108 protein-coding genes and 1 tRNA gene (1 of these 109 cut by a window edge) are annotated in these 112,309 nt (G+C 65.2%); 54 read left to right on the top strand and 55 right to left on the bottom strand.

The window, feature by feature from the left end; genetic code table 11:
• From Q8M13_RS20505 to nhaA, 4 genes are all read left to right on the top strand, one after another.
• Positions 1-515, top strand: partial view of a PepSY domain-containing protein gene (locus tag Q8M13_RS20505; RefSeq protein WP_305302124.1) — the 3' end only. Its footprint begins 838 nt before the window's first position; the window shows 515 of its 1,353 coding nt (coding positions 839-1,353); its start codon lies off the left edge, out of view; it ends in the stop codon at positions 513-515.
• A 552-nt stretch (positions 516-1,067) separates the two neighbouring features.
• Positions 1,068-3,113, top strand: a complete 2,046-nt coding sequence (locus Q8M13_RS20500; RefSeq protein WP_305302123.1) for a TonB-dependent receptor — start codon at positions 1,068-1,070, stop codon at positions 3,111-3,113.
• Between the two features lie 54 nt (positions 3,114-3,167).
• Entirely contained in the window at positions 3,168-3,632 is a 465-nt protein-coding gene (locus tag Q8M13_RS20495; protein ID WP_305302122.1) for a copper chaperone PCu(A)C, read from the top strand.
• A gap of 325 nt (positions 3,633-3,957) precedes the next feature.
• The gene (gene nhaA / locus Q8M13_RS20490) at positions 3,958-5,148 is read left to right on the top strand and encodes a Na+/H+ antiporter NhaA (RefSeq protein ID WP_305302121.1); all 1,191 of its coding nucleotides are present in this window, start codon (positions 3,958-3,960) and stop codon (positions 5,146-5,148) included.
• Between the two features lie 604 nt (positions 5,149-5,752).
• On the opposite strand, the gene Q8M13_RS20485 is transcribed toward nhaA, so the two are convergent.
• Positions 5,753-5,998 carry a biotin attachment protein gene (locus tag Q8M13_RS20485; RefSeq protein ID WP_305302120.1) on the bottom strand — a complete coding sequence of 82 codons (246 nt, stop codon included), beginning with the start codon at positions 5,996-5,998 and terminating at the stop codon, positions 5,753-5,755.
• 155 nt (positions 5,999-6,153) lie between these two features.
• A complete protein-coding gene (locus tag Q8M13_RS20480; protein ID WP_305302119.1) occupies positions 6,154-6,855 on the bottom strand; it encodes a VIT family protein in 702 nt (233 codons plus the stop codon).
• Positions 6,856-7,057: 202 nt separating this feature from the next.
• On the opposite strand from Q8M13_RS20480, the gene Q8M13_RS20475 reads away from it, so the two are divergent.
• Positions 7,058-7,549, top strand: a complete 492-nt coding sequence (locus tag Q8M13_RS20475; protein ID WP_305302118.1) for a c-type cytochrome — start codon at positions 7,058-7,060, stop codon at positions 7,547-7,549.
• Here Q8M13_RS20475 and Q8M13_RS20470 read toward each other — a convergent pair.
• Together Q8M13_RS20470 and Q8M13_RS20465 are read right to left on the bottom strand one after the other, a co-directional pair.
• On the bottom strand, positions 7,546-8,259 hold the full coding sequence (locus Q8M13_RS20470; protein WP_305302117.1) for a sensor histidine kinase: 714 nt from the start codon (positions 8,257-8,259) through the stop codon (positions 7,546-7,548). The genes Q8M13_RS20475 and Q8M13_RS20470 overlap by 4 nt on opposite strands.
• Positions 8,260-8,473: 214 nt before the next feature.
• Complete coding sequence (locus tag Q8M13_RS20465) at positions 8,474-9,190, bottom strand: 2'-5' RNA ligase family protein (protein ID WP_305302116.1); 717 nt, start codon at positions 9,188-9,190, stop codon at positions 8,474-8,476.
• 233 nt (positions 9,191-9,423) lie between these two features.
• Here Q8M13_RS20465 and Q8M13_RS20460 point away from each other — a divergent pair, with 233 nt between their 5' ends.
• Together Q8M13_RS20460 and Q8M13_RS20455 are read left to right on the top strand one after the other, a co-directional pair.
• Positions 9,424-9,972, top strand: a complete 549-nt coding sequence (locus Q8M13_RS20460) for a hypothetical protein (RefSeq protein ID WP_305302115.1) — start codon at positions 9,424-9,426, stop codon at positions 9,970-9,972.
• 119 nt (positions 9,973-10,091) lie between these two features.
• Positions 10,092-10,628: a pyridoxamine 5'-phosphate oxidase family protein gene (locus Q8M13_RS20455; protein WP_305302114.1), complete on the top strand. Its 537-nt coding sequence runs from the start codon at positions 10,092-10,094 to the stop codon at positions 10,626-10,628.
• Between the two features lie 373 nt (positions 10,629-11,001).
• On the opposite strand, the gene Q8M13_RS20450 is transcribed toward Q8M13_RS20455, so the two are convergent.
• The 3 genes from Q8M13_RS20450 to Q8M13_RS20440 form a co-directional block, all read right to left on the bottom strand.
• A complete protein-coding gene (locus Q8M13_RS20450) occupies positions 11,002-11,271 on the bottom strand; it encodes a hypothetical protein (protein ID WP_305302113.1) in 270 nt (89 codons plus the stop codon).
• A 198-nt stretch (positions 11,272-11,469) separates the two neighbouring features.
• Positions 11,470-13,140: an MBL fold metallo-hydrolase RNA specificity domain-containing protein gene (locus tag Q8M13_RS20445; RefSeq protein ID WP_370870124.1), complete on the bottom strand. Its 1,671-nt coding sequence runs from the start codon at positions 13,138-13,140 to the stop codon at positions 11,470-11,472.
• A complete protein-coding gene (locus Q8M13_RS20440; RefSeq protein ID WP_305302112.1) occupies positions 13,137-13,574 on the bottom strand; it encodes a host attachment protein in 438 nt (145 codons plus the stop codon). Before Q8M13_RS20440 ends, Q8M13_RS20445 begins: the two co-directional genes overlap by 4 nt.
• 231 nt (positions 13,575-13,805) lie before the next feature.
• Here Q8M13_RS20440 and Q8M13_RS20435 point away from each other — a divergent pair, with 231 nt between their 5' ends.
• From Q8M13_RS20435 to Q8M13_RS20420, 4 genes are all read left to right on the top strand, one after another.
• On the top strand, positions 13,806-14,141 hold the full coding sequence (locus tag Q8M13_RS20435) for a hypothetical protein (protein WP_305302111.1): 336 nt from the start codon (positions 13,806-13,808) through the stop codon (positions 14,139-14,141).
• A gap of 151 nt (positions 14,142-14,292) precedes the next feature.
• The gene (locus tag Q8M13_RS20430) at positions 14,293-14,910 is read left to right on the top strand and encodes an NAD(P)H-dependent oxidoreductase (RefSeq protein ID WP_305302110.1); all 618 of its coding nucleotides are present in this window, start codon (positions 14,293-14,295) and stop codon (positions 14,908-14,910) included.
• Between the two features lie 82 nt (positions 14,911-14,992).
• On the top strand, positions 14,993-15,643 hold the full coding sequence (locus Q8M13_RS20425; RefSeq protein ID WP_305302109.1) for a helix-turn-helix domain-containing protein: 651 nt from the start codon (positions 14,993-14,995) through the stop codon (positions 15,641-15,643).
• Positions 15,644-15,674: 31 nt separating this feature from the next.
• Positions 15,675-16,502 (top strand): universal stress protein, encoded by an 828-nt coding sequence (locus Q8M13_RS20420; protein ID WP_305302108.1) that lies wholly within the window; start codon positions 15,675-15,677, stop codon positions 16,500-16,502.
• 66 nt (positions 16,503-16,568) lie between these two features.
• On the opposite strand, the gene Q8M13_RS20415 is transcribed toward Q8M13_RS20420, so the two are convergent.
• On the bottom strand, positions 16,569-17,570 hold the full coding sequence (locus Q8M13_RS20415) for a zinc-binding alcohol dehydrogenase family protein (protein ID WP_305302107.1): 1,002 nt from the start codon (positions 17,568-17,570) through the stop codon (positions 16,569-16,571).
• A gap of 276 nt (positions 17,571-17,846) precedes the next feature.
• Here Q8M13_RS20415 and Q8M13_RS20410 point away from each other — a divergent pair, with 276 nt between their 5' ends.
• From Q8M13_RS20410 to corA, 4 genes are all read left to right on the top strand, one after another.
• Positions 17,847-19,331 (top strand): PAS domain S-box protein, encoded by a 1,485-nt coding sequence (locus Q8M13_RS20410; RefSeq protein ID WP_305302106.1) that lies wholly within the window; start codon positions 17,847-17,849, stop codon positions 19,329-19,331.
• A complete protein-coding gene (fixJ, locus tag Q8M13_RS20405; protein WP_305302105.1) occupies positions 19,321-19,920 on the top strand; it encodes a response regulator FixJ in 600 nt (199 codons plus the stop codon). Before Q8M13_RS20410 ends, fixJ begins: the two co-directional genes overlap by 11 nt.
• Positions 19,921-19,994: 74 nt before the next feature.
• Positions 19,995-20,372, top strand: coding sequence for a response regulator (locus Q8M13_RS20400; protein WP_305302104.1), 378 nt, complete (start codon positions 19,995-19,997; stop codon positions 20,370-20,372).
• A 158-nt stretch (positions 20,373-20,530) separates the two neighbouring features.
• On the top strand, positions 20,531-21,499 hold the full coding sequence (corA, locus tag Q8M13_RS20395) for a magnesium/cobalt transporter CorA (protein ID WP_305302102.1): 969 nt from the start codon (positions 20,531-20,533) through the stop codon (positions 21,497-21,499).
• A 20-nt stretch (positions 21,500-21,519) separates the two neighbouring features.
• Here the strand turns inward: corA and Q8M13_RS20390 are convergent, their stop codons facing one another.
• From Q8M13_RS20390 to Q8M13_RS20380, 3 genes are all read right to left on the bottom strand, one after another.
• The gene (locus tag Q8M13_RS20390; protein WP_305302100.1) at positions 21,520-22,296 is read right to left on the bottom strand and encodes a universal stress protein; all 777 of its coding nucleotides are present in this window, start codon (positions 22,294-22,296) and stop codon (positions 21,520-21,522) included.
• 52 nt (positions 22,297-22,348) lie between these two features.
• The gene (locus tag Q8M13_RS20385) at positions 22,349-23,185 is read right to left on the bottom strand and encodes a universal stress protein (RefSeq protein ID WP_305302099.1); all 837 of its coding nucleotides are present in this window, start codon (positions 23,183-23,185) and stop codon (positions 22,349-22,351) included.
• Positions 23,186-23,305: 120 nt separating this feature from the next.
• On the bottom strand, positions 23,306-24,157 hold the full coding sequence (locus Q8M13_RS20380; protein WP_305302097.1) for a universal stress protein: 852 nt from the start codon (positions 24,155-24,157) through the stop codon (positions 23,306-23,308).
• A 253-nt stretch (positions 24,158-24,410) separates the two neighbouring features.
• Here Q8M13_RS20380 and Q8M13_RS20375 point away from each other — a divergent pair, with 253 nt between their 5' ends.
• The gene (locus Q8M13_RS20375) at positions 24,411-25,058 is read left to right on the top strand and encodes a BON domain-containing protein (protein WP_305302096.1); all 648 of its coding nucleotides are present in this window, start codon (positions 24,411-24,413) and stop codon (positions 25,056-25,058) included.
• 65 nt (positions 25,059-25,123) lie between these two features.
• The gene (locus tag Q8M13_RS20370; RefSeq protein WP_305302095.1) at positions 25,124-25,891 is read left to right on the top strand and encodes an SDR family NAD(P)-dependent oxidoreductase; all 768 of its coding nucleotides are present in this window, start codon (positions 25,124-25,126) and stop codon (positions 25,889-25,891) included.
• A 33-nt stretch (positions 25,892-25,924) separates the two neighbouring features.
• On the opposite strand, the gene Q8M13_RS20365 is transcribed toward Q8M13_RS20370, so the two are convergent.
• Entirely contained in the window at positions 25,925-26,761 is an 837-nt protein-coding gene (locus Q8M13_RS20365; RefSeq protein WP_305302094.1) for a universal stress protein, read from the bottom strand.
• A 130-nt stretch (positions 26,762-26,891) separates the two neighbouring features.
• Here Q8M13_RS20365 and Q8M13_RS20360 point away from each other — a divergent pair, with 130 nt between their 5' ends.
• A complete protein-coding gene (locus tag Q8M13_RS20360; RefSeq protein ID WP_305302092.1) occupies positions 26,892-27,356 on the top strand; it encodes an NUDIX domain-containing protein in 465 nt (154 codons plus the stop codon).
• A gap of 21 nt (positions 27,357-27,377) precedes the next feature.
• On the opposite strand, the gene Q8M13_RS20355 is transcribed toward Q8M13_RS20360, so the two are convergent.
• A complete protein-coding gene (locus Q8M13_RS20355; protein ID WP_305302090.1) occupies positions 27,378-28,610 on the bottom strand; it encodes a DUF4010 domain-containing protein in 1,233 nt (410 codons plus the stop codon).
• A 279-nt stretch (positions 28,611-28,889) separates the two neighbouring features.
• On the opposite strand from Q8M13_RS20355, the gene Q8M13_RS20350 reads away from it, so the two are divergent.
• The 3 genes from Q8M13_RS20350 (at position 28,890) to Q8M13_RS20340 (ending at position 30,626) form a co-directional block, all read left to right on the top strand.
• Entirely contained in the window at positions 28,890-29,276 is a 387-nt protein-coding gene (locus tag Q8M13_RS20350) for a DUF302 domain-containing protein (RefSeq protein ID WP_305302089.1), read from the top strand.
• A 190-nt stretch (positions 29,277-29,466) separates the two neighbouring features.
• Positions 29,467-30,108, top strand: coding sequence for a cytochrome b/b6 domain-containing protein (locus Q8M13_RS20345; RefSeq protein ID WP_305302088.1), 642 nt, complete (start codon positions 29,467-29,469; stop codon positions 30,106-30,108).
• The gene (locus tag Q8M13_RS20340; protein WP_305302087.1) at positions 30,105-30,626 is read left to right on the top strand and encodes a LuxR C-terminal-related transcriptional regulator; all 522 of its coding nucleotides are present in this window, start codon (positions 30,105-30,107) and stop codon (positions 30,624-30,626) included. The genes Q8M13_RS20345 and Q8M13_RS20340 overlap by 4 nt, the downstream gene beginning before the upstream one ends.
• 111 nt (positions 30,627-30,737) lie before the next feature.
• Here the strand turns inward: Q8M13_RS20340 and Q8M13_RS20335 are convergent, their stop codons facing one another.
• A complete protein-coding gene (locus Q8M13_RS20335; RefSeq protein ID WP_305302086.1) occupies positions 30,738-31,178 on the bottom strand; it encodes a DUF2267 domain-containing protein in 441 nt (146 codons plus the stop codon).
• 149 nt (positions 31,179-31,327) lie between these two features.
• Entirely contained in the window at positions 31,328-32,266 is a 939-nt protein-coding gene (locus Q8M13_RS20330) for a CHAD domain-containing protein (RefSeq protein WP_305302085.1), read from the bottom strand.
• A gap of 140 nt (positions 32,267-32,406) precedes the next feature.
• Here Q8M13_RS20330 and Q8M13_RS20325 point away from each other — a divergent pair, with 140 nt between their 5' ends.
• Positions 32,407-34,146 (top strand): AAA family ATPase, encoded by a 1,740-nt coding sequence (locus Q8M13_RS20325; RefSeq protein ID WP_305302084.1) that lies wholly within the window; start codon positions 32,407-32,409, stop codon positions 34,144-34,146.
• A 266-nt stretch (positions 34,147-34,412) separates the two neighbouring features.
• Here the strand turns inward: Q8M13_RS20325 and Q8M13_RS20320 are convergent, their stop codons facing one another.
• From Q8M13_RS20320 to Q8M13_RS20305, 4 genes are all read right to left on the bottom strand, one after another.
• Positions 34,413-34,628 (bottom strand): hypothetical protein, encoded by a 216-nt coding sequence (locus Q8M13_RS20320; RefSeq protein ID WP_305302083.1) that lies wholly within the window; start codon positions 34,626-34,628, stop codon positions 34,413-34,415.
• 179 nt (positions 34,629-34,807) lie between these two features.
• A complete protein-coding gene (gene arsB, locus Q8M13_RS20315; RefSeq protein ID WP_305302204.1) occupies positions 34,808-35,842 on the bottom strand; it encodes an ACR3 family arsenite efflux transporter in 1,035 nt (344 codons plus the stop codon).
• A gap of 41 nt (positions 35,843-35,883) precedes the next feature.
• A complete protein-coding gene (locus Q8M13_RS20310) occupies positions 35,884-36,399 on the bottom strand; it encodes an arsenate reductase ArsC (protein WP_305302081.1) in 516 nt (171 codons plus the stop codon).
• Between the two features lie 10 nt (positions 36,400-36,409).
• Positions 36,410-36,742, bottom strand: a complete 333-nt coding sequence (locus Q8M13_RS20305) for a helix-turn-helix transcriptional regulator (protein ID WP_305302079.1) — start codon at positions 36,740-36,742, stop codon at positions 36,410-36,412.
• A 57-nt stretch (positions 36,743-36,799) separates the two neighbouring features.
• On the opposite strand from Q8M13_RS20305, the gene arsH reads away from it, so the two are divergent.
• Positions 36,800-37,519 carry an arsenical resistance protein ArsH gene (gene arsH / locus Q8M13_RS20300; protein ID WP_305302078.1) on the top strand — a complete coding sequence of 240 codons (720 nt, stop codon included), beginning with the start codon at positions 36,800-36,802 and terminating at the stop codon, positions 37,517-37,519.
• 194 nt (positions 37,520-37,713) lie between these two features.
• The gene (locus Q8M13_RS20295; RefSeq protein ID WP_305302077.1) at positions 37,714-38,925 is read left to right on the top strand and encodes an acyl-CoA dehydrogenase family protein; all 1,212 of its coding nucleotides are present in this window, start codon (positions 37,714-37,716) and stop codon (positions 38,923-38,925) included.
• A 213-nt stretch (positions 38,926-39,138) separates the two neighbouring features.
• On the opposite strand, the gene Q8M13_RS20290 is transcribed toward Q8M13_RS20295, so the two are convergent.
• The 5 genes from Q8M13_RS20290 to Q8M13_RS20270 form a co-directional block, all read right to left on the bottom strand.
• Positions 39,139-41,403 (bottom strand): oligosaccharide flippase family protein, encoded by a 2,265-nt coding sequence (locus Q8M13_RS20290; RefSeq protein ID WP_305302075.1) that lies wholly within the window; start codon positions 41,401-41,403, stop codon positions 39,139-39,141.
• Between the two features lie 170 nt (positions 41,404-41,573).
• Positions 41,574-42,749, bottom strand: a complete 1,176-nt coding sequence (locus Q8M13_RS20285) for a hypothetical protein (RefSeq protein WP_305302073.1) — start codon at positions 42,747-42,749, stop codon at positions 41,574-41,576.
• Between the two features lie 30 nt (positions 42,750-42,779).
• Positions 42,780-43,460, bottom strand: a complete 681-nt coding sequence (locus Q8M13_RS20280; protein ID WP_305302071.1) for a sugar transferase — start codon at positions 43,458-43,460, stop codon at positions 42,780-42,782.
• 363 nt (positions 43,461-43,823) lie between these two features.
• Positions 43,824-45,065 carry a glycosyltransferase family 4 protein gene (locus Q8M13_RS20275; protein WP_305302069.1) on the bottom strand — a complete coding sequence of 414 codons (1,242 nt, stop codon included), beginning with the start codon at positions 45,063-45,065 and terminating at the stop codon, positions 43,824-43,826.
• Positions 45,062-46,273 (bottom strand): polysaccharide pyruvyl transferase family protein, encoded by a 1,212-nt coding sequence (locus tag Q8M13_RS20270; RefSeq protein ID WP_305302068.1) that lies wholly within the window; start codon positions 46,271-46,273, stop codon positions 45,062-45,064. Before Q8M13_RS20270 ends, Q8M13_RS20275 begins: the two co-directional genes overlap by 4 nt.
• Positions 46,274-46,608: 335 nt before the next feature.
• Between Q8M13_RS20270 and Q8M13_RS20265 the strand changes: the two genes are divergently transcribed.
• A complete protein-coding gene (locus Q8M13_RS20265; protein ID WP_305302067.1) occupies positions 46,609-47,715 on the top strand; it encodes a polysaccharide pyruvyl transferase family protein in 1,107 nt (368 codons plus the stop codon).
• Here Q8M13_RS20265 and Q8M13_RS20260 read toward each other — a convergent pair.
• Positions 47,693-49,144 carry a lipopolysaccharide biosynthesis protein gene (locus Q8M13_RS20260; protein ID WP_305302066.1) on the bottom strand — a complete coding sequence of 484 codons (1,452 nt, stop codon included), beginning with the start codon at positions 49,142-49,144 and terminating at the stop codon, positions 47,693-47,695. The genes Q8M13_RS20265 and Q8M13_RS20260 overlap by 23 nt on opposite strands.
• 294 nt (positions 49,145-49,438) lie before the next feature.
• On the opposite strand from Q8M13_RS20260, the gene Q8M13_RS20255 reads away from it, so the two are divergent.
• Complete coding sequence (locus tag Q8M13_RS20255) at positions 49,439-50,476, top strand: polysaccharide pyruvyl transferase family protein (protein WP_305302065.1); 1,038 nt, start codon at positions 49,439-49,441, stop codon at positions 50,474-50,476.
• Position 50,477: 1 nt separating this feature from the next.
• A complete protein-coding gene (locus Q8M13_RS20250; protein WP_305302063.1) occupies positions 50,478-51,473 on the top strand; it encodes a glycosyltransferase in 996 nt (331 codons plus the stop codon).
• On the opposite strand, the gene Q8M13_RS20245 is transcribed toward Q8M13_RS20250, so the two are convergent.
• The 5 genes from Q8M13_RS20245 to Q8M13_RS20225 all read right to left on the bottom strand — a co-directional run bounded on the left by Q8M13_RS20245 (position 51,463) and on the right by Q8M13_RS20225 (position 57,497).
• Complete coding sequence (locus tag Q8M13_RS20245; protein WP_305302061.1) at positions 51,463-52,560, bottom strand: glycosyltransferase family 1 protein; 1,098 nt, start codon at positions 52,558-52,560, stop codon at positions 51,463-51,465. The two genes, Q8M13_RS20250 and Q8M13_RS20245, sit on opposite strands and share 11 nt — an antisense overlap.
• The gene (locus Q8M13_RS20240; RefSeq protein WP_305302059.1) at positions 52,557-53,423 is read right to left on the bottom strand and encodes a glycosyltransferase family 2 protein; all 867 of its coding nucleotides are present in this window, start codon (positions 53,421-53,423) and stop codon (positions 52,557-52,559) included. The genes Q8M13_RS20245 and Q8M13_RS20240 overlap by 4 nt, the downstream gene beginning before the upstream one ends.
• The gene (locus tag Q8M13_RS20235) at positions 53,420-54,874 is read right to left on the bottom strand and encodes a hypothetical protein (protein ID WP_305302057.1); all 1,455 of its coding nucleotides are present in this window, start codon (positions 54,872-54,874) and stop codon (positions 53,420-53,422) included. The genes Q8M13_RS20240 and Q8M13_RS20235 overlap by 4 nt, the downstream gene beginning before the upstream one ends.
• Positions 54,875-55,023: 149 nt before the next feature.
• A complete protein-coding gene (locus Q8M13_RS20230; RefSeq protein ID WP_305302055.1) occupies positions 55,024-56,370 on the bottom strand; it encodes an FAD-dependent oxidoreductase in 1,347 nt (448 codons plus the stop codon).
• Positions 56,371-56,408: 38 nt separating this feature from the next.
• Entirely contained in the window at positions 56,409-57,497 is a 1,089-nt protein-coding gene (locus tag Q8M13_RS20225; RefSeq protein ID WP_305302053.1) for a glycosyltransferase, read from the bottom strand.
• Between the two features lie 103 nt (positions 57,498-57,600).
• On the opposite strand from Q8M13_RS20225, the gene Q8M13_RS20220 reads away from it, so the two are divergent.
• The gene (locus tag Q8M13_RS20220) at positions 57,601-57,804 is read left to right on the top strand and encodes a hypothetical protein (protein ID WP_305302052.1); all 204 of its coding nucleotides are present in this window, start codon (positions 57,601-57,603) and stop codon (positions 57,802-57,804) included.
• A gap of 15 nt (positions 57,805-57,819) precedes the next feature.
• Here the strand turns inward: Q8M13_RS20220 and Q8M13_RS20215 are convergent, their stop codons facing one another.
• Both Q8M13_RS20215 and Q8M13_RS20210 read right to left on the bottom strand, forming a co-directional pair.
• Entirely contained in the window at positions 57,820-60,057 is a 2,238-nt protein-coding gene (locus tag Q8M13_RS20215) for a polysaccharide biosynthesis tyrosine autokinase (RefSeq protein WP_305302050.1), read from the bottom strand.
• A gap of 60 nt (positions 60,058-60,117) precedes the next feature.
• Entirely contained in the window at positions 60,118-61,377 is a 1,260-nt protein-coding gene (locus Q8M13_RS20210; RefSeq protein WP_305302049.1) for an outer membrane beta-barrel protein, read from the bottom strand.
• Between the two features lie 304 nt (positions 61,378-61,681).
• On the opposite strand from Q8M13_RS20210, the gene Q8M13_RS20205 reads away from it, so the two are divergent.
• On the top strand, positions 61,682-62,257 hold the full coding sequence (locus Q8M13_RS20205) for a polysaccharide biosynthesis/export family protein (RefSeq protein WP_305302048.1): 576 nt from the start codon (positions 61,682-61,684) through the stop codon (positions 62,255-62,257).
• 13 nt (positions 62,258-62,270) lie between these two features.
• Here the strand turns inward: Q8M13_RS20205 and galE are convergent, their stop codons facing one another.
• On the bottom strand, positions 62,271-63,335 hold the full coding sequence (galE, locus tag Q8M13_RS20200; RefSeq protein ID WP_305302047.1) for a UDP-glucose 4-epimerase GalE: 1,065 nt from the start codon (positions 63,333-63,335) through the stop codon (positions 62,271-62,273).
• On the bottom strand, positions 63,335-65,629 hold the full coding sequence (locus Q8M13_RS20195; protein WP_305302203.1) for an AGE family epimerase/isomerase: 2,295 nt from the start codon (positions 65,627-65,629) through the stop codon (positions 63,335-63,337). The genes galE and Q8M13_RS20195 overlap by 1 nt, the downstream gene beginning before the upstream one ends.
• Before the next feature lie 409 nt (positions 65,630-66,038).
• Between Q8M13_RS20195 and Q8M13_RS20190 the strand changes: the two genes are divergently transcribed.
• The gene (locus Q8M13_RS20190; RefSeq protein WP_305302046.1) at positions 66,039-66,992 is read left to right on the top strand and encodes a cell wall hydrolase; all 954 of its coding nucleotides are present in this window, start codon (positions 66,039-66,041) and stop codon (positions 66,990-66,992) included.
• Positions 66,993-67,001: 9 nt separating this feature from the next.
• On the opposite strand, the gene Q8M13_RS20185 is transcribed toward Q8M13_RS20190, so the two are convergent.
• Positions 67,002-67,259, bottom strand: coding sequence for a hypothetical protein (locus Q8M13_RS20185; protein WP_305302044.1), 258 nt, complete (start codon positions 67,257-67,259; stop codon positions 67,002-67,004).
• Positions 67,260-67,542: 283 nt separating this feature from the next.
• Here Q8M13_RS20185 and Q8M13_RS20180 point away from each other — a divergent pair, with 283 nt between their 5' ends.
• Positions 67,543-67,698 (top strand): hypothetical protein, encoded by a 156-nt coding sequence (locus Q8M13_RS20180; protein ID WP_305302043.1) that lies wholly within the window; start codon positions 67,543-67,545, stop codon positions 67,696-67,698.
• Positions 67,699-67,881: 183 nt separating this feature from the next.
• Complete coding sequence (locus tag Q8M13_RS20175; RefSeq protein ID WP_305302042.1) at positions 67,882-69,183, top strand: sorbosone dehydrogenase family protein; 1,302 nt, start codon at positions 67,882-67,884, stop codon at positions 69,181-69,183.
• A 7-nt stretch (positions 69,184-69,190) separates the two neighbouring features.
• Here Q8M13_RS20175 and Q8M13_RS20170 read toward each other — a convergent pair whose 3' ends face one another.
• The 4 genes from Q8M13_RS20170 to Q8M13_RS20155 form a co-directional block, all read right to left on the bottom strand.
• Positions 69,191-71,215 (bottom strand): TonB-dependent siderophore receptor, encoded by a 2,025-nt coding sequence (locus Q8M13_RS20170; RefSeq protein ID WP_305302040.1) that lies wholly within the window; start codon positions 71,213-71,215, stop codon positions 69,191-69,193.
• A gap of 118 nt (positions 71,216-71,333) precedes the next feature.
• Positions 71,334-72,026, bottom strand: coding sequence for an SDR family NAD(P)-dependent oxidoreductase (locus tag Q8M13_RS20165; protein WP_305302039.1), 693 nt, complete (start codon positions 72,024-72,026; stop codon positions 71,334-71,336).
• Positions 72,027-72,039: 13 nt separating this feature from the next.
• Complete coding sequence (locus Q8M13_RS20160) at positions 72,040-73,212, bottom strand: acetyl-CoA C-acetyltransferase (RefSeq protein WP_305302038.1); 1,173 nt, start codon at positions 73,210-73,212, stop codon at positions 72,040-72,042.
• A gap of 78 nt (positions 73,213-73,290) precedes the next feature.
• Positions 73,291-73,785 (bottom strand): GAF domain-containing protein, encoded by a 495-nt coding sequence (locus tag Q8M13_RS20155; RefSeq protein WP_305302036.1) that lies wholly within the window; start codon positions 73,783-73,785, stop codon positions 73,291-73,293.
• Positions 73,786-73,850: 65 nt separating this feature from the next.
• Between Q8M13_RS20155 and Q8M13_RS20150 the strand changes: the two genes are divergently transcribed.
• The 3 genes from Q8M13_RS20150 to Q8M13_RS20140 all read left to right on the top strand — a co-directional run bounded on the left by Q8M13_RS20150 (position 73,851) and on the right by Q8M13_RS20140 (position 78,398).
• Positions 73,851-75,047 carry a Xaa-Pro peptidase family protein gene (locus Q8M13_RS20150; RefSeq protein ID WP_305302035.1) on the top strand — a complete coding sequence of 399 codons (1,197 nt, stop codon included), beginning with the start codon at positions 73,851-73,853 and terminating at the stop codon, positions 75,045-75,047.
• A 176-nt stretch (positions 75,048-75,223) separates the two neighbouring features.
• Positions 75,224-77,944: a TonB-dependent receptor gene (locus Q8M13_RS20145; protein WP_305302034.1), complete on the top strand. Its 2,721-nt coding sequence runs from the start codon at positions 75,224-75,226 to the stop codon at positions 77,942-77,944.
• A gap of 61 nt (positions 77,945-78,005) precedes the next feature.
• The gene (locus Q8M13_RS20140; RefSeq protein ID WP_305302032.1) at positions 78,006-78,398 is read left to right on the top strand and encodes a DUF3597 family protein; all 393 of its coding nucleotides are present in this window, start codon (positions 78,006-78,008) and stop codon (positions 78,396-78,398) included.
• Between the two features lie 51 nt (positions 78,399-78,449).
• Here Q8M13_RS20140 and Q8M13_RS20135 read toward each other — a convergent pair whose 3' ends face one another.
• Positions 78,450-79,271 carry a class I SAM-dependent methyltransferase gene (locus Q8M13_RS20135; protein WP_305302030.1) on the bottom strand — a complete coding sequence of 274 codons (822 nt, stop codon included), beginning with the start codon at positions 79,269-79,271 and terminating at the stop codon, positions 78,450-78,452.
• Positions 79,272-79,372: 101 nt separating this feature from the next.
• Entirely contained in the window at positions 79,373-80,776 is a 1,404-nt protein-coding gene (locus tag Q8M13_RS20130) for an amidohydrolase family protein (protein WP_305302028.1), read from the bottom strand.
• Positions 80,777-81,311: 535 nt separating this feature from the next.
• Here Q8M13_RS20130 and lptC point away from each other — a divergent pair.
• The 7 genes from lptC (at position 81,312) to Q8M13_RS20095 (ending at position 88,716) form a co-directional block, all read left to right on the top strand.
• Complete coding sequence (lptC, locus tag Q8M13_RS20125; RefSeq protein WP_305302027.1) at positions 81,312-81,923, top strand: LPS export ABC transporter periplasmic protein LptC; 612 nt, start codon at positions 81,312-81,314, stop codon at positions 81,921-81,923.
• Between the two features lie 76 nt (positions 81,924-81,999).
• On the top strand, positions 82,000-83,142 hold the full coding sequence (locus Q8M13_RS20120; RefSeq protein WP_305302025.1) for a glycerophosphotransferase: 1,143 nt from the start codon (positions 82,000-82,002) through the stop codon (positions 83,140-83,142).
• On the top strand, positions 83,139-84,458 hold the full coding sequence (locus Q8M13_RS20115; RefSeq protein WP_305302024.1) for a lipopolysaccharide biosynthesis protein: 1,320 nt from the start codon (positions 83,139-83,141) through the stop codon (positions 84,456-84,458). The genes Q8M13_RS20120 and Q8M13_RS20115 overlap by 4 nt, the downstream gene beginning before the upstream one ends.
• Before the next feature lie 46 nt (positions 84,459-84,504).
• Positions 84,505-86,214, top strand: coding sequence for a fatty acyl-AMP ligase (locus Q8M13_RS20110; RefSeq protein WP_305302023.1), 1,710 nt, complete (start codon positions 84,505-84,507; stop codon positions 86,212-86,214).
• A gap of 2 nt (positions 86,215-86,216) precedes the next feature.
• On the top strand, positions 86,217-87,242 hold the full coding sequence (locus tag Q8M13_RS20105; protein ID WP_305302022.1) for an NAD(P)-dependent oxidoreductase: 1,026 nt from the start codon (positions 86,217-86,219) through the stop codon (positions 87,240-87,242).
• Between the two features lie 2 nt (positions 87,243-87,244).
• Entirely contained in the window at positions 87,245-87,496 is a 252-nt protein-coding gene (locus Q8M13_RS20100) for an acyl carrier protein (protein ID WP_304812317.1), read from the top strand.
• 2 nt (positions 87,497-87,498) lie between these two features.
• On the top strand, positions 87,499-88,716 hold the full coding sequence (locus Q8M13_RS20095; RefSeq protein WP_305302202.1) for a pyridoxal phosphate-dependent aminotransferase family protein: 1,218 nt from the start codon (positions 87,499-87,501) through the stop codon (positions 88,714-88,716).
• Here Q8M13_RS20095 and Q8M13_RS20090 read toward each other — a convergent pair.
• From Q8M13_RS20090 to Q8M13_RS20080, 3 genes are read right to left on the bottom strand one after another with little or no spacing between them, the layout of a single operon-like run.
• Positions 88,713-89,627, bottom strand: a complete 915-nt coding sequence (locus tag Q8M13_RS20090; protein ID WP_305302020.1) for a hypothetical protein — start codon at positions 89,625-89,627, stop codon at positions 88,713-88,715. The genes Q8M13_RS20095 and Q8M13_RS20090 overlap by 4 nt on opposite strands.
• The gene (locus tag Q8M13_RS20085; protein ID WP_305302019.1) at positions 89,624-90,553 is read right to left on the bottom strand and encodes a diacylglycerol kinase family protein; all 930 of its coding nucleotides are present in this window, start codon (positions 90,551-90,553) and stop codon (positions 89,624-89,626) included. The genes Q8M13_RS20090 and Q8M13_RS20085 overlap by 4 nt, the downstream gene beginning before the upstream one ends.
• On the bottom strand, positions 90,538-91,599 hold the full coding sequence (locus Q8M13_RS20080) for a CDP-alcohol phosphatidyltransferase family protein (RefSeq protein ID WP_370870126.1): 1,062 nt from the start codon (positions 91,597-91,599) through the stop codon (positions 90,538-90,540). The genes Q8M13_RS20085 and Q8M13_RS20080 overlap by 16 nt, the downstream gene beginning before the upstream one ends.
• A gap of 155 nt (positions 91,600-91,754) precedes the next feature.
• On the opposite strand from Q8M13_RS20080, the gene Q8M13_RS20075 reads away from it, so the two are divergent.
• Positions 91,755-92,648 carry a metallophosphoesterase gene (locus Q8M13_RS20075; RefSeq protein WP_305302017.1) on the top strand — a complete coding sequence of 298 codons (894 nt, stop codon included), beginning with the start codon at positions 91,755-91,757 and terminating at the stop codon, positions 92,646-92,648.
• Here Q8M13_RS20075 and Q8M13_RS20070 read toward each other — a convergent pair.
• The gene (locus Q8M13_RS20070; RefSeq protein ID WP_305302015.1) at positions 92,639-93,109 is read right to left on the bottom strand and encodes a DUF2141 domain-containing protein; all 471 of its coding nucleotides are present in this window, start codon (positions 93,107-93,109) and stop codon (positions 92,639-92,641) included. The two genes, Q8M13_RS20075 and Q8M13_RS20070, sit on opposite strands and share 10 nt — an antisense overlap.
• 62 nt (positions 93,110-93,171) lie before the next feature.
• Between Q8M13_RS20070 and Q8M13_RS20065 the strand changes: the two genes are divergently transcribed.
• The 5 genes from Q8M13_RS20065 to Q8M13_RS20045 are packed head-to-tail and all read left to right on the top strand — an operon-like array spanning position 93,172 to position 97,804.
• Positions 93,172-93,609, top strand: a complete 438-nt coding sequence (locus Q8M13_RS20065; RefSeq protein ID WP_305302014.1) for an HIT family protein — start codon at positions 93,172-93,174, stop codon at positions 93,607-93,609.
• Positions 93,610-93,629: 20 nt separating this feature from the next.
• On the top strand, positions 93,630-94,835 hold the full coding sequence (locus Q8M13_RS20060; protein WP_305302013.1) for an LptF/LptG family permease: 1,206 nt from the start codon (positions 93,630-93,632) through the stop codon (positions 94,833-94,835).
• Positions 94,832-95,890 carry an LptF/LptG family permease gene (locus Q8M13_RS20055; RefSeq protein ID WP_305302011.1) on the top strand — a complete coding sequence of 353 codons (1,059 nt, stop codon included), beginning with the start codon at positions 94,832-94,834 and terminating at the stop codon, positions 95,888-95,890. Before Q8M13_RS20060 ends, Q8M13_RS20055 begins: the two co-directional genes overlap by 4 nt.
• Before the next feature lie 4 nt (positions 95,891-95,894).
• The gene (locus Q8M13_RS20050) at positions 95,895-97,046 is read left to right on the top strand and encodes a dATP pyrophosphohydrolase (protein ID WP_370870120.1); all 1,152 of its coding nucleotides are present in this window, start codon (positions 95,895-95,897) and stop codon (positions 97,044-97,046) included.
• The gene (locus Q8M13_RS20045; RefSeq protein WP_305302010.1) at positions 97,043-97,804 is read left to right on the top strand and encodes a nucleotidyltransferase family protein; all 762 of its coding nucleotides are present in this window, start codon (positions 97,043-97,045) and stop codon (positions 97,802-97,804) included. Before Q8M13_RS20050 ends, Q8M13_RS20045 begins: the two co-directional genes overlap by 4 nt.
• Here Q8M13_RS20045 and Q8M13_RS20040 read toward each other — a convergent pair.
• Positions 97,801-98,562, bottom strand: coding sequence for an NTP transferase domain-containing protein (locus Q8M13_RS20040; protein ID WP_305302009.1), 762 nt, complete (start codon positions 98,560-98,562; stop codon positions 97,801-97,803). The two genes, Q8M13_RS20045 and Q8M13_RS20040, sit on opposite strands and share 4 nt — an antisense overlap.
• A gap of 138 nt (positions 98,563-98,700) precedes the next feature.
• Positions 98,701-98,776, bottom strand: a tRNA-Ile gene (locus tag Q8M13_RS20035).
• A 137-nt stretch (positions 98,777-98,913) separates the two neighbouring features.
• Here Q8M13_RS20035 and Q8M13_RS20030 point away from each other — a divergent pair.
• Positions 98,914-99,654 (top strand): SIMPL domain-containing protein, encoded by a 741-nt coding sequence (locus Q8M13_RS20030; protein ID WP_305302008.1) that lies wholly within the window; start codon positions 98,914-98,916, stop codon positions 99,652-99,654.
• Positions 99,655-99,693: 39 nt separating this feature from the next.
• Here the strand turns inward: Q8M13_RS20030 and Q8M13_RS20025 are convergent, their stop codons facing one another.
• The 3 genes from Q8M13_RS20025 to Q8M13_RS20015 form a co-directional block, all read right to left on the bottom strand.
• Complete coding sequence (locus Q8M13_RS20025) at positions 99,694-100,149, bottom strand: hypothetical protein (RefSeq protein WP_305302007.1); 456 nt, start codon at positions 100,147-100,149, stop codon at positions 99,694-99,696.
• The gene (panD, locus tag Q8M13_RS20020) at positions 100,149-100,505 is read right to left on the bottom strand and encodes an aspartate 1-decarboxylase (protein WP_305302006.1); all 357 of its coding nucleotides are present in this window, start codon (positions 100,503-100,505) and stop codon (positions 100,149-100,151) included. Before panD ends, Q8M13_RS20025 begins: the two co-directional genes overlap by 1 nt.
• A 295-nt stretch (positions 100,506-100,800) precedes the next feature.
• Positions 100,801-103,731: a TonB-dependent siderophore receptor gene (locus Q8M13_RS20015; protein WP_305302005.1), complete on the bottom strand. Its 2,931-nt coding sequence runs from the start codon at positions 103,729-103,731 to the stop codon at positions 100,801-100,803.
• Between the two features lie 389 nt (positions 103,732-104,120).
• Between Q8M13_RS20015 and Q8M13_RS20010 the strand changes: the two genes are divergently transcribed.
• Positions 104,121-104,825, top strand: coding sequence for a hypothetical protein (locus Q8M13_RS20010; protein ID WP_305302004.1), 705 nt, complete (start codon positions 104,121-104,123; stop codon positions 104,823-104,825).
• A 36-nt stretch (positions 104,826-104,861) separates the two neighbouring features.
• Here Q8M13_RS20010 and Q8M13_RS20005 read toward each other — a convergent pair whose 3' ends face one another.
• Complete coding sequence (locus Q8M13_RS20005; protein ID WP_305302002.1) at positions 104,862-105,740, bottom strand: alpha/beta hydrolase; 879 nt, start codon at positions 105,738-105,740, stop codon at positions 104,862-104,864.
• Positions 105,741-105,822: 82 nt separating this feature from the next.
• Here Q8M13_RS20005 and Q8M13_RS20000 point away from each other — a divergent pair, with 82 nt between their 5' ends.
• Positions 105,823-106,368 carry a YbhB/YbcL family Raf kinase inhibitor-like protein gene (locus Q8M13_RS20000; protein ID WP_305302000.1) on the top strand — a complete coding sequence of 182 codons (546 nt, stop codon included), beginning with the start codon at positions 105,823-105,825 and terminating at the stop codon, positions 106,366-106,368.
• Positions 106,369-106,480: 112 nt separating this feature from the next.
• A complete protein-coding gene (locus Q8M13_RS19995; protein ID WP_305301999.1) occupies positions 106,481-107,737 on the top strand; it encodes a serine hydrolase in 1,257 nt (418 codons plus the stop codon).
• Here Q8M13_RS19995 and Q8M13_RS19990 read toward each other — a convergent pair.
• Positions 107,734-108,090 (bottom strand): hypothetical protein, encoded by a 357-nt coding sequence (locus tag Q8M13_RS19990; protein WP_305301998.1) that lies wholly within the window; start codon positions 108,088-108,090, stop codon positions 107,734-107,736. The genes Q8M13_RS19995 and Q8M13_RS19990 overlap by 4 nt on opposite strands.
• A 140-nt stretch (positions 108,091-108,230) precedes the next feature.
• Between Q8M13_RS19990 and Q8M13_RS19985 the strand changes: the two genes are divergently transcribed.
• Together Q8M13_RS19985 and Q8M13_RS19980 are read left to right on the top strand one after the other, a co-directional pair.
• On the top strand, positions 108,231-108,452 hold the full coding sequence (locus Q8M13_RS19985) for a flagellar basal body rod C-terminal domain-containing protein (protein WP_305301997.1): 222 nt from the start codon (positions 108,231-108,233) through the stop codon (positions 108,450-108,452).
• 49 nt (positions 108,453-108,501) lie between these two features.
• Positions 108,502-109,122 carry a TIGR02466 family protein gene (locus tag Q8M13_RS19980; RefSeq protein WP_305301995.1) on the top strand — a complete coding sequence of 207 codons (621 nt, stop codon included), beginning with the start codon at positions 108,502-108,504 and terminating at the stop codon, positions 109,120-109,122.
• Between the two features lie 54 nt (positions 109,123-109,176).
• On the opposite strand, the gene Q8M13_RS19975 is transcribed toward Q8M13_RS19980, so the two are convergent.
• The 3 genes from Q8M13_RS19975 to Q8M13_RS19965 all read right to left on the bottom strand — a co-directional run.
• Positions 109,177-110,064: a hypothetical protein gene (locus Q8M13_RS19975; protein WP_305301993.1), complete on the bottom strand. Its 888-nt coding sequence runs from the start codon at positions 110,062-110,064 to the stop codon at positions 109,177-109,179.
• A gap of 74 nt (positions 110,065-110,138) precedes the next feature.
• Positions 110,139-111,755, bottom strand: coding sequence for a M28 family metallopeptidase (locus tag Q8M13_RS19970; protein ID WP_305301991.1), 1,617 nt, complete (start codon positions 111,753-111,755; stop codon positions 110,139-110,141).
• Positions 111,756-111,852: 97 nt separating this feature from the next.
• Positions 111,853-112,309, bottom strand: a 457-nt coding sequence (locus tag Q8M13_RS19965; protein WP_305301989.1) for a sigma-70 family RNA polymerase sigma factor, incomplete at its 5' end; no start/stop codon positions are given.

Below are 112,309 nucleotides of genomic sequence, written 5' to 3'. Positions count from 1 at the left end.
ACCTGAACGAGGCGGTGGCGAGCGCCGACGCCGCGGACCTTAAGCGCCCCTATGCGCTGTCGGTCCCTGCAGCCCCAGGCAAGCCCTGGGCCGCGTCCTACATGCCCGACAGGGTGCAGGACACCCGGACGATCTACCTGGACCAGACCAACGGACGCGTGCTTGCCGATATCGGCTATGACGACTTCGGCCCGGCCGCGAAGACCATCGAATGGGGCATCGCCGTTCACCAGGGCCAGCAGTACGGACTGGCCAACAAGCTCGTCATGCTGGCCGGCTGCATCGCCGTCTGGCTGCTCGGGATTTCGGCGCTGGTCATGTGGTGGAAACGTCGACCGAAAGGGCGGCTGGCTGCTCCACCGAGGCCGCTGACACGCGGCGCGTACATTGGTTTGGCCGCCGTGATCGTGCCGCTCGCTATCATCTATCCGCTGGTCGGGGCTTCGCTGATCGCCCTTTTGGGCATGGATGGTTTGATCCGCCTTGCGTTCAGAAGCGCTGCCAGGACGGCTTGATGCGCGCCTCGGCCATCAGGAACCGATCAGCTAGGAGCACCTCTGCGCCTTGGTCTGATCTATGCGTCTCGCATGGCTTGCGCGGCGTCTGCCTGACACTGGCCGCACTCGCGATAGCCCTGAAGGTACTGATCCCCGCCGGCTTCATGACGGCGGCGCCAATCAACGATCTACCGTTCGCCCTTGTGCTCTGTACGGGCCAGGGGGCGATGGTGATTGCGCCTGGCGATGCGCTGCCCGGGGAGAAAGACCCAGGAATGGCCGACAGGGAGACGCACAATACTCCCTGCGTCTTCGCCGGCCAGGCTCTCGGCGCGCCCGCGCCAAATCTCCTCGACGTAACTCGGGTCGAGTTCGTCACCTACACACGCACTAGCCCTCCAGTTTCCCCTGTCGCTCTGGCGCCCGGTCGTGGCCTCGCCGCGCCCCCGCTTCCAGCGCGAGGTCCGCCCAGCCTGCTGATCTGACGACCCGGCCTCCATGGCCGCCATTCGCCTTTACTCAGCACGCTCTCGGCCGCGCATCGCCGCGGCCGCAAGGATCAAGAAGCTTATGAAGTCTCTCCTGCTGGCCTCCACGGCCGCGCTCTCGCTCGCCTTCCCGCTCACAGCAGCCGCCGACGACGATCAGGCCACGACCGTCGACTCGGTCATCGTCACCGCCCAACCCAACCCGGAAGATCCGGCGGTGGTCGCCAACGCCCGCAAGCGCCTCTCCGAGACGCCCGGCGCTGTTTCGGTGATCTCTGCGGAATCCTACGAGCAGCGCTTTGCGATCGCCCTCGACGACATGCTGCGCGACGCTCCCGGCGTCTTCGCCCAGAAGAAGTGGGGCGGCGACATCCGCATCTCGATCCGCGGCTCTGGCATCGGCAACGCCAATCACAACCGCGGCCTGCTGATTGCTCAGGATGGCTTGCCGCTCAACGAAGCCGACGGTTACGGCGACAGCCAGATCGTCGATCCGCTGCTGGCCCGCTACACGGAAGTCTACCGCGGCGGCAACGCGCTGCGCTTCGGCGGCGCTCTACTGGGCGGCGCGATCAACATGGTCACGCCCACCGGCGCCAACGCCGGGCTCGAGAACCGGGTGCGGATCGACGGCGGATCGTTCGGGCTGCTTCGTCAGCACGTCGCGCTCGCGCGGCAGACCGGCGACTGGGATGTCTTCGTCGCCGCCACCAACCAGACCGGCCAGGGCTGGCGCCCGCAAAGCCAGCAGAACATCCAGTTCGGGTCGCTGAACATCGGCCGCAGTTTCGGCGAGGAACGTGAAGTCCGGCTGATCCTCAACGGCTCGAACATCAACCAGGAGATCCCCGGCGCCCTGACCCGCGCCCAGTTCGACGCAAACCCGCGCCAGCCCGCTGCAGGCAACGTCCTCAATGACCAGAGCCGCAACCAACGAGGTCTGCGCGGCTCGCTGCGGACCAATTGGCGACTGAATGACAATCTCGCCTTCGAGGGCGGCGCCTACGCAATCTGGAAGGATCTCGACCACCCGGTCTTCCAGGTGATCGATCAGCAGAGCCGCAACTACGGCGTCTTCGGACGGCTGGACTGGGACGGAACCATCGGGGGCATGCGGGCCGACGGCTATGCGGGCGTGTGGCTGCGCAAGGGCGACCTGGACTCGAATTTCTACGTGAACGTGAAGGGCGCTCGCGGCGCGCCAACGTCGATCTCATTGCAGAATGCGACAGCCAGCGACGTGTTCGGCGAAGGCCGGCTGTTCGTCCGCGACCATCTTGCCCTGGTGGCCGGCGCCAGTTGGGGGATCGCCACCCGCGACTATCAGAGCTTCGCCATCCCCGGCGTGACGAACGCTTTCAATCTAAAGGCGTCGAAGGACTACGACTGGATCGCCCCACGGATCGGCCTGCTCTGGGAAGACGAACAGGGCTCGCAGGTGTTCGCCAACCTCACCAAGTCGGCCGAGCCGCCAAACCACGGCTCGATGTCCCCGACCGGCAACGGATTTGCGCCAGTCGAGGCTCAGGAAGCCTGGACCGCGGAGATCGGAACCCGCGGCCGTCGTGGGCCGCTGACCTGGGATGTCACTCTCTATCGGGCGCAGCTCGACAACGAGATGCTGCAGTACACGCCCGGCCCCAACATCCCCGCCACTACGTTCAACGCCGACAAGACGATTCACCAGGGGCTGGAAGCGGCGCTGGACTGGAAAGTCACCCCGCAAGTGCGGCTACGCCAGACCTACACCTGGTCGGACTTCCGTTTCGACGGCGACGTCCAGTATCGCGACAATCGCCTGCCCATCGTGCCAGAGCACTTCTACCGCGCCGAGATTCGGTACGATCACCAGGCCGGCTGGTTCGTGGCGCCCTCGGTCGAATGGGCGGTTGCCGGCGCCTGGGTGGACTTCGAGAACACGACCAAGAGCCCGTCCTACGCGATCCTAAACCTCAACGGCGGCTGGAACCTCAACGACAAGGTCTCGCTGTTCGTGGACATCCGGAACCTGACCGACGAGGCCTACATCTCGAACGTCCAGGCCCAGATCAAGGCGACCCCCGCGTCGGCCGCCTACTGGCCCGGTGATGGACGCTCAGTCTTCGGCGGCGTCACAGTCTCGTTTTGATCTTGAACGCGGCGGGCCCAAGGGCTCGCCGCACCTCAACTCCGGAGTTCTCCCATGAAGCCCATCCTCGCCCTGCTCTCGCTCGCCCTGCTGGTGGCGTGCAGCCCCAAGTCTGAAACGCAGACGATTGTGACGGTCACCGACGCCTGGTGCCGCCCGACGCCGGCAGGCGCCTTGGCTGCAGCCTGCTATCTGACATTGACGGCCAGCGCCGATGATCGCCTTGTCGGCGTCGAGACGCCGCTCGCGGAACGCGGCGAAGTCCACACCATGGACATGACCGGCGGCGTCATGCGGATGCGCAAGCTGGATGACGGCCTGGCGCTGCCGAAATCGACGCCGGTCGTACTGAAGCCCGGCGCCGAGCATCTGATGCTCATCGCCCCGAAGCAGCAGCTGGCCGAAGACGGGAGCGTCCCGCTCACCCTGAAGTTCGCCAAGGCGCCGGCGCAAACGATCAATGCGCCCGTCCGCTTACCGGCCATCCCTCACGGCCAGGGCATGGCGCATGACAATTGACTCGGTCAAGCCATTCAAAGACGTCGCCGTGCTCGAAGTCTGTTCGAGACTGGAGCCTGGCCCCCGACGAGCGCCCCTGCCCAGGCGCCTACCCGCGGCGGCATTCGGGAGACCCAAGCTGCGTCCAGCCCCCCGTCCAAATAGCGCGCAGTAGCGCTGACCGCCGTTACGAGAACGGCTGGCGGGGTCTGGCCTCACCCGTGGTTCGACGCGGCCACATGGGCGACCAGCCAGATCACGAGGTGTTTGACGGCAGGGTTTCGGAACCCAATGACGCGACCAAGTGCGACTGCTAGACCGACCGCACCCAAGCTTCAGGATATAGATGGCAAGCCATTCACGACCGCGCTCAGCGCTGCGCAGCTTTTTCGTCAGCGAGGCCGCCGGCGGCTTGATCCTCATGGCCGTCGCCATAGTGGCGATCATCGTCGCCAACTCTCCGTTGGCGAGCGTCTATTTCAGAACACTCCATACCCCGGTCGCTGGCCTGGATGTCTTGCACTGGATCAACGATGGCCTGATGGCCACATTCTTCCTGTTGGTTGGCCTGGAGATCAAGCGCGAGGTCCTGGACGGACAGCTATCAACCTGGTCGCGGCGAATCCTTCCCGGCATCGCCGCCGCGGGCGGCATGATCGCTCCGGCCATCGTCTATCTCGCTGTTCAACGCGGCGACCCGACGACGACACATGGTTGGGCCATCCCCGCGGCCACCGATATCGCCTTCGCTCTTGGCATTCTGTCCTTGCTCGGGTCCCGCGTCCCGGTGTCCCTCAAGGTGTTTCTGACGGCGCTCGCCATCATTGACGACCTCGGCGCCGTGCTGATCATCGCCTTCTTCTATACCGACGACATTGCGCTCTGGGCGCTCGGCGGCGCCGGCGCGGCGCTGGCGCTGCTGATCGCTATGAACCGCATGAAAGTCAGGGCGCTCCCCGCCTATCTTTTGGTTGGCGTGGTCATGTGGTGGCTGGTTCTGCAATCAGGCGTCCACGCCACGCTGGCGGGCGTGGCTCTGGCCCTCACAATCCCCTTGAGGCCGACGCCTGGAGCGCCTGAGGACGCGACCTCCCCGCTACACCTCCTTGAGCATGCCATTCAGCCCTGGGTGGCGTTCCTGGTCGTGCCGATTTTTGGTTTTGCGAACGCTGGCATTTCATTCACCGGGGTCAGCTTGGGTGATCTCGTTGCGCGCGTCCCACTCGGCGTCGCCGCGGGTCTCTTTATCGGCAAGCAGATCGGGGTGTTTGGTTCAGCCTGGCTGGTCATCCGACTTGGATGGGCCGACTGCCCCGCAAACGCCACCATGCGGCAACTCTATGGGGTGGCGGTTCTGTGCGGTGTGGGCTTCACCATGAGCCTGTTTATCGGCTTGCTGGCCTTTGATGCGCCCCACCTCCAGGACGCCACCAAGCTCGGCGTCCTGCTCGGCTCGACGCTGTCGGCGCTTGGTGGCTGGCTACTTCTACGCAGCGCCCCAAACGAACAACAGATCGCGGCCGCTCGACGCGCCTAGAAAATGTCAGCCCAGCGCCAACTCCACTGAGGCTTCGCCCCCACCGGAAGTGTTACCGCCGGGCTGGTCCGTGGCGTCCGGCCCCGATATCGTTTGATCTCACGCTGGCGCATTGAAGCTGCCGGCGATCCTCAGCAGTCCCTCTACAGGTCAGGGGCTGCGGCCGCCGTGGCCTCGACCAGGGCGAAGGCTTCAGAATCGCCAAGTTCTCCTCCGAGGTCGTCGCAGCTCCGGAGCGCTGAAATGGGGGCGCCGCGCCATCGATCGCCCGCGAGCGGCGCTGACTTGCTCACCCGTTCGAAGACCGCGGCGTGAGCGAGCAAGGCCCGGCGCCGGCCACTGGCGTAAGGGCGAACCAGAGGCGCACGGTCTCTCCGCCGAGACCCTGAACCGCGCCGCCGATGCGCTCGCCGTCGCCGGCGAGCGACAGGGGTTGGTCGTCATTCGCAACGGCGTCCTGGTGATGCGCCGCCAGCGAGCCAGTCCAGGCAAGACGAATGGCGCAGGGCCCAAGGCCTCGTGAGCCGTGTCGGCGCCCATAGGGTTGCGAACAGGGGCAGGCAGCTGTGCCTGCGCCGCAGAGGGCCGTCATGCGGTGTTGGCGCTAGGCTTCACTAGGGCTCGTAGCCCCCAACACCGCGCCTGGCTCGATGATCGAGTTGGCCGGGAGAGCAATGGAGAGGCGGCCTGCGGCTGGCGCGAGAATTTCGTGCAGAGCGTCCTCGATCCGAACCTTGGCCAAGGCCTCGCCACGCGCCACAACCACACCATCCTCCACCAACCAGCATTCTAGCGTGCCCACGGGCAACATGCTCAAAGCCCACAGGGTGTCTGGGACGTGGATGTCCATCGCGAAATCCCTTCCAAAGGTCGACAATGCCCCCCTCGCGACGCGAGAGCGTTGATCCCGCACAAATTGCGACACCTCAAAGTCGGCGCCCGGCCTACCGATCTGATGACTATAAAGACCCAGAATCAAGCGCCCCGCCCCGCCTCGTTTCGAGTCTAGACCGCCACGCCGACGAGACGGCCGATCCCCGCCGTCACGGCCATAGCCAACGCCCCCCAGAACGTCACCCGCGCCGCGGCGCGCCAGACGCCGGCCCCTCCGGCCTTGGCGCCTATGAGGCCAAGCGCTGCGAGAAAGATCAGCGACGCGGCCGCGACGGCCGGGACCGTCCATTGAGATGGCGCGACCGCCGCCACCGCTAAGGGCATGGCTGCTCCCGTGGTGAAGGTTAGCGCCGAGGTGAGCGCGGCCTGGATCGGCCGGGCCGTCGTGATCGTCGAGATGCCAAGTTCATCGCGGGCGTGAGCGCCGAGCGCATCCTTGGCCATGAGTTGGGCCGCCACCTTGGTGGCTGTGTCGCGATCGACGCCTCGTTGAACATAGATATCAGCAAGTTCTTGATGTTCGGCGCGCTCATCGGCCTTCAGCTCGGCGGTCTCGCGCGCGAGATCGGCCTGTTCGGTATCGGCCTGCGAGCTGACCGAGACATACTCGCCGGCCGCCATGGACATGGCGCCGGCCACCATCCCAGCAACGCCCGCCACCAAAATCTCGTTCGGCTTCGCCGCGGCGGCGGCGACACCGACGATCAGGCTGGCGGTGGAGACCAAGCCGTCATTGGCTCCCAGCACAGCGGCCCTTAGCCAGCCGATACGAGACACGAGATGGCGCTCAGTGTGGCGGCCCAGACGGCTCATACATCGCTCCTGCATAGATTTCTCAACCGAGCCGCTTCAGAGGCCACCCTGCGGGCGCCTAGAACGATCGCAGACGAATCCGAGGGTGGGAGAAGCCCCTCCCTGGAGGCGGCAGTGACTATTCGATCTTGGGTGAAGGCCCCGCCAACGTAACGCCGGGACGTTAAGCTGTACCAGCATTCGAACCGGGGTGATCGCCTTGATGTCGATCAACGCAGGTGATGAAATTCATGCCAATCTGCCAGCTGGCCTGGAGGCGCCGACCCTGAGACGTATTTTCATTGGCGTGACGATCGGGCTCCTGGCGGGCGCCTTCGCCTACGGCGCCGCGGCTGCACTCATTGGGTGGCGCAGTTCATGGTCTTGGCCAACACGAATGCCAAGCTTTGGGGATGAGCAGGTTCTCAGCCCGATGCAGATTGAAGACCTCACCCAGTATGTCCTGGCGCTCTCAAGGCGTGAAACCGACGAGGCTGCGGTCCTAAGAGCCATTCCTCTCTTTTCACAGCAATGCGCCAGTTGTCATGGGATAGCCGGCGAAGGAGCGCCGCTGCTTGGCGCTCCCGACCTGTCAGACCAGATCTGGATCTACGGCCCCACCCCAGGAGCCATTCGCGCCCAGATTTGGCACGGCGCTGATGACCGTGGACCGCCGAGAAAGGCCCGAATCTCGGGACAGGCGACCACTCCCTAAGGCTTGGGCCCGCCAGCTGAAAGCGTGAGCCGAACGAGCGCACCGGTACTTCTGGATTGGAACTCAAGGCGTCCCCCGAGTTGCTTGCTTAGCGCTCGCATCAATCGCAGTCCCAATCCGCCCTCCACCTCAAGATCAAGCCCCGGCGGCAGGCCGGGCCCATCATCGGCGATTTCGACCGTGAAGCCGCCCAATTCATCCCGACGGCTCCGAACTGTGATCTTACCGCACCTCCCTATGGGACAGGCGTGCTTGAACGCATTGGTGACAGCCTCCGAGACGATCTGGGTAAGCGGCAGGACCTGATCGGGCGCCACCTGGCAGCCCGGAGAAAAGTCTTCGATCACCTCGACTCTGCCCGCAAGGAGGGACGCGAGCGGTGCACAGGTTGCATGAAGGTGCTCAGCGAGATCCGAAAGGACGTGACGGCCGTTTAACGCCAGCGACCGATGTAGACGCGCCACCGCGTCGGTCTGAGTTCGAATGGTCTCCAGAAGTATCTGGACCGCCTCAGATGACGGGACCGCTGGATCGCGCGCCAGTTCGAGTTCCTTCAGCCTTACGAACGCCGCCAGCATCGCCAGGTGGTTCGCGATCCGGTGATCGGCTTCCTGGATCAGGCGGCAACCGTCGCACCGTTCCGCACCGGGGAGCGGCGATGGACCTTGGAACGTTCCCGAGTGACCTTCGGCCTGAACGATTTTGGACATGGACATGCTCCCACCGACGGAACCGACGGCGCGGCCTAGCCGGATGGCGCATGTTATGTGGGTCTGAAACGATCGATCTTGATCAGTATCAAGGCGATCTGCGTGTCGCCCCCACCTCGCGCGCCCAGCTAACCCGCTGAAATTGCGTGGACTACCCGTTGGCCGACTTAAGGCTGACTCAGCACCGCCGGACCCGGCCCTTGGAAGAGCGCCCTCAGCGCGTCAGGTCCCACCCCTTGAGCTTCCTCGCCGCTGTACCGAAGGGCCCGAGCTGGTAGATCGCTACACCGGCGGGCCAGAAGGTGAAGGGTTCAAAATCCTCCGCCATCATGTCGTTCAGGTAGCCGGTCGGCGCAACGCCCGTGCTCACATGCGGACTGAAATTTGCGCCGGTCTGCTTCGGCGCAAAGCTCGCAACGTAGGCTATCAGCATCCTATCGTCGGCCGGGTTATCGTGCGGGGCGGTGAAGGCGCCAACCGGCCCGGTTTCGACCGTAAACGGAGAGACCGCCGCGATCATGTCCTGCTGCAACTTCTGCAGTTCCGGAGTATTCTTGACCAGAATGCCAGCAACGCCTGTCTCGCCTCCCGGCGTGTAGTAATTCCGTATGGCTTCCAGCTTCAGGGCAGAGACTTCCGTCCGCGCCAACACCCGCCCAACGGCCGCATAGACGTTGTCAAGTTGGTCGGTGCGGACGAACCGCTGGATCAGCGTGATGTGTGGCTGATGCGCCTCGTCCAGTTTGAAGCCGGCAGGGTAGGCCTTGAGCAACCGGGCGTTACTGGCCTGAGCATGGACCACCATGGCCGCGTCCGGCACGATCAGAACATCGATAGCCGTCACCGGAATTTGCTCGGCCGCGCTCACCGGTTTGATCTCTCCCATCAGGGCCATCACGACGACAATGGCCAATGCGGCCAGCACTCGCATGTATTCCTCCTGACCCTCGACAGGAGGACGTCGGGTGCGGGCGCGCCGCAATCAGCAAGAACCCGCAGGCGACCGATGGAATAGATCTGGAGAAGGTGGGGTCGGTTCCCCCCTTCCGCGCGGTCGTGATAACGGCGCCTGGCGTCCCCACAGCACTCAGAGATTTGATCGCGCGCAAGGCAGGCGGCGCTGCACCTTCGAAGATGGCGGCTCCACCTCAGCGGAGACGACTAATGATCATTCGCCACCTCCTGACAGCCTCAGCCCTAGCTTTTGCGATGGCGGGCGCAGCTGCGGCCGAGATTCAGCCGGCCAAGCCTGCCGATCACACCACAGCCAAGCCGCGCGATCTCGACGACCAAGCCCGAGCGCAGGGGGAACGCGCACTCGAAAGTGCTCGCGCCTCTGTGCGCGCCGCCGAGGCGGCCGTTGCGAAGGCCGAGGCGGCGTTGCGCGACAGCTCACGCAAGACCGCCGAGACGTCTCGTGAAGCGGCCCAACAAGCCTCCGAAGCCGCCAAGGCCGCGGCAAAGGATGTTCAGATCGCCTTCCACGAAGCGTCGTCTGAAAATCGCGCGCTGTTTGAACGCTCGGCCGAGGCCGCCCGAGTGGCCTCGCGAGACGCCGCCGACGCCGCCAACGCCGCCGCGGCGAACGACCGCGCGGCCACCCACAAGGCTCTGCAAGCTGCTCAAACCGCGGCTCATGACGCGGCTACGGCGGCAAAGCGGGCCCTCGCCGCGCTCGAAGACAATATCAAAAAGCAGTCTGAGAAGAAGTAGCGCATCGGTGGAATCAGCGACGCCGACGAACCGTCGGCGACCGCCAGCCGTTCATAAGTACGCCAAGTCCGCGGGGTCTATGACCGACCAATTCAACCGTCAGATTGATGGAGAAGAGAATGCCCACGACGAGGCAAGAGCATCCCGCCAGCGCCGCCCCGCTCGACGAGGCGGGCCTACGCGACCTCATTCTTGAGATACTCGATGAGAACCATGTCATGTGCGTCGCGACCGTCCGAAGCGACGGGTGGCCCCACGCCACACTGGTCAACTACCTTCGCCTTGGCCGGGCGCTCTATTTCGTAGTCGCTCGCGATAGCCAGAAATTTGAAAACATCACCCGAGACTCGCGTGTCTCCATTGCGCTTGGCGGAGGCTTGTTAGCGAATGGTGCTGTGCGCGGGCTGTCGATGGCGGCGCGGGCCACTGAGGTCAGTGATCCTGCCCACATCCAGGAGATCAATCAGGAGATTTTCCGCATCTCGAGAACGGCAGGCTTTCGACCCCACCCAAGCTCGGTGTTGATCGCTGTGATGGAAGCGCGCCCATCGCTCATCTCTGTGATCGACTACACTGCCCCCCCAGGTCAGCGCGAACTCGTGCGGGCCGTGGAGGACTGGCGGATCGAACGCCTCCCGCCCGAAACCTCCCACTAGGCTTACTCGTCACGCGGCGGTTCGAACGACCAATGGACTTCATGGTCACCGCTGGCGCCAAGACCTCCACATCAACCAAGCCCCTATTAGGATGAGCACCTGTGCGCCCGCGGAGATCAGCCCGGTCACCGCCAGCCCCAGATCGAACATCAAGCGTTGGGCCAGCCGATCATGGCTGTTTCCAATCCATACCAGGCCGCAGAGCGCCGCAGATCCAGCGATCACCATCGTCGCACCAAGAAGTAGCCGGGCCGCCGAAGTCCCTTGGGGCGGTTGGCGACGTTGGCTGCCCTTTGAATTGACCTTCATGTGCCTATCACCTCAAACTTGACAGATCGCGCGCTCGGGCGCGTTTCACGAAGTCTCCGTGGGGTCATCGCTCTGGCGAGGGCGCTCGGAGCGCTTGGGTTAGGACATCTGCAAGATCGGCGTCGGACGGATTAACCCGGTCATCGACAACACCGCCGACCACGATCAGGCCCCGTTCCATGTGCTCTCGAAGATCTTCGATCTCGCTCGCTGGCGCCACGATGAAGAGGCCTTCGAGATGACTGTCGGCGATCTCCCGTTCCGCTTGGCGGACGATCTCATGGAGGAGATCTTTCTCGGCGTGAGCCCGCTCCCGATCCCCCCATATTGTCACGAAGCAATTTTCACCGGGTTGATATCGTACGAGGCGCACACGCCCGTTGCATGCAATCAAAAATAGAAGTTTGCGAACCCGGGCCATCTTCAGAACCTCCAGAGAGCGGCCGGCCGAGAACAGGTTGATGCTTGAAGCATGACGCTAGGCTCGATCCTCACCTTGATCAGGCTCAAGTCCGCCGCCTGCTGACCGCGCTCATCGCAAGTCGGATTGACGTAGCCGACGGGCGGGATGGCGTGTCGCCTCGATCTCCTCCATCGCTGCGCGCGCGCGTTCAAGGATCGCCGTCCGGGCGGCGTCCGACCGAGCGCCTTCAAGCAGCGTGTCGAGGTCGAGCAACAGCGCGGCGCGTTCGTTGTGCCAATCGAGAGAAGAGACGGCCTGCGGTGGGAGCCGTGGAGAGATTTTTGTGTCATTGCTGATCGCGGTCCCACGCAACTCAAAGGTCTCGTCGAGTTCGGGGATGCTGAGGCCCGCAGCGTCGACGCCGGCGGCGATCAGACGTGTTTTGAGGCCTTGCAACGCATCTGGCTCACCATGGGCGAGGAAGATGCGGCCGCGCACCGGCTGGCGCGCCTTGACCCAGCCGACCAGTCCATCTGCGTCGGCGTGCCCTGAGTAGACGTCCAGCGAACGGATGCGGGCCTGGACCCTGACGTCGTCACCCTGAATGCGAACACGCGGAGCGCCGTCCTGAAGGAACCGTCCCAGCGTGCCGACCGCCTGGTATCCGGCCAGCAGCACCGTCGCCTGCTTGCGCCATAGGAGCCGCTTCAGATGCTTGCGCACCCGACCAGCATCGCACATGCCGCTTCCGGCCAGGATGATGTGCCACCCTGAGAGCCGATCCAACGCATCGCTTTCCCCCGGCGCGCGAAGGAATTTGAGCCGATCTCGAGCATACAGGCCTCCGAAAGGATTGACCCCGGTCGCCCGATTCCAGCCGCGATGGCGAAAGACCTCCGTCGCCTCGATCGCCAGCGGCGAGTCCAGGAAGATGTCGGCCTCAGGCGCCTGGCCCTCGGCCATGATAGTCAGTATGTCGGCGAGCAGTTCCTGGGAACGCTCCACCGCGAAAGCCGGAATAAGCAGCGGACCTCCGGCGGCGTGCGCCGCGGTCAATTCCTCAGCGAGGATCCGCCGCCGGGTGGCTGGATCGATTATTGGGCGTTGGCGATCCCCATAGGTCGACTCGACAATGAGGTGGTCGACGCCCTGCGGACCCTCGGGATCGGGAGAATAGTCGCGCCCCCCGGGACCAAGATCGCCTGAGAACAGCAGGGTGACCGGCCCTTCCGGCGTCTCGACCCGCAGTTCGATAGAGGCCGAACCTAAAATGTGTCCGGCTTCCCAGTAGGTGGCGCTGACGCCCGGAACGATCGGGGTAGGCTCCGACAGCTTGACCCGTTCGAAGAGCTCGAGGGTCCGGACGGCGTCACGGACCGTGTAGATCGGCTCGACCGGCAGGCGGCCGCGCCGCTGATTGCGTCGATTGAGATGACGCACTTCGCTTTCTTGAATGCCGCCAGCGTCCGGCAGCATCACCGCGCAAAGGTCGCGCGTGCCTGCGGTGGCATATATTGGCCCCTCGTAGCCGGCCTTCATCAGCTTCGGCAACAGACCCGAATGGTCGATATGCGCATGGGTCAGCAGCACGGCGTCAATGTCGGCGGCTTCGAAGGGGAGCGGGTCGTAGTTCAACGCCTTCAGGGTCTTGGAGCCTTGGAACATGCCGCAATCGATCAGCAGGCTCGCCGAGCCTGTGTCGAGTCGGGCGCAGAAGCCTGTCACGCATCCGGCCGCCCCATGAAAGGTCAGCTTGAGCCCCATCCCGTCTCCATCGTCGTTGGCTTGCTGCGGCGTCATTGACCGCGAAGGGTCCGCAGATGACGGCGCAGAGCTTCAACTTCGAGCATCACGCGATCATGATTGTCGGTCAGTACAAGACGTTCGGCCGCTGGCGACTTCAAGGCTCGGCGCAGATGGCCCAAGGCGCGCGGTGGAGCCATGACGACCAGCTGGTCATACAGCCCGGCCTTGGCCCAACGCTCTAGCGCGTCCGAGACTCGCTCAAGGAACCGCGCCTCAGACAGTTCGACGACATCTTCATCACCAGCGCTGTGGCGACCGAACCCGAACCGATTGTGGACGGTGGCGCGCTGACGGCTTTTTGGCTGCTCGGAGTCTTCAGCATGAAGCGCCCGCTCGGCCAGACGCTGCAGGGGGCCGCCCCGCCGCCGTTCTTCGTAGACATCGGCCTGGCGACCATCGGCCGCAACGATCCAAGTGACTTCATTCATGGCCTTAACCTCCTGACTTAAGAGGAATTTTGCCTCGTGCTGGGACGCTGCATCCCGACTTCGATCAAAGCTAGGGCGGCGCCATGGATGGCTCATGGAAGGGCGGCTTCAGCCAGCCTGGAGCCTGACATCCGCTAGCTCCCGATAGGAGGATGGCTGCAAGAACCGCAACACCAACCGCGCCCAGCGCCACGCGCCCCGCACGCATTTTCATGATGGCCTCCCTGCAGATTGATCATCGGCGACCTAGGATTGGCCAGTGCGCCGGGCGAGCCCAAAACCAACGAGGGCAACTGCGGCTGCGATGATCGCCGCGACGGCGGCAGGGTGCTCCCTGATTTCCTCGCCAGCCTTCGACGCAAGCCGCCGCGACCGCGTCCTCGCCTGGTCAGCCAGATCGGTCGCCGAGTGGACAAGGGCGATCGCACTTGCGGACAAAGCGTCGCCTGGGCCTTGCGAAAGATGCTCGGCCATTCTCTTCAGGCCACGCGCGACGTCCTCATAGATGTCTTCGGCGTCATGGGAGATTTGTTGGGTGATGGCTTTACGCATTTGGCTGCTCCGTGAATTCGCGATCCAAAGACCACGATCGTGAAGCGGCCATCTTGACCCCGATCAATTCTCACACGCCGGCGGCGATGATCCACGTCAAAGCGGTGGGCCGAGCCCGCGCCTAGCCTTGTGAGCGCCGAACCTCGGCAAACTGAAGGTGATCATCATGAGACACGCTGTCATTCTGGCTCATCCCAAGCCGGCGAGTTTCTGCGCTTCCATAGCCAAGACCTGCGTCGCAAATCTCACCGCTCTGGGTGATCAAGTCATCTTGCGAGATCTCTATCAGCTGGGGTTCGATCCCTGTCTGAAGGCCGGCGAGCTGCCGACGGAACCTGGATTCGCGCCGGAGCCGGATGTTGTCGCCGAACGCGCGCTTCTGGCCGAGATCGACAGCTTCATCTTCGTCTACCCGTTTTGGTTCAACGCCCCGCCAGCCATCCTGAAAGGCTATGTCGACCGCGTCTTCTGCATGGGTTTCGGATACGGACCCGACTTTGGTGGAACCAAGCCCCTCCTCGTGGGCAAACGCTTGACCAGCTTCTCAACTTCGGGCGCGCCGGAACATTGGGTCAACTCAACCGGCGCCCTGCAGGCGTTGATGGCGGTCTTCGATCTCCATCTGGCTGGGGTCTGCGGCCTCGCCGTCCAAGACCACCGACATTTTGGATCGATCCTCTCCAACCTGACTGAGGAAGCCGGCGCCGACATGCTGGGCGAGGTCGAGGCGACGCTCGCACATGCTTTCGCCGGCACGCGGGCCGGCCTCCGTAAACCTACTTAAGTGAGTCCCCTTAAGCACCGATCACGAATATCGGCGTTCGCCAACGCGCATTAACGCTTCGGTCATCGACAGGAGACCGACGATGACCGTTCAAGCCCTCAGTGAAACCATTCCCTCCCAGATAGCCGCGTTGGATGCGTTCGGTCCGATCGGCGTGCGCATGCAGTTCGCCGCCGGGGAAGAGATTTACGCTCAGGAAGAAGAAGCCGACCTCATCTATCAGGTGATCGAAGGCTGGGTGCGCACCAGCCGCCTACTGAGCGACGGCCGCCGTCAGATCGGCGACTTCTATTACCCTGACGAGCTTTTCGGGATGGAAGCCGGCGACGAACATCGCTTCTCGGCCGAGGCGCTCAGCGACTGCACGATCCTCGTGGCCAAGCGCTCGGCCGTCCGTCACTGCGGCGACGAACGCGAGCGACTTGAGAAGCTCATCTGGGCGGCGACAACGCACGAACTCGCACGAACTCAAGAGCACCTATTCATGCTCGGGCGTAAGAGCGCCTGCGAAAAGGTGGCCAGCTTCCTAATGCTCGCCGCTGAACGCGTCCGCGGCGACCTCACCACGCTGGTCATGAGCCGCCAAGACATGGCTGACTACCTCGGCCTGACCATCGAAACGGTCTCTCGCATGCTGAGCCAACTTCAATCCGGCGGCATCGTGGAGTTCGTCGGCTGCCGATCTTTCCGCGTGATCCAGCCCTCGGGCCTGGCTCGTCTGGTCACAGCCTAGGGACAAGCCGGTCCCATAACGGAGGTCAGTCATGACCTACAAGAGCCTGCTCTGCCACGTGCAGCCCAATGCCGATCAAGCCGAACACATCCGGTGCGCCGCGAGCCTTTCCGATGATCTGACGGCGATGGTCATTGGCCTGGGCGCCGCGGCGATCCCACCTCTCGCCGTCAGTGCTGGCGGGGCCTATCCCGGTCTTGACGGAGAATGGCTAGCCTTGATGGGAGACCAGATCAGGTTGAACCTCGCCGGCTCCCAAAAAGTCTTCGAGGAGGCGATAGGCGCGCGGAGCCACGAATGGCGCACCCAATGGCTGGAGCCCACACCGGCCTTGGCCCAGGCGGCACGTAGCGCGGACCTGATCATCGTGCGGCATGGCGGCCCTGGTCGCCCCATCCCCTATAGCGATGTCGATGTCGGCCACCTCGTCGTCAGCGCCGGACGCCCAGTGCTGATATGCCCTCCCGGCCGCGACTATCTCGGCAAGGGGCCTGTCCTGGTGGCTTGGAAGGACAGTCGCGAATCCCGGCGCGCGATCACCGACGCCCTACCCCTGCTGCAGCGCTCAGAAGATGTTCTCATCGTAGAAGCCTCGCCTGACGCCGACACAACCGCCGCAGCCGCCCGCGTCGAGGAGGTGGCCGCTGCCCTCGCCCGTCATGGCGTACGAGCCCGCGGGGAGGTTCTGGAGCAGTCCAGCCGCGCCGAAGAGGCGATTATGACACGGGCGGGACAACTCGGGGCCGACCTCATCGTGGCCGGGGGCTATGGCCACACTCGGCTCGGTGAGTGGGCGTTCGGCGGGATGACGCGCAGTCTTCTTGAGCAGGAGCGCTACTTCACCCTCCTCAGCCACTGATAGGCCGCGCGGGGAGTCTGTCACGAAGATCAGCTCCCCCGGCGCGCTGGGCCGAAAAATGGCCCCTCACCCCTCTCCCACCCTGAGGACCGCGGCGCCTGAGAAGGCGCCAGAGCGCAGATCGGACAGGGCACGATTGGCGTCACGAAGGGCGTAGGTGGTGACATGCGCCCGCACGCCCGCCCTGGCGGCCCGGGCCAGGTAATCGACCGCATCAGCCCTGGTAAGATTGGCCACGGTGACGAGCCGCCGCTCTTCCCAGAGCAAATGATACGGAAAGCTCGGAATATCGCTCATATGAATTCCGCCGCAGACTACGGTTCCGCCCTTGCGCACAGCCTGCAAGGCCAGCGGCACAAGCTCGCCCGCCGCGGCGAAGAGGATCGCGGCGTCCAGAGGAACTGGTGGAGCTTGGCTGGAGCCGCCGGCCCACACGCATCCCAGGCCCAGCGCCAAGTCTTGAGCTGGTCGATCACCAGGGCGCGTGAAGGCGAACACCTCCTGCCCCTCGGCGATCGCCAATTGCGCGAGCAGGTGCGCGGCGGCGCCAAACCCGTAGAGGCCGAGTCTTCGCACAGGACGCGGTTCGCAGGCCTTGCGCCAAGCCCTATACCCGATGAGGCCGGCGCATAGCAGTGGCGCGGCTTCCACGTCCGTCCAGGCCGGAGCTAGGCGAAAACAGAAGCGGGCGTCGACCGCCATCAGCTCAGCGTAGCCGCCATCCCGAGTCCATCCATTGAACTCGGCGCGATCGCAGAGGTTCTCGGTGTCCTCAAGGCAGTAGCGGCAGCGCCCGCACGTTGACGCCAGCCACGCCGCGCCTAGGCGTTCACCTATCGAGAAGTCCGTGACGTCCGCGGCCAGGGCCTCGACCACGCCCACGACCTCATGACCTGGAATGATCGAGGCCTTGACCGGGGCCAGTTCACCGTCGACCACGTGCAGATCGGTCCGGCAGACGCCACACGCCCGGACACGCAGAAGCAGTTCTCCAGGCCCCAGTTGAGGATTTGGCCGCTCAGAACAGAGCAGCCGGCCGCCTTCGGGCGCGAGCGCCATGGCCAGCATGTCGATCTCCTCCGCCGAAGACGTCCACGCCCACGGCCCGTGGCAACCTATGATCGCCCGTCGCCGCGGGCCTTGATCGACGTCAATCAAGGCTTCCTTCGCGCCATAGCGAGGATTCACGCCACATCTTCAACTCATGACCCCGAAGAATCCGCGAGGGAGACAACGGGGGAAATTCTAAGGCGATATTTGACGGTTCTCTTTGCATTCCAGCTGCGTCACTATCGATCCGTGGCCTAGTCCCCACGTCGACTGTGACGACAGAGAGGATTTGCTGTGCCAATTGGACGTCAGATCTCGCGATGGCGTCCCCAAACCGGCGACGGGTCGGTCAAGCTTGGATATCTGGCCGCCTTGGGCGGGGCGATGGTCGGGCTGATCGTCAGGCTGCTCCTGGACCCTTATGTGGACCATCGCGCCCTGGTGATCATCTATGTGCCGGCGGTCCTGGCGGCGGCGTTGGTTGGCGGGGCCGGCCCGGCGATCCTGGCGACCGTGCTTAGTCTTGGGATCAGCGCCGCGTTCCTGCGCCAGGACGTGTGGCGTCCGGACAACGCGATCGACCTGGCTATCTTCATGGTGTTTGGACCGATTATCGGCCTCGTCGGTGACCGCTTGCGTCGTCAGGGCCAGGACGCGCGAACGCGCGAAGTCCATCTGCAGTCGATTCTCGATACGGTCCCCGAGGCCATGGTCGTCATCAATGATCGCGGCCTCATGCGATCATTCAGCGCTGCGGCCGTGCGATTGTTCGGTTGGGAACCGTCCGAAGCGGTAGGCCGAAATGTGAACATGCTCATGCCGCCCCCATTTCGGGAGGAGCACGACGGTTATCTTCATCGCTATGAGACGACCGGCGAGCGCCGGATCATCGGCATCGGACGTATCGTCGTGGGCGAACGCAAGGATGGCTCCACCTTTCCGATGGAACTGACTGTAGGCGAGGCGCGGGTGGGCCAGGAGCGCTTCTTTACGGGCTTTGTCCGCGACCTGACCGAGCGCCGCGCCCAAGAGCGCCGCATGCAAGAACTGCAATCAGAGCTCGTCCACGTCTCGCGGCTGACAGCCATGGGAGAAATGGCTTCCTCGCTCGCCCATGAACTCAATCAACCGCTCTCGGCCATCGCCAATTACATGAAGGGCTCAGTCACGCTGCTGGACTCGGGACACGTGGACGCGGCGCGTTTGAAGGACGCGCTCGAACGCGCGTACGAACAAGCTCTGCGCGCCGGCGACATTATCAAGCGGTTGCGTGAGTTCGCCGCCAAGGGCGAGACCCAGCATGCGCTGGAAAGCCCGGCTCGGCTGATGGAGGAAGCCAGCGCCCTGGCCCTGGTCGGCGCCCGGGAACAAGGTGTCCGGGTGGCGCTTCGGTTCTCTCGCGACGTAGGGTCCGTTATTGTGGACAAGATCCAGGTGCAGCAAGTGGCGCTCAACCTGATCCGCAACGCGATCGACGCAATGGAGGGACAGCCACGTCGTGAACTGGCGATCTCCGTCGCCGCAGATGAGAATGAGAAGGGATTTGTATTGGTGTCGGTCGCCGACACCGGGACCGGCGTCGCGCCAGAGATCCTGGATCGGCTGTTTCAGCCGTTCGTCAGCACCAAGCTGAAGGGCATGGGCGTGGGTCTATCGATCTGTCGAACCATTATAGAGGCGCATGGCGGGCGGATCTGGGGAGAGCGTAATCGCGAGGGCGGCGCTACGTTTCATTTCACCCTTCCCCTCGCCGACCTGGAGATGACCGATGGTCGCTAGACCGATCATTCATGTCATCGATGACGATGCGGCCATGAGGGACTCCCTTGCCTTCCTGCTCGATGTTCAGGGGTTCGAGCCGTGCCTCCATGAGTCTGCAGGCGCCTTCCTCGCGTCGATCGGCGATCACGCCGTAGACTGTATCGTCACGGATGTGCGGATGCCGGACATGACCGGCCTCGATTTGGTTCGCAAGCTCAAGGCCGATGGCGTGACGTCGCCGGTGATCGTCATGACGGGGCATGGCGATATCGCCCTGGCCGTCGAGGCGATGAAGGCCGGCGTCATCGACTTCATCGAGAAGCCCTTCGCCAACGAGATCCTGATCGCCGCTATCGGCGAAGCCTTGCAGAGCAGCGGTCAGCCACGGGACGCCCATCTGGACGCTGAACGACGCCTGGAAAACCTATCGCCTCGCGAACGAGACGTCCTGGCCGGCGTGGTGGCGGGCAAGGTGAACAAGGTCATCGCCTACGAGCTGGAGATCAGTCCGCGCACCGTGGAAATCTATCGGGCCAATCTCATGTCGAAGACCGGCGCGCGAAACTTCTCCGAACTGATGCGGATCGCCTTGGCGGCCGGCCTCTGACTTTTGCGGCAAATCAAGGCGTCAGTCCGGCTTCGCACGAAAGATAGACATCCTCTGGGCGTTTGAGGATGTTCATGTCTACAAGGCCGATCACTGGTCCCGTCCTCGTCGTCGAGGATGACGGAGACGTTCTCAACGCGCTGCGGTTTGCGCTCGAGATCGAAGGCTACGACGTCCGAGTTTTCAGCACCGCCCGCGCCCTAGCGCATGCGGCAGGGGGTTCGGGCGCAGCTTGTCTAATCGTCGATCAACGCCTGCCGGATGAGACCGGCCTGGAACTGATCGCTCGGCTGCGCAAGCGGGATATCATGACGCCAGCCGTGCTGATCACCACGAACCTACCGTCAGCCTTGCAAGCGCAAGCTGCGGCCTTGTCGGTCCCTGTTGTGGAGAAGCCCCTGCTGTCCAACGCCCTTTTTGCCACGGTTCGGTCTTTGATCAACGCCGCGTAAGTCCTGGCTACAGCCTTCTGGTTCTTCCAGATTACACTCGTGGTGTTCCGGACGGGCCCGCGGACGCAGCAGGCCTGGGGGCGCGCCAAGCCGACGGTTCGACCGTTCGCGAGAACCGAGCTAACCCTTCCTCTCCCAGAGTTTGTATCGGACATCAGATGAGTGTCGTTGCAGCCTATGTCTATGGCGATGGAAAGCGGCTTCGAGAGATTGATATTAGCGCGCCCGCGAGCCTGGAGCTGAAGGCGGGCGAGTTCGCGTGGATAGGGCTGCTCGAGCCGAGCGCTGATGAACTCGCCATCTTGCAGGAGCGCTTCGGGCTTCACCCGCTGGCGGTTGAGGATGCGCTGAACGCCCAGCAGATGCCCAAGGTCGATGTTTATGGCGACCAGCTCTTCGTGGTCGCCCGCACTGCGCATCTAGATGACCAAGAGATCGGTTACGGCGAGACCGACATTTTCGTCGGCCGCGACCACATCATCACAGTCCGCCACGGGTCGGCGCGCGCGCACCTGGAACTGCGCCACCAACTCGAGGCCGCCCCCACGCACCTCAAGCACGGCGCCGATTACATCCTCCACGCCGTCCTCGACTTCATCGTCGATGGTTACTTCCCGATCGTGGATGCGATCGAGGAAGAGGTGCTGGCGATGGAGCGGTACGCCCTGGACGCCTTCCTCAGTCGAGGCGAGGTCACCCGCATCTTCAACCTGCGGCGCGAACTGATGCGCTTCCGGCGGGTGCTCGGCCCGATGGAGGAGGTGGCCAGCCGCCTGGAGCACCACGACATGCCCTGCGTGGACCCGGACGTTCGGCCATATTTCCGCGATGTCCGCGACCACGTGCGCAGGGTCGCCTCGATGGTCGAGGGGCTGCGAGAGGTGCTGTCGTCGGTGTTCGAGGCCAGCACCCTGCTAGAACAGCAACGCCAAGGCGCGATCACGCGCCGGCTCGCGGCCTGGGCCGCAATCTTGGCTGTACCGACCGCGATAGCCGGCATTTATGGGATGAACTTCGACGTCATGCCCGAGCTGCGTTGGAAGTACGGCTACTACCTCGTGGTCGGTGTGATCGTGGTCGTATGCATCTTTCTCTACACGCGTTTCAAACGCTCGAACTGGCTCTGACCTCGAGCCGGCTGTGAGCCTTAGTGCGAGATCAAGAGTGGGCAGGGCGGATCGGTCAGGAATTCCTGGCTGACGCCGCCCAAAACCTGTTCGGATATCCGCGGGCGGCCATAGAGCCCCATCACCAACAGATCACTCCCCCAATCAAGCACCTTGCGCCGCAGCACGTCGGGGGCCAGCTCGTCGGCCGCGGGCTCAGAGAGCACGTCGACCTCGCGATCCCATCGCGACAACCGAAATCGCAGCGTGGCGTCATCATCAAAGTCGGGGCGCGGTCGGACCGCGGCCACCGCGACATGGTCGGCCGCCATGACGAACGGCCAGGCGTCGCGCCAGGCCCGCGCGCTCTCACGGCTGCCATTCCAACAGACCAGGACTCGGCGACCAATGCTCGTCTCGCCCAGGTGGTCGGGTACGACAAGGAGCGGCCCACCGCAGGCTAGGCCAAGTTGACCGGCCGAGATCGTCACCTCCCCACCCTCCGGCAAGGGTCCGGGCGGGACGATAGTCAGGTCACTGAGGCGTGCCCGCTCGATCAGCTGTTGAACGGTGTCCAAAACGATCCAATCAGCGGCGAGGTGTAGCTGGGCCGCGGCCAGGAACGCCTGTCGTGCTTGCGCCTCGGCGTGATCCACCACCATCGCATGAGCTTCAACCGCTTCCTGCAGCTGCCCCTGCGACATCCAGGCCCCGCCGGCCGCGTAGTCGGTGAGCGGGAACATCGGCCGCAGGAAAGCGCCCGTGACGCTAGCGCCCAGGCGGCCCGCCAGGTCGATCACCGGGTGGACACGCCGCATTGAGGCCGGCTCGCCTCCAACCAATACCAAGATATCTCGAACAGCCATGGCGCTAGTGGGATGCAAGCAGGGGAACGGGCGGCTCTCCCAGCAACTCGCGGCTCACCCCGCCCAGGATCATCTCGCGAAGCCTGGATCGCCCATAGAGGCCCATGACGAGAAGATCAGCGTTCAGCGCCTTGATCTGCCGACGCAACACCTTTCCGACCGACACATCATCGCTGTGATCGACAATGACCTGGGTCTTGCGGCCATGACGCTCCATGTGGCGTTCCAGGAAGCCGTCCGTCCCGCTCATGCCCGATGGCGAAACGACGATCACAGTCACCTCTTCCGCCGCATCCAAGAATGGCCAGGCGTCATGAAGGGCGCGGGCCGACTCGCGCGTATTCTTCCAAGCGATCAACACCCTTTTGGGCATACCGCGCCATTCGCCCTCCTCCGGCACGATCAGCGTCGGCCCCCCGCTGGCTAAGGCGAGCGTCGTCGCCGAAACGCAGCGCCCTCCCCGACTGGTCTCGATGCGCGGCGGGAGGATTGAAAGATCAGCGCGGCGCGCCGCAGCGATGAGGGCTGCGTCGCTGTTACCGTCGATAATCCGCCATTCGAATGAGGCGCCGGCCCTCTCAGCAGCAATCCGCAGCGTTTGCTCGGCGACATCGGCCGCCAACTTCACCGCCGCGGCGCTTTCGGTCAGGGCGGCCTCGATTTCATGCTTAGGCAGATAAGCCAGCCCCTCGGCGGCGAAGAGATCATAGGTGAAGTGCGAACGCAGGAAGACTCCGGTCAGAGTGGCCCCCCATTGCGTCGCGAGGTCAACGGCCAGGGCGCAGCGTCCAGACGCCGCGTCAGTCTCATCGACCTGCAGGATGATGTCGCGAAAGCTCATGCGCCTCTCCTTCGATCCATCGACAGTGTGCTCGATCCTCGCGGCCACCCTTTGATCGCGATCAAACAATCCGCGCGCCCCTGCGTTATCGGGGTCGACCTCCGCCCGCGGCGGCTCGCGTCAGTGCGACAGGAAGACTGGCACGATCGGCTCGCGCAGCAGGCTTTGGGTGGCCCCGCCCAGGATGAACTCGCGCGCCCTGGAATGCCCAAACGCTCCCATGACCAGCAGGTCGGCGCCGCAATCCTGGGCGTGGCGTGTCAGGCATCGGCCGATCTCCTGGCCCCGGCCGTCGATCTCGTCGAGTACAGCCGAAATTCCAGACACAGCGAGATGACGCACAAGATCGGTTGCTGATCCAGCGGAGACCGAGGGCTTGTCGTTCAGCACCGAGACGATGCGCACTTCCCCTGCCCTGCTAAGGACGGGCATGGCGTCGGCCACCGTGCGCGCCGCGGCCCTGCCGCCGTCCCAAGCGACCACAACTGTGTCCAGACCGCCCTTGACGACAGCCTGATCGCCCGCTGCGAATACCACGGCGGGACGACCAGAGCCGAAGATCACCGCCTCGGCCAAACTCGCCTGTCCGTCATCGATACGCTCTTGGGGGATCAGGCATAGGCTCCGGGTACGCGCGATCTGGACAATCCGTTCGCTGGGATCCTGAAGATCCGCGCGGATGATCATCGTCGTCGGGGCCGCCAGCCCGGCGACAGACGCCGACGTGACGAAACGCTCCAGCACATTCTGAGCGTTCTGCAGGCTCCGCGCCTCCTCCTTTCGTGCGACGTCGCTCAAATCCAGCAGCAGATTAGCGATCAAATTGCTCTTCAGCGGAATGCGGACGTGCGCCGCTACGGCGCAAACCCCCTCGCCAAGCGCCGCAGCCAAGCGGGCGCACTGGTCGACCGCGGTAGTTGAGGAGGCGTCTGGGTAGCTGTCCAGGCAGACCAGCATGTCGGTGAACACCACGGCGGAAATCCTCTCGTTGGCGCCCCGCCATTGTGGCCATGAGCGATGACCCAGCCTAGGCTCGGCCTCCACCTCCGCCTTGACCTATCTCAAGAGCCCAACAGGGCCGTGCTCCCTGCCTATGGCGACGACCGGGGCCTCAAACATGAGGCACCCCCAACCCAGCGCTCAGTTGACCCGGGTCAAAACCTACCTCCGCCAATTCTGAAATGGTCCCATCGGCGCGCCCGTCGCGCCTTTTCGGAGCAAGATCATGGACGACAAAGCACTGAAGGCGCAGGTCGAGGCCGAACTCGAGTGGGAGCCGAGCATCGACGCCGCGGATATCGGAATTACCGCTGAGGACGGGATCGTGGAACTCAACGGCCACGTTCCAAACTACGCTCAGAAAATGGCCGCCGAGGCCGCGGTAAAGCGCGTGAAGGGCGTGCGGGGTTTCGTGGAGCACCTGCAGGTGCGTCCTGTTCCGTCCCCCCATAGCGACGACGCCGTCGCCAGACGACTGGCCACCATCCTCGACTGGACAGTCGAGCTGCCCGCCGGCCAGGTCAAAGTGAAGGTCGAGGACGGGTTCGTCACCCTTGTTGGCAAGGTTGACTGGCAGTTTCAGAGGGCTGCCGCGGAACAGGCGGTACGCCCGCAACAGGGCGTGCGCGGCGTGCTCAACGAGATCCAGGTGAAGCCCCATGCCCGGGCCTCCGACATCAAGCGACGGATCGAGGCGGCGTTAGAACGTCGAGCCGACGTCGAAGCCAACCAGATCGTCGTCACCGTGGCGGGAGACACAGTGAGACTCGACGGAAAGGTCCGCGCCTGGTTCGAGCGCGATGTCATCGAACGCGCGGCTTGGGCCGCCCCCGGCGTGGCCAAGGTCGACGATCACATCGCAGTCGGCCTCTAACTCTCGCTTCTGGGCGCCGCCGACGACGCGCGGCGCCTGCTGCGTCAACTTGACGGGAGAACATCATGGCGCGACTTGCTGAGAAGGTGGCCGTCATAACGGGGGCAGCGCTGGGGATCGGACAGGCGATCTGCCGAAGAATGGCCGAAGAGGGCGCCAAGGTCGCGCTGCTCGATGTCCTTGATGAAGACGGCGCCGCGCTCGCCAGCGAACTGGCGGGCGGCGAGCAACGGGCGGCGTACTGGCGATGCAACGTCTCCGTCGAACGGGAGGTCGAGAAGGTCATGGCCGAGGTCGCCGCAATGTTCGGCCGGGTCGATATTGTCGTGAACAACGCCGGCGTCGCCGGCGCTAATAAACCCACCCATGAGATTACCGAGGCTGAATGGGATTGGGTGCAGGCGATCAACGTGAAAGGCGTCTTTTTCGTTACGAAGCACGCCATTGCGCACCTCCGCCGGGTGGGCGGCGGATCCATCATCAACCTCTCGTCGATCTATGGACTGGTCGGCGCGCCGGACGTGCCGCCGTATCACGCATCGAAGGGCGCAGTTCGGCTGATGACCAAGACGGATGCGCTCATCTATGCCCCGGACCAGATTCGCGTGAACTCGATTCATCCCGGCTTTATTTGGACCCCGATGGTCGAGCATCACCTCGCAGCCCAGGGGGACATAGCAGCGGCCAAGGCGGCGACTGCGGCTCTGCATCCGCTCGGCAGGATGGGCGAGCCTGACGACATCGCCTGGGGCGCCGTATACCTAGCGTCGGACGAAGCGAGGTTCGTCACCGGTTCGGGGCTGGTGATCGACGGCGGCTACACCGCCCGCTGACTCCAGCCACGCACTCGCCCGGCTGTCTATGGTTCAGTGAGACATGAGGATCGGCGCCGGCATCTCCTTGAGCAGTTGACGGCTGACGCCGCCCAGCACCAGTTCCTGCAGACGCGAGCGCCCATAGAGGCCCATGATCAGCAAATCCACGTCGAACTCGGCCATCTGCCGCTCGATGACGTCGGCGGCGGATTCATCGTCGCTCGGATCAACGATGAGATTGGCCTTGATCCGGTGGCGCTCCAACAGGCGCTGCAACATACCGTCCGGACCGCCCTCGCCGTTCGGCGATACAACAAGCACATGGACTTCCTCGGCGGCCTCGATGAACGGCCAGCCGTCACGGAGCGCGCGCGAAGCTTCCCGCGAACCATTCCAAGCGATCAGCACGCGCTTGCCGATCGGCGGCGCATAGTCATCGTGAGGCGTGATCAACACCGGCCCTCCACACGCGAGGCCGACGTCCGCCGCCTCCACGTGCCTTTGGCCCATATGAACCAACATCCGATTGGGTGTGATCGTCAGGTCAGCTCGACGGGCGCAGGCGACGAGGCCGTCGACACGGTCGCCATTGACGGTCATCCAATCCGACGCAACCCCAGCCTCCCTGGCCGCCGTCTCGAATCTCGTGCGCGCGATTTCGCTCGCGACGCCGACCGCCTTGGCGTGATCACGCAAGATCCGATCAATATCAGCGTGCGAGAGCCCAGTCAGAGCCTCAGCCGCCCCGAACTGCCGCATGAAATCGCTCGTGAGAAAAACGCCGCTCAGGTGAGCGCTCCAGCGGGTCGCAAGGTCGGCGGCAAGACGCGCGCGCCTAGACCCGCTCTCGGCGTGGTCCATGACCACCAGAATGTCGCGATAGCTCATTGATCGGCTCCTTTTCCCATCCGACCGCCGGTCCCATGCCACCGGCGGCATGATACGATCCGCCGTAGGAAGCTTGGGCCTGCGAATGAGGCCTTACCTTGCGCTCAATCAATCGGCGGGAGGCTCGATCATGAGTGCGTCGTCCGACAGCGCCGGGTTGCTGGTCTTTCGCCGCGGCGCTGCTGGCCCCGAATTCCTGCTTGTCCATCCCGGCGGCCCGTACTGGCGTGGCAAGGACGAGCACGCATGGTCGTTCCCCAAAGGGCGTATTGAAATTGGCGAAGCCCCCCTGACTGCAGCTAGGCGTGAGTTCCAAGAGGAGACAGGCCTTGTCGTGGACGGCGACCTGATGGAGCTTACGCCCTTGAGGCGTCAGGGGCGTGGTCACGTCTTCTGCTGGCTGATCGAGGCCGATCTCGACCTGAGTTCAGCACGCAGCAACACCTTCGATTTGAAAAACTCTGAGCGCGACCGCACGGTCTTCCCGGAAGTCGACGCCTTTGCGTACTGCGCGTCCCCGCTCGCCCTGCGACGGATTCACAAAAGCCTACGGCCCGTCCTTGAAGAAGCCCTGCATCGCCTTGGCTCCGGGTAGGACAAGTCTGATGGCGCCGCCCTACCTTGCTATCGCGGCTTGGAGAAACGCACCAAGCCAAGCGGCGGCGGCGACGAGCACGAGCCCCGGAATGACCCGCCAAGCAAACTCGCGCTGTCCACCCGACAGCGCGAGGACGATCTTGGTCACTGTATTGGTCGTTAGACCGGCCAGGATCGGCAGGACGGCGTCGCTCGGCTCGATGTGGCCCGCGACGGAGAGGGAGGCGATTGAGATCGCCGCCGCATGAGCATCGACCAGACCAGCCGAGGCCGCTCCCACCATCGCTCCAGCACCTCCGAACCGGGCGCCTAGTGCTGCCGAGAGGACGAGGATAACCGACAAGATTAGCGCGAACGTCAGTGCGCTCGAGATGCTGAAGGCCTGACCTGGATCGGTGTGCTCCTCCGCTGGCGGAAAACGAAGCGCCTTGATCGTGAACACCGCCCCATAGGCGCAAGCCGCCAAACCGGCGCAGAGCAAGGGAATCGCCATCGTATGGAGGGTGGGTATGCTGATCGCCGCGATCACCACGACCAACTGCACGATGGTGGCGATTGTCGACAGCACCGCGCCGGCGACCGCTCCCGCCAAGATGGCCGGGGTTTTGGCCGCACGCGCCGACATTGCCCCTATGGCCGCACTGCTGGAGACGAAGCCGGCGGCCAGTCCCGCAACAGGCAGGCCAAAGCGGACCCCCAGGGTTCGGATGGCCACATGACCCGCCGCGCTGATCCCCAGTAGAAGAATGACCACCAGCCATATAGAGCGCGGGTTCAACGCATCGTAGGGCCCCATGGCGCGATCCGGCAGCAGGGGCAGAACGACCAGGCTCGCGCCGGCCAGGATGAGTGCATCGCGGACCTCATCGGCGGTGAGGGTCTTGCTGACAAAATGATGCAGGGGCGTCCGCGCGGCCAGCAGGATAGCGACGATGGCGCCCACCGCGGCGGCGACCATCGGCTGGGGAACAGCAAGCGCCCCCACCAGCACCGCCAAGATCAGCGCGATCTCGGTTGTCACCCCTGGATCGCCCTCGCCTTCAGCACGCCAATAGCTCAACGCAGCCAGTGCCGCGACCGAAGCTGTCGTGATGGCCAGAAGCGCTACGCCACCAACCATAAAACTGATCGCCCCCGCCAAGGTCGCGACGGCGAAGGTGCGAATCCCCGCGGCTGACGGCGAGGGTCGCTCCTGCTTGCGACGCTCACGCTCAGCGCCGATCAGAAGCCCCACGCCAAGGGCGACGGCCAAGCTCAGGATCGACTCGCTGAAGATCTGAATCCCCTCCAGATGGTCGTCGCTCGAGACGAGCTCCTGACCCTAACAGACTTGGGCGCTCTGCACCTGATATTGGCCTAGCCCCGTACGCCGCGCGGCCACTTGATGCAGCGCAACTTGGATCGACAACCGCACGCTATTCTCAATTCCGCAGCCTTGAAGGTCCAAGACCCTGGCGCCGAAATGGGCCCAGACCAAAGGACGTTGGCTATCTGTCTAATACTCGACCAAGCCATCTCACGGGAGTTCGCCATGACCTACTATTTCGCCAAGACCTTGGTTGGGTCCTTCGATGAGGTGGTCGCGCGCACCAGAGAGGCGCTCGCGCGACAGGGCTTTGGCGTGCTTACAGAGATCGATGTCGCCGCCACTCTGAGGGCCAAAATCGGCGCCGAAATCGCCCCCTACCTCATTCTCGGCGCCTGTAATCCCTCGCTTGCCTATGAAGCGTTGCAACTCGAGGACAAGGTCGGAACCATGCTTCCCTGCAATGTGGTCGTGCGGGATGCCGGTGACGGTCGCACCGAAGTCGCCGCCATTGATCCAGTCGCCTCAATGAGCGCGATCCCCAATCCAATGCTGAAGAAGCAGGCCGCGATTGTCGCCGACAAGCTCGCTGCGGTCGTGGCGGACATCTAAGCGCGCCGGCGTGTGACCTGGGCCTAATGAGCATGAAACACGTCCCCCCGGGCCGCGTCGAATAGGGCATGCCGCGCTCGCACTGCGTCGATAAGCGGAAGCTTACACGGCGCGCCGTAAGCGCCGCTGCAATGGTCGATGTACGACTGCAAGGCGATTTGGTGGTCGATCCAATCAGACGGAGACGACCATGCAGATTGCGCAGGAACAACGGTGGGACCCACTGGTTCGGCTGACCCACTGGGGCGTCGCGGCGGGCGTGCTGGCCAACGGCATATTGACCGAGGAAGGTTCCGGCCCCCACCAATGGGTGGGGTATGGCGTCGCCGCGCTGCTCGCACTGCGCTGGATTTGGGGGCTGATCGGCTCGCCAGAGGCGAGGTTCTCGGCCTTCAGACCCAGCCTTCGTCGAGCAGCCGCGCACTTGCGTGCGATCGGCCGCCGGGAAAAGACAACGCACCGATCCCACAATCCACTCGGCGCCCTAATGGTCTACGCACTGTGGGCGACGCTCGCCATCGTCATCGGCTCGGGAGTCGCGATGACAATCCTGCCCGGCGCCTCGACACCGCCTACAGAAGCGCCGTCAAATGCGCAGTTCCAGACGCCTGCCGCTAGCGATGACGATGAAGTGCGCGAGGCGCGCGAAGACGGCGCGGGCGAGGGCGAAGGCGACGAGGTGATCGGGGAGATCCACGAGGTGGCGGCGAACCTGCTATTCATTCTAGCCGGGCTGCACCTTCTAGGCGTGGCGTTTGAGACGCGCCGCAGCGGCCGCGGAATTCTAACCGCGATGCTGCCGGGCAGGCGCGAGCTACGGTGTAAGGAATGAGCCACCACCTGCAATCTAAGCTGGAGCCGCGCGCCAGCGCCGTGGCGGGCGTGGTGGCGCTCCAATCGCTGGCCGTGGCCTTCTTCATCGTCGATGCGGCCGCCGACGTGGCCGCTGGAGGCCTGAGCCCTCACGTAATGGTCGAGATGGTCGCGGCGCTGGGCCTTTTGGCCGGCGTTGCGATTGGCCTGCTGCAGCTTCGCAGCCTACTCGCTGCGGGACGGCGCAAGAGCGCGGCGCTGGCGGTTGCGGCGGGCGCCCTAAGCCAGGTCATCGAAACACGCGCCCGAGAATGGGGCCTCACACCTGCAGAGACGGACGTGGTGATCTTCGCGCTCAAGGGATGTGACGTAGCCGAGATTGCACGGCTGCGGAACGCGGCGGCGGGGACGGTGCGGGCGCAACTGACGCGGATCTACCAGAAGGCCGGCGTGAATTCGCGCTCGGCCCTGGCGAGCCTGTTTCTGGACGAACTGATCGCAGCCCCCCCATACCGCCGCGGCGCTAAGGGCGCATAGTAGGCTTCCCGCCGCTTCGCTCCTTCGTGTCGGTGGCGCGAAGTTCAGAGAAGCCTCTCATGATCGGCTATCCAACTACGCCGGCTCAAGCGCGAGCATCCCTGGCGCACTTCAGCGTCGGGCGCCGGGAGCTGGCCACAAGGTTCGAAGCGGCGCCGGCAGATGGCCAGCGATCTTATCGGCCTCGTCACGGTCCACCTGCTCGGCGAGCACTTGGAGAACCGCCTCGACCGCGCCCTTCGGTTCGCGGGGGAACCTATCGGGTAGCTTCTGCTCAACCGCCTGAAGAAACCCCTCGGGGTCTCGAATGCGGGACGCGCCGTTTACAGGCCGCCAGCCTTCCAAGAAGAACCCCCGCATCAACATTGGAAGCTGGGCCGAGAGGCTAAGAACGGCCTCTTGTGGCAGGTGATCGCGAAGCACGTGCAGCACGGCCCGAAGCGCCGAATAGGCGTCACCTCGATCGCAGGGCGGCAAGCGCTGCTCGATGAGTTTCAGCCAGGCGTTAGTCTCCTGGACGGTCGTATCAAAAACGGCGAGGCCGGTGCTCATCAGTGTGCTCCCATGCTGCAAGGAGACTGCGCGTTGGTGAACCTGACGATCTTGATGCAGATCAATATCCTCAGGACGAACCCAGGGCCCGCGCCCTGCCGCCGCGAGCAAATTGCAGAGCGTCCTGCTTGATCCCAGCTATGCCGAGTTCAGAACGCCGCGGGCTGGGCCGCCGATACCAAGCCCGGCGAACTACCGGACGCTTCAGAACGTTGCGATTGCGCGAAATCGGGAAGAGCTAGCGCATCAAGGGCGCGCCAAGCCCTCTTCAGTTCGCGGCGATGGGTCCGATGCAGGCTTGGCTCCAGGCCGGGAACCTCGTCCAAATCCCCACAATGGGTGAGGCTCTTACGGAGTCCGGTGCAGACCGCGTCGTCGTTCATCTCGCCCAGGGCGGTTTGGAGGGCGATCAACGCGGCGACGTATTGGGTCTCAGCAGGCGAACCGTTGCTGCAGACCTCGCAGTTGTAGCGCAGCGTCCTGACATGGCCGCGCAGCTTGTGACGCCCTCGACGGCCAAGCGCCATGACACGCTTCTCACCGACCCGTATCGCGGTGTCGGCTTGGCTCAAACAACTCACAATCACATTGTCGAATTGTAACCGCCCCTCCCCTGCCTCGAGCGCCCGCAGCAGCACATGCTCGAGGCTGTCGGCGAGCGTCGCGGCTCGAGCCGACAAGAGCTCAGCCTTCGCCCTTTCAACCACGGCCTCGCGTCGGGCCCGAGCGCTCGCGATCAGAAGGTCGGCCGGCCGGAACTCACCCGTATAGGGGTGCTTGGCCACGAGGCGCTCAGAGAGAACGTCTAGATCACGTGCCTTCCCAAGGCGTCGCGCTTGCCAGCGCAGCTCACGACGAAGCCAAGCGGCATCGGGCGCGGGGAGAACGGCCTGTAAAAGCCAGACACCGTCGGCGGCGCGTCGCAACGCCCCGCGCAACGCATGGACATTCTCCGGAGACGCGGAGGCGAAAAACGCCTCACGGGTTTGCCGGACCTGACCGCTGAGCTGAAGCAGGATGGTTCGAGCCTCACTCGGGGGGGACGCCTGCGAGGCCTGGCGTGTCGACGTCATGGCGTAGATCTCCATCGAACAGGGCTCGCCCAAGCGGCCGGGCCTTCGTCTCGTGAAGCAGAGTGAAGCGCGAGAAGCTGCTCGGTCATGACATTGATCAAGTCCCTCCGCCGCTGACCGCGTTTGTCTGAGAAGCCTTCAAGGGAGCGATCAGGATGACGTCGCAGGACAGCGGAACGCTTGTGGTTTCGACCGATACGCTCGCCCCGCTGGCGGGGGATGCACCCGCTCAGGCCGAGGTCGTGCGGGCCTTCGCTCAGGGCATGGCGACCCGGGAGGCGCCGCTTGATCATGTCGTCACGCACATGTCGCATGTCTTTCTAGGTCGCGAGCACGCCTACAAGCTGGCTCGTGCGCGCGCCCACGGCTTTGGCGATTTCTCCAGCCTGGCGGCGCGGCGAGCGGCCTGCCTTGCCGAATTCGCGCTGAACCGAGGCTTGGCGCCAGCGCTCTACGAGAGTGTGAAACCGGTGCGCATGGGTCCGAGCGGCAAGGTCCATATCGGGGGCGGCGGACGGCTGGTCGATTGGGTCATTATCATGCGCCGTTTCGCGCCTGGGGCGCTCTTCAGCGAGCTGGCGCGCGATCAACGCCTCACACCCGATCATGTCGCCAGCGCCGTTGATGCTGTCGTGCGAGCCCACCGCGCGGCGCCCCCCTTGATGCAGGATGGCGGCGTGCGGGACTATGAAGTCATCCTAGGCGGCCTGCGCAAATCACACGCCGCAGCTCAAGCTCTGGGTCGCGAAATCGAAAACGCCACGGCGTTGTTCGAGGCCTTGGAGAGGCGACTTCACGCGCTAGCTTCGCTCCTGGAACGGAGGCGCCGAGGGGGTTGGACGCGGCGTGGGCACGGCGACCTTCACTTAAGGAATATCTGCATCTTCGAGGGCGAGGTGACGCTGTTCGACGCCCTCGCTTTCGACGAGACTCTGGCCACCGGAGACGTACTTTACGACCTCGCCTTCCTGCTGATGGACCTTCAGGCGCGCGGCCTTACGCACTACGCCAACCTGGCGATGAACCGCTACTTCGACGAAACACAGCAACCGGAGTGGGCCCTGGCCTTGCTCGCTCCCTTTATGGCGCTCCGGGCGCTGGTACGGATGACAGTCGCCGAGGAAGCCGGCGATCGCAACGAAGCGGCGCTCTATCATCGCCTCGGTCTGCAGTTGCTCGATCCGCCCCGTCAGCGTCTCCTGGCGATCGGCGGTCTTTCGGGTTGTGGCAAGTCCACCATCGCCCGGCTTGTCGCGCCGAGCCTGCCTGGACCATGCGGCGCTCGGGTGCTTCGGACCGACCTGATCCGCAAGCTCGCCGGAGCAGACGCCCGTTGCGATCAAACCACCGACTACTCGATCGACGCGCGCCGGGCCGTCTATCGAAGGCTCACAACAGCCGCCGAAGAAACGCTTGTTTCGGGAACCTCGGCCATCGCCGACGCCACCTTCGCCGACAGTCTGGCCCGAGACCAGTTTTCCGCGGCGTTCGCCGAAAGGTTCACCGGCGTTTGGCTCCACGCCTCCCAGGCGACCAGATTGGCCCGGATCGCAGCGCGACGAGACGACCCTTCCGACATCACCACGGCGGCCGCGCTGGGGCAGATCGAACCTGCCGACCTCGGACCCGAGTGGGTGATCGTCGAGGCGGAAGGCCCCTCGGATCAGGTGGCCGAACGCGTAACCTCGGCGGCCAGCCTGACTCCGCTGGCGTCCGCTTGTTGGGCCTTGAGCTTAGACCAACCGGTCGCGGCTCCTCAGGTGAACGCGCCTCACGGCAGGTCTTTCAATCCAGACGCTGGTCAGGCGGCATTGACCTCGATCAAGGACGCTCCAGCCTCCACAGGCGACCTTGCTCAAAGGAGGAAGTCCTATGGTTCAGCTATCAGCATCTAGCCTATCTCCCGCACTCCACGCCCGGAGCCTGATCGGTCAGGCAATAGCCGCAATCCGCACGCAGGTCCGCGGCCTTGCCGAACTTCTGGCTTTCTTTGTCGCGGGCGCGGCGGCTCTCTGGGCATTGTTGTCAGGCCTGCTGACGCAAGCACGCGCGCGAAACGACGCTGGGCCGCACCTCAACGAACGGCTCTCCCCCTTCCCCGTCGATGATTGACGCCCCAACGGCGCAGCGCGGGCCGGCTGATGCGTATCCCACGCGGACCTTAGGCTAACGACCGGAATGCGACATAGGCTGCTGTGACCAGCACCATGAGCGCGAAGGCTCGACGCGCGATCGCGGCTCGGCTTGCGAGCATCTTGGAGACAGGCCCGCCGGCCAGCGGGCCAAAAGCGCCGCCGACCACGAGGGCGGCGAATACCGGCCAGTCGACAAGGCCCGACAGGGCGTAGCTGGCGCTGGTCGCAGTACCGAACAGCACTGCCGCTCGTCACATTCGAATAGCTGGTCATGATCGTGCGCCCCGACCGTCATCGAGTCCGAACGGCGCTGGCGGTCTTCCTCCACGTCTCCGCCAGACCGCGCCCCACGCGCTCGGCCTCTCGCGTCGACCGCTTCCGAGAACTAGGCGCTTCCGAGCCGCTTAACACCACAAGGAGACTAAGAGGCTGCCGCGCCGCGCTCATACCAGCCCTTGCTGCGGTTCACGATGGCCACAACCGAGAGCATCACCGGCACTTCGATCAGCACGCCGACCACGGTGGCCAGCGCAGCGCCGGACTTGAAGCCGAACAAGCTGATCGCGGCGGCGACGGCCAGTTCGAAGAAGTTGCTGGCGCCGATCAGCGCCGAAGGGCCCGCAACGCAGTGGGCCTCGCCGCACATTCGGTTCAGCAGGTAGGCCAAGCCGGAATTGAAATAGACTTGGATGAGGATCGGCACGGCCAGCATGGCGATGATCGCCGGCTGGCTGATGATCTGCTCGCCCTGGAACCCGAACAGCAGGACCAGAGTCGCGAGCAGCGCGGTCAGGGCCAGGGGCGATATGGCGCCGAGCAGGCGTTGCAGGCCAGCCTCCCCGCCGCGCTTCAGGACCGCCGCCCGCAGCAACTGGGCGAGGATCACCGGCGCCACGATATAGAGCCCCACCGACAGCAGCAGCGTTTGCCAGGGAACGGTGATGGCCGACAGGCCGAGCAGGAGGCCGACGATAGGGGCGAAGGCGACGACCATGATGGCGTCGTTCAGCGCCACCTGGCTGAGCGTGAAGTTGGGCTCGCCCTTCGTCAGGTTGCTCCAGACGAAGACCATAGCGGTGCAAGGCGCGGCGGCCAGGATGATCAGGCCGGCGATGTAACTCTCGATCTCGGCGGCCGGCAGGTAGGGGCGGAACAGGTAGCCGATGAAGAACGCGCCCAGGGCCGCCATCGAAAACGGCTTCACCGCCCAGTTGATGAACAGGGTGACACCGATGCCGCGCCAGTGCCGCCGCACCGCGCCCAGGGCCCCGAAGTCGACCTTCATCAACATCGGGATGATCATCAGCCAGATCAGCACCGCCATCGGCAGATTGACCTTGGCGACCTCGGCCGCGCCGATCGCCTGGAAGGCGGTCGGGAACAGATGGCCAAGACCGACGCCGACCACGATGCAGAGCGCCACCCAAAGTGTCAGGTAGCGCTCGAACCGCGACATGGGAGCCGGTTCCGGCGCAGCAGGGGCGATGACCGCCTCGCTCACGAGGCGCGCTCAGGCGTGTCCGCGGCTTCGTGAATCTCGCGCAATCTGGTCTGCAGCGAGAGCTGGTCGATGGTGTCGTGCGGCAGGCTTAGGAACAGGCGGATGCGGGTCCCGAGCTGGCGAGCAGCCTCGGCGAAGGCCGCGGCGATCTCCGCCTCGGTCCCTTCAGCGGCGGCGGGATCGGGTATGCCCCAATGGGCGGTCATCGGCTGGCCTGGCCAGATCGGGCAGACCTCGCCCGCGGCGTTGTCGCAGACGGTGATCACGAAATCCAAGGGCGGCGCGCCGGGCTTGGCGAACTCGTCCCAAGACTTGGATCGGAAGTCGGAGGCGTTGAAGCCGAGGGCCGCGACCAGCGAGAGCGCATGTGGATTGACTTCGCCCTTGGGCATGGAGCCGGCGGAGTAGGCCTTGAAGCGGCCGCCGCCCTCCTTGTTGAGCACCGCCTCGGCGATAATCGAGCGGGCGGAGTTGCCGGTGCAAAGGAAGAGGAGATTGTAGGCTTTCGACACGGTGGGGCCTCTAGCAGCAGACGTCGGCGATTTTGAAAAGAGGGGCGCAGATCTCGGAGGAGCCGCCGCAGCAGTCCTCGACCAGGAAGCCCAGCAACTCACGCATGGCGTCGTACTGGGCGCGGTAGATGATCGAGCGGCCGTCGCGGACCGAGGTCACCAGGCCGGCGTGGCTCAGGATGTTGAGATTGGCCGACAGGGTGTTGGGCAGCATGTCCAGGCGCCGGGCCAGTTCGCCCGCCGCCAGGCCCTCGCCGCCAGCCTGCACCAGCAGCCTGAAGGCCGCGAGACGTCCTTCGTGGGCGAGTGCGGCCAGACTTGCGACAGCGCTTTTTGTTTCCATATTTCCAGTATATTCGAAATGTGTAACGGTTGGAAGACAGCAGCCAATGAGTGCCTCGTGACCGACTTTCCCGCCCTGCAGACGCAATTTCTTGAACGGCCCGACGCTGAGCAGTTGGAGCCGCAGCGCTTCGCTGAGCACCCACCGCGAATCCTGCTGCTCTATGGTTCGTTGCGAGAGCGCTCATTCAGCCGCCTGCTGACGGAAGAGGCCGCGCTGATCCTGCGTGCGCTCGGCTGCGAAACAAAGGTCTTCGACCCAAGGGGCCTACCCCTGCCGGATGGCGCGCCGGCCGATCACCCGAAGGTGCAGGAACTGCGTCGGCTCTCGATGTGGTCCGAGGGCCAAGTCTGGTGCAGCCCGGAGCGGCATGGTGCGATCACCGGGGTCATGAAGAGCCAGATCGACTGGATACCGCTGGAAATGGGCAGCGTGCGCCCGACTCAGGGCCGAACCTTGGCGGTCATGCAGGTCAGCGGAGGGTCGCAGTCGTTTAACGCGGTCAACACCCTGCGCCTGCTGGGCCGATGGATGCGGATGATCACCATTCCCAACCAATCGTCGGTAGCGATGGCCTGGAAGGAGTTTGACGACAACGACCGCATGAAGCCGTCAGCCTATTACGATCGCGTGGTGGACGTCATGGAGGAGCTGGTGAAGTTCACTCTGTTAACCCGTGACCGCGCCGACTATCTGGTCGATCGCTACAGCGAGCGGAAAGCGACAGGGCGCGCCTCCGCAGTCGAACATTTGGTTGCGCAGGCAATGCGGCCGTGACGCCGCGTATCTCGTCTTAGCCGCCCTCTATCGTACCGGCCTGGTCCGGCCCGGCCGAACGAGCGCGCTGGGATCGCAGAGCAAACGCATCAAATGGCGCCTGCTTGCCGCGACGTGAATCTTGTCGCCGCCGACACGGCTCCTAAAAGGAAACGACTGAATCACAAACCGACTAGGCTGGAAGCGAGATCGACATGGCGGACACTGCTGGCGGCCTCGAGCTTGAGACATTCCGCACCGAGGCCAAGGATTGGCTGGAAGCGAACTTTCCGGCCTCGCTGCGGGGCCGCCCCGGCGTGGCTTCCGCTCTGATGGACGGTCTGGTTCCCCAGGGCGACCTCCTGGCCTGGAAGCAGGCGATGGGGGCCAAGGGCTGGGGAACGCCGACCTGGCCGGCCGAATACGGCGGCGGCGGGCTCTCGCCACAAAAGGCGCGCGTGCTTCAGCAGGAAATGGCCCGGATCGGCGCCTTCAATCCGCTGACCTACGGCATGGGCGTGACCATGATCGGCCCGACGATCCTCGACTACGGGACCGAGGAACAAAAGCGTCAACACATCCCGCCGATCGTTCGCGGCGATGTCCGCTGGTGCGTCGGCTACTCCGAACCCAACGCCGGCTCCGATCTCGCCTCGCTGCAGATGAAGTGCGAGGACGCCGGCGATCACTGGGTGATCACGGGCCAAAAGACCTGGACTTCAGGCGCCCAGCACTCCGACTGGTGCGGCGCACTGGTCCGCACCGACCCAACCGCGAAGAAGCATGACGGCATCAGCTTCATGCTGATCGACATGCATCAGCCGGCCATCGAAACCCGCCCCATCGCCCTGATCGCCGGCGCCTCGCCGTTCTGTGAAACCTTCTTCACCGAGGCGAAGGCCGCCAAAGATGGCCTGCTGGGCAAGCTCAACGGCGGCTGGACGGTCGGCAAGCGGCTGCTGCAGCACGAGCGCGCCAGCCAGACCGGCGGCTCGACGGGTCCCAAGCCCCAGGCGCTGCAGGATGTCGCCAAGCGCTATGTCGAGCTCGACGCCGATGGTCGCATCGCCGACACCGATCTGCGCACCCGCCTGACCCAGCACCTGATGGACGCCAAGATCCATGGGCTGACCCTGGCCCGGGTCGCGGCGGAATCGAAGGACGCCTCGGGCGCCACCACCACCGCCTCGATCCTGAAGAACTCCGCCACCAACGTCGCCCAGACACGGGCGGAGCTGACTCTGGAAATCATGGGCCACCAGGGATTGGGCTGGGAGGGCGAGACCTTCGCCCCGGAGGAGATCGAAAGCGTGCGCAGCTGGCTCGGCGGCAAGGCGATGTCGATCTATGGCGGCTCCGTCGAGATCCAGAACAACATCATTTCCAAGCGCATCCTGGGCCTGCCCGACACCACTCAGTCGAGCTAAGGCCCAGAGCCTCACATGGGCCACCAACTCCTGCGCCTGGCGGAAGAGTTCAGGATCGACGACGAGGTCCGAGGCCGCGGCGTTTTCCTGAAGCTGCCCTGGGCGGCTGGCGCCGACGATCGCTGAAGCCACAGCGAAATCATCTAAGGATTTGGCCGGATTTTTGGTGAGAACTGTCGCTGATTAGCCTCGCGCCGCTTCTGCAATGCAGTATCACCTGCGCCAAGCCAGCGCGATCCGCCCTCCGTCGAGTATCCTTTTACGGTCCACCGACACCCCAAAGCGCGCCAGAAGTTCACGCCCCTCGGTGATCGCGCCGGCTGCGTCATAAGCCTTGGCCACCGGTCGCAAATGTCCAATCGGCGTGGCGTCGACGATACCCATCCGCCAGGCCTTTTTCTGCGCAACCACCGCCCAGTAGACGTCGATGCCGTAGCACCACCGCGACTGCGGAAAGGGAATCAACTCGGCGAAGGTCTCGCGTCGAAATGCCGTCAGCGGACCGATCTCGACAAAGCGGGTCTCGCGAACCAGCGCGCCCCAGCGGCGATGAGTGAGCCCGAAGTTCGCGTAGGAATCGAACCGATGCGCGGGCTGGGCGATCGACAGTCCGGCCGCCTCGCTGGCGGCGATGAAATCGTCGAGAAAACCCGTCTCAAAGGCGATGTCGTCATCGGCGATGATCAGCCAGTCGAAACTATCCAAGGGGCCGGGCGCCGCGGCGATCGCCACGTCCGCATTCGCGAACTTGCCGCGATCCCCCATCGGCGTGATCGATACGCTGACGCGATGTCGCCCCAGTTTCAGGCGCTCAGCCACCCTCGCCATGTCGCCGGGCCGACTTGGCGACTCCACGCCGACGATCAACACGTTGCGCGCCGGCTCGAGGGCTGCATCGCGCCGCAGACGCGCGAGCGCTTGGCTCGAGGCGAGCCGGGAATCGTAGACGCGGTCGAGCAGCCGGGCCAGCCGCGGGTAGCGCCGCTTATACTGCCGCGCCAACCCGCGCGTAGAGGTGAAGAAGTCGGGATCCGGCTGCGGACGACGCCGGACCACTCTGCGCGCCGCGTTGGATATCTCGTCATGCAGCGGATGGCGCAGCAGCCGCAGTGCGATCAGCCATAGACCGACACCTAGAACGACCACCACGCCGATATAGGGCGCGGGCGTTGTTGGAGAGCCTCGAAACACGGCCATCAGCATCATCGCCGGCGCGATCGCCGCCAGGGTCGCCAAACCGCTGCTGCGGTAGATCGGCACGAGATCGGCGCGGCTGGCGCCGGTCATACGCTCCAGGTGCGGGCGGTAGAGGAAGTAGGAAAAAAGCGCGTCGCCGATCTTGCTCGCCGCGGCGGTGGACAGGCTGACGAAGCTGCCGGCGGTGAAAAGCGCCAGCCCTACACCCGAGCGCACGAACTCGATCCTCGCCTGGCGGTCGGTTTCCTTCGAAACCACGAAGACCTGCCAGGTCATGGTGATGGAGACCAGAACCATGCCGGCGATCGAAAGCATGGTGAGCGGCGCCGCCGCTCCAATCCACGGGGGGCCATAGACAATCTGGATGAAGGGACCGGAGAGAATGGCCAAGCCAGCAAAGCCGGGCCAGAGGATGGCCGTCATCAAGGCCACTACACGCAGATACCGCTCCCGCAACGGTATGCCCCGCCGGGCCAGATCGGCGAAATCGACGAGCAGTATTCTCGCCATGACGATGTGGATGTTGTTCCAAAGCAAATTGAACATCGACGAGGCGCGGGAGTAGAGCCCCAGCGCAGCAAGATCGATGATCCGCCCGAGCAGGATTTCGGCCAGCCGATCGGCCAGGCTGTTCACTCCCGAGATCGCCAGCATCTGACCGCCGAACCGGCTGACGGCCCGCCACTCCTTCAGCGAAACCCGGAAACTGACATGTCGCGCGGCCAGGATGCTGAGCGCCAAGGCGTTGAACGCCGCGCCGGCCAGTTGCCCCCAGGCCAGGCTCATATAGCTGAAGCCTTTGAAGGCGAGCAGGACGGTGATCGTTGTGGCAAGGGCCGAGCGGACCGTTTTCACCAGCGCGAGCGTCTTGAAGTCGCCCTCCCGTTCCAACCGGCTCGCCGGCAAGAACTCGATGATCGCGATGAGGGGCTGGAGGGCCAGAACCAGCAGGACTCGTCGCACGCCGTCCTCGTGCAGGAACGCCGCACCGAACAGGCCAAGGCCAGAAATGGCCGCCGCCAGCAGCAGGCCGAGCAGCGCGTTGATCGTGAACGCCGTCGCCGCGAGGCTGGGCTCCAAGCGCGCCTCGCGGACGATCAGACTACCCAGGCCGAACGCCTGAACGAGGGCCAGCAAAGCGACCATGGCCAGGGCGATAGCGAAGACGCCCATGTCATGGGGACTGAGCAGCCGGGCGAGGATGATCGAGCCGCCGAATTGGAGGGCGAAATAGCTTCCCTGAGCCGCCGCCATCCAAGCGACCGAGCGTCGCGCCGACATCGTCCGCCTCCTGAAGGGCGTTCCCAGACTCTCAGCCAGTTAACCACATACCAGCGTTACAATCGGTCGGACGATCCAAAGGAAAGAACAAGGCTGGGCGAGACGTTACGATCGGCCTGATGCTAATCGCCCAAAGAGTAGGCGCTCGCGCCACCAGCGCTTCGAACGCGCTAGGCGCTAATCTCCACAATCTGAGGAAAGGCGCCGAGCCGAACCGAGCAGGACGTGCCGGGACCCAACGTCTTGGCGGGCTCATCACCGCTCAATGGGTCGAACAGTCTGACCTGCTTCGCTGCGGGAAAGCTCAGGGTGACCTCGCTCGGGGCGACCATCAGCGGCTTGTTGGCGACCTCATCCCAGATGTCGGGTTCGTTCCACAGCGCCACCAGGACCGTGGTCGGGCCTTTCTGGAGAACCATGTGCTTGGCCGTGGCGGGCAGACCCGACACCTGTGGCAGCACGCTTGCCGCCTCCCCGGCCGCACGCTCCGGCGCCAGGATACGGGTGAGGTTGCGCACCGCGGTCGCCGCCACCTTGGGCGATCCGCCGAACTTGAATATTCCCCAATGCAGATTGGGGACCTTGAAATCCGGGTCGGCCTTTTCGTCGAGCAGCTCGTAGATATAAATTCGCCGCACTCCGAGACTGACCGCGTCGAAAACGCCGTTCAACAGCAGCAGGGCCTGGGTGTATTCGTCGACCGGCGTGGGCCACTTGCTGACCGGGCCAGTGTTGTAGCCGAACTCGGTCATCACCACCGGCCGCGTCCGGCCGGCCATGGTCTTGGCGAGCGACGGGCCAGGCTGGGCGCCGCTTTTCGGATAGGGATGCTCGTTGTCCATATCCGAGCGGACTTCGAGCCGCGGGTAGTTGGCCACGCCAAGCAAGGGGATCTTCGCGAAGGCCGGGCGCGAGCGCATGGCGGCGTGCAGCGCCTCCATATAGGCGGTCACGGCGGTGAAGCTGGTCTTGGTGTCCTTGACCCCGCCGAAGGTGATCGGCTGGTTGTTCGGCTCGTTTGGCCCCTCCAGGTAGTCGATCCCCAAGGCGTCTGGGAAGCGCGCCAAAATCCGGTCGAGAACCTCGCCCACCTGCGAGGCGTCGGTCATCGCCGCACCGTTCGGCGAACAGCTCATGCTGAAGCGGATGCCGGCGTCCAAGTATCGTTTGTAAGGCAGGTTGCTGGCGACCTTGGGCGCGGTGTCGCGCACGTACTTGAGGCCGAGGTATCCCAGCTTTTCGATGGTCGCGGCGTGATTGGCGTAGGCGCCGTCCGAATAGCGGACGTGCGTGACGACGCCGAGCCGATCAAGGAAGTCGTAGGTCCACAACGCCACACGGGTCACTCAAGGGTTCGCCCCGACGGGGCTTGGAAGCTAGCAGGAACCACGGTGCAGCAGCACCGCCGGCACTGTCTGCACAAGGATGCCAAAGTCCATCGCCAGACTTTTGCGCCGGACATAGAGGACGTCCAGGGCCACCCGCCGACGATAGCAGACGTCGCTGCGGCCGCTGACCTGCCAAAGCCCGGTGATGCCGGGGCGCACCGAGCAATAGCTCTCGAACCAGTGTCCGTAGTGGGCGGATTCGGCATGCACCACCGGCCGCGGCCCCACCAGGCTCATCTCGCCGCGCAGCACGTTGATAAGCTGGGGCAGCTCATCAAGGCTCGAGCGGCGCAGGAAATCGCCGATGCGGGTGATGCGTGGGTCAGCGCGCAGCTTGTGGCTCGCCGCCCATTCTTGCTGCGCCTCAGGATCGGCGGCGAGCAGCTTTTCGAGCCGCGCTTCAGCGTCCGTCGCCATGCTGCGGAACTTCAGGCACGGAAACGATCTGCCGCCCCGCCCCACTCGCCGGTGAGCAAAGAAGATCGGGCCGCCATCGTGCAGGAAGACCATCAGTGAGATGACGATCATCAGCGGAGCGAGAAACAACAGCGCGCCTGCCGCCAATAAGGCGTTCAGGAAGTACTCAAGATCGCGTTCTTCTAGTTTTCGCGAACGCGACGACTGGCCAACCGCGGCCAGATCAGTCTGGAAAACCTTGGTCTGCGACATCAATCCACCTCTAGGAAGTGTGAAACCGAGTACGCCCCTACACGAGCGTCGCAGGCGCTCGCTCGAAGTCAAACAAGGTTAGGCGCGAGCTAACCGATTTGTGGCCGATCCCTCGAAGGCGCCCGCTCGCTTGGCGCCACGCTCAAAAACTGCTCAGAGGTGCAGCAGGAAACAAGCGCAACCACAGTGGATCATTCGCAGGATGAACGAGCGCCACATTAGTATAGAATTGTGATAGCCCGCCATCGTCGGCCTGAGACGCAGGTCCGACACAGACCCAATCAGCACATCATGATAGATATATAACAACGATCTTCGTTAACTATTGAAATCGTCGCACTCACCACAGCAAAGGTGTCGGCCCTAAGCCGCGACGTCATTTGACGTCTGCAAACCTAGTCTGCTTCGATAGGCCTGCAACAGCCCCTCGATCCACGCTTCCGGGCTGAGCCCGATCCGCCGGGTATTCTCGAAGGCCTGAGTGCTCATCTCCCGAGCCACGTCATCGTCCATCAACCGCAACATGGCCGCGGCCATGGCCTGTTCATCCCTGGGATCACACGCGAGCCCCGCGCCGGCCTTGACGATATCCGGCGCCAGGAACGCCGTCTGCGCCGCGATCACCGGCAAGCCGCTCCACAAAGCTTCGGCCGCCACCAAGCCATAAGGCTCGGGATAGCGGCTAGGCATCACCAGGGCCCGGGCTTGCCGCGCCAAGGGGCCGATCTCCTCCCAACTCTTACGGCCGGCAAAGATCACGTTCGGGTAGTCGCGCTCCAGCCTTGCGCGCATGGGGCCATCGCCGATGATCCGCAACAATACCCCAGCGCGCTTCGCCGCCGCCGCCGCCAGGTCTGGCCCCTTGCCGTCCTCTAGCCGGCCTATGAACAGGAACTCGCGATTGTCCTCAGCCGGCGCCCGCTCGGACAGGAAAGGCCGGACCGGATTGGGTAGCGTCTCGATCGCCTCGTCGGGCATCCCGCCGCGCACCAGATAGGCGCGCATGGATTCGTGGATCGCGAGCACCGGTGGGGCATAGCGCTTCAGGTCGAACACCGACTGGCGAACCGCCTGCCGCGCCACCCGCCAGAGCTTATGGGCATAGCTGCGTCGATCGCAGTTGGAGCCGATACAGGCCGCCGACATCGGCTTGAGCGGACAGACCGCCCCGCTGCCCAGAAAGGCGTAGGCGCCATTTGGGCAAACCAGGAAGAAATCGTGGGCCGAGAGCAGCAGTCGGTCGGCCACCGGCCTTAACGCATGGAAAACCGCCGGTGACAGAATCTGCGCCCAGCCGTGCAGATGATAGACGGTTCCAGGCGCATCGTTCGCCGCGATCCAGTTGCTGACCATCTCCTTAGCCGCACGATTATAGAGCGCGGAGAAGAGCACCTGGTGCATGGGCGAGGCCATTAGGCGCTCTTGGCCCAGGGCCACGATCTCGACGCCGGCCTCCGCCAATTCCTCGCTCACGCCTTGGTCGCCGGTCAACAGCGTCACCGACAAACCTTGTCGACGGAACGCCAGAGCTGAGGCCAGGGCCAAGCCGGTGGCGCCGCCCTTTGCGACCGACGAGTCGTTGATGACGACGATGCGGCGGATCATTGAGCGGCCACCATCGGAGCGTCAATCGCGCGCGCCGGCTCGAAGGACGCGACCAGACGGGCGATCTCGGTCCGGGCCCGCCCGACGCAAGCAGCATGGGGTCCTGGCGCGATCCCCTCGGCCAGCGCCCGGGCTGCAAGCGCCAGTAGATCGGAAACAGGGATCCGCCCCGCATCGGCGACGAATTCATCGCGTCCAACCGCATTGAAGAAGCTCCGCAACTTCTCATCCCAAGCAAAGCCGATGTGCGGTTTGGCGTAGGCGTAGGCGGCGATGCAGGCGTGCATGCGGTGGGCCATGACGAGGTCGAGGCCCGAAATGAAACCCGCCAGATCAGCCGGTGTGGAGAAAGCCGGCGTCACTGAAACAACCTCCCCCCCGGCGGCCTGGAGTTGCGGCGCGACCTTCTGGAGGTAGGCGCGATCTTCCGGGCTGCCATTCGTGAAGAGGCAAACCTGCCAGCCCTTCGCAGCCATCGCCTTGACCAGCTCAACCATCCAGTCGGCCAGAGCTTCCTCGCGGACCGATCTATCGGCGGTGTGGTATCGCAACGCCAGTGGGTCAGTCAGACCAAGCCCAATCCGCGGCGGACCGGGAGGCTTCGGTACGGCCGGAAAGTGCCGCCCCGCCAGCACCGCCGGGTCGGGACACACTTGCGCCAGCGGCACGCCGGCCGGGCCGAGCCGGCGATCCCAGATCGCTTTCGACCGCTCGTCGCGGACGGCGACGTGGGTTATGCGGCTATCGGCGAAGGCTCGCTCGAACAGCACCTGTCCACGTCGCGACCAGTTGTCGGAAACCCCGACGCCATAGACGCCCAGGGGAATGTCGGCGAAAGCGGCCTCGGCAAGCGCGCCGTCGATCTTGGTCGGAAAGTTCAGATCGGCGTCAGCCAGCAGATTGCCGCCGCCGAGCACAATCGCGTCGAGCCCGCCGAACGCTTCGCGCCATTGCGGTCGAAGGCGCCGCTGCACGGTAAAGCCCAAGGCCGCGCCAACCCCGATCTGACGCACAATCCCAGGAGCGTGCTCCAGCAGGGCGAGGATCGCACGGCGGTGCTTGAGACCCTCGCCATAGGCGGTCCGGCCCGCAAGATCGATGGATCTGGTCTCCACGCCCGTCGATCGCAGCTCGGCTTCAAGGCATTCGGCCAACAGGCCGTCGCCGAGGTTCGGGCTGTACTTCACATTCAGCGTACCCACGATCATCCCGGAACGCCCTCAAAGGGGTTGCCCGCCGACACAATGGGACGAGGATAAACTGCCATTGACGACAGTTAGACCGACGGGCGTCGCCTCAAGCAACCAGCAGGAAACCTGACCATCGCAATTCGAAGCCTCCTCGCGTCCCTGGCCCGTTCACAGGCGCCCCTGCCGCACTTCCGGGCGGTTCGGAGAATTTCGCGAAATCGGCGCTTCAGATTGCAACCCCTCGACAAGCTTGGCTTTTCTGACCGTGACGACACGCGCTGCTCAGTGAGAGAGAACCGCCAGATGCCGAACCTGCGCTGCTCGGGACCAGAACTAATCGGATATCGCGCCCCGTGAGCGCCTCCCCAAAGTCGGTGATCATCTCCTCGGGCGATCTGCACAACGTCGGAGACCTGGCGCTGCTGCTCCAGTGCGCCTACGGCGTCAGGCGTAGCCTTGGCGTCAAAGACGTGAAGGTTCGGCAGTGGGCGGCCCCAGCGGCGGAGGTTCAGACCCAGCTTGGCCTGCACGCCATCTCGGTGCTCGACGGCAAGGCGCCGTTGGACTGGGCGAGGGCTGGTCGAGGATCGCTGGTGATGATCGGCGGTGGCCAGATGGTGCGCGACAACACCTCCTTGCCCGGTCTGGCCAGCTTGGCGGCCCTTATGGGGTGGGCTCGACTGACTGGCGGGCGCTCAGCCATCCTGGGCTGCGGGGTCGACGAGCTTCGCAGCGCCAGCCGCAGGCAGGTCTGGCGGCGCATCTTCCAAGGGGCCAGCCTAGTGACGGTCCGCGACGAGGGTTCCAAGACCGCCGTGGAGGCTCTGGCCGGCAAACGCGCCGCCCCGGTGCTGACCGCGGACCTCGCATTCACACCCTCCCCGCTTCACGACGACCTGCGCCGGGTCGGCGGCGAGCCGAGCATCATCATCGCCCCCTGCGCCGACGCTTCGGAACGCCGCGGCGTCGGGATTGAGCCGCTCTGCCGGCTGGCGATCCAGGCCTGTGACGTCCTGGGCGTCCAGCACATCGCCCTGCTCGCCCACGACGCGCGGCCAGGCATGGACGCTGAAGTGTGCGATCAGATCGCTGCGGCCCTGACCGCCGCTCGCCCAGACGTGCGGATTACGATCACCGCCAGCCACACGCTGGCGGACTATACCCGCCTCTACGCCTCGGCCGCCCTGGTGCTGACCAATCGCCTCCATGCGGTGATCTTCTCGCTGATCGCAGGACGTCCGATCGTCATCCTCGACGATGGCACTCCAAAGCTGCGCGCGGCGGCCGAGACCTTCTCCATCCCGCTGACGCCGGTTGAAACCTGCGCTCTTGACCCCACGGCCCTCTGGCGGGTGGCGGCCGACTCTCAGCCGGCCCAGGCGCTGGCCGTGCAACGAGCCAAAAGCCGGGCGCTGGACAATTTCGACCTGCTCGCCGCTAGCCTCGTCGTTCGGCGATGAAGCCGCGCACGTGAGCCAGGGCCTGGCCACGAACCTTGGCGCCGACCATCAATCCCAAGGCCAGCCCATAGACAGCCGCGCCTAACAGAGCCGCGCAGACCACAAACACCCAGGCGTTGGCGAATTGGGACTTGGCCAGCCCAAGCAGCAGGACGGCCACGGCCATCGTCGCGACGGCCGCCACGGGAGGCGCGATCGCTCGAAGCACGACCAGAGGCCTGACGCTCGTCGCGCGATTGAACAGCCAAAGTTGCAGGGCCAGCGTCAGGTACGACCTGACCACATAGGCCATGGCGACGGCTGTCAGTCCGAACGGCGCGGCCAGGGAGCAGAACACCACCGTCCCCGCCAACTGGACCAGGGCCAGCCGGAAGATCACGTCGGCGCGGCCAATCGCCGTCAGCGCCGGATCAGCGAAGAAGTTGAGCGCGTATGGCACCACCAGGAAGGTCAGCACCTGGGCCACTGGAACGCTTGGCTCCCACTGAGCGCCATAGATTAGCGGAATGAGTTGATCGGCCAGCAGACCGAAACCGACGATGCAGGGGAAGGAAATCGCCGCGCTGACGGCCACGATCCGGAGGTAAGCGTTCCGGAAGGCGGCAGGATCGGACTGCAGCTTGGCCAGGGTTGGCAGCGAAACGGTCGAAAACGGCATGATCGTGCCCTGGGCGATCAGTTCGACCGACTTCCAGGCGGTTCGATAGATCCCCACCGCGCTCGCCCCCAGCGACCGCGAAACGATGACGTCCTGAGAGCGTGAAATGAACAGGATGACTAATTGGGAGGCAGCCACGTTGCCGCCCAGCGGCAATTGCCGGCGCAGGGTCTGCAGCGAGAACTGGAAGCCGGGCCGCCAGCGGAAAGCCATCCAGGCGACGATCGTGCTGATCGTCTCGGTGACATAGCGCTGAACCACCAGGCTCCAGACGCCAAACCCATTGAGCGCCGCCAGGATCGCCAGACCGCCGCCGATGACACCGCTCAGCAACGATCTCAGGGCCAGCGACTTATGACCGAAGTCGCGGAGGTTGCGCGACATGTGGCTGGCGCCCAGGGCGGTGATCGGCACCACGAAGCCCAAGGCTGCGATGACGCTTGCGCCTTCCGGCCGACCGAGGGCCGAGGCGATCTGGCCTTGGAGGACCAGCCCGGCGACGGCGACGATGAACGCCAGCAGCAGATTGCTCCAGAACACCGTATCGGCGAGCGTCGGGGTGATCTCCGGTGCGCGATAGAGGCTGCTCACCAAGCCGCCCGAGGCGATGATCTTGCCGACCTCGGCATAAACCAGGGCGACGATGAACAGGCCGAAGTCCTCGGTCGGCAACAGCCGCGCCATGGTCACGAAGACCAGGAAATTGAACATCTGGTCGCTGGCGAAGCGCACGAACGACCACAATACCGACGCCGAAGCCCGACGCGACAATCTCGGAGATCGTTGCATTCGCGTCCGAGGTCTCCTTGGAAGCGCCCGACATTCGAGGGCTGCGCGAGCCTAGGCAAAGACAATCATGCGCCTGGAGCGAATGACCAGCTTGCCGTCCATTTCTGACGCGATAGGGGCGCCTCGTGTCAGGTTGGAGGCGGTTGAGTGAAAGTGGAAGCTTCACCAGAGGGCGAGGGTTGCCGAACCGGCCCGATGGCGCCAAGCCCGAGGCAGTACCGCTCCAGCCGCAGCCGTTTTCTCGACGGCGCGGCCAGTTCTGGAGGTGTTTGCCTGATGGCGACGGATGCTTGCCTGATCGATGATCTCTGCAGGATCGCGAGACGGGCGCTGGAGCCGTTCACCCTGGACGAGCCCTATGCGCTCGTCGATTTCCCCAACCATGCGAACGTCGGCGACTCAGCGATATGGGCCGGCGAGATGGCCTATTTCCGCCGCCACGCGCCGCGGCCGCCTTCATATGTCTGCTCGATCGCCGACTTCTCGATGACCGAGTTGCTGGAGCGCTGCCCCCGCGGACCGATCTTCATCCATGGCGGCGGCAATTTCGGCGACATCTGGCCCCACCATCAGACCTTCCGAAACCGGCTGCTGGAATTGACCCGTGGCCGACAGCTCATCCAGCTGCCGCAGTCGATCCACTTCTCATCGCCCGAAAAGCTGGACGAAGCCGCACGGCTTATTGAGGCGCATGGCGCCTTTACGCTCCTGGTTCGCGACAAGGAGTCGTTCGAACTCGCCCAGCGCCATTTCCAATGCGAGACGATCCTCTCTCCCGACATGGCGTTCTTCATCGGGCCGATTGCTCGCCCGCAGCGACCGGAGGTCGATGTGCTCTGCCTGCTGCGAACCGACATTGAACGGGTGGAAATGGCCAACCCCGCCGACGTTGGCCCCAATGTGAGAGTCGCCGATTGGCTGGAGGAGCCTAAGCTGGAGCTTCACCTGGCCCGTGCTTGGGGCGTCGCCGGCGCGATCGCCGCGCACGGCCCGCAGGCCGCGCGGTTCGGCGCGTTCCGAGCCGCGGCCGAAGCGCGAGTCCGGCGAGGGACCCGGCTGCTCTCCTCGGGCCGCGCCGTCGTCACCGACCGGCTCCACACCCATATCCTGTCCGTGCTGCTGGGCATTCCTCATGCGGTCCTGGACAACAGCTACGGCAAGGTGGGTCGGTTCATCTCATGCTGGACCAGCGCCTCGAACGTCACTCACCGATCCAACTCGCTCGGCTCGGCGATCAACTGGGCCGCCTCCCAGGCCACCACAACCTCGCGCGGCCACGAACTCGCCCCCTCCGTCAGCAGGGCGAGCCTCTAGAATGCAGACGCCCGCCGCCCCCCGGATTTCCTGCTTGCTGCCCGTCTACAACGGCGAGGAGTTCCTGGCCGAGGCGGTTCGGTCGATCCTCTCCCAGACCTATCGCGATTTCGAACTGGTGATCGTCGACGACGGCAGCAGCGATTCATCCCCCCAGATCCTGGCCGCCCTGGCCGCCGAAGACGGCCGCATCCGAGTTGTGCGACGCGAGAACGGCGGCATCGTCGCTGCGCTCAACACCGGCCTGGCGGTGTGTCGGGGCGAGTACGTGGCGCGCATGGACGCCGACGACATCGCCCTGCCCGATCGCTTTCAGTTCCAGTTGGACTATCTCGACGCCCATCTTGGCTGCGTGCTGGTCGGGGGGGTCGCGCGGTCGCTGAAATCGGACGGTTCGATCGGCGGACGCACCACCGGGGGCCGTCATCTGCGGACCGATCTCTCAGCCTTTCCGCCCAAGATCGCGGTCTCCATGCATCCGCTGATCACGGTCCGGCGCGAGGCTTTGCAGGCCATCGGCGGCTATCGCGCGGCCTTCCCCCACGCCGAGGACTACGACCTGTTCATCAGGCTCTCAAAGCTGGGCGGGATCGATAATCCGGACAAGGAGCTGCTGATCTATCGTCGGCACGAGGGCGCGATCTCGCTGAAGCACCTTGAAGCACAAGAACGCAGCGCCGCATTGGCCGAGGTGGATGCGATCATCGCCGACAAGGCCCCTGCTCCTGAGTTCCCGAACTGGCTGCTGGAGCCCTACATCCGCCTGCGTATCTGGCGGCGCTATCTCGGCGTCGACCGGACCAAGGCCGCGAGACTGCTGCCCCAATTGTTGGGCGACGCCACAACCCTGCGGCCAGAAACCCTGGTCTGCCCGCGCTATTGGGGCCTGCGGACACGGATCGCCGGCTCGCTGGTGGCCAGTGTGGTTCGCGATGCGAAACGCCGGCGGAGGTCCCACTCCCCGGTCCTGGCGACGCCGGACGCCGCTAGGTCCTAGCCGCCGCCATCAGGAGATCAGCCAGCCGTCGCCCGCTGGCCTTCCAGGTGAAATCGCCGGCCCGGCTTAGGCCCTCGGCGATCTTGGCCGCGCGCAGCTCCGGCTCATCGGCCAGTCGCTGGAAGGCTGCGCTCCAACTGGCGGGCTCATCGACGTCGCCATAAAGGGTCGCATCGCGGCAGACCTCAGGAATAGCTCCGCCCGCCGACACCACCGCTGGACACCCGCACGCCATGGCCTCGATCGGCGGCAGGCCAAAGCCTTCGGTCCGCGAGGGGAAGGCCAAGCATAGCGCGCCCTCATAGAGACCCCGCAAAGCCGCGTCGTTGATCGGCCCAGCGAAGATCGCCCGCGAAGGCGCTTCCAACCCCTGTCGCCGCAGATCCTCCCGCCCCGGTCCCACCAGCACCAGATCGAGGTCCGGCAGTTCCGCACCCGCGAAAGCCTCGAAGACCACGGCGCTGTTTTTGTAGGCCTTGGGGCTGGCGATGTGCACGACGAACCGCCCCGTCCGCAGGCCCAGCCGCTCGACGACACCCGCGTCGGCCAGCGTATCGAGGATGTGATCGGCCCCATTGTGCAGGACGCTAGTTCGCGCCCGGGGCGACACGCCGCACAGGTCCAACATCTGTCGCGAATAGGACGAGACGGTCAGCACCTGCCTGGACGTCCGCGCCATCAGCGGCGTCAGCAGCCGGTAGCCCCATCTCAGCCGGGCCGGGTAGGAACTGTCGGGGAACAGAAACTGGGCGTCATGCAACATCAGCAGCTTGTTGGGATGCAGCACCGGGGCGAGGTTGCAGAGGTTGACGAGCAGGCCGCCGCGGGCGCGACGCGGCAGCACGAACTGCTCCCAGAGCTGGCTCTGGCCCCGAGGCTCCTCAACCAACTTGATGTTGTGAAGAACCGGCCCCCACTTGCGGTTCTGGGGAGCCAGGAGCGTCACTTCAGGCCGTTCGGCCGACGGCATCTCGCCCAGGATTTCGTCGAGCTCGCGTATCAGACGGTCCGCCACCCGGTGGACCCCGTTGAGGCCGCCCGCATAGAACTTGCCGTTGAAGTAGATCGGCCTCATCTGGCCGCTCATGTGAGATCCACGATCCGTCGCGGATCGATGCGGCCGGCGACAAGGTCGCCCAGCGCCAGCAGGTTGCCCTGCAGCCGGCCACGGCGATCGATATAGGGCTCTGGCTTGAACACCCGCAGCAGATTGGCGAGCGGCCCCTTGATCAGCAGCTTGATGGCGAGCTTCGGCGGGATGGTCCGCTTCCTGAGCAGGTAGAGGGGATTTGCGATCTGCGAGTAGCCGAGCTTCTTGCCGGGCGTCCTGCCGGACTTGATGCCCATGTGAACCCCCGCCAGCCTGCCGACCCGCAGCAGCTTGCCCTTGGCTTTTAGCTGGAAGGTGAAATCGATATCCTCCTGCCATCCGTAGAGCGGCAGGTTCTCGTCAAACCGCAGGCCGCGGATCGCGCTGCTCCGCAGGACCATGTTGCAGCCGTACAGCGCTTCCAGCGGCTGTTCGCTCTCGTCGCCGCCGCGCTCGGCCGACACCAGGCGGCAGGCCTCCTCGAAGGAGATGCCGGGCCCGCGCGCGCCGTCCGCCAACAGCAGCCCGTTCACCCCGACGACGTCTGGCCGACCAGCGAAGAAGGCCTGCGCCTGTTCCAGGAAGTCCGCTGCCGGAACAAAGTCGTCGTCGAAGATGGCGATCAGGTCGCAGTCATCCTCGATCGCGTTCAGCGCATGGTTCCTCTGGCTGCACGAGCCCTTCTTGGCGAGCTCCACCCGCAGGGGCAGAGGCCCGGCCTCGATGCCCGCAACATCCTGCGGCAAGGCGCCGACCACCATCACGCCATCCGGGGGCCGGGTCTGGTCTGCGAGGCGGGCGATGGTCCGCGCGGCGAGCTCGGCCCGCCCAACCGTGGCGACGACTACAAACAGCTTCAATACAAACTCCTACTACGAACCTGCGGGCGGGTTGGCGGACGATACGGCGCGGGTCTGACTTGGCGGGCCGCGGGGACCTCGCTCCTCCGCCGGCGCCATTCGAGGGCCAAGCCGCCCATGATCGCAAAATTGACCCCAGGATCGGGCGAGGCTGCGCCGATGGCTGCGGGGATCATCATGCAGAGCACGGTCCAGCTCGCCGCCGAGCCCGCCGCCATGCGCTCATCCTTCGGCGAACCATAGGTGCTGGCCCGCATGGGTTTGAAAACCCGCACCAGATGGCCGAGGAAGGCGACGACGCCAACCACGCCCATCGATCCCAGCATCGCCGTGAACAGGCTCGAAGACCGGAAGCTGCCGGCGCCGATCCCCAGGCCATAGGAGGCGACGAACGCCTCCAGCCCTTGCATCGCCCAGAAGGACCGCTGCCGTCCCGAGACGCTGTCGGCCTTGTCCATCGTCATATGCTGGAACATGTCGGCCAACTGGTCTGCGAGGTGCGGAACCAGCAGGACCGTCCCCATCGCCGCTAGCAGCGCCGCCACAAGGCCGACGAGGATCGCGACCATCTTGAACGGACTGAGCTGTTGGCGAAGCACCAGCAGGCGCAGGACCAACAGCGCGCCGTAGACTCCAAGGCTCAGATAGGCGGAGCCCGAGGTCGAGAAGATCAGGATGAGCAGCAGGGCTATCGCCGCTGGCCCGGTCCGCCGGGGCTGAACGTCCCGCATCCAGCACTCGAACACGAAGACGAACCAGATGAAGGCGTAGGACGCGTAATACGAGGCCTCGGGGAATATCCCCGAGATGCGAACCATGCCGTTGTAGCTCTGCTCAAGCTGGCCATAGCTGCCGTTGCGGAAGAGGTTCAGCAGTTCGCCATGGCCGAGATTGGTCAGGACGACGCCCAGCACGCCGAACGTGGCGTGCGCCCAGGCGATGATGCAGGCCGCCCGCACGATCTTGCGCGAGGAGTCCGGCCGATGCGCGACGATGGTGGCGCAGATCCCGCTGAGCAACGTGCCCAGCATGTAGACGGCTGTCGTCACGTTCTGGTTGGTGAAGACCAACGGCACGGTGTCGAACAGGCTCTTCACCGTGATCGGCCGCAGCGGCGAGACGTACATCTGCCCCTCGAAGATCCGCGGCAGGATGAAGGCTGAGGCCGCGCCATAGACGGCGTAGACCGCCAGGAAGGCGTTGGCGCTCAGGGCCGGACCTATGCGGGCGTATTCCCCCGAGCCGGGCAGCAGGATCCGGGCGACCAGAAACACCATGGCCAGGTGAGCCGGCGAGATCGACGAGCCGCCAAGCGCCGTCATGATGATCGCCGCGGACCCGCTGAACAGGGTCGAGAACATCATGAACCGCAGCAGGTCGAGCGACGTACCGCGCACCAGCAACGCCAGCCCGATGACGATCGAAATCAGCCCGAACAGTGTAGGGACCACAAGGGATCCTTTCAGTGCGGCCCACCGGACGGCGGTTGGCCCAAATTCTAGGCGCCGCCCATCGGGCGAACCAAAACTATCCCACCGCTAGACCAACCCATCCGCCAGGGATGGTGATCCGCCGCATCCCTAGGCGCCGGGCGCCGCAGTCATGGGCGCCGGACCGGATCAATTGGAACCTGCGCCAGACGCTCAGCGACCAGTTGGGTCGCCTTGCTCGCGGTCGGGATGTAGTCGAAGCGCCCCTGCCGCCCCAGCATCTCCACCCCGGTCTGCTCGATCTGATCGATCAGCGCCTCAGAGGCGTCGATGGAGCCGTGGGCATAGGTGGGATAGGCGAAATCGGTCAGTTCGTGGCCGACGAGTTCGGCCTCGCCAGTCATCAGGCCGTGATCCTCCATGAACGCCAGGAACGCCGTGAACTCCGCGTTGGCGTCGCTGGGACCAAGGGCGAGCGGCACCTCGACCGACAGATAGTCGCGATCATCGGCACGGCCGTAGATGCGCGAGTGAACGGTCAGGCGCTTCCAAGATCCTATATCACTGAAATTATAGAGAACTTCCGACTTGAAGCCGAGGTCGCCGGTGAACGCTACGAACAGGCTGAGCAACGGCAGAGAGCGGATCTGTTCGCCGGTTTCGATCCCGCAGGCGTCAGCCGTTACGGTCAGCGGCAAGCTGGAGATGATCCTAGATGCGGCGAAGACGCCGCGCGACGTGGTGACCACGAAGCCGCCGCCCTGCGCCTCGATCTTCTGCAGCGTACTACCGAGATGGATCTGGACGCCGCCGGCCCGAAGCTGAGCCCCGACCTGATCGAACAACCGCTCGAAACCGTCACGTGGTCGGACGAGCACCGCCGGCCCCGCCACCGGAGCCTTGCCGAACCTGCGCAGCCGGTTGGTGAGGGGCCCCACGCTGACAGCCTGCGCGATCCAGTTCATCCGCTTCTCGGCGAACCGATAGTCGACCTCGTCAGCCGGGATGCCGCAAAGCCGCTGGATGTAGGCCCGCAAGCCGCTCTGCGCGAAGAGCCGTTCGCCCAGATGATAGCGGGCGAAGGAGCCAGCGCTCACCGGCCGCCTATGCCTGACGCGCCCGTAGCCGAGGGAGAGAAACGTCAGCGCGATTTCGATCGGACCCCGACGGACGAGATCGTCCACGATCGAAAACGGGTAGCGGCTGATCCGCCCTTGCGGCGTCACCCGATCGACCGCGATCTGCGCAGGATGGCAAACCGCCTCGGCCCCTGGAAACCGTCGGAAAAACGGGCTCCCGGCGAAGAAAATGAAGCTGCCGATGTCGAAGGTGTAGGGCCCGATGTTCAGGGATCGTTGATTGCCCCCGAGTCGGTCGTAGGGCTCAAGAATGACGACCTGTTGGCCGGCCTGCGCCAGGATATCCGCCGCCACCAAGCCGCTGACGCCGCCGCCCAGGACCACGACCGGCGGCTCGCCGCCCGCCGTTCCATCCGAATTGGCGCCTGTCGAGGACATCGCCGCGCGCCTGTTGGGTGCGAGTTCAAGCATCCGCGTCAGCCTCGGATGACGTTTAACAGGCCTTCGTCGAACCGCTCGGGCGCGAAGCGCGAGGCGTTGCGAACGGCGGCGGCGGGATCGAACAACGGCAGCCAGGCTTCCAGGCGACGCACGCCTTCGATCAACGAGTCGGCGGACTGGGCTTCAAACAGCATTCCGCTTTCCTCCGCCGTCACCGTGTCGCGCACGCCGCCGGCGTCGTAGGCCAGCACCGGCCGCCCCGAGGCCATGGCCTCCACCGGTACGATCCCGAAGTCTTCCTCGGCGGTAAAGATCAACGCTCGGCACCGTGCATAGGCCTGCCGCAGTTGGTCGAAGTTGAGGCGCGGCACGATGGTGATGTTGGGCCCAGCGCGGCGGCGGATATCGGCCGCCATCTCTCCGTCCCCGACCATCAACAACGGCAGGCCAAGCTTGTTGAACGCCTCCATGGCCAGGTCGGCCCGTTTGTAGGCGGTCATTTGCCCGACCCAGAGATAGCGCTCCTCAAGGTCATTGGTCGGTTTGAACAGATGCGTCGCGACCGGCGGATGCACGACCACCGCGTCACGGCGATAGGCCTTCTCGATCCGGCTCTTGATGAAGTTTGAATTGGCGACGAACCGATCTACCCGCGCCGCCGAGGCGAAGTCCCACTGCCGCAAGCCGTGGAAGAGCCAGGGCATGGCCGCCCGCGTCAGTCGGCCCGCTGAGGCGCGATAGTCCTGGTAGTGATCCCAGAGGTAGCGCATCGGCGAGTGGCAGTAGCAGACGTGCAGGGCGTCTGGTGGCGTGATCACCCCCTTGGCCGGCCCTGACTCGCTGCTGAGGATCAGATCATAGCCCCGCAGATCCAGCTCCTCGAGCGCCATGGGCATCAGCGGCAGATACTTTTGGTAGTGCTTGCGGCTCCCCGGCAGGCGCTGAATGAAGGTCGTCCGCACCGGCCGCGCCCGGATCGTCGCCGACATCGCCTTCGGGTCGTAGACATGGGTGAAGATGTCGGCGTCCGGGAACAGATGGATCAGGCGTTCAAGCACGCGCTCGCCGCCACGCATCCCGACAAGCCAGTAGTGAATGATGGCGACGCGTGGCTTTGCGGGCATTCAGACCTTCTCAACCATAGATCGGACCAACGAATACATCGCGCGCGAGTGTTCCATTAAGTAAGCCACGTTATTGTCGCCACAGCAGAAGCGAGGGACGAGAATGTCGGCGGCGAGTTCGGAAGCAGAGCAAGGCTCGCGGCTTCTTTTCCAATTGAAGGACGGCGCCCGGAAACGCGGCGCCGTGGCGCAGGCCTCGCGTGACCCGGTTGTCGCCGGTGCCTGGTCGGCGCGTCGCACGCTGTGCTTCATCATGCTGACCTGCGGCGGCTTCTGGGCGACCGCGCTGGTCCTGCTGCTGCGATAGGCCCCAGGCTGCGCTTCACGCGTAGTATTGGGCGTACTGACGGTAATAGTAGGCGGCGTCGCCGTGGCCGAAGCGCGCCTGCTGGCCCACATGAATGCGGTTGAGCACGACCCCGGCCACCGCCACGCCTTCGACCGGCAGCAGGCGAAGCGCCGCACGGACCGCGTGCTCCGAGGTCTTTCTCCAACGCGCGACGAACACCACCACATCGACTTTCGCCGCCAGGATCCGCGTGTCAGCCAACGGCAGCACAGGGGTTGTGTCGAGGATCACCAGATCGAACCGCTCCCGCAGCTTGGCGAGCAGCAAGTCCATCGCATCGCCGCCCATCAGGTCCTGCCCACCGGCGTCGGACGCGTTCAGCGGCAGGATCATCGCCCCCGTCGCCTCATCCTTCACCAGCGCGGCCTCCAGCGGCGCGAGCCCGGCCAGCACCTCCAGCAGGCCAGCTTGGTGCGCCCTGCCCTTCACCAGCTTGTTCAGTTCGCGACGGCGCACATCGCAGTCGATCAGCACCACCTTCTGTCCTTGCAAGGCGGCCGATCTCGCCAGGCAGATCGAGGTGGTCGTCTTGCCCTCCTGCGGCAGGGCCGCGGTGATGGCGATGACGGTCACCGGTCCGCTCAAGGTGGCGTACTTCAGCGAGGCGCGCAGATTTCGATAGGCCTCGGAGAACGCCGAGTTCGGCTGCTGGATGATGGCGCTGGTCGGCGACAGCCCTCGCCCTCCCTTCAGCGACGACAGCAGCGGGATGCCCGCGAGATAGCGCAGGCCAAGCCGGCGTTCGACGTCCTCGGCGGTGGTCAGGGATGAGTCCAGCATCTCAGCGCCGATCACCGCCAGCAACCCCGCCCCGACGCCCAGCAAGGTTCCGAACGCCAAGTTCAGCAGCAGGTTCGGGCTGCTCGGCTTGGACGGCACGCGGGCCTCCGAAATCAACCGGCTGTCGGCCTGCTCGGTGCCCTCCTGGGCGTTGGTTTGCTTGTACTGGTTGAGGTAGCTCTCATAGAGCGCCTGCGAGGCCGCAGCTTTCTGTTCAAGCTCGCTCAGGCCCACCATGGCGCGGTTGTTGTCAGTCAGGGTTCCGCGCGCCGTCGACAGGCTGCCGCTGATCGAGGCCAAGCGCTGGCGCGACACCTCGGCCTTGGCCTCAAGGTTCGAGATGACCCGCGTCACCTCGCCTTGAATCTGGGCGTCGATGTCGGCGAGCTCGCGCTGGGCCTTCAGGATTTCCGGATGCCGGGCGCCGTAGCGCCCCTGCATGTCGGCCACCTTGGCGCTGACGGCGACCCGTTGGCCGCGCAGGGACTGGATGACCCCGGAGTCGAGCGCCTCGCCGACATCCTCGCCGGTCGAACCTGTGGCGAGTTGCTGGCGCGCCGTGTTCAACCGCGCCTGGTCGGCGGCCGCCTCGACCCGCGCCTCGGCGACCCGCTGGTTGTAGGTGGAAATCTCCTGCTCGGTGAGGGTGGCCCCAGAGGTGCTGAGCAGATCGTTCTGTATGCGGTACTGCTGAACGGCGGCGGCGTCCGCGACGGCCTGGCGCTGCAATTCCTGCAGACGCTCCCCGAGCAGGCCGCTGGCCTGGCGATTGGCGCTAGCCTTGGCCGCGAGTTGCTCACTCACATAGGTCTTGGCGAAGGTGTCGGCGATCAGCGCCGCCTTCCTAGGATCGCTTGAAGTGTAAGAAACGTCGATCGCATAGGTCGCCCCGACCCGCCGGGCCGACAAGCCGGCGAGCAGCCTGTCGATGATGACCTGGTCGTCGCCCGTGGCTTTTGGCGCCGAAGGATCGGCCTGAGAATTCCCGAATAACCTACCGAGGAAGCTCACTTTTTTCGGCTGTAATGCAGGATTGAAAGCCGGATCGCGATCCAGGCCCAACGTCGCGACCACCCGCCGCGCGAGCTCGCGAGAACCGATGACCTCGACCTCGCTGTCGACCGCCGGGGACGTGCTGGGCAGGGCCGAGAGGGCGCTCTGGTCATCCCGCGGCGTCACCTGCTGTTCGCGGCTGTTGATCATCAGGCGCGCGGTGGAGGTGTAGGTCGCCTGCTGGTGGGCCGTAATCAGCAGCGCGATGGCGATGCAGTTCACCAGGGCGAGGAAGAACACGCCCCGTCTCCGCCGGAAGGCCGAGATCAGCTTCTGTAGATCGAGCCGATCTGCAGCCTCGTCATGTGGATCTGAGTCGACGTGGATAATCGCTTGTTCGGCTTCGACGGGTCCACGGTACCGTTGCAGCGCCTTCATCAACAATCGCCTCGCCCGATGTGGCGGCCCCGAGCCGGAGCCGCCTGGGAAGCACCTGCCCTAGCGCTGGAAAACCAGGGCCAGGCTGATGCTCTGGTCGTCGAAGTCACGTCCCTGGCTCGCGCCGGACGAGTTCAACGTCTCGAATTTGTAGCGCATGCTGACACCCACCGTGCGGTTCACGAGGTAATTCGCGCTCAGACTCGCGCCGTAGCGACGATCCCGCCTGTCGATGCCCCTATAGTCCTCATCGGCGCCGTGTATTTGACCAGAAATGATCAAGTTACGGAGAAGCTCATAATCGGCCTTGACCTCTACCGTACGGGCCAGGAATGCTGGAGCTTCAGCAAGCGAGCTGTCGCTGACCCTTTGCGTCGCCGTAAGACCGACCGTGATCAGAGGCGTGGGATACCAGTCGATCCGCATCCGATAGTGCGGATTTGAGATGTCCTCATAGGCCGGGTCGTTGAAGCTCTGATGAAGGTAGCCGACGCTGAACTCGCCCGTGATCAGGCGGGTGATCTCCAGATCGACACCGGCCAGCGCCGTGATCCCGTCTGAGTCCCGGTTGGGCCCGGCCGACCGCTCGTAGTTCATTTGCTGAGCCCCGAGCTCGGCGAAGAAGGCGGTCGAGGGGCTGTGGGCGTAGGCGGCCTTGGCCCTCACATCGAGCTCGGTATGGTCGCGATAGTCCTCGTCGATCACGCCCCCGGCCAGGTCCCGCCCGTCCTGATAGTCGTAGCGGGCCAGTTCGGCGCGCCCGACCAGCTTCACGCGGCTCAACTGGTGGGTGGCTATGAGATTGGCCGACTGGACCTGATACTGGATCGGTTCGGCCGACTCGACCGCCGAGTTCGCGACGGTTCGCGGCTCGACCCGATCGGCGAACGAGGCCCGAGCGCCCAAGGTCGTATCGCGCGACACATCCAGGCGCCCCTGCCCCACGCTGCTCCAGGTGTCGGTGTCTTCCGACTTGAAGCGGTCGTGCCGCTTGAGGTTGGCGTCGGCCGACAACGTCACCGCGTGGCGGCCCCAGTCAGAGCGAACCTCCAGGCTGGGCGTTGTGGTGATGATCGTGTCGCTCTCGGCCTGCGGGCGCGCGAACAGGTTGTCGTCGTACTCGGCGCGCAAGGTCAGGCTTGGATAGACAATGAACCCGCCGGCTCGGATGCCCAGGGCCTCATAGCCGGGCCGGGGCCGCTCAAGCACGCCGACATTTTCACCGCGCTTGAACATCGCGTCCTGCGCCGCCGCAGGATGAGGACAGAGAGCGAGAAGCCCCACGACCAGACCCGCCCCCGCCACGCGAAGGGAGATCATGGATGGCGAACCGAGGATGGAAACGGTTATCCTGGGCATCGGGCCTGCTGAGACAGCGTCGGGATCGGTCGCATCCTTCCAAGTTCGCCCCAGCCCCCGCGTGGATGTCGACCAGTTTCCCCAGAGTTTCGCCACAAAGTTTGGCGATGTGGCGGGATGTCAGGCGCTAGGCGCAAGGTGATGCAAAATTGGGCAGAGTGACTTCGGATCGCCGAACTCGTTTGCAGAGGACTGCCAAGGCGGGCGGCTCGGCGCATAGCTTGAAGACCGTTGTTGACGAACTTCGACAGATTGGATTCGGCGAATGAAAGCATTCCTCAAATCTCTCTCCTTCGCGCTCCTTCTCGTATGCACCGCCTGCGGGTCAGCGCCAGCCGCCTCGCCGAGCCTCACCGCCGTAGCGCCGACGACGGACGCCGACATGGGCTATCAGCTCGGCCCAGGCGACAAGCTGCGCATCACCACCTATGGCGAAGCCGATCTGACCGGAGAGTTCGTGGTCGGCGATCGCGGCGCGGTCTCATTCCCGCTGGTTGGAGAAATCCCGGCGGCCAAGCGCTCCGTCGCCGACTTCAAGGCCAGCCTCGTCGCCGCGCTGAAGGACGGCTACCTGCAGGACCCACGCATGACCGTGGAGGTCATTTCCTATCGCCCCTATTACGTGCTGGGCGAGGTGACTAAGCCGGGCGAGTACCCCTACGCCAACGGGCTTACCGTGCTGAACGCCGTGGCGGCGGCCTCGGGCTTTACCTACCGGGCCAACACCAAGAAGGTCTTCATCAAGCGCGCCGGGGCTGACGCCGAGCAGGCCATGCCCCTGACGGCGACCGAGAAGGTCCAGCCAGGCGACACGATCCGCATCGGCGAGCGCTACTTCTGACGTAAGGGCGGCCCTAGCCGCCCGCCGCCGCCCGGCGGTGAAGTTCCAGGATCTGACCCGTCGCCGCAGCGACCCGTCCATAGCGTTGCGCGCGATGCCAAGCCGTGGCGTCCTGTACGATTTGCAGCAGCCCCGACCTTTGCGCTTTCCACCCAAGCAAGCTCGCCGCCCGAGCCGGATCGGCTACCAGGCTGGCCGGATCGCCAGCCCGCCGACCGCCGACCGTGTAGGGCACCGGCCTGCCAGTCGCCTGCGTCACCGCCTCGATCACCTGCCGGACGGAGCGGCCCTCCCCCGCCCCGACATTGACCGCCTCAAACGCCCCGTGGGGCAGCGGCGCCTGCAAGGCGGCGACATGGGCCGCCGCCAGGTCGTTGACGTGGATATAGTCTCTTAGGCAGGTCCCATCGGGCGTATCGAAATCTTCGCCGAACACGGTCAGAGGCTTGCCGGCTCCAGTCGCCGCGGCGATCGCCAAGGGAATGAGGTGGGTCTCCGGATCATGCGCCTCGCCGATCAGGCCCGACGGGTCGGCTCCAGCGGCGTTGAAGTAGCGCAGGGCGACGGCGGTGATGCCGAACGCCGCCGCCTGGTTGGCGATCATCCGCTCGCAGGCAAGTTTGGTGTCGCCATAGGGACTGGTGGGGTCCTTGGGCAGTTCCTCGTTAAGGGCCGCGTTCCCTTCGCCAGCCCCCGCGCCGTAGACCGCCGCCGTCGAGGAAAACACCAGCCGGGAAACCCCGCACTCGCGCATGGCGCAGAGCAGGCTGGTGGTGCCGCCCACATTGACCTCCCAGAAGAGGTCCGGCCGGGCCACCGAGCGTCCCACCTCGATGAGGCTCGCAAAGTGAATGACCGCGCCGATCTGGTGGGTGGTCATCACCTCGCGAAGCGCCCGGCCGTCGCGCACGTCGCCGTGCACGAAGTCACCCCAGAGGCACGCCTCCCGGAAACCCGAACTCAGATTGTCGTAGACCACTGGACGATAGCCGAGGTCGCTCAGCGCCTTGACCGTGTGGGCGCCGATATAGCCCGCGCCGCCAACCACCAGAACCGGGGTCGCTCTTGTCACGTCCATCAGACACCGCCTTCAAGGAAGGAACCCGCCGGCTGGCCGGCGCCGATGAAGCCCCGCGCCGCGGCCATGACCGCGACGTCGGCGGCGAGGTCGCTTCGGCCGACCTCCTGCCGGCGCCGGAACTCCCAGATGGCGCAGGCGATGTGGTAGAGCGAACTGGCCGGAGCCGGCTCGTCCTTCCACGATCCATCCGCCGAGAGCTTGTCGCGCCAGACGCCGAGTACAGGGGCTTGCAGATAGTTGAGCAGGCTGCGGGCCGCCGCGGCCGCCTCCGCCTCATAGAACCGCCGCTGAAGAGGATCGAGTTCGGCGAGCAACAGCGCCGCCTTCAGGCGCTCGGTCTGCGGCCACAACCGCGCCTGCGGGTTGCGAATTTCCAGGTCGTCATTCAGCGAGTCCACGGCGACGCCGCGACGCGGATCCACGCCCGCCACGCCATGCTTGAAGAGCACTCGGGCCGCTTCCAGCGCCGCCCGGTCGCTGGTCAGTTTGAACCAGCGGCCCAGCAACCACGACCATTCGAACTGATGCCCCGGCTCGACGATCCTTCCGAAGTCCCCGGCGGCTGGACGCCATGCAGCGTCGAAATGTTCCCGCAGATAGCCCCGGTCGGCGTCGATGAAACGGCTGAGCGCCAGGTTGACGATCTCCTGCGCCAGGGCCTCCCAGCACGGCGAGCGGCCGACCGCCATCCAGGCCAGCGCCGCCTCCAGCAAGTGCATGTGCGGGTTGGACTGATGGGAGCTCTCCCCAGCCTCTGCAAAGCCGCCCAGGGAGCACCGGCGCTGATCCTTGATCCGCTCCAGCAACTCGCAGGCCTTGTTCTCGAAGGCCGGGCTGCGTGTGACCTGCGCCGCCGTGGCCCATGCCAACAGGGCGAAGGCCTGATCGTACAGCATCGCCGTCTCGTCGACCGGCGCGCCGGAGGCGTCGACGACCGTGCGGAACAGGCCATCGCTGCGGCGATAGCAGCGCTCGAAATAATCCAAGCCGTGATCCACGGCTTGGCGCCACGGCCCGCCCCAGCCCGCAGCGCCCGCCGCCGCATAGACGTAGACCTGGCGCATCTGCACACGAGCGCGCCGCACGCCGTCAACGGGGCGCCCGGCCAGGGAAAGATGCTCGTGGAACCCGCCACGGGAATGGTCGGCGCCCAGACTCCACCAGAGCGGCAAGGCCGAGACGTCCAGCCAGTCGTCCAGTCGGTGGGAAAGCTCCTGCAGGTCCCTGGTCAGGCTCGAGGTTTCGCCCGCCGGAGCCCAGCTTCTTTCGTTGATACGCTCGACGACGGTCTTAACGCTCTGGGCGCTGTCGAGCGCACAGACCAACACCGCGTCGCGCTCGACGATGACCGCCAGGTTCTTGATCCCGACCGTCGAGACCATCATGCCGTCCGCGGCGCGAACCACCGCACCGGCGGTGTCGATGAGGAGGGCCGAACCCTTGACACTGTTAGCTTCGAGATTGCGGTCGCCGGCGGCCCAGACCGCATCCCAGGCGCCCAGGTCCGACCAGGTGAAGTCGACGGGCAGGACGGCCGCGCGAGATGTCTTCTCCATCACCGCGTAGTCGAAGGAAATCTTCGGCGTTTCGCTGAACCGGGCGGCCAAGCGGCGCGCCGCGCCCATCCGCACGCCCTCAGCCAAGGCCAGGGAGACGGGAGAGATCAGCTCAGGCGCATGCAACTTGAGCTCGTCGATCAACAGGCTGACCGGAGCAACGAAGTTGCCGCTGTTCCAGAGACAGCCTTCCTCGAGATAGCGTTCAGCGGTGGCGCGATCTGGCTTCTCGACGAAGCGATCGACTTCTCGGCCTCCGGTTTGCGCGTCGATCAATTTGCCCGGCCGGATGTAGCCATAGGCGCTGGACGGCGCGTCCGGCTTGACCCCCAAGACCACCAGGCGGCCCTGGCCTGCGACATCGACGGCCCGCAGGATCGCATCCTGGAAGGCCCCAACCGCCGGGATGTGGTGATCGGAGGCCAGTACGACCGCGATCGCGTGGGGATCCCGTTCGGCGATGTGCAGCATGGCCGCAGTGATGGCCGGACCTGAGTCTCTCGGCTCAGGCTCCAGCAGGACGGTCGCCGCCTGCCCGATCTCCTCTAGCTGCTCAGCGATCAAGACCTCGTGCGCCACCCCGGCGACGATGACCGGGTCCAAGAGGCCGGGCAGGCCAGACAGACGCCTGATCGTCTCTTGGAATAGTGATCGATCGCCAAGCAAACGCAGGAATTGCTTGGGTCGGCTTGGCCGGGAGGTCGGCCAGAGCCGAGATCCTCCTCCACCACACATGATGACAGGAACAATCGCCATGACTCGAGGCTAGGCTCATCACATGGCGCTCGATCACTCCGGCGCCCTGGCGCACCGGACATCTGCAAACTCGATCAAATTCTGTGCAGGAAAGCCGAAAATCGGGCGCCGCAACTATATTGCTTGAGCAAATTTCGCCCCATCAAGCTTCACTACAGAATCTAATACTTACGCTTTCCAAACAGTGACGCTTTCGCAGCGATCCACACAGATTTTGTGGCGATAATTTAAGCAAACACCCGTCGCGTCATGCGCGCTTTCTGAGCTTTTGGGCCAAACAACCGCCCCCAAGTCGCCCCTCGACAGCGTCACGCCCCATGAAGGCTAGAACGTCAGCGCCCGACAAAGGGAATGCGAATTGACGTTCACCGCGATACGATCATGGAGCATGGCCGGCGCCGAGCTTGGCCTAGCCGCGCTTTCGGCGGGCGTTTTCAGCGTAGCGCTCGCAGCCTCCACGCCCTGGTGGCTCAACGACACCGCGCCGGCAACTCGCCAAGCGGCGCCCGCAGCGCCCCAGCCGCTGACACTCCTTTCATTGCAGCCCCAGACGACGGCGGCCTCGGCCCGACTTTGGAACGCCGCCAATCCTGAATTGGCCGTGGGCGCCGCGGCCACGCCTTTCGTCCTGGCGAGCGACCGCGTCGCCGATCGTGTCCGGGCCGTGAACTGCCTGACGGCGGCGATCTATTATGAGGCTGGGCATGAAAGCGCCGGCGGTCAGCGCGCGGTGGCTCAGGTCGTGCTCAACCGGCTCCGCCACCCGGCCTATCCAAAGACCGTCTGCGGGGTGGTGTTCGAGGGATCGACCCGCTCAACAGGTTGCCAGTTCACCTTCACCTGCGACGGTTCGCTGGCGCGCGCGCCAACAGCGGCCGGCTGGCGCCGCGCTCAAAGCGTCGCCCTGGCGGCTTTGGAAGGGCAAGTCGATCCCGAGGTCGGCTACGCTACCCACTATCATGCGGACTATGTGGCCCCCTATTGGAGCCCCAGCCTGCAGAAGGTCGCGACAATCGGCGCGCACATCTTTTACCGACGGCCCGGCGGCGATGGCCAAGCCGGCGCCTTTGCAGGCCGCTACCTCGGGGGTGAAAGCGACGAAGGTTTGCGGCCCGCCGCGCTAGACACGGCCGCCTTTGCATTGGAGGCCGTCGCGGTGGAACCAGCCACGCCAGCGCCCGAGCCGCGCCAGATCGTGTCGGAGGTGGCCGAGATCACCGTCGCCAAGCTCGACGAAACGCTCAAGGCGGCCCCGAACAGCTTGCCCGCCAAGGCCTTGAAGCAACCCCCCGTCCAGGATGAAGGGCGCGCGCGACTGGCCATGCCACGCGACAGCTTCTGAAACTGCTCCCTAGCGATCGGCGGCGAACACGCCGATCGCGGCGCCGGCGCCAACGCTTGGCGGATCGATCAGGCGCCTCACCTCCAAGGTGCGGCTTGCCATGCCCGCAGCAAACACCACCGCGATAGTGCGCTTTATTTCGATCTCGGCCGCGCCCTGAGTCGCCTTGCGGCCAGCGCCAACAACTTCGCCGTCTTCGTCATAGACTCTCCACCGCCAGCCAAGTTCGTCCTGAGCAAGTGAATAGGCATAATTGTCGGCGACCATTGATCCCTCACAAGGTAACGCTTGATCTGCTTCCTCAAGCCTCAGCGAAACCTGGACGAAGTCAACGCTCCGCAAGCCGGGACCCCGAACCGTAGGCAGGGCGCCCATTTCGTGGGCTGCATCTGGCGATCCAACACGCGATCTCGCCGGCAGCCTCGTGCATCCCAGAGTGGCGCCGGCCAAGTCGCGGTGGAATGCGTAACATCAAGACGTGGCGTTAGGCGTGTGCGAAGCTTCACTGTATTCCGACGCCACTCAATGATCGCAGCGAGGAAACACAGAGATGTCCCGCTTGCCGTTCGTCACTGGCCCTCTGCGGCGCGCGATCGCCCGCGCGCGCTCTGGCGGCGGCTGGATATTCAACTGGCGGCTGCTGCTCGCCCTGCTGGTGAACCTGCTGGTCTGGTATGGACTGATCCGCCTTGTCGCCGGCCGCTAGCCGGCTCAAAGCAACTCGCAGGCATCTTCGAAAGCCAGCCTTGGAAGCCTAGGGAAGATATCGGCCTGCGAGGCGTAGCCTAGGCTACAGATGAAGTTCGTCAGATTTTGTCTGGAGGCGATTAGCCAAGCCCAGGCATCCTGCGGTCCAGCCGCACGTTCAGGCTCGGATCAGGAGTCCCACATGCGATCGCTCTTCACCGCTTGCGGCCTCGCCGCCATTAGCCTTGCCGCCTGCACTCAGGGCTCGCCCGAGCCGTTCGCGGGGTTTGGGCCAAAGCCCGTCCTGCCTGAGCCGAAGACCAGCCCGATCCCAACGCTCAACGCACGCCAGGCGGTCGGCTGGCCGGCGGGTGCACAGCCAACAGCGCCGCAGGGGTTCACCGTGAGCCGGTTCGCCGGCGACCTCGCCCATCCGCGCTGGTTGTTGGTGCTGCCCAACGGCGACGTGCTGGTCTCCGAGGCCTCGTCCGAGGCCTCGTCCGGCGGCGGCATCCAGGGATACGTCGCCAATCTGCTGCAGAAAAAGGCGGGCGCGATCCAGCAGAGCCCCAACCGCATCCTGCTGCTGCGCGACGCCGACGGCGACGGCGTGGCCGAGATGCGCACGACCTTCGCCGAGGGCTTGCAGCGCCCCTTCGGCATGACCTTGGCCGGCGGCAAGCTCTATGTCGCCAATGACAACGGCGTGGTCAGCTTCCCCTATGTCGACGGGCAGACGAGCGTTCAGGGCGCGGGCGTGAAGGTGTTTGATCTGCCCGGCGGTCCGATCAACCATCACTGGACCAAGAACGTGGTGGCCAGCCCCGACGGCTCGAAACTCTACGCCACCGTGGGGTCGAACTCGAACGTCGGCGAGAATGGTATCGAGGCCGAGGCCGGCCGCGCAGCCATCGTCCAATACCCACTCCCCGCCGGGCCAGCGCGCGTGTTCGCATCGGGCCTGCGCAATCCGAACGGCCTGGACTTTGAACCCGCCACCGGCTTGATCTGGACCGCGGTCAACGAGCGCGACATGCTCGGCGACGACCTGGTCCCCGACTACATGACCAGCGTGCGCGACGGCGACTTCTTCGGCTGGCCCTATAGCTATTACGGCCAACACGTGGACAGCCGGGTGAAGCCGGCACGGCCGGATCTGGTCGCCAAGGCGCGCGCCCCGGACTACGCGCTGGGTCCCCACACAGCCTCGCTAGGCCTCACCTTCTACCGCTCCGACCTGTTCCCGGAGCGCTATAAGGGCGGGGCCTTCGTCGGGCAGCACGGATCCTGGAATCGCCGCCCGCCCAGCGGCTATCGCGTCGTCTTCGTCCCGTTCGCAGGCGGCAAGCCAAGCGGCCCGCCCGAGGTGTTCCTGACCGGCTTCCTGAACACCAGGGACGAGGCTCAGGGCCGCCCGGTCGGCGTGGTGGTGGACAAGACCGGCGCTTTGCTGGTCGCCGATGATGTCGGCAAGGCGGTATGGCGTGTGGCGCCCACACGCTAACTGAGCGTCAGCCGAAGGTCTTGCGCAGGCGCACGAACAGGCAGCGTCCCCATTCCAGGTTCCGGACGTCGGTATAGGCGAGCACGCCGAGGTCACGCGGCCCCAGATAGACCTCACGGATACGCTGCACGTCGCGGCCGGTGACGTTCTGCAACTCCACCCGCAGGATCAGATCGGGCCTCGGCTTCACCTCGGCGTAGACCGTGGCGAAGGCTTCGAGCTTGCGCGTCTCGATCTCGGTCAGGCGATAATAGCTCTCACGGAAACCACCGAGGACGTCGATCCCCCAATTGGCCTTCAGCGCCGGCAGGTCCTGGGTGAAGTGAAGCTCCCAATCGACGGGATGCAGGCCGGAAATCTCGCGCGCGTCCCCCGTGGTCGGATCGATCACCTCCGAGCGCCGCCACGTCGCCTGGCCCTTGATGGTGGCGCGCTTCAGCAGCAGCCGGTCGAGCGGCGCCGAGAGACTTACCGCGACCTCGTCCTTAGTCCCATCGCCGATATTGGCGGGACCGTCGGCGACGACCAGACCGACGCGAATGGGCGCGCGGTCGATCACATCGGTCAGCTCATAGTGGCGCAGCGTCAGCACCGCCGCGCCCGAGGTCCAGAACCTGCGCTCATAGGCGCCCTCGATCACCCAGGCCTGCTGCGGCGAAAGATCGGGATTGCCGGCGATCAGCACCCCAGTGCTGGCCACCGAGGAAGAGGCGACAAAGTCATCGAAATTGAGCTGGCTGACCTCGCGCTCCAGACGCCCTCGCCACTGGTTCAGCGGGCTGGGCGCCCAGGTCACCGCGAGCCTTGGCTTGGTGAAGCTGAGTGATTTCTCAAGATTGACGTCGCCGGTTGAGGTGATCTTCGACACCTCCTGCCGGAGCGCGCCCTCGATCGTCAGGTCCGTGCTCGGCCGCCAGGTCGCCACGACATAGGGCTCGGCCCGCGCCTCCTCCACCCGCACATCGGCGGCCGGCACCACCACCTTGAAGCCGTTGACGATCAGGGTCGTGTTGCTGTCCAGAGCGTTGAAGGCGCCCTCGACGCCAGCTTCCAACGCAAGGTCGCTCGATATCCGCCGGCGCAGGTTCACCCGGCCGACCGTTTCGGTAACCTGCTTGTCGCTGTGGAACAGCCGGTCGACGGCCGCCGACTCGAACCGCGCCTTGGTGTCGAGATTGTTCCACTGCTGGAAGGCCAGCGCCTCCAGCGAGGTCGCGCCGAAGGTCCGCACGAAGCGCCCGCCAAGTTCGGCCTGGAGACGATCCGGCGTGATGTATTCGTATTCCAGCGCCGGGCCTGGGACGCTCAGGCGATCATAGATCTCCGAGGTCGAGGTGGTTTTCATATAGGCGCCGTTCAGCCGCAGCCGGCCACGCGCCATCGGCGTTTCGAAGGCCCCCGTCACCCATTCCCGCAGCCCCTGGCTGTCGGCGTCCACATCGGAGACGATGATGGGCTTGCCGTTCGGTCCGTAGCGGACACGCGGCCCGTCGCCGAGCGTGTCGTCCGGCCCCTTGCCGTTCACCATGGAGAGTTCAACGAGCTTGCCGTCCCAACGCCATTGCCCCTCGGCGCGAAACGCATTGAGGACCCGCCCGTCATAGAGCGGCTGGGTCGAGAAGCTCGCGGCGCCGCGCGCGCCAGCGCCCTGCTTGCGGACCACGTTGGCGATGACGGTCCGCCCCTGCATATCAACGCCGGGCGCGCCGCCCCGGATCACGTCGATCCTTGCGACCGATCCGTGAGGGATGCGCTTGAGGATCTCTTCCAGGGTGTCGTTCTTGGAAACCGGCGGCTCGCCGTCGATCAGCACATTGCCACTCGCGCCCGCCAGGCCGCGCACCACCGCGCCCTTGTCGAAGGAGAAACCCGGCAGGCGCTGCACCATGTCGAGAGCCGTCGATGGCCCCATCTCGGCAAAGAAGGCCGGCGGATAGGCGATCACGCCGACGGCTGCGGCGGGCTGTTCCTGGGCGACGGCCAAGCTTGATACGAACGTCACCGCTAACGCGGCGGCAAAGGCCATCTTCATTACTCGGGGCTCCCCTCCCCTTGCGGCCAAGGTTAGGCGGGATTGCATACCGAAGGCGAGAAAAGGTTCGTGGGCTGAGCGAAATTGGCCCGCCCGTGAGGCGCCGACGCTACAGCGCCTAGACCCGGCCGGTCACCGGCAACAGCGCGCCAGTTATCGCGCTGGCCTCTTCGGACGCCAGGAACAGGATCGCCGCCGCGAGCTCGCTGGGAGACACCCAGGATGCAAAGTCGGCCTTGGGCATGTCCGCGCGATTGGTAGGGGTATCGATGATCGAGGGCAGGACCGCGTTGACCGTTATTCCGTCAGCCTTCAGTTCCTCGGCCAGGCTTTCGGTCAAGGCGTGAACGCCGGCCTTGGACGCCGCATAGGGCCCCATGCCGGCCGCGGCCTTCAGCGCGCCATTGGCGCCGATATTGACGATCCGGCCTGCGGCGCTGCGCCGGAGATACGGAATAGCTGCTCGGCTGGAATTGGCGGCGGTTTGGACGTTCATCAAGAAGAGCCGATGCCAACCGGCCATCAGGCTGTTCTCCAGCGTCTCCCACTTGAAGCCGCCGGCCACATTGATCAGGGCGTCCAGGCCGCCGAACCTGTCGGCCACCGCGTCGATAGCCGCGCTGGCGGCCACCGCATCGGTGAGGTCCACGCCGCCCAGCATCAGGGCGTCCGGACCGCAATCCTTCAACACCTCGGCATGATCTGCGAAGTCGATCAGGGCGACGCGCGCCCCGCGTTCGGCGGCGGCCTTGGCCACCGCCGAGCCCAGAACTCCGGACGCACCTGTGATAGCGAAGATGCGTCCGGTCATGGCAAGTCCTGTCTTAGAGTCGTTCGACGATGGTGACGTTGGCCATACCACCGCCCTCGCACATCGTCTGCAAGCCGTAGCGGCCGCCACGCTGTTCCAGGCCGTTCAGCAGAGTGGTCATCAGCTTGGTGCCCGAGGCGCCAAGCGGGTGGCCGAGCGCGATGGCGCCGCCATTGGCGTTCACCCGGGCCGGATCGGCCTTCAGCGTCTTAATGAAGGCGACCGGGACCGAACCGAAGGCTTCGTTGACTTCAAACAGGTCGATGTCGTTCACGCTCATGCCCGCCTTCTTCAGGGCGCGCTCGGTCGCCGGGATCGGGGCTTCCAGCATGATCACCGGGTCGTGACCGAGCAGCGACAGGTGGTGGATGCGGGCCAGCGGCTTGACGCCCAGTTCCTTCAGGCCCTTTTCCGACACGACCATCACGCCCGAGGCGCCGTCGCAGATCTGGCTGGACGAGGCGGCGGTCAGGCGGCCGCCCTCCCGCAGCAGCTTCACGGCCTTGATGCCGTCGAGACTGGCGTCGAAGCGGATGCCTTCGTCGATCGTGTGGATCGTCACATTGCCTTCGGCGTCGGTGATCTCAAGGCCGACAATCTCGTTCTTAAAGGCCCCGGCCTGGGTCGCGGCGATCGCACGCTGGTGCGACTGGTAGCTGTACTCGTCGATCTCATCCTTGGTCAGGCCGTACTTCTCGGCGACCATTTCGGCGCCCATGAACTGGCTGAACTGGATGTTCGGGTACTGCTTCTGGATGCCGGGGCTCATGTAGGAGCCAAAGCCGTTCTGAGCCGGCAGGGCGGCCGAGAGGCCCATGGGCACGCGGGTCATGCTCTCGACGCCAGCGGCGATCACGACGTCCATGGTGCCGCTCATCACCGCCTGCGCGGCGAAGTGCAGGGCTTGCTGGGAGGAACCGCATTGGCGGTCGACGCTGGTGCCCGGAACGCTTTCCGGCAGGCGCGAGGCCAGCACCGAATTACGCGCGACGTTGATGGCCTGTTCGCCCACCTGGCCGACGCAGCCCATGACCACGTCTTCGACCAGGGCCGGGTCGGCGCCCGTTCGGTCCATCAGGTCGTTGAGCACAGCCGCGCCCAGATCGACCGGGTGCCAATCCTTCAGCTTGCCGCCCTTGCGGCCGCCAGCCGTACGCGTCGCTGCGACGATATAGGCTTCGCCCATTGTTCCGCTCCCGAGTTTTGCGCGTCTATCGCGCTTCGAGAGGTAATTTAGGTACGCGACGCGGCGTAAGCCAACGACCTAGGAAAAGGTCGCCTTCAGGATTTTCTCGAGCCACTGGGCGTCTACCTCGTCGAACGCGGCCAGCTCCGTGGAATCGACGTCGAACACGGCGATGAGCTGTCCGGCGCTATCAAAAACTGGGACCACCACCTCGCTCGCCGAAAGGCCGTCGCAGGCGATGTGGCCGGGAAAAGCGTGAACGTCAGGCACCAGTTGGGTCTGGCCGCTGGCCGCCGCGGTTCCGCAAACGCCGCGCCCAAAGGCGATGCGTAGGCAACCAAGCGTACCTTGATAAGGTCCTACGACCAGCTCGCGCTCCTTCTGCGGGTCGACCACATAGAAGCCGGTCCAGAAGAAGGTGTCGAAACTGGCCGCCAGCATCGAGGCGACAGTCGCCATGCGCGCGGTCAGGTTGGGCTCGCCATCGAGCACCGAGGCGATCTCCTCGGCCACGGTAGCGTAGCGTTCCGCCTTCTCGGCGGGCAGGGTCAGTTCGTTGAAGGCTTCGGCCATGCCCGGCTATATACGGACCCGAATGTTCGCCCGCCAGCGGCGGCGAATTTTACCTGGAGACGATCATGGCCAATGGCATCGGTGGCTCGACGGCGCAGGCCGAACTGGCGGACCTGAAACCCTGGCCTGACGTCGCTCCGGCGATCAGCGCGCAGGAACGTCAGGCTCGCCTGGCTCATGCCCGCGAACTGATGGCTCAGATCGGCGCCGACGCCCTGATCATCGGCGCGGGCCCGAGCCTGCGCTACTTCACCGGGGTCGGCTGGGGCGCCACCGAGCGTTTGGTGGCGATGATCCTGCCGCGTGAGGGCACGCCGCGCATGATCTGCCCACGCTTCGAGCTCGGATCGCTGGAGGCTTCGATCGCGATCGAGGCTGAGATGCTGCTTTGGGAAGAACACGAGAGCCCCTACGCCCTGACAGCCCGCGGGCTGGGCGACGCCCGGACGCTCGCCATAGATCCCGCCCTGCCGTTCTTTGTCTTCGACGGGGTCCGCAAGGCCGCCCCCGGCCTAGTGCTGCTGGACGGCGCGCCGGTCGTGGACGGCTGCCGAATGATCAAGTCGCCGGCCGAATTGGCGCTGATGTCCCAGGCCAAGGCCATGACGCTGGAAGTCCACCGCCGGGCCGCGAAGATCCTGGCTCCCGGCATCACCACGGGCGAAGTGCGCCGCTTCATCGACCAAGCACACCGGGCGCTGGGGGCCGACGACGGGTCTTCGTTCTGCGCGGTGCAGTTCGGGGTCGCCAGCGCCTATCCGCACGGCCTGCCAGGCGAACAAAGCCTGTCCGAGGGCGAGATCGTGTTGATCGACACCGGATGCCGGGTCCAGGGCTACAACTCCGACATCACCCGCACCTATGTGTTCGGCGAACCCTCCCCCGAGCAGAGGCGCATCTGGGACCTGGAAAAACAGGCTCAGGCCGCCGCCTTCGCGGCCGTGAAGCCGGGTGTGCCTTGCGAAGAGATCGACGCGGTGGCGCGCGCTGTGTTGGTGGCCGGCGGCATGAGCCCCGACTATGACCTGCCGGGCCTGCCCCACCGCACCGGCCACGGCATTGGCCTGTCGATCCACGAAGCGCCCTATCTGGTGCGCGGTGACAAGACCCCGCTCGCGCCAGGTATGTGCTTCTCCAACGAGCCGATGATCGTGATCCCCGACACCTTTGGCGTGCGGCTGGAAGATCATTTCTACGTGACGGTCGACGGCGCGGCATGGTTCACGCAACCACAGCCAAGCTTAGAAAAGCCCTTCGGCTGATCACATCCAGCGGTTCGCTCAATATCGTAGTCGCAACCTGGCCGGGCGATACTGTAATCACAAGTCGTTTGACGCCGCGTAAGATACTACCCTAGCTTTCCCCCTGAACGGTCCCGCTTGACGAGGACCGTCATCAACAAGACCCCCGCCAATAATCGGGGGCCAGGGAGGGAAGAATGACCAAGGCCTTGTTGGCTTCTGCGTCCGTGCTCGCGCTTGCCTGCTCCACACCCGCATGGGCTCAGTCTTCGAGCGGCGGCCCGCTGATCGAAGAACTGATCGTCACCGCCACCAAACGCGAGGAGTCGGTCCAGGACGTGCCGATCGCGGTCTCGGCCTTCAGCGAGGAAGCGCTGCGCGCCAAGGGCATCGACACCGCCGGCGACTTGGTCCAGTCCGTCCCCAACCTCACCTTCACCCGGCGCTCGCTGCGCACCAATTTCCAGATCCGCGGGGTCGGGGCGCAACTGGTCTCGACCGGCGGCGACGACGGGGTGGGCGTGCACCACAACAACGTGCCGCTGACCTCCAACCGGCTGGCCGACGCCGAGTTCTATGATGTCGAGCGGGTCGAGGTGCTGCGCGGACCGCAGGGCACGCTGTTCGGCCGCAACGCCACCGGCGGCGTGGTCAACGTCATCACCAACAAGCCGATCGACACCTTCGACGCCTCGATCACCGCCGAGTTCGGCAATTTCGACAGCCTGAAGTACCAGGGGTTCATCAATGTGCCGCTGGGCGACATGTTCCAGTTGCGGTTGGCCGGCTTTGCGCTTCAGCGCAGCGGCTACACCAGCAACACCCTGAACGGTCAGGACGTCGATGACCGGCAGATCTGGGCCGGCCGCGTCACCCTGGGCTTCACGCCGAGCGAGAACTTCCGCGGCTTCCTGCTGTGGGACACCTTCTCAGAGGATGACACGCGCGGCGCGCGCAAGCAGCTCTGCGCCAAGGACATCGGCCTCACCAGCGTCGGCGGCGTACCGACAGGAGCAGCCCAGGCGGCGTTCACCCAGGGATGCCTACCCGCCTCGGTCTACGGGCAGGACGTCTATGGGACGACCAATCAGCTCTCGACCTTCACCGGCATCATCGCCCGGCAGATCGGGCTGCAAGCGACCGACGCCTTCGCCGGCAAGACCATCTCGCGCGACCTGCGCGAAGTCGAAGTCTATGGCCGGCCGATCTATCGGCCGCGCACCGACATCTACACCCTGAACCTGGAGTGGGACGTCACCCCCACCCTCACCGCTACATCGCTCACCAGTTACAACGAGAACGAAAGCTACTCGCGCGGCGACTCGACCGGTGGATACTCGTCGGTGCCGTTCGGGATCACCCCGTTCACGCCGACTGGAACTCTGAACGATCCGCAGCTTGGGCTGACCGACCGCCTGATGAGCGAGAGCGGCGGCACAGCCCACAATGAACAATGGAGCCAGGAACTGCGGCTGCAGTCGAACTTCGACGGCGCGATCAACTTCAACGTCGGCGGGATCTATATCGACTACAAGGCCAGCAGCATCACCTATGTCGCCACCAACGCGGCGACCGCGGCGGTCCGGGTGGTTCAGCCCGCCGCCTATGTCGATCCGCTGCGCGAACCCGACTTCACCGGCCACAACTATTTCGTCAGCCTGAGCGAGTACGAGCTGAAGTCCAAGGCGGCGTTCGGCGAGGTCTATTGGCAGGCGACCGACGACCTGAGGGTCACGCTCGGCCTGCGCTACACCGACGATGAAAAGTGGACCCGCGGCAGCGGTTCGACCCTGTTCACCCCGGGCCGAGGCCCCAACTTCACCGTGCCTCAGAGCGTTGAGTTCCAGGAAACCACCGGACGGCTGAACGTCGACTGGTCGCCCGATCTGAGCTTCACCGAGCAGACCCTGGTCTATGCGTCGTATTCGAAGGGCTACAAGGGCGGCGGCTTCAACCCGCCCGGCGTCGTGGCGCTCGGCCTCAACCCGACCTACGAGCCTGAGTTCGTCAACGCCTACGAGATCGGCACGAAGAACACCCTGGCCGACGGGCGACTGCTGCTGAACCTCACCGGGTTCTACTACAAGTACCAGGGCTACCAGATCGGCCGCAGCGTGAACCGCTCGGTCTACAACGAGAATATCGACGCGGAGATCTACGGCGCCGAACTGGAATCGATCTGGGAGCCGATCAACAACCTGCGGCTCAACGCCAACATCGGCTACCTCCACACCGAGATTGAGGAGGGCAAAGTCGTCGACACCTTCAACCGTGCCCAGGGCGATGCAAGCTACATCTACGCCAACTCGACCAATGGCGGCTGCATTCTGAACGCCGCCGGTGTCGCCAACCTCCTGCGGGTGTCTGGCGGTCCAGCCCTATTGGCTAACCTGGCCTGCGCGGGTCCCAGCATGACCGGCTCGACCATCGGAGGGCGGTTGATCGGCGCCGGCGTGCCGGCGGCGACGGCGAACGCGCTGGTCAGCGGCGTCTACAACTACGGCCCCAACGTCTCACGCTTCGCCAGCGGCGCAGGCGAAGGGGTGATCCAGGATCTGTCGGGCAATGAACTGCCCAACGCCCCGGAATGGACCGTCTCGCTGGGCGCCCAGTATCGGTGGGAATTGCCGAACGGCTGGAACGCCACCCTGCGCGGCGACTACTACCGCCAGTCGGAGAGCTACATGCGGTACAACAATGCGTTCTTTGACCGCATCGAGGCCTGGGAGAACATCAACGCCAGCCTGATTTTCGCCAATGCGGACATCGACCTGAACGTCCAGTTGTTCGTGAAAAACCTGATGGACGACAACACGATCGTCGGCTTCGACATCAATGACGAGAACCTGGGCGCGACCCGCAGCGTTTTCCTACTTGATCCGCGTCTCTACGGCATAGCGATCACCAAAGGTTTCTGACCGGGAACCTGATCCAAGGCCGAGCTTTAAATTGGGACCAGCAAACAAGGGAGCCGGGCGTATGGGCATTTTCAGCTCGATCATGGACAAAATTCTCCACCGCAAGAAGCCTGCGGCCGCGCCAGCGGCCCCGGCTCCTGCGCCGACGGCCGCTCCCACAGCCGCCGCGCCGCCCCCGCCTCCGCCTCCGCCCGAGCCGGTGGATGTCGAGGTCGTGCTTGTTGAACTCGCCGTTCAAAAAGGCGGCGGCGGCAATTGGCGGACCTCTATCGTCGACCTTCTGAAGATGCTGGACCTGGATTCCAGCCTCGAGGCTCGCAAGGAACTCGCCGCCGAGCTTGGCGTCGCCGCTGGCCCGCACGGCAGCGCCGAACAGAACATCGCCCTGCAAAAAGCGGTGTGGGTCGCCCTTGCCAAAAATGGCGGCGTGGTGCCGGCCAGCCTGCGCGACTAGGTCTACGAAGGGCGCGCCGGTCGCAAGGCCGGCGCGCTTTCTATTGGGCGATCAGTCGGCGGCTTTCCTGCAGAGGAACACGCCCACCGACTTGGTCACCGTCAACGCTCCCCCGCCCCTGGCGAACGCCTCGTCGATTACCCGCCGCAGCGCCGCCTGCTGCTCTGGCGTAGCGGCGTCTCCAGGCGGGCTTGAGGTGTGGTAGCCATAGACATCGGCCGGGTCGGTGATCCGCAGCGTGTCCGGATAGAGCCGCAGCTCCACTTCGGCGAACCGCTCGCTCAGGATCAGTTCGGCCTTCTCCAAGCTGAACGCGTCGATGGTCTCATCCCGCGCGGAGCCGCCGAACACCGCCGCGTTCAGAGCGAACAGTTCCGACATGGTGTCGCGGCCGTTCGTGGCGATCACGGCCAGACCTCCAGGTCGCAGGACACGGACGATCTCATCCACGCCCCTGGCCGGATCGGGCAGGTGATAGAGCATGTGCAGCGCCTGGACGACGTCGTAGCTGGCCGCGGCGAACGGTAGGGCCGAGGCGTCGACCGCCTCTCCTTCGGCAGCCCAGGTGGACAGTCCGCGCACCCGCGCCACGGTCTCGGCGACCATGCCGGGCGACAAGTCGGTCAGCGTGAGTTCCAAGCCCGGAGGGACGTGTTCGAGGGCGTTTGTCCAGAACCAGCCTGCGCCACAGCCAAGCTCCAGGACCTGGCCCGCAGCGGGCCATGCCGGCTGCTGGGCCACCCAGGCGAACCAGTCGCCGCGCCCGTACTTGGTGTGAAGGTTCGCCCGCGCCGCGAGGTTTGACGAGTCTCGATACTGCTCGGCCCGCAGGTATTCGGGATCGTTCCAGACCTTCTGAGTCTGCAGCGTCATCGTCGCCTCCCTGCGAGCAAAATCGGGCCGCAGAAGAGCTGGGATGGCTTTCGCTGACAAGCCCCGCCCAGGGCGAGGCCTGCCCGCGAAAAGCCGGAAGGTCAGTTCAGCGCGTCCTTGTAGATCTTGCCGTCCTTCATGATGATCAGGAAGTTCTTCGCCGGGTCCGCGACCACCTTGATGTCCTCAAGCGGATTGCCATCAACCAGCAACAGGTCGGCGAACGCGCCCTCTTCCACGACCCCGAGCTTGCCGGGATAGGGGTTACGCAGGCCGGTCATGGCGAAGAGCTCGGCGTTGGTGGAGGTGGCCATGATCAGAGCCTCGGCCGGCGTATACCAACGGGTCAGATCAACAAGGCCCTGGCCCTGTCGCTCGGCCAGCGCTTGCGAAAACAGGATGTCAGTCCCGAACGCGGTCTTGATCTTGTACTTCCGGGCCAAGTTGTAGACCCGGTCGGTGCCCGCCACGACCTGGCGCATCTGCGCCTGTTCGGCCGGACCCAGCGCGGCTGCGCCGCCAATGTCCACAAAGGGCTGGGTGCTCAGCCAGACGCCTTTTTCGGCGATCAGACGGGCCGTAGGCTCGTCGATCAGGTGCGCATGCTCGATGCACTTCACACCGGCGGCGATGGACCGCTGCACCGAGATCGACGTGTAGGCGTGGGTGCAGACAAAGGTGCCCCAGTTGGCCGCCGCCTCGACCGCGGCGTGAAGCTCGTCCTCGTTGAAGGTGGCGACGTCCAGCGGGCTGTGAGGCGAAGCCACGCCGCCGCCGGCCGTGAGCTTGATCTGCGAGGCGCCCAGCATCAGTTGTTCCCGCGTGCGCAACCGCACTTCATCGGGGCTGTCGGCGATCGCCGCGCCGCCAAGCTCTTCCACCCGGCTGTGTTCGCCCATGGCCCGGGGTAGATCGATAAGCTGTCGGAAGTCGCCATGGCCGCTGGTGACGGTGATCATCGCGCCAGAGGGGTAGATGCGTGGGCCGGGCAGCGCGCCTTCGTCGATCGCGCGCTTGAGCGAGAACGATGGGCCGCCCATGTCCCGCACAGTGGTGAAGCCGCGCATCAGCGTGGCTGTCGCCTCGCCCGCCGCCAACAGCGTCGTGTACCCAACGTCGCTTCCCAACAGCAAGGCAGGGGTCGCGCGGATCATCATGGCGTGCCAGTGGGCGTCGGTTAGCCCTGGCATCAGCACACGCCCGCCACCGGCGATGACGCGCACATTCGGATCGGCGGCTATCGGGCTTGTCGAGATGCGCTCGATCAGATTGCCCCTGACCAGCACATTGGACGGCGAGGAGAGCGTGGCGCTCTTGCCGTTGAAGACGCGGACATTCTGAAAGAGAGTGGCGCCGCCATCAGCGGCCGGCGTAGCCGCACGGCTAGCTTGAAAAAGGCAAAGCGCGATCGCGACGCCGAGGGCCAGCGAGGTCAGCCAAGCTTGTTTGGCCGGCCGACGAGTTGAAAATTGCGACTCTGAAATCGACTTACTAATTGAAACCACAGGCGAACTCCCATTTTCCCTTGGTGCGATTTGGATGTCATCGACGAGTGGGAACCTCGCTGTCTTACGGGAACAGCAAGGGACGCATCCTGATCTGGCCCGCCATCACAGCCGATGGCAAGCGCTGAAGGCGTAACTAGGAGTTGCTCATCTACTGGGCGAGTCCGGCTGGCCGGGCGTCAGTCCCGCCCATCGCCTGAGGCTGTATGGTCAGGCTCCGCCAATTCCGGCTCTGTGCGCCCGCGCCGCTTTCTCAGGGCCAGGAATAGCCCCACTGCTCCGAGGCCGATGAGGAGGATGCCAAGCGGGGCCAGAATGAAGTTCAGCATTGAACGTCACCTGCAGGCCGAACGGTGAAGTTGGAAGATATTGCCCTCATCTCTGATCGACCTGTTGTTTCTATCCCTGGCGACTAATGACGCTTGTGAGATAGTGCCGAAGACGCCCGCCGCTAGACCCTATATGTGGCCCATGAGCTGAAGGGCGCTTTGAGTCCCTGGCCGCCGGGCCAGGACGGGTGAGGAGATCGAGATCAATGTTGCTTCGATCCGTGAGCGTCCCGGGGACCCAGCGCCAGCGCGAGCGGCGCCTGGAAAACGTCAAGATTCTCCGCTGGGCCCTGCCCGTAGCGGCCGGCGTTCTCTTGATCCTCTGCATCGTTCAAGTCGCCCTGAGCATGATGTCGGCGCCGACGCAGGAGGCTGAACCGGCCCAAGTGTCCAGGATGCTGAAGCCGCATTTCTCGGGCACGAACCCTGACGGCCGTACATTCAGCATCACCGGCCGCGAAGGCGTGCGAGACGAAAAGCGCGCAGGGCGGATCGTCATCGCCGACCCCGTCATCGTGCTCCGCACCGCCGACGGCGGTATGAAACAGGCCACCGCGAAGTCCGGCGTCTATGACGAACCTGACCACACCCTGATCCTGACTGGCGAGGTGAAGATGGACAACGGGGCAGGCTCGCGCTTCACCGCTCAGGAAGCCCATATCGACACCCGGACGGGCGTAGTCAGCGGCCAAACCGGCCTGCAGATCGCGCGAGACGACGCACAGGTTCAGTCGGGCTCCTACACGGTGGAGAACAAGGGCGATCGCCTGATCCTCAAGGGCGGCGTCAGCGGACGCCTGACCCCGCCGCCACGCTAGACGAAGCCGTCATGGCTTTGCGGGGCACGAAAGATCCGTTGCGGTCGTGCGAAGACTGGGCCAATCGGCACACGTCATGAACGCGCCCGCGCCCAAGGTCTGTTTTCTCTATATCGCGCAGACGCACCAGATCCTGCACAGCCTGCCGATCGCCATCGAACTGGCCCGCAACTGGCCGCAGTTCGACGTCCATCTCGCGGCGACCTCGCAGGCCCACCTGGACTATATCGACGAGGCGCTGGCGCAGTTGGGCGACGCGCCGCTGACCACCCGGCTGCTGGGTCCGAAGTGGCTGCGCGACATCCGTCCTGGCCGGGCCACGACGCCGCCCAAGGCCGCGATGCTGGTCGCCAATGCACGGCTGCTGGCCGGTTACGACGCGGTCGTCACGCCGGAACGCACCACGGCCCTATTGCGGCGACTGGGCGTGAAGCGGACCAAGCTGGTCTACACCCAGCACGGCGCCGGTGATCGTGGCGGCCCCTTCGAGCCCCGGCTCGGCCTCTTCGATCTGGTAATGGCGGCTGGGCCAAAGCAACGCGACCGCATGATCGACAGCGGCCTGGTGGCGCCCGAAAACTGCGCAATGGTCGGCTATCCGAAGTTCGACATCGTCGAGGCCCTGTCGCCGAAGCCGAAGAACCCCTTCACCGACCAGCGGCCGATCGTGCTCTACAATCCGCACTTCGACCCGAAACTGAGTTCATGGCCGCGATGGGGAGCCCAGGTGTTGGAGCGGTTCGCCGCCGACGACCGCTACAATCTGATCTTCGCCCCGCACGTGAGACTGTTCGACCAGGCCGGCGCCCCTGACGTGGGTCCCGTGAACCGTTTCGCCGACCATCCGCGTATCCATATCGACCTGGGCGGACCGGCCGCCATCGACATGACCTATACCCGCGTGGCCGATGTCTATCTGGGCGACGTCAGCAGCCAGATCTACGAGTTCCTGCGCACGCCGAAGCCGGCGATCTTCCTCAACGCCCATGGCGTCGACTGGGCCGCCGACGAAAGCTATCGGCATTGGCGCTACGGCCCGGTGCTGGACAATGTCGAGGCCCTGCCGGATGCGGTCGCCACGGCGATCGCAAGCCATGGCGACTATCTGGCCGAGCAGCAGGCCGGCTTCGCCTCGAGCTTCGACCTGCAACCGCGGTCATCTTCGCTAAGAGCGGCCGAAGCCATCGCCGTCCGGCTGGGCGGGCGTCCCGTTCCATGACCGCGACCTCTCCGGCCGGCCTGCTTGGCCGGGTGCTGGCCAATGCCGGAATGCTGCTCGGCGGGCGCACGCTCAACGCCGTGATCAGCTTGGGTTACATGGCGCTGGCTGCGCGCAGCCTGGGGGTAGCGAACTTCGGCGTCCTGGTCCTGATCAACACCTTCGCCCAATTCATCGGCGACGTGGCGCGGTTCCAATCGTGGCAAACCGTGCTGCAGTTCGGCCCAGCGCCCCTGGCCGAAGGTCGGCGCGCCGACTTCCAACGAGTCATACGCTTTGGCCTTGTCCTCGACGTCGCCAGCGCGGTCGCCGGCGTCGCCATCGGTGTGGTCGGAGTACTGCTGTTCGGGTCGCTGCTCGGCATGCCTCAAGGCATGGCCGGCCCGGCCGCGCTCTATGCGATCACCATCGCCTTCATGGTTCCCGCGACCCAGATCGGGCTGCTGCGCCTGTTCGACCGCTTCGGCCTGTTATCAGTGCAGGCCGCGATCAGCTCACTGATCAGGCTGATCGGCGGCGCCGTTGGGTTCGTCATCGACGCGCCGGTTTCCTTCTTCCTGCTGGTGTGGGGCGCCGGCACCCTGGCCGGCCTCATCTATGTCAGCGTCATCGCCTGGCAAGAGCTGCGTCGCCGCGATCTGATCTCAGGCTTCTCCTGGTCAGGGCCGCTAACGGCCGGCATGCCCGGCGCCTGGCGCTTCGCCGTCGCCACCAACGCCAGCGCCAGCGTCGAGGTCGCCTTCACCCATGTCGCCACCCTGGCGGTGGGCGCCCTGCTTGGTCCCACCGAGGCCGGGCTGTGGCGGGTGGCGCGCCAGATCGCCGACGCCATGGCCAAACCGGCGCGGCTGCTTATTCCGGCGATGTATCCAGAGCTCGCCAAGTTACGCGCGTCCGGCGGCGAGGCGGTGATGCAGCGGCTCGCGGTTCGCGTCGGCGTGATCGGCGGCGGGTTCGCCACCCTGCTGCTGCTCGTAGCGATCTTCGCCGGAGAACCGCTGCTGGCCCTGGTGATGGGCAAGGACTTCGCCAACGCCTCGAACACCATGGTCTGGCAGGTCGGCGCGGCGGTCATCGGGGTCTGGGCCTTGCCGCTGGAGCCGATGCTGGTCTCGATGGGCAGGCCAGGCGCGGTGCTTCAGGTCCGCCTGGTCGTGGCCGCAATCTTCCTGGCCGCCCTCTCGCCGATCGTGAACACATATGGGCTTCCGGGCGCCGGCGCGGCCCTGGTGGGCGCCTCCCTGGCCACGGCGCTCGGAATGTTCTGGAGCCTGTGGCGAGTGATGCGGCCTAAAGACCCATCGCGCCGCGCGTAGTAAACTCTTGCGTTACCAGCCGGAAGCGGGCGAAAGCCGACCTGTCATGATTACGCCCACCGCGCCCGACCGCGCCATTCGATTGGCCGACTTCTCCACGCTCGTGGAGGCGCTGGATTTCGCCGCCAAGGGCGATACGGGCGTCAATCTCTATGGGCTGCGCGGCGAGCTCGCCGAAGCCTTGCCTTACCGCGAGTTGCGGGTCGCCGCCCGTGAGATCGCCGAGCGTCTCCTGGCCGCCGGCTTGTCGCCCGGCGACCGTGTGGGGCTGATCGCCGAAACCGACGCCGACTTCGTCCGCGCCTTCTTCGCCTGCCAGTATGCGGGCGTCACGCCGGCGCCCTTGCCTCTGCCCGCGCCGCTCGGCGGCCGCGCCGTCTATCTCGACCAGATCCGCCGCATGTTACAGTCGGCCAAGGCCAGCGCCCTGCTGGGCCCGGCCTCGATGGACGCCTGGCTGAAAGAGATCGCAGAGGGCCAGGACCTCACCTTCGCCGGGCCGCTGGCTGAGCTTCCCGCCTCGCAGGGCCTGGACCTGCCGGTCATCGCACCCGACGGTCCCTGCTATCTGCAGTTTTCCTCGGGCAGCACGCGCTTCCCGACCGGCGTGCTTGTCACCCACCGCGCCCTGATGGCCAATGCGACGGCGATCACCCGCGACGGCTTGCAGGTGCGTCCGCAAGACCGCGCCATCTCGTGGCTGCCGCTCTATCACGACATGGGTCTCGTCGGGTTCCTGCTCAGCCCGCTGTCCGCGCAGATGTCCGTCGACCTGATGCCGACCGGCGCCTTTGTGCGACGCCCACTGCTCTGGCTCGACCTGATCGGTCGCAATGGTGCGACGATCTCCTACAGCCCGACCTTCGGCTATGAGCTCTGCGCCCGGCGCGGGGAGAACGCGGCGCTGAACCACCTCGACCTCTCCGGCTGGCGCGTCGCCGGGCTTGGCGGCGACATGATCCGCACCAAGCCGCTCAAGGACTTCGCCGAGCGGTTCGCCGCCGCTGGCTTCTCGCCCACCGCCTTCGTCGCCAGCTACGGCATGGCCGAGGCGACGCTCGCGCTCGCCATGGCCCCGCTGGGCGAGGGCCTGATCGCCGAGACCCTGGACGTCGAGCGCCTGGAGAAGGACGGTCTGGCGGTCGAAGCGCCCCAGTCGCCTCGCACCCGCGATTTCGCCCGCAACGGCCCGCCCCTGCCCGGCCACGAACTGCAGATTCGTGACGACCGAGGCGAAGTCCTGCCTGAACGCCAGGTCGGCCGGGTATTCGCGCGCGGCCCGAGCCTGATGGTGGGCTATTTCGAGCAGCCTGAGGCGACCAGTCACGTGCTGTCTGCCGATGGCTGGCTGGACACCGGCGACATCGGCTACCTCTCCGATGGCCAGATCGTCCTGACCGGTCGCAGCAAAGACCTGATCATCCTGAACGGCCGAAATATCTGGCCGCAGGACCTGGAATGGACGGCCGAGGCCGAGATCGCGGGCCTGCGCAGCGGTGACGTAGCGGCCTTCTCGGCGCCGACCGATGGCGAGGAAGCGGTGATCGTGCTGGTCCAGTGCCGCAGCAGCGACCCGGAGGTCCGCGAGCGTCTGATCCAGGAAGTCACCGACCTGCTGCGGCTGCGCCACAGCGTCGAACCCCAGGTGAAGCTGGTCGGCGGCCACGCCCTGCCCCAGACCTCATCGGGCAAGCTCAGCCGCTCGCGGGCCAAGGCCGCCTATCTCGCCGAGCTGGGCGAGAGGGCGACCGTCTAGTCATGGCCGCCGGCCTGGTGGCGGTGACGGGAGCCACCGGCTTCCTCGGTCGCCACCTCGTCCGCGAGCTCGCCACTAGCGGGTGGACGGTTCGAATTCTCGCAAGACGAGATGTCATTCACCCGCTCTGGCGCGACTTGGAGGTTGAGGTCGTCCTGGGCGATCTCGCCGACGCTGGCGCCCTGGACCGCTTGTCCCGCGACGCCGATCTTGTCGTCCACTGCGCTGGCCTGACCAAGGCCTGGACAGCCGAGGCGTTCAACGCCGTCAATGTCGAGGGCGCCCGCCGGGTGGCCGAACGGACCACCGGGCGCATGCTGCTGGTCTCCAGCTTGACCGCGCGCGAACCGACCCTTTCGGACTACGCAGCGAGCAAACGCGGCGGCGAAGACGCGGCCCGCACCGTGCTGGGCGACCGAATCACTATTGTCCGTCCCCCCGCCCTCTACGGTCCGGACGACCCCGAGACGCTGCCGCTATTCAAGCTCGCCGCCTCCAGCCCGGTGCTGCCGCTGCTCGATCCAAGGGCGCGAATCGCCATGATGCATGTGCAGGACGCGGCGCGGCAGATCGCCGCTATGGCTCAGCTGAATGCGCCGCTCACGGTCAGTCTTTCAGACCAGAGGCCAGGCGGATACAGCTGGCGCGAGGTCATGCAGACCGCGGCTGGCGTGTTCGGCAGATCGCCCCTACTCCTTGAAATTCCAGGGTTTGCGCTCTCGATCGCCGCAGCCGCGGCGCAACTGGCGCCCCGTTCGGGCCCCGCTCCGATGATCACGTCCGCCAAGGTGCGAGAGATAACGCACGCGGACTGGTCGATCGCGCCGCACGAGCAACCTATTGAACTTCCAGCCGCCAGCTACGATCTCGCAGACGGCTTCCTACAAAGCGCCCGGGGCTATAGGTCCGGTGGCGTCAACTTTGGCAACTCAACGATAATCAGCGAAAAGATGCAGCTGACCTACTCGGCGGACGACGCCAAATATGCGACGTTCGCGGATGATCGTTCGAGGGGGACGTATCGCTAATCATGGACTTGATCACCAACCCAACCGTGCTCGAAGTCGCGCGCGCCGCTGAGGTGGTTCTTGGCCGCAGCGTTCACGTGACCGCCGCCTCGGACATTTCCCGCGATCTCGCGGTCGATTCACTCGCCCTGATGAACATCGTCATGGAACTGGAAGATCGGTTCGACATCTCGATCCCGATCGACCGGCTCAGCGAAGTTCAAACGGTGGGCGACCTGTCGTCCCTGATCGACAACATTCGAAACAAGGCTTGAGCATGGCTCTGCTCGATAGACACGCAGCGTCCCGCGACGCCTACCAGGCGATCCGGCAGGCTTCGGCTGACCCGTTCAGCGTCCGCTTCGACTCGGTGATTTCGCCGACCGAAGGGGTCATCAACGGGCAAAGGACGATCCTGCTCGGCACCAATAACTACCTGGGGCTGACCTTCGATCCCGATTGCATCGAAGATTCCGTCCGCGCCGTGCGCGAAGGCGGCACCGGGACGACCGGCTCGCGGATCGCCAACGGCAGCTATGACGGCCACGTCACGCTCGAGACGGCGTTGAAGGCCTATTATAATCGCCGCCACGCCATGGTGTTCACCACCGGCTATCAGGCCAATCTGGGAGTCCTCTCCAGCCTGGTCGGCCGCGACGACCACCTGCTGCTCGACGCCGACAGCCACGCCAGCATCTATGACGGCGCGCGCATGGGCCACGCTGAGGTCACCCGTTTCCGCCACAACGATCCGGAAGACCTCTACAAGCGCCTGCGCCGTCTGAAGGACGCGCCCGGCGAGAAGCTGATCGTGGTCGAAGGCATCTATTCGATGGTCGGCGACGTCGCGCCGTTGAAAGAGATCGTCGCGGTGAAGCGCGAAATGGGCGCCTATCTGCTGGTCGACGAGGCTCACTCGATGGGCGTGCTCGGCGCCAACGGGCGCGGCCTGGCCGAGGAGGCCGGCGTTGAAGCCGATGTCGACGTCATTGTCGGCACCTTCTCCAAGAGCCTGGGCTCGGTCGGCGGCTTCGTCGTTTCCGACATGGAAGGCTTCGACGTCATGCGCGTCGTCTGCCGTCCCTACATGTTCACCGCCTCGCTGCCGCCGGCGGTGGTCGCCTCGACCGTCACCGCGCTTCGCAAGGTCCAGGAAACCCCTGCCCTGCGTCACAAGCTGCACGCAAACGCCAAGCACCTCTATGACGGCCTGACCAATCTGGGCCTGGCCACCGGCCCGAACTGCAGCCCGATCGTGGCGGTCACCATGCCCGACCAGGCCGTGGCCATCGGCATGTGGAACACCTTGCTGCAGAACGGGGTCTATCTGAACCTCGCCCTGCCGCCGGCCACGCCTGACAACCGCCCACTGCTTCGCAGCAGCGTCAGCGCCGCGCACACGCCCGAGCAGATCGAACGCGTGCTCGAAGTTATGGAAAAGGTCTCACGCGAATTCGGCCTGCTGAAGGACGAACCCAAGCGCGCCTTGGCCTAGGCCCTACGCCTAGCCTTCCAGAGCTGCCAGAACACCCCGGGGGACGCCAGGATCAAGTGGCGTTCCCGCCAGGGCGTAACGGTTATCGCCACGCCCGTGTGCCGCTCGATCTTCCACGCCGCATAACGCCCGGCGCCTTCGAAAGTGAAGGCCGCCTTGACCAGCCGCGCCAAGTTCAGCGGCTTGCCTAGCGTGCGCCGCAACCGCCAGGCGCGCAGCACGCGCGTACGCTCGACCTCGCCGAGCATTGGGCGAAATTGGCCGTCACCGCTTTCATAGGGGACATCTCCCGCCTCCCAGGCGGCCGGCAGGATGGCGTCATAGCGTTCTGGCGCATTGGCGATGATCTGCGCCTCGCGCCCCGCCGCCTCCACCCTGAACTCCGCGGCGTAGGTCTGGCGAAACAGCGCGGTCCAATAGGCCTGGGGCGCGCCTTGGGCAGGCCCCACAACGGCGGCGAAACGGGCAGCGGTGATTGCGGCCTGCGCCACGGCCAGACGCACTTGGCCTGCTATCTCCGCATTGAGCGACCACACCAGGGCGGATGGCTGGACGAAGCGAGTCCAGATGGTGGTGTCCAGGCCCTTGCCCGTCACCGCTCGGCTGAACTGCGCCACCGTCATCGAGGCGACCTTGGCGCGGTAGACCCGGCCATCGGCCTCGAACTCGTGATAGCTGACGTCGGGCCAGAGCACCCGGCCGGCCAGCCCGCGCAGCCCCGGACGCGGCGCCGTCCTCAGGACGTAGAAGTCCATCACGCCCTCGACATCGCCGGTACGCAGCACTGAGCCGTAGAACAAGACCGCGCCCGAATTCGCGAACCGCCGCGTCAGATCAGCGCCCATCGCCGCGGCGTGGGCGGGTGGAACCGCGTCCAGTTCGGCGGTGACCAGGGCGTCGAGGCTCGTCATGGCGCGAGGAACCGCATCGGCGCGCCCCGACGAACGAGAAGCTCGCCGCCAGGAAACACCTCGCCATCGACGATCACGGCCTCGGGGACCGAGACGGTCAGCCGCTCGGCCTCCTGCCGGCGATAACCGTTGCGGCCGAGCCAGGGCGCAGCACGTCCGGCCAGCAAGGTCGGAAGCGCGGCGAGCAGCAGCCGCGGAGGGCTATCGACGTCCAGCACCTTCATGGTGTCCGTAGGCGGGCCGAACGGCTTGAGGCCGAACGGCAGGCGCTTGAGCGTGGTCGCCATCAGCACGAACCGCTCGCCGATCGGCAAGGGCTGGTCGTCCACCTGGCCGGTCAGGCGCACGCCCTGCCGCCACTGGTCGCGCCGTCCCCCGAACAAGGTCCCGAACGCCGCGCCCGCCAGGGTCAGCGCCACCGACAGGCTGTGATAGGCGCCCATCTTGTGCACCGACTGGGACATCTGGGTCGCGCGAACAAAGGCGCCCAGGCCAAAGACGAAGCCACGCACGGGGTGGCGCGCGGCGTCCGTCCAGCTGACTTCCAGCGGCGTGCGGGTCTTGTAGAAGGGCTGAGCCTGGGCCGCTCGGCTCAGGATCGCGTCGAGATCCCAGCCGCGCCGCGCGCCAAGATCCAAGGCCAGGATGTTGGTCTTTCCCGAGGCCAGGATCGCCAGCACCGGGGGCTGGTCGCCATAGGCGTCGGGCAGGACGGTCAGGACCTCGCGGACCGTACCGTCTCCACCGTCGATAACCACCAGGCCAACGCCGTCGGCGGCGAACCTGCGCATATCTTCGGCCAAGGCCTGCGGCGTCGCCGGCTCGACCCAGAGCACGCCCTCTGGCCGGGTTCCGGCGGCTTGCTGACGATTGGCGTGGCTCCGTGGATTATGGACCACGCCGACCTTGGTCAGCGCGACAGCCACGACGTCACCTGGCCACGCGGCGTGATGAGCCCCTGCAGCACCTGGACCAGGTGAACCAGCAGCGACAGCGCCGTCCAGATCGCGACCAGCAGCAGGCCGATATCCGGCCGTCCGACCAGGCTCGCTCCGGTCAGCATGATCAGGTTCGGGTTACGGCGCGCGGTGATCAGCCGGAAGAAACTATCGAACGGACGCCAAGCGTGCATCTCGACCTTGAACAGGCCCAGGAACACGCCCTCCAGCATGCGCTGAACGACGTAGCCGCCGACGATGACAGCCAGGATCAGTTCGGCATGGCCGAGCGGATGGGGTCCCGCCTGGACGCCGACCAACCAGGCCCACCACCAGAACGGCGGATGGATCAGGTCGATGCCATGGTCGAAGACGTTGCCCATCTTCGAGGAGGTCAGGGTGACGCGCGCCAGCTTCCCATCGACTGTGTCCAGGAAGGTCATGCCCCAGGCCGCGACCAGGCCCCAGCCGAAGTGCCCGGTCCAGAACAGCGCGAACGCGGCAAGCACCAGCAGGAAGCTGGCGAAGGTCACCTGGTTCGGCGTCACGCCCGCCAGGGCGCACCAGCGCGTCACCACCCGGGCCGGCGCCGGCCAGACGTACTTGGTGACGAGGTCGGTCACGCCCTTGTAGGAACCCTGGAACAACCGCTTTTCGACCTCTCGGACATTGGCGGTCGTCAGACGACGAAGGATCGGCGGCTCCTTCTTGCGAAGCTCGCTGTTGTAGGTCGATCCGACCTCGAGCGCGGTCAGTCGGGGATAGTCGGGGGCGACCGCTGCGATATCCTCTCCTGCAGCCAGGCGCTCAAGGGCGACAGCCATGGCCTCGCCCTGCCCGTGGATCGCGGCGGGGACGCCGTCGTCATCGACCAGGATTACGTTGGGCTGTTGCGCCAAGGCGCGGATCAGGGCCTCGTCGAACACCCAGCGTGCATCGACGGCGAGCACGGCTTGGGTGGCGGATGCGGTCGCGCCATTTTCCTGGAGACCCAGCCGGCGAAAGATGCGCTGTAGGCGCTCAGCCGAACTCATCCCCCAGATGCGGCCTTCGGCGAGCCCGACCACGATGGCGGCGGGGCCGGCCTTGCCGGTAGCTTCTGATGATTTCGTCAATGCCGCCAACCGACCTGTGATTATAGAGAACTGATAATCAGCTTCGCCGCCGCCTGACCAGAAACCATCTTCCGTTGCAACCGTTTCGCCTCGCCCATCTGTCCGATCCGCATCTACAGCCGCCCGCTGGCGCGCTGGCGCCTGCCGACTTGGTATCCAAGCGGCTGCTCAGCGCGATCGCTTGGCGCCGCAAGGGCCGCGAGCATCAGCCGCGAGTCCTGGATGCGCTCACCTCCGATATCGCCGCCTATGGTCCTGATCATCTCGCCCTGACCGGCGATCTGACGAACTTCTCGACTGAGGGCGAGTTCGCTGCCGCGCAAGCCTGGCTCCGGACGCTGGGACCGGCCGCCGACCTCACCCTCAGCCCGGGCAACCACGACGCCCTCGTGGCGAAGAACGCGCCCGACAGTTTCGCGCCCTGGCGGGACTGGTTGGAAGATCCCGGCGACACGGCGTTTCCCGGGGTTCGGCGGCGTGGTCCGGTCGCCCTGGTCAATCTCTGCTCGGCGACCCCTACCGCTCCCTGGCTGGCGACCGGACGTTTGGGCGATGCCCAATTGGCGCGGCTGGCGACAGTCCTGGACCAGTTGCGTCAGGAAGACCTTTTCCGCGTCCTCCTGATCCACCACCCGCCGACAGGCGGGATCGTCTCCAAACGCAAATCGCTGGAGGACGCCCCTGCCCTGCGCGCCCTGCTGCAGGCGAAGGGCGCTGAACTGATCCTGCACGGCCACGCCCATGAGGCCGCGGTGAGCACTCTGCCCGGTCTGGGCGGCGCCATTCCGGTGTTGGGCGTCCCTTCAGCCTCTGCGGTAGGTCACGGAAAGCACCCGCCGGCCCGGTGGCACGCTATCGAGATCGCCCCGGACCAGCACAAGATCCGCGTCGTCGCACGCGGGCTGTCGCCAGAGACCGGCGCGTTCGAACCGCTCGGAAACTATCTGCTCGATACGGCTCAGGGATAGCGCATGCGCAGGGCCGTCCGACTAGCCCCGGCCGGCACGCGGAACCGGACGGCGTTGTACGCCGGCAGGCCGACGGTGGTCGGCGCGTCGTTGGAGAAGCCATATCCTTCGGTCGGCATGCCCACGAGGCTCCGGTTGAAGTCATGATCGGCGTTGATGTCGTGATAGACCGCGATGGCGTAGAAGCCCGGGCCCGGCAGGAAAAAGCACGTGCTCGTGGTCGGCGTCCTGGCCGGAACCCGTTGGCGCGCCAACTTGCCCTTCGGCGCCAGGAACCGCTTGGCGTCGTCCGGATAGATGGTGATCGCCACCTCGCCCTTCGCGGAGCGGATGTTGCTGACGCTAACGGTCAGACGATGCTCGCTCGGCTTGCCGGCGCACTCCTCGGCCGCCAGGGCCGGCGTCGCCGCCAAGGCGAGAAATGCGAAGACCGAGGCCGTCGGACCGGTTCGGACTTTCATGAAAATCGACGACTCCCTATGGTGCGTCACACGGCGGCTGACGCCAGACAAGCAGGCTGCTCATGAGTAACCAGACCGCCGTTAACTTCGGCTTCCCCCGGACGATGGTGGCCGAAACCAGCCATTGGCTGGTGCTCGTGCGTCCCAAGCAGCCCACATTTGGGTCTCTGATCTTGGTATGCAAGGAGCCGGTCCAAGCGTTCTCCGATGTCAGTCCCGAGGCTTTCGCCGATCTGCAGGTCGCCATCAAGGGGATCGAGCGGCTTCTGCAGGACAAGGTGAAGTACGAGAAGATCAACTATCTGATGTTGATGATGGTCGATCCCGACGTCCACTTCCATGTGATCCCGCGCTACGCCGGGGCTCGCGACCATGCGGGCGCCAGCTTCCCTGACGCGGGTTGGCCAGGTCCGCCGGCGCTCGGAACCGCCGTGGACCTGAGCGACGATACGCTTGAGGCCTTGGCCCAGACTTGGCGCCGCGAATGGCGCACGGCGTGACCGCGGCCGGAACACGACCCATGCGGCCCCGTTTCGGGCTGTCGCTGATCGACCGCTACGTGCTGCGCCTGACAACCGGTCCGATGCTGGCCTGCCTGGCCGTAACGCTGGTCGCCCTGCTGCTGGAACGCGCCCTGCGGCTGCTGGATCTGTTGTCGCAAAGCAGCGACCGCTTCGGATATGTCGTCCAGCTCACCGGCCAGTTGGTGCCGCACTATTTCGGCTTGGCCCTGCCGGTGGCGTTCTTCGTGGCGCTGTTCATCGTCATCACCAAGCTGAGCGACGGATCGGAAATCGACGCCCTGCTGGCCAGCGGTTTTTCCCTGACCCGGCTGGCGGCGCCTTTCATCGGCCTGGGCATTCTGCTGGCGATCGTCAGCATCATCGTGTTCGGCTACGCCCAGCCCTATAGCCGCTACGCCTATCGCGCGGTCATGCATGCCGCCGCGACGGCCGGATGGAACGGTCAGCTCCAGGCTGGCGCATTCGTGACCGACGACAAGCTGATCATGACCGCCGACCAGGCCGACCCGAAGGGTCAGAGACTGGAACGGCTGTTCATCCGCCGGATGAACCCTGAAGGCCGCGAGGAGGTGATCACCGCGGAGTCCGCCGACCTCCATGTCGCCGACGATGGCGCCACCGTGACGCTGATCCTGCGAAACGGGCGTCGCATCCTCCAATCGGCGACTGGCGACTTCAGCATTCTGCAGTTCGAGACCTTCACGACCAAGGCGCCGCTCGCCGGGTCCAGCGCCCTGCTCCGTGCACGCGGCGGCGACGAACGCGAACTCACCCTCGGTGAACTGGCCGAACGGGCGAAGTCCCATAATAGCATCCTGCCGCGCGCGACCGTCCTGGCGGAACTCTATGCCCGTCTCGCGCGGGCTATCTTCCTGCCATTTCTACCGCTGATCGCCTTCCCGCTCGGCTTGGCCGCCAAGCGCGGTCGGCGCGCGCCCGGCCTCATATTCGCCGGCCTGCTGCTGCTGGCCTTCCAACACTCGCTGCAACTCGGGCAAAGCCTGGCGGAGGCGGGGCGCCTGCCGGCCTTCGCCGCGATCGGCACGCCGTTGCTGCTGTTCACAGGCTTTGGCGTCTGGATGTTCGCCGGCAGCCGCAATCGCCCCGGCGAGACCCCCATCAGCCTGTTCATCGCCTCCATCACCGATGGCTGCGGCCGGGTGCTCGGCGCCTTCCGCGTCAAGCGAGCGGCCTCGGCATGACCCTCTCCAAGTTCGTCCGGCGCACCGTCGCCCTACGCATTCTGGCCGCCGCGGCCATCCTGCTTAGCGTCCTGCAGATCCTCGACCTGCTGGACGTCACCACCGAAATCCTCGATCGCGGGCTCGGCGTCAGCGGCGTCGCCTATTATGCGGCCCTGCGGTTCCCCCGCCTGATCGAGCAGGTCGCGCCGCTCAGCGTCCTGGCAGGCGGCCTGTTCGCCTTCGCCCAGCTGGCCCGCGAAAGCGCGGTGATCGCCATGCGCGCCACCGGGGTCTCGGTCTACCGCCTGATCGGCATGGCCGCGCCCGCCGCCCTTCTGGTGATGTTGGTCGACTACGTCACTGTCGAGGTGATCGCGCCGCGGACCGACCCGATCCTTGAAGCCTGGTGGAGCGACACCGCGCCAAAGAGCGACGCAGTACCCGGCCCCCGCCCGTTCCGCTCCGGCGCGGACATCGTCGTGGCCCAGCCCGGCGACGTCGCCGGCGCGCGTCTCACTGACATAAAGATCTACCGCCGCAATCCAGCCGGCGCGGTGGCCGAACGTATCGAAGCGCCCCTGGCGACCTATGGCGAAGGCGGCTGGAAACTGCATGACCCAAAAATGGTCCGCTTCACGCAGGACGAGGCCATGCGCTCGACCGCCGCCGAGTTGATGTGGAACACCAGCCTGCAGCCGGCCGACGTGCAGGTCTTGCTGTCGCCGCAACAGACCCCTAACGCCGCCAGCGCGCGACGCGCCCTGAAGGGCGGCGGCTCGGAGCGTCCGGCCAGCTACTACGCCGTACGGCTCCAGCAGGCGTTTGCTGGACCGGTCGGCATCATGGTCATGCTGCTGCTCTCGGCGCCGGTGGCGCTTGGCAACTTCCGCAATCGCGAAGGCGCCGTGCTGACCGCCGCGAGCGTCGGCGCCGGGTTGCTGTTCCTGGTGACTGACGGGCTGTTGAACGCACTCGGCGAAGGGGCGGCGCTATCGCCGGTGCTGGCCGCTTGGACCGCGCCTCTGGTCTTCGCCGCACTCGCAACGACAGTCCTGCTCAGGATGGAGGGATGAGGCCTTGAGTTCTGGCCCCCGCAGCCCCCTAAGCATTACCGAGGTCACGTCGAAGGCGCAGATGGCGCGGTTCATCCGCCTGCCGATGACGCTGAACGCCGCCGATCCGGCCTGGATCTCGCCGCTGATCAGCGAGCGTCAGGCCGCCTTGAGTCCGAAGTCCAATCCGTTCTTCGAGCATGCCGAGGTGCAGTTCTGGATCGCCAGCCGCGATGGACGCGACGTCGGCCGGATCAGCGCCCAGATCGACGCCCTGTCGCCGACCGATCCGCAGGCGCCGGCCGGCAATTTCGGAATGATCGCGGCCGAGGATGACACCGAGGTGTTCGCCGCCCTGCTGGCGACTGCGGAGGCCTGGTTGAAGGCCCGCGGCTGCGTCACCGCGCTGGGTCCATTCAACCTCTCGATCAACGAGGAGGTCGGACTGCTGGTCGACGGGTTTGACACCCCGCCCATGGTGATGATGGGTCACGACCCAGCCTATGTCAGCCGCCAGATCGAAGCCCAGGGCTACGCCAAGGCCAAGGACGTCTACGCCTATCTCTCCAAGATGAGCGACGACATGCCCCCGGCCGTGCTGCGTCGTGTGCGAAGAGGGCCGGCGCCGGGGGTCACCCTGCGGATGCTCGACATGAAGCGGTACGACGCCGAAGTCGCGGCCCTGACCGACATCCTCAACGACGCATGGAGCGGCAACTGGGGCTTCACCCCCACCACCGAGGCTGAGACCCGTCAACTTGCCAAGTCCCTGCGGGCGGTGATCGACCATCGCATGGTGTGGTTCGCGGAGATCGACGGAGAGACGGCGGGCTTCGTCGCGGCGCTGCCCAACCTGAACGAGGCCATCGCCGATCTCGGCGGCAAGCTGGCCCCGTTCGGCTGGGCCAAACTGCTCTGGCGGTTGAAGGTGGCCCGGGTGAAATCGATCCGCGTGCCTTTGATGGGCGTGAAGCGGAAGTTCGCCAGCACACACCGCGGCCAGGTTCTGCCCTTCCAGTTGATCGACGCCGCCGCGACCCAGGCCCGGGCTCTGAGTTACGAATGGTGCGAAATGTCCTGGATTCTCGAGGACAACGTGGCCATGCGGAACATCTGCGAGCGGGCCGGCGCGCGGGTCTACAAGACCTATCGCATCTACCAGAAGGCGCTGGCTTGACCCCATTTACCGCCCTGGTCCTGGCCGGTTCGCGCGGCGAACCCGACGCGCTGTCAGCCTATGCCGACGTATCCCACAAGGGCCTGATCCAGCTTGGCGGCCAGACCCTGCTGGAGCGGGTGATCAGGGCGCTCGACGCCGCCGGGGCGAGCCACATCGGCGTCTCGACCTCGGATGGGGGCGTCATCACGGCCCTGGGGAGCCTCAAGACCAAGACGCATCTGGAAGCCCTGCCGGCGTCCACGAGCCCAAGTCTGAGCGTCGGGCAAGGCGCGCGCGCGCTTGGACTGCCAGTGTTGGTCACCACGGTGGATCACGCGCTGCTGCAGCCAGAGTGGGTGCAGCAATTCCTGGCCGACATTCCAGCGGGCGCCGACGTCGCAGCCCTGCTGGCGCCGGAGGCGGCGGTCCGCGCCGCGGCGCCGGACACGATCCGCAGTTACATGAAGTTCCGGGACGGCCGATATTCCGGCTGCAACCTGTTCTATCTGCGCAACGAGCGCGCCCTGAGGGTCATTGATCTCTGGCGGCAGGTGGAGGCGCACCGCAAGCAGCCCTGGAAGATCGCGGCCATGCTGGGTCCGGGGATGCTGGTTGGTTACTTGCTAGGCCGCCTGACGCTGGACGAGGCTGTCCGGCGCTTGGGTCGAAAGGCTGGTGTCGAGGCGGCCGCCGTCCGCACGCCTTACGGCCTGGCGGCCGTCGACGTGGACAAGCCCGCCGACCTGGACCTCGTGCGTCGCTTGGTCGAAGCCTAGACGGCGACCGGCTGGCGCGACCAGCTCTCGGTCAGTTCGAGATTGCGCGCTACGTCCTCTGGGAAATCCATCTCGGCCCAGTCCAGCCCCTGGATGGAGACCACCGACACTTCGTCGCCGCCTTGAGCCATTTCGTTGATCACGCTGAGGTACCAGCGCTTCAGGCCTTCGGGCGAGCGCATGATCTGCTCGACCGTACGCACGAACGCCGCCGCGCCTTCCGGCGAAAAGCGCAGGAAGCCGATCGATTCAGCATCGAATTCGGTGATGGTCTTGCCGATCGACCGCAGCCGGGATCCCTCGGTCAGCACCTTCATGTCGTCGGCGTCGTAACTGCACTTGCGGTCGACGGTCACCGTGACCGCCGATTCAGCCGCGTCCAGCAAGCGCGAGGCGATGGCCGGCTCGAACAGGGTGTCGCCGTTGAGCAGCAGGAATGCGCCCTTCATCTCCTCGCGCGCCAGCCAGCAAGTCGCCAGATTGTCGGTCAGCCCATAGAACGGGTTGAACAGCGTGCGGACCTTCAGGTCCGGCAGGGCCAGCGTGGCGATCTCGTCCTCAACGGCGTCGGCGCCGAACCCGGTCACCACCACGACTTCCTTCAGACCGGCCGCCTTCAGGTGCAGCAGTTGCCAGTGCAACACGCTCTTGCCCGACAGTTCGATCAGGCATTTCGGCCGCGTGTCGGTCAGGGGCGAAAGACGCCGGCCCTGGCCTGCGCTCAGGATGATGGCCTTGCCGATATTCATCTTGGACATAGTCGCTTCTTGATTCCTCGGCGCCCGGGGACGCTCTCGCCCCGTGTATCAGTCGCTGTCGCACGACGCACCTAGGCGCTATCGCCACACACACAATGCCGACGTCGAAGATGTCGCGGCCAAGGCAGGTGAGGCTGCTGGTGGGCCCGGTAGGACTCGAACCTACAACCAGACCGTTATGAGCGGTCGGCTCTAACCATTGAGCTACAGGCCCCTGCAGCAGCCAGTGCGGGTTACCACGACCTGCACGCGCCTTAAAGCTGCCGTTCAGCTTCGCTTTGTCAGAAGGACAACTCCGTTCATCATCCGATGCATGGGACGCCCGGAAAACGGGTGATTTTGGAGATCCTGATGAAAACCCTCGTTCGCGCCGGCGCTATGGCCCTTCTTCTTGCGACCGCCGCCGCGCCCGCCGCTTTCGCCCAGACCCCTCCGCCTTCGGCAGATTCGATGTTCAAAGCCACGACCCTCAACCTCTCGGCCTATGGCGAGACGCGGATCGCGCCGGACAAGGCGACGATCAATCTGGGCGTGCAGACCGAGGCTCCTACCGCCGCGGCCGCCCTCACCGCCAACAACGTGCAGATGACCTCGATGATCGCGGCGCTGCGTAAGGCCGGCATCGCCGACAAGGAAATCCAAACCTCGGGCCTGAACCTCAGCCCGCAGTACGACTACGTGCAGAACGAACCGCCGAAGCTGCGCGGCTACCAGGCGTCCAACCAGGTGACGATCACCGTCAATGACCTGAACAAACTGGGCCAGGCGGTCGACGCCACGGTGAAGGCCGGCGCCAACCAGGTGAACGGCATCTCCTTCGGCCTCAAGGACCCGAGCGCCGCTGAGGACGCAGCCCGTCACGCCGCCGTGAAGGCTCTGGCCGCGAAGGCGGATCTCTACGCCAAGGCTACCGGCCACCGCGTCGGGCGCCTGGTGACTCTGAGCGAAAGCGGCGGCTATTCGGGCGGTCCCCCGCCCGTGCCGATGATGGCCTACGCCCGCATGGAGAAGGCCGGAGACAGCGTGCCAGTGTCGGCCGGCGAACTGAGCGTTCGCATCGACATCAACGGTCTCTATGAACTGACGAAATAGGCGCTATGCGCCGGCCCTTCTCCCCCCGTGGGAGGAGGGCTACTTCGCGCCGACGCCAGCGCGGGCGAAGGCGGTCTTGAGCTTGTCGGCGATGATCACGCCAGGCGGCACCTCATTGCCCTCCATCACCGCGGCGAAGACCAGGCTGGAGCCCTCAATGGGGCCAGCCGCCCAGGCCACGATACGGGTGCCTTCGGGATTGCTGCGGCAGCTTGCAGTTTTCGGCAGTCCCGAGGTCGGCGCCACCGCCAACAGGTCGGAAAGCGTCTGGACGCCCTGCCCTTCGCACGTCGGCAGCTTGCGGCCGCAAATGACGTTGGTGCCGTAGCGATAGACGACCTTGCCGCCATCCCCGATCAGAACGCAGGTGCCGGGATCGCCAATGGCGCGCGACACCGAGTCGTCGAGCTTGGCCTTATCCACCCCCGCCGGCGCGCCTGGGGCGCAGGCCGACAGGGTCGCCGCCAACACACCGATGGCGACGGCGCGGATCATCAGGCCGCGTGCTTTACGTGGTTGCCATCGTCCAGCAGGACGACATTCGGCGAATAATTGCGGGCTTCTTCCTCCGGCAGCATGCCGTAGGTCACGACAATGACCTTGTCGCCCTTTTGGACGAGGCGAGCAGCCGCGCCGTTGACGCCGATGACCTTGGAGCCACGGGGCGCTTCAATGGCGTAGGTGGTGAAGCGCGCGCCGGTGGTGATGTTCAGCACGTCGACCTGTTCGTGCGGAAGGATGCCCGAAGCGTCCAGCAGGTCGCGATCAATCGCGATCGAGCCTTCATATTCGAGATCGGCCTGCGTCACCGTTGCGCGATGCAGCTTGGCCTTCATCAGGGTCACCAGCATGGGCGGTCCTTCTAAGTGCGATGCACAAAACCCCGAAAACCGGGGGCCGTCGGATATAACCTCGAACCGCCCCCCGCACAATTGCCGCACCGCAGCGCGATTGACGTAACGTCAATATGTCGCGCCGAGCCGCTGCCGAGGTAGCGTTCAAGACCTCATATTTTTGAGAGGGATAGCGGGCCGCCGGCCCAATCTGACAATCTCGTGGGCCGCTGAAAGCGCCCAAAAGAAATGGCCGCCGACGCGGGTGCGTCGACGGCCATCCTTGAACCTGGGGCGAAGGACGCCCGAAGTCTTAGTAACGCAGGGTCGCGCCGACGAAGAAGAAGCGACCACGGTTGTCGAAGCTCGACGAACCAACGCTGGTGCCGGTGTAGGTTTCCGGCAGGTACGGAGGCGTCTCGTCGGTCAGGTTCTGGATGCCGCCGCGCAGGACGACCTGATCGTTGAGTTCGTAGCGAACGCGCAGATCGTGGAGGTAGTAGTCACCCGTATAGAAGGGATCGAGAGCCGACGGCTGGAAGGACGTCGTCGAGATCATCGAGCCGATATAGTGGGTGGTCCAGGTCACGCCGACGTTCTGGAAGTTCCACTGGACCGAAGCCTGGCCCTTCCACTCCGGGGTCGCGTTGGTGATGGTGTTGGCGAGCTGGGTGTAGTCTTCACCCGGCAGGCCCTGCAGGGCCCAACGGTACATCCAGGTGGCGTCGACGCGGAAAGCGAAGTCACCGAAGTCGCGGTTGAACATCTCGGCCGAGCGGAAGCCGTACTGGATCGAGGCGTCGTAGCCTTCAACCTTCACCTTGGCGACATTCTGGTCGAGCAGGATGATTTCGCTCACGCCGCCGGGGATGCCGCCACCGTTCGCGCCCGTCGGGTCACGCTTGATCTGGGCGCAGAACGGGTTGGAGGCGTAGGCCGCCGACGAGTCGTAGCACAGGTCGGTCAGCAGCGTGTTGACCGGCACAGTGTCGATTTGATTCGACAGGTTGTACTTGAAGAAGTCGAGCGACATCTGGAGGTTCGGGATCCAACGCGGTTGGATCACGACGCCCAGGTTGTAGGTGTCAGCTTCTTCCGGGCCGAGGTCCGGGTTGCCGCCCTGCAGCAGGGCCAGCGACGAGCGACCGGTGCCGAAGTTCGACTGGAAGGTGGCCGGATCGTAGTTGGCGATCGCCGCGGCGCAGGTGACGCGACGGGCGGCTTTCTGGTCGGCCGTGGCCGCCGCGAAGTTCGCGCTGTCGCAGGGGTCTTGCGCGGTGCTGTTGAAGTTACGGCTTTGCGGCGCGTAGAGTTCGACGATGTTCGGGGCGCGAACCGCGGTGCCTTGGCTGGCGCGGAAGCGGATGTCTTCCACCGGAGCCCACTCGATCAGCACGCGGTACTGTTCGGTGCGGCCGATCGAGGAGTAGTCGGCCAGACGGCCGGCCAGTTCGACCGACAGTTCCTTGGCGAACGGAACGTCCTTCAGCAGCGGCAGGCGGACTTCGCCATAACCTTCAACCACGTCGTACTCGCCCTGACGGGTGCCGATCGGGTTGATGTAGAGCGCGCCGGAAGCGCCGAGTTCGTCCTGAGCGAAGAAGCTCTCTTCCTTGCGATATTCGCCGCCGATCGCCACGCCGACGGGGCCGGCCGGCAGTTCGAACAGGTCGCTGGTGATGTTGGCCGCGACGACCGTTTCCTTGACTTCCTGGTCGGTGGTCGAGTTGGCGTTGGCCCAGGCCACGGCCGCTTGGTTCGGACCGTCGACGAGGTTCCACGGCACGCAACCGTTGGCGCGGGCGTTCACGTCGCGGCAAACGATCTGGCCGTTCACGAGCACGGCGTCGGTCGCCTGCTTGATGCGGTTCAGGTTCGGTTGGTTGTACGACGTGGTCGTGCCGTTGGTCTCGCCGTACTGAGCGTACCAATCCCAGTTGAATTTGCGTTCGAAGGCTTCGAAGTCGCCTTGCATGCCGCCGACGAGACGCAGGGTCTCGCGCTCGGTCTTCACATCGCGGCCGCCGAATTCATTGAAGAACTTGCCGACGTTGGCCGACGAACCTTGGGTGAAGGTCTTGCCGGCCGCGAGCCATTCGGCGCGCAGCTGCGAGGCCGCTTGCGAGGTGCCTTGCAGGAAGGCGTTGTCGCCGCGGAAGGGCAACGGCAGCGTGCCGCTGCCGAGCGCAGTGGTGAAGGCGGGCTGGAAGTAGCCGTAGCCGTCGACGCGCGAGTAGAGAACGTCGCCGAAGACCTTGATGTTATCGGTCAGCTGGTAGTCGGCGAAGGTCCGGAAGGTGCCGCGCGACGACTTGGCCTGCAGGGCCAGGTAGCTGTTCGAGTAGATCAGCGCTTCGTCCTGGCAGTCAGCCTGGACGGTCGGCGTCGAACACGCGTTGCTCAGACGAACGATCTGGCTGGGGTTGCGGGCGTCGATGGCGACGGCGCGAGCGGTGCCGAGCGGACCGGTCGTCAGCTGGAACGTCGCGAAGGGCGAGCTGTTCGAGCGGCTGTTCGGGATGATCGGCTGCGGCGACTTGCGGTTGTCACGACGGATGCCCGGGAAGGCCCAGTCGCGGTCGCGCTGCATCACCGGCTCTTGGCGGGACACTTCACCGCCGACCAGCAGGTTCAGGCGATCGTCGAGCAGCTTGGTGCCGTACAGGGCGCCGATGCGGAACTCAGCGCCGTCGCCTTCTTGCGACAGGCCGGTCTGAACGTCGAATTCGAGCCCGTCGAATTCCTTCTTCATGATGATGTTGACGACACCGGCGATGGCTTCCGAGCCATAGACGGCCGAGGCGCCGCCCGCGACGGTCTCGATGCGGTCAACCATCAGCGACGGGATCATGTTGAGGTCGACGCCCGGCGACGAGGCGTCGGAGAACACGATGCGGCGGCCGTCCATCAGCACCAGGGTGCGCTCGGCGCCCAGGCCGCGGATGTCGGCGCGGGCCTGACCGGCCAGGAACAGCGTGCTGGAAGAGTTCTGGCTATTGGTGTTGGCGCTGATCGTCGGAATTTCGAGCATGGCTTCGGCCAGCGACACGTTGCCGGAAGCGCGGATCTGCTCGCTGCTCAGCACGGAAACGGGGACCGGGGCCGTGAAGGTGTCGCGACGAATGCGCGAACCGGTGACGACCAGTTCTTCGACATCGACCTCTTGGGCATAGACGAAGGAAGGCGCGGCCACGCTGGCCGCCGCCACTGACCCAAGCAGCAGGGTGCGGAGAGTGTTTTTCATGTCAATCTTCATATGGCCCCCCGGCCTCAACGGTTTGATCAGACGCGCCGGGTGGGAAATCCAAGCCGCCTGCCGGCTCCTGGCGAAGGTCGCTAGAAGCGATTCCATCCATGACAACGGCGTAACGTAACTGTCACGCGGCCGTTACGCATGCAAACGCCAGGGTGGGATTTGCCGGTACTTGAGGCCATGCAATCACTGATTGCCCGCATGATGCGTTATCCATGCAACAGTCATGCGTCACAACGCCTCACAGGGGATACCCCCACCAATGAAACGTATCGTCGATATGTAACCACGTTCGTCCAGTGACGCGCGCGCGATCTTGGCCGCGTGCAAATGACGGCGCCATGTTCCAGCCCAGCGGCCGGTCGTGTTACACGCCCCCGATGAAGATCCTCGTGGGCACCCCGACCTATAACGGCCAGGTCACCGGCCAATACACGCGTTCTCTGCTGAGCCTGTTCCAGGCCTATGGACCGGAGCTGAGTTGGGAAACCACCAAGGCGGTCATGATCACCTGGGCCCGCAACTACCTCGCGAGCGCCACCCTGGCGGGCGACTACACCCACCTCCTCTTCATCGACGCCGATGTCGAATTCGACGTCAGCCTGATCCAGCGGATGCTGGAGTTCGACCAGCCGCTGGTGGCCGCCGCCTATCCGATGCGCTCACTCAACATCCCGGCGTTCCACGCCGCGGCCCAACGGTACGCCAACCCCAACGTAGCCTTCGCGGCCGCCCTCAACTTCCCCATCGAATTGGAAGAGCCGCGGGTGGAGCGCAACGAGTTCTACCGCGCAACCTTCGCCCCCACAGGGCTGATGCTGATCAAGCGCGAGGTCCTGGAGAAGCTCAAGGCCGCGCACCCCGAACTGAACTGCGAGGCCGCCGGCAGCTACTACGGACAGGAGGGACTCGAAGAAGTCTTCCAGTGCTTCGAGGCGCTGCCCAATCCGAACGGCGTCATGATGGGCGAGGACTTTTCCTTCTGCCAACGCTGGCGCGCTCTGGGCGGCGAAATCTGGGTCACGTTCGATGAATCGCTCGGCCACACCGGCCCCTACACCTTCCGAGCCGCCCCCAACGGCTGAAGCGGCGTGACCTTGCGCCAACCCTCTTGGTGACGATCAGTCGGTTTCGCGCCTGAGGAATTCGGTGATGTCGTTCAGGACCGAGGCGCGGTCACGGAAGGGGCGCGACATGGCGGCCATGATCTCGTTGTGGCCGATGCCAGGATAATGCTCCTCCTGCACCGGCGCGCCGGCCGAGCGCAGGGCCGCGGCCAGGACCGTGGTGTTCAAGGGCTCCACCACCGCATCGGCGTCGCCGGTTACCAGCAACATCGGCGGCACGCCGGGGCGCACGAAGTGCAGCGGCTGGGTCTTGGTGATGTCCGGAGCCTGGCCGAACACCCGGTCCATCTCGGACGTCAGCGGCAGGAAGTCGTAGGGGCCGGCGATACCGGCCACCGCGCGGATATGGGACGGATCAACGCCCGCGGCCTTCAGATAGCTGGGGTCGAGGCCGAGCATCACGGCGTTGTAGGCGCCGGCGGAGTGCCCGAGCAGCACGATGCGGCTGGGATCGCCCCCATAGGCTCCCGCATGATCCACCGCCCAACGGACCGCCTTGGCGTTGTCCCTCAAGAAGGCTGGGAAGCGGACGTCGGGATAGAGCCGATAGTCCGGCAGGACGACGATGAAACCCCTCGCCGCCAGGGCTTGGGCCACCCAGCCATAGTCCCACTTGCGCCCCTTCTCCCAACCACCGCCATAGAGGAAGACGGCGACCGGTTGCGCGGCGGTCATCTGACGCGGCGCGTAGACGTCGAGCGTCTGGCGGGGCTGGTCGCCATATGATTGATCGACGGCCGCGCGCAGGGCCGGATCGCGGGACGTGAAGGTCGCGAAAACCCCCAGCGGCGTGCAGGCGGCCGCCGACATCGCCAGGGCCGCAACGGCCAGCGGACGCAACAGGCGAGCCAGATTGCCATTCAGCCAGGACATAATCTTGAGCTAGGGGCAATTGGCCAGGCGCGCAACCAAGCCCGGTTGAAACAAGTTGTCGTCGTTCACAGGAGACGACTCCATGAGCACCCCGGCCCACTCCGGCGAAACCATCTCCATTTTCAAGGTCGAGCCCCGCAATGAGAGCGGGATCGTCGTCATGTCCCCATCGCAGGAGCCCGATGGCCGGCTGGGCGATCGGCACTCGGCCTACCATGAGAACATCTCACCGCCGCTGATCTGGACCGATGTCGAGGGGGCCCAGAGCTACGCCGTTATCGTCGAGGACCCCGACGCGCCGCAGGAGAAGCCCTATATCCACTGGATGATCTGGAACATCCCGCCCGAGGCCGGCGGCCTGCCGGAGGGGGTTCCTCTGGCTCAGCAGATCGACCCGCCCCATCCGATCATCCAAGGCCGCAACGACAATGGCGACTACGGCTGGTTCGGGCCGCGCCCTCCCCAGGGTCACGGCGTTCATCGTTACTACTTCCAGGTCTTCGCCCTCGATCAACTGGTCGAAGTGGGTCCCGACACTCCGCTCGCCGAACTGCTGAATATCCTCAAGGGCCATACCATCGCCCAAGGGGAAATGATGGCCACCTACCAGGCCCCGACCAGCCAGTAGGCGGCGCGCAATTCGCAGACAAAGTACGCTTGACGAGCCCAACGTCAGCCCGACCATATCCTCATGCAAAGTCGGGCCGTGACGGACCCGACGCAGGGATGGGCGAAGCAACATGGACGGCGATCAGGCTCTGGGCGGCTTTTCTTCCGAAGGCTTGGCGGCGATCCCAGCCGCCCTGAAACCTGTGATTGAGGCTGGCGACCTCTCCGGCTTCGTCACCCTGCTGTGGCGCAAAGGCGAGATCGCCCAGGTCAACACCATCGGCCATCGCGACGTGGCCGGCGGCTTGCTGATGACCCGCGACACGATGTTCCGCATCGCCTCGATGACAAAGCCGATCACCTCCATCGCCGCCCTGATGCTGATGGAAGAGGGCAAGCTCAAGCTCGACGACCCGATCACCAAGTGGATGCCGGAATTCAAGGACATGAAGGTCCTTAAGTCCGCCACCGGCCCCCTCGACGAAACCTATCCCGCGCCACGCGACATCACCGTCAACGACCTGATGACCCACCGGTCGGGTCTTGCCTATGGCTTCACCTCGGTCGGGCCGATCGCCCACGCCCACGAGGAGGTGCTGGGCTCGCCCTTGCTGGTGCTCCATACCTCCGACGAATGGCTGAAGCGCCTGGCCTCACTGCCTCTGTCCTATCCGCCCGGCGAGCGGTTCCACTACAGCCACGCCACCGATGTGCTGGGCTTCCTGGTCGGCCGCGTCGCGGGCCTGCCCTATCGCGACTTCATCATGGAACGGATCCTGAAGCCGCTGGGCATGAACGACACCGACTTCTGGTGCCCGCCGGAGAAGCGCGACCGAATGGCCAAGCTCTACCGGATCGATCCGGCGACCGATCAGATGCAGGACATTTCGTTCCCGCACACCGACGCCGCGCCAGTGTTCTGCGCTGGCGGCGGCGGGCTGATCTCGACGGCCGACGACTACCTGAAGTTCGCGCGCATGATGCTGGCGGGCGGGGAACTGGACGGCGTGCGCTATGTGAAGCGTGAGACCTTGGACCTGATGCTGACCAACCAGCTCACCCCAGAGCAGCGGGCCATCCCTTTCATGGGCATCCCGTTCTGGCTGGGCCAGGGCTTTGGCCTCGGCGCATCGGTCATCACCGACCCCGAAAAGCAGGCCTGGATGGGCGCCGGCTCAAAGGGCTCATTCGGCTGGCCCGGAGCCTTCGGCACCTGGTGGCAGGCCGACCCCGTCGAGGACATGGTGATGATCTATCTGATCCAGAACTCCATGCCGCTGGGACCGGAGGCCGCGTCTCAGCTGGCCACCGGCCAGCGCATGGGCGGCCGAGCGGCGCTGCCGGTGTTCCAGAAGCTGACCTACGCGGCGCTCGGCAAGGCCCTCTAGGGGTTACGGCCTTCAACGCACATCGGCCGACCTTCGAAAAGGTCGCCGATGAGGCTGCCGTCCCTGCCCGCCTCGCGACGGGCGCGGTTCAGGGCGACGTTCTCGGGCGGCGCGCGCTCGCCTGCCGCGCAGATCGGCACATCGACCCGCATCCCGGCGTGACACATGCAGATGTCCTCGCGTTTATCGAGACGGCTAGCGGGCACCCGGCAGGAGACTGGCAAGGTCGCGCCGCTGACATCCAGGCAAATGACGGTCTGGGTGGGCGGGTTTTGCGACAGGGGGGCCTGAGCCGACGCCAGGCCCGCTGACCCGGCAAGCGCCATCAGAGCGACTAGGGTTGAGCGTATCATCGGCAATACTCCTGTTTGGGCCACTATAGCACCGCCAGCACGGCGCATTTCAGGCGAGCCATGCTTAGCGTGTCGTTCACCACGCCCCTGCGCGAAAGCTTAACCGCAAGGCGCGCATGATGAACGTAGGAGGGCCCGTCATGGATCCGATCGCCACCGCTCAATATGGAATGCTGGCGGCCAGCCGCCGCTTCGAGGCTTCGGCCAGCCGCGTCGCCCAGATGGGCGCGCCGGGCGCCGAGGTCGATCTGGCCGCCGAGGTCGTCTCACAGATCACCGCCAAGCATGAGTTCTCGGCGAACGCCTCTGTGATCCGCACGGCCCAGGACATGGTCGGCGACCTGCTCGACATCGTCGCCTAGGCCGTCTCAGCCTTTGACAAGCGCCGCCAGGCCCGGTAGCGGCCGAGGCATGGCGCTGCGCCCCCTATTCGTCACCCAGATCTACGAAGCCTCCCTCGCGGGCGAGCGCGACTTCGCCGCGTTCAACGAGGAACTCGAAGACGCCTGCCGGATGCTGGCCGACGAGGACATGGCCGGCCGCGCCTGGTGCAAGGAGCACCGCTATGGCGGCTACACCTCCTACGCCTCGCTCGACGACCTGCCGATGCGCGCGAGCATCTTTGACGACCTGAAGCGCAAGCTGGATCGCCATGCGGCGGCCTACGCCAAGGATCTCGAGCTCGACCTCGGCCGTCGCCGGCTGAAGCTCGACAGCCTCTGGGTCAACATCCTGAAGCCCGGCGCCGCCCACTCTGGCCATATCCACCCGCACAGCGTGCTGTCGGGCACGGTCTATGTCGCGACCCCGCCAGGCGCGAGCGCCCTGAAGCTGGAGGACCCGCGCCTGCCGCTGATGATGGCTGCCCCGCCCCGCAAGGCCGACGCCAGCGAAAGCGCCCGCAGCTTCATCTATCTGCAGCCCGAACCCGGCACGGTGCTGATGTGGGAAAGCTGGCTGCGCCACGAGGTCCCGGCCAACGCCGCCAAGAAAGAGCGAATCTCGGTCAGCTTCAACTACGCCTGGCGTTAGGCGCGCCTAGCGCAAGCCCTCCAGCCTGATCACATCGAGTTCGGCGGCGAGGTTCTACCTGCGCGCGCAAGCCCCCGCCTGATACTCCTTCTGGCGGTTCAGGGCGTAGGTCTTGCCGTCATAGCGCACGATGGGGAAGCAGAAGCCTGGGCCGCCGACCTCGATGTCCGCCCAACCGCCCACGCCCTTGGTGGTCTGGATCTCTGGAATGCCCTGGCTTTGATAGACCGTCCGCCAACCGCCGGCCGGGGTCTTGGTCATCAGGTAGAAGCCCTGGCCGGTATTGCCGTAGCAGTATGTCCCGCTCTCGGTGACCATGATCTCCGGCTTGCCGTCTCCGTTCAGGTCGCGAACGCCCTCGGGCTCGACATAGGCTTCACACTCGCCCTCCCCGCTGGTCCATTTGCCACCGCGTTGGGTGAAGCCAGCCGCGCGCAGGGCCGCGGTCTTGTCGGCTGTCGTGACGCTCCCAGCCGCGACCGCCTTGCCGGCCGGCTCGGCGGCGCAGGCGTTTGGCCGCACATAGCCGTCGCCCGCGTATTTCCAGATGCGGGGGCAGTTGCTGACCACGCGCGCGTCCAGCCATCCGGCGGTGCGGGTCGGCTCCCAGCTCAAGGCGCCCGTGTCCCGCGCGATCGCGCGCCAACGACCATCGCGCCCCTTGGCGAGGACCGTGAACCACTCGCCGGCCCCGCCATAGCAGGAGACGCTCTTGTCGACGACCACGGCCTCAGGCGATCCGTCGCCGTTCAGGTCGAGGAAGGTGAACTTCGGCGTCGACGGCGTGCCGCAGACATTGATCGCCTTGCCTCCGGCGATCTTGAAGCCGCCTGCCTCGAAGAGTTGCAGGCCTTCGGCCTGGCTCATCTTTGGCCCCTGGGCGGCCGATGGCGAAGCGCCCAGCAACGCCATCGCGGCGACGATTGAAGTAATCCTCAGCATGGTGGTCACCTGGATCCTGACAGCCCAGCCTGATCCAAGAACGCCGTTCTGTCACTTACCGTCTGGATGCCGACCTAGGGCTTCTTGGCGAACAGGGTCCCGAAGAAGTCGCCCTTGTTCCAGCTTGGCGTCTTGTCGGCGTCTGCCAGCTCACGGGTGATCTCGTAGTTGATCGCCGCGAACTTGGCGCCGGCGGCATAGTTGATCGGCTGGGTCAGGTCGTCGCTGGGCTTGTGATAGTGCTCCTTCAGGAAGCTGGTGAACGCCTCCTCGCCGCCATTGGCGAAGCCAGTCATCAGGAAGACGGAGGGCACGCCCTGCTCCACGAAGCGGAAGTGATCGCTGCGCGTGAACAGGCCCTCCTGCGGCATCGGATCGGCCGATAGCGTCACGCCCTGACGCGCCGCCGCCCTCTTCACCGCCGGGCCCAGCGTCGAACGCTCGGCCCCAAACGCCACCACGTCGGTGAAGTCGTAGGTCAGGACCGGCATGTCCAGATTGACGTTGGCGACGATGGGCCGGGTCGTGGTGGGATTGCGCGCGAAATAGTCCGAGCCGATCAGCCCCTTTTCCTCAGCCGTGTTCAGCAGGAAGATCAGGGTGCGGCGCGGCGGCTTGCCCTCGGCGAAGGCGCGCGCCACCTCCAGCGTCGTAGCCACGCCGCTGGCGTTGTCCAAGGCGCCGTTGTTGATGCTGTCGCCCTTCACCGGCGCGGTGACGCCTACATGGTCCAGGTGAGCAGACAGAACGATCACATCGTTCTTGAGCTTGGGGTCGGAACCCTCGATCACGCCGACGACGTTGGCGCTTTCGACGTCTTTCGTCTCGGTGTTCAGCGTGACGTCGATGGTCGAGGGCAGCACGAAGCCCTTGGCGCCGCCGGCCTCGACGGCTTTCACGACTTCGGCGAAGCTGGAGGGCGCGCCGGCGAACAGCTTGGCCGCTCCGTCGATGCTGATGGTTCCAAGGTCAGGCGTCGAACCGCCCGGCGTGTGGGGCTGCCCGCTCGCATCGCGCCAAGTCATTCCCCAGTTCTGCCAATTACGCACCGAGCCGTCGAACGGCCGGCGCGCCTGGTCGGCGGGGGTGTTGACGGTGATGAAGCCGACCGCGCCGCGCGCCTCGGCCGCCTGCCGCTTGGTGCGGCCGCTGGCGTAATAGGCGCGCTCTTCGGTCTGCAGGGAGGCAGGGGCGCCGGACAACGCCACGACGACCTTGCCCTTCACATCCAAGCCGGCATAGGCGTCCAACCCGTCAGCCACCACGCCATAGCCCACGAAGACCATCGGGGCGCTGACATGGGTGGCGTTTGCGCGAGGATCACGTCCCGGGACATAGTCTTCGCCGAACACCAGGGCCGTGGCCTTGCCGTCGTGGCTCAGAACCAACTTGCCCTGATCAGCAGCCCGGAACCCCTTCATCGGCACGGGTTGGAAATAGGAACCGCCCGCCGCCCCTGGCTTCACGCCGAGTTGCGCAAGTTGCGAGGCGACATAGGCCGCCGCGATATCAAAGCCCGGCGAGCCGGCCTCGCGGCCTTGCAGCAGGTCGTCGGCGAGGAAGGTGACGTGAGCCTTGATACGTTCCGCCGAACGCGCATCGGCGGCCGGGGCGGCCGAGGCCGAGCCTGCGATCACCGCTACAGCGGCCGCGCCGACGAACATCCGCGCCAGTTTTGTGGAAAGACTCATAGAAACGCCCTCGACCAAGTCTGGAGAGACCTTAGTCGAGGGCGTAACGGCGCGACCAGGGCGCCGGTGTTACATTCCCGTAATCCGGGAGCCTTCGTTAGCTGTCGAGGAAGCTGCGCAGCTTCCACGAGCGGCTCGGATGCTTCAGCTTACGAAGCGCCTTAGCTTCGATCTGACGGATCCGTTCGCGCGTAACGCTGAACTGCTGACCGACCTCTTCGAGGGTGTGGTCGGTGTTCATGCCGATGCCGAAGCGCATCCGCAGGACGCGTTCTTCACGCGGGGTCAGCGAGGCGAGCACGCGCGTGGTGGTTTCGCGCAGGTTCGACTGGATGGCCGCGTCGATCGGCAGGATCGCGTTCTTGTCCTCGATGAAATCGCCCAGATGGCTGTCTTCTTCGTCCCCGATCGGGGTTTCGAGGGAGATCGGCTCCTTGGCGATCTTCAGGACCTTGCGGACCTTTTCCAGCGGCATGGCCAGCTTCTCGGCCAGCTCTTCCGGGGTCGGCTCGCGGCCGATCTCGTGGAGCATCTGACGCGAGGTGCGGACGATC

The sequence above is a fragment of the Phenylobacterium sp. genome, assembly GCF_030681155.1.
In the GTDB taxonomy this organism is placed as follows: Bacteria; Pseudomonadota; Alphaproteobacteria; order Caulobacterales; family Caulobacteraceae; genus Phenylobacterium.
The sequence above is the reverse complement of the archived record's forward strand: the minus strand, read 5'-3'. Positions and strand labels throughout refer to the sequence as shown.

Excerpts from the sequence above, each read along its gene's own strand:
- Q8M13_RS20500 (WP_305302123.1), top strand. The coding sequence starts at position 1,068 with ATGAAGTCTCTCCTGCTGGCCTCCACGGCCGCGCTCTCGCTCGCCTTC.
- Q8M13_RS20495 (WP_305302122.1), top strand. The coding sequence starts at position 3,168 with ATGAAGCCCATCCTCGCCCTGCTCTCGCTCGCCCTGCTGGTGGCGTGC.
- nhaA (WP_305302121.1), top strand. The coding sequence starts at position 3,958 with ATGGCAAGCCATTCACGACCGCGCTCAGCGCTGCGCAGCTTTTTCGTC.
- Q8M13_RS20485 (WP_305302120.1), bottom strand. The coding sequence starts at position 5,998 with ATGGACATCCACGTCCCAGACACCCTGTGGGCTTTGAGCATGTTGCCC.
- Q8M13_RS20480 (WP_305302119.1), bottom strand. The coding sequence starts at position 6,855 with ATGAGCCGTCTGGGCCGCCACACTGAGCGCCATCTCGTGTCTCGTATC.
- Q8M13_RS20475 (WP_305302118.1), top strand. The coding sequence starts at position 7,058 with ATGTCGATCAACGCAGGTGATGAAATTCATGCCAATCTGCCAGCTGGC.
- Q8M13_RS20470 (WP_305302117.1), bottom strand. The coding sequence starts at position 8,259 with ATGTCCAAAATCGTTCAGGCCGAAGGTCACTCGGGAACGTTCCAAGGT.
- Q8M13_RS20465 (WP_305302116.1), bottom strand. The coding sequence starts at position 9,190 with ATGCGAGTGCTGGCCGCATTGGCCATTGTCGTCGTGATGGCCCTGATG.
- Q8M13_RS20460 (WP_305302115.1), top strand. The coding sequence starts at position 9,424 with ATGATCATTCGCCACCTCCTGACAGCCTCAGCCCTAGCTTTTGCGATG.
- Q8M13_RS20455 (WP_305302114.1), top strand. The coding sequence starts at position 10,092 with ATGCCCACGACGAGGCAAGAGCATCCCGCCAGCGCCGCCCCGCTCGAC.
- Q8M13_RS20445 (WP_370870124.1), bottom strand. The coding sequence starts at position 13,140 with ATGACGCCGCAGCAAGCCAACGACGATGGAGACGGGATGGGGCTCAAG.
- Q8M13_RS20440 (WP_305302112.1), bottom strand. The coding sequence starts at position 13,574 with ATGAATGAAGTCACTTGGATCGTTGCGGCCGATGGTCGCCAGGCCGAT.
- Q8M13_RS20430 (WP_305302110.1), top strand. The coding sequence starts at position 14,293 with ATGAGACACGCTGTCATTCTGGCTCATCCCAAGCCGGCGAGTTTCTGC.
- Q8M13_RS20425 (WP_305302109.1), top strand. The coding sequence starts at position 14,993 with ATGACCGTTCAAGCCCTCAGTGAAACCATTCCCTCCCAGATAGCCGCG.
- Q8M13_RS20420 (WP_305302108.1), top strand. The coding sequence starts at position 15,675 with ATGACCTACAAGAGCCTGCTCTGCCACGTGCAGCCCAATGCCGATCAA.
- Q8M13_RS20415 (WP_305302107.1), bottom strand. The coding sequence starts at position 17,570 with ATGCTGGCCATGGCGCTCGCGCCCGAAGGCGGCCGGCTGCTCTGTTCT.
- fixJ (WP_305302105.1), top strand. The coding sequence starts at position 19,321 with ATGGTCGCTAGACCGATCATTCATGTCATCGATGACGATGCGGCCATG.
- Q8M13_RS20400 (WP_305302104.1), top strand. The coding sequence starts at position 19,995 with ATGTCTACAAGGCCGATCACTGGTCCCGTCCTCGTCGTCGAGGATGAC.
- corA (WP_305302102.1), top strand. The coding sequence starts at position 20,531 with ATGAGTGTCGTTGCAGCCTATGTCTATGGCGATGGAAAGCGGCTTCGA.
- Q8M13_RS20390 (WP_305302100.1), bottom strand. The coding sequence starts at position 22,296 with ATGCGGCGTGTCCACCCGGTGATCGACCTGGCGGGCCGCCTGGGCGCT.
- Q8M13_RS20385 (WP_305302099.1), bottom strand. The coding sequence starts at position 23,185 with ATGAGCTTTCGCGACATCATCCTGCAGGTCGATGAGACTGACGCGGCG.
- Q8M13_RS20375 (WP_305302096.1), top strand. The coding sequence starts at position 24,411 with ATGGACGACAAAGCACTGAAGGCGCAGGTCGAGGCCGAACTCGAGTGG.
- Q8M13_RS20370 (WP_305302095.1), top strand. The coding sequence starts at position 25,124 with ATGGCGCGACTTGCTGAGAAGGTGGCCGTCATAACGGGGGCAGCGCTG.
- Q8M13_RS20365 (WP_305302094.1), bottom strand. The coding sequence starts at position 26,761 with ATGAGCTATCGCGACATTCTGGTGGTCATGGACCACGCCGAGAGCGGG.
- Q8M13_RS20360 (WP_305302092.1), top strand. The coding sequence starts at position 26,892 with ATGAGTGCGTCGTCCGACAGCGCCGGGTTGCTGGTCTTTCGCCGCGGC.
- Q8M13_RS20350 (WP_305302089.1), top strand. The coding sequence starts at position 28,890 with ATGACCTACTATTTCGCCAAGACCTTGGTTGGGTCCTTCGATGAGGTG.
- Q8M13_RS20345 (WP_305302088.1), top strand. The coding sequence starts at position 29,467 with ATGCAGATTGCGCAGGAACAACGGTGGGACCCACTGGTTCGGCTGACC.
- Q8M13_RS20340 (WP_305302087.1), top strand. The coding sequence starts at position 30,105 with ATGAGCCACCACCTGCAATCTAAGCTGGAGCCGCGCGCCAGCGCCGTG.
- Q8M13_RS20335 (WP_305302086.1), bottom strand. The coding sequence starts at position 31,178 with ATGAGCACCGGCCTCGCCGTTTTTGATACGACCGTCCAGGAGACTAAC.
- Q8M13_RS20330 (WP_305302085.1), bottom strand. The coding sequence starts at position 32,266 with ATGGAGATCTACGCCATGACGTCGACACGCCAGGCCTCGCAGGCGTCC.
- Q8M13_RS20325 (WP_305302084.1), top strand. The coding sequence starts at position 32,407 with ATGACGTCGCAGGACAGCGGAACGCTTGTGGTTTCGACCGATACGCTC.
- arsB (WP_305302204.1), bottom strand. The coding sequence starts at position 35,842 with ATGTCGCGGTTCGAGCGCTACCTGACACTTTGGGTGGCGCTCTGCATC.
- Q8M13_RS20305 (WP_305302079.1), bottom strand. The coding sequence starts at position 36,742 with ATGGAAACAAAAAGCGCTGTCGCAAGTCTGGCCGCACTCGCCCACGAA.
- Q8M13_RS20295 (WP_305302077.1), top strand. The coding sequence starts at position 37,714 with ATGGCGGACACTGCTGGCGGCCTCGAGCTTGAGACATTCCGCACCGAG.
- Q8M13_RS20290 (WP_305302075.1), bottom strand. The coding sequence starts at position 41,403 with ATGTCGGCGCGACGCTCGGTCGCTTGGATGGCGGCGGCTCAGGGAAGC.
- Q8M13_RS20280 (WP_305302071.1), bottom strand. The coding sequence starts at position 43,460 with ATGTCGCAGACCAAGGTTTTCCAGACTGATCTGGCCGCGGTTGGCCAG.
- Q8M13_RS20275 (WP_305302069.1), bottom strand. The coding sequence starts at position 45,065 with ATGATCCGCCGCATCGTCGTCATCAACGACTCGTCGGTCGCAAAGGGC.
- Q8M13_RS20270 (WP_305302068.1), bottom strand. The coding sequence starts at position 46,273 with ATGATCGTGGGTACGCTGAATGTGAAGTACAGCCCGAACCTCGGCGAC.
- Q8M13_RS20255 (WP_305302065.1), top strand. The coding sequence starts at position 49,439 with ATGGCGACGGATGCTTGCCTGATCGATGATCTCTGCAGGATCGCGAGA.
- Q8M13_RS20250 (WP_305302063.1), top strand. The coding sequence starts at position 50,478 with ATGCAGACGCCCGCCGCCCCCCGGATTTCCTGCTTGCTGCCCGTCTAC.
- Q8M13_RS20245 (WP_305302061.1), bottom strand. The coding sequence starts at position 52,560 with ATGAGCGGCCAGATGAGGCCGATCTACTTCAACGGCAAGTTCTATGCG.
- Q8M13_RS20230 (WP_305302055.1), bottom strand. The coding sequence starts at position 56,370 with ATGTCCTCGACAGGCGCCAATTCGGATGGAACGGCGGGCGGCGAGCCG.
- Q8M13_RS20225 (WP_305302053.1), bottom strand. The coding sequence starts at position 57,497 with ATGCCCGCAAAGCCACGCGTCGCCATCATTCACTACTGGCTTGTCGGG.
- Q8M13_RS20220 (WP_305302052.1), top strand. The coding sequence starts at position 57,601 with ATGTCGGCGGCGAGTTCGGAAGCAGAGCAAGGCTCGCGGCTTCTTTTC.
- Q8M13_RS20215 (WP_305302050.1), bottom strand. The coding sequence starts at position 60,057 with ATGAAGGCGCTGCAACGGTACCGTGGACCCGTCGAAGCCGAACAAGCG.
- Q8M13_RS20210 (WP_305302049.1), bottom strand. The coding sequence starts at position 61,377 with ATGATCTCCCTTCGCGTGGCGGGGGCGGGTCTGGTCGTGGGGCTTCTC.
- Q8M13_RS20205 (WP_305302048.1), top strand. The coding sequence starts at position 61,682 with ATGAAAGCATTCCTCAAATCTCTCTCCTTCGCGCTCCTTCTCGTATGC.
- galE (WP_305302047.1), bottom strand. The coding sequence starts at position 63,335 with ATGGACGTGACAAGAGCGACCCCGGTTCTGGTGGTTGGCGGCGCGGGC.
- Q8M13_RS20195 (WP_305302203.1), bottom strand. The coding sequence starts at position 65,629 with ATGTGTGGTGGAGGAGGATCTCGGCTCTGGCCGACCTCCCGGCCAAGC.
- Q8M13_RS20190 (WP_305302046.1), top strand. The coding sequence starts at position 66,039 with ATGGCCGGCGCCGAGCTTGGCCTAGCCGCGCTTTCGGCGGGCGTTTTC.
- Q8M13_RS20185 (WP_305302044.1), bottom strand. The coding sequence starts at position 67,259 with ATGGTCGCCGACAATTATGCCTATTCACTTGCTCAGGACGAACTTGGC.
- Q8M13_RS20180 (WP_305302043.1), top strand. The coding sequence starts at position 67,543 with ATGTCCCGCTTGCCGTTCGTCACTGGCCCTCTGCGGCGCGCGATCGCC.
- Q8M13_RS20175 (WP_305302042.1), top strand. The coding sequence starts at position 67,882 with ATGCGATCGCTCTTCACCGCTTGCGGCCTCGCCGCCATTAGCCTTGCC.
- Q8M13_RS20170 (WP_305302040.1), bottom strand. The coding sequence starts at position 71,215 with ATGAAGATGGCCTTTGCCGCCGCGTTAGCGGTGACGTTCGTATCAAGC.
- Q8M13_RS20165 (WP_305302039.1), bottom strand. The coding sequence starts at position 72,026 with ATGACCGGACGCATCTTCGCTATCACAGGTGCGTCCGGAGTTCTGGGC.
- Q8M13_RS20160 (WP_305302038.1), bottom strand. The coding sequence starts at position 73,212 with ATGGGCGAAGCCTATATCGTCGCAGCGACGCGTACGGCTGGCGGCCGC.
- Q8M13_RS20155 (WP_305302036.1), bottom strand. The coding sequence starts at position 73,785 with ATGGCCGAAGCCTTCAACGAACTGACCCTGCCCGCCGAGAAGGCGGAA.
- Q8M13_RS20150 (WP_305302035.1), top strand. The coding sequence starts at position 73,851 with ATGGCCAATGGCATCGGTGGCTCGACGGCGCAGGCCGAACTGGCGGAC.
- Q8M13_RS20145 (WP_305302034.1), top strand. The coding sequence starts at position 75,224 with ATGACCAAGGCCTTGTTGGCTTCTGCGTCCGTGCTCGCGCTTGCCTGC.
- Q8M13_RS20140 (WP_305302032.1), top strand. The coding sequence starts at position 78,006 with ATGGGCATTTTCAGCTCGATCATGGACAAAATTCTCCACCGCAAGAAG.
- Q8M13_RS20135 (WP_305302030.1), bottom strand. The coding sequence starts at position 79,271 with ATGACGCTGCAGACTCAGAAGGTCTGGAACGATCCCGAATACCTGCGG.
- lptC (WP_305302027.1), top strand. The coding sequence starts at position 81,312 with ATGTTGCTTCGATCCGTGAGCGTCCCGGGGACCCAGCGCCAGCGCGAG.
- Q8M13_RS20120 (WP_305302025.1), top strand. The coding sequence starts at position 82,000 with ATGAACGCGCCCGCGCCCAAGGTCTGTTTTCTCTATATCGCGCAGACG.
- Q8M13_RS20115 (WP_305302024.1), top strand. The coding sequence starts at position 83,139 with ATGACCGCGACCTCTCCGGCCGGCCTGCTTGGCCGGGTGCTGGCCAAT.
- Q8M13_RS20110 (WP_305302023.1), top strand. The coding sequence starts at position 84,505 with ATGATTACGCCCACCGCGCCCGACCGCGCCATTCGATTGGCCGACTTC.
- Q8M13_RS20105 (WP_305302022.1), top strand. The coding sequence starts at position 86,217 with ATGGCCGCCGGCCTGGTGGCGGTGACGGGAGCCACCGGCTTCCTCGGT.
- Q8M13_RS20100 (WP_304812317.1), top strand. The coding sequence starts at position 87,245 with ATGGACTTGATCACCAACCCAACCGTGCTCGAAGTCGCGCGCGCCGCT.
- Q8M13_RS20095 (WP_305302202.1), top strand. The coding sequence starts at position 87,499 with ATGGCTCTGCTCGATAGACACGCAGCGTCCCGCGACGCCTACCAGGCG.
- Q8M13_RS20090 (WP_305302020.1), bottom strand. The coding sequence starts at position 89,627 with ATGACGAGCCTCGACGCCCTGGTCACCGCCGAACTGGACGCGGTTCCA.
- Q8M13_RS20080 (WP_370870126.1), bottom strand. The coding sequence starts at position 91,599 with ATGAGTTCGGCTGAGCGCCTACAGCGCATCTTTCGCCGGCTGGGTCTC.
- Q8M13_RS20070 (WP_305302015.1), bottom strand. The coding sequence starts at position 93,109 with ATGAAAGTCCGAACCGGTCCGACGGCCTCGGTCTTCGCATTTCTCGCC.
- Q8M13_RS20065 (WP_305302014.1), top strand. The coding sequence starts at position 93,172 with ATGAGTAACCAGACCGCCGTTAACTTCGGCTTCCCCCGGACGATGGTG.
- Q8M13_RS20060 (WP_305302013.1), top strand. The coding sequence starts at position 93,630 with ATGCGGCCCCGTTTCGGGCTGTCGCTGATCGACCGCTACGTGCTGCGC.
- Q8M13_RS20055 (WP_305302011.1), top strand. The coding sequence starts at position 94,832 with ATGACCCTCTCCAAGTTCGTCCGGCGCACCGTCGCCCTACGCATTCTG.
- Q8M13_RS20040 (WP_305302009.1), bottom strand. The coding sequence starts at position 98,562 with ATGTCCAAGATGAATATCGGCAAGGCCATCATCCTGAGCGCAGGCCAG.
- Q8M13_RS20030 (WP_305302008.1), top strand. The coding sequence starts at position 98,914 with ATGAAAACCCTCGTTCGCGCCGGCGCTATGGCCCTTCTTCTTGCGACC.
- Q8M13_RS20025 (WP_305302007.1), bottom strand. The coding sequence starts at position 100,149 with ATGATCCGCGCCGTCGCCATCGGTGTGTTGGCGGCGACCCTGTCGGCC.
- panD (WP_305302006.1), bottom strand. The coding sequence starts at position 100,505 with ATGCTGGTGACCCTGATGAAGGCCAAGCTGCATCGCGCAACGGTGACG.
- Q8M13_RS20015 (WP_305302005.1), bottom strand. The coding sequence starts at position 103,731 with ATGAAAAACACTCTCCGCACCCTGCTGCTTGGGTCAGTGGCGGCGGCC.
- Q8M13_RS20010 (WP_305302004.1), top strand. The coding sequence starts at position 104,121 with ATGAAGATCCTCGTGGGCACCCCGACCTATAACGGCCAGGTCACCGGC.
- Q8M13_RS20005 (WP_305302002.1), bottom strand. The coding sequence starts at position 105,740 with ATGTCCTGGCTGAATGGCAATCTGGCTCGCCTGTTGCGTCCGCTGGCC.
- Q8M13_RS20000 (WP_305302000.1), top strand. The coding sequence starts at position 105,823 with ATGAGCACCCCGGCCCACTCCGGCGAAACCATCTCCATTTTCAAGGTC.
- Q8M13_RS19995 (WP_305301999.1), top strand. The coding sequence starts at position 106,481 with ATGGACGGCGATCAGGCTCTGGGCGGCTTTTCTTCCGAAGGCTTGGCG.
- Q8M13_RS19990 (WP_305301998.1), bottom strand. The coding sequence starts at position 108,090 with ATGATACGCTCAACCCTAGTCGCTCTGATGGCGCTTGCCGGGTCAGCG.
- Q8M13_RS19985 (WP_305301997.1), top strand. The coding sequence starts at position 108,231 with ATGGATCCGATCGCCACCGCTCAATATGGAATGCTGGCGGCCAGCCGC.
- Q8M13_RS19980 (WP_305301995.1), top strand. The coding sequence starts at position 108,502 with ATGGCGCTGCGCCCCCTATTCGTCACCCAGATCTACGAAGCCTCCCTC.
- Q8M13_RS19975 (WP_305301993.1), bottom strand. The coding sequence starts at position 110,064 with ATGCTGAGGATTACTTCAATCGTCGCCGCGATGGCGTTGCTGGGCGCT.
- Q8M13_RS19970 (WP_305301991.1), bottom strand. The coding sequence starts at position 111,755 with ATGAGTCTTTCCACAAAACTGGCGCGGATGTTCGTCGGCGCGGCCGCT.